Origin of the sequence: Nitrosophilus kaiyonis, from assembly GCF_027943725.1 — a bacterium.
Lineage (GTDB): Bacteria > Campylobacterota > Campylobacteria > Campylobacterales > Nitratiruptoraceae > Nitrosophilus_A > Nitrosophilus_A kaiyonis.
The window spans coordinates 655,172-770,514 of sequence record NZ_AP025696.1 but is presented as its reverse complement, the minus strand read 5'-3'; the positions used below and the strand labels follow the sequence as shown (position 1 = coordinate 770,514).

Annotated in this window: 115 protein-coding genes, 1 tRNA gene, 2 pseudogenes and 1 CRISPR repeat array (2 of these 119 running past the window's edge); of the genes and pseudogenes, 54 read left to right on the top strand and 64 right to left on the bottom strand. The window is 29.3% G+C overall.

Annotation, left to right across the window (positions count from 1 at the left end; all coding sequences use genetic code 11):
- Positions 1 to 1,735: a CRISPR direct-repeat array (repeat unit 29 nt; unit sequence CTTTATATCCCATAATTGGATACTAATAT); it reaches 193 nt to the left of the window's first position.
- 103 nt (positions 1,736 to 1,838) lie between these two features.
- From cas2 to QML81_RS03870, 13 genes and pseudogenes are all read right to left on the bottom strand, one after another.
- The gene (gene cas2 / locus QML81_RS03930; protein ID WP_281951887.1) at positions 1,839 to 2,120 is read right to left on the bottom strand and encodes a CRISPR-associated endonuclease Cas2; all 282 of its coding nucleotides are present in this window, start codon (positions 2,118 to 2,120) and stop codon (positions 1,839 to 1,841) included.
- A 2-nt stretch (positions 2,121 to 2,122) separates the two neighbouring features.
- A pseudogene (cas1b, locus tag QML81_RS03925) lies at positions 2,123 to 3,111 on the bottom strand (type I-B CRISPR-associated endonuclease Cas1b).
- On the bottom strand, positions 3,104 to 3,598 hold the full coding sequence (gene cas4, locus QML81_RS03920; RefSeq protein WP_281951886.1) for a CRISPR-associated protein Cas4: 495 nt from the start codon (positions 3,596 to 3,598) through the stop codon (positions 3,104 to 3,106). Before cas4 ends, cas1b begins: the two are co-directional and overlap by 8 nt.
- Positions 3,595 to 5,856 carry a CRISPR-associated helicase Cas3' gene (cas3, locus tag QML81_RS03915; RefSeq protein ID WP_281951885.1) on the bottom strand — a complete coding sequence of 754 codons (2,262 nt, stop codon included), beginning with the start codon at positions 5,854 to 5,856 and terminating at the stop codon, positions 3,595 to 3,597. The genes cas4 and cas3 overlap by 4 nt, the downstream gene beginning before the upstream one ends.
- Positions 5,857 to 5,858: 2 nt before the next feature.
- Positions 5,859 to 6,566 (bottom strand): type I-B CRISPR-associated protein Cas5b, encoded by a 708-nt coding sequence (cas5b, locus tag QML81_RS03910; RefSeq protein ID WP_281951884.1) that lies wholly within the window; start codon positions 6,564 to 6,566, stop codon positions 5,859 to 5,861.
- A gap of 2 nt (positions 6,567 to 6,568) precedes the next feature.
- The gene (cas7i, locus tag QML81_RS03905; protein WP_281951883.1) at positions 6,569 to 7,495 is read right to left on the bottom strand and encodes a type I-B CRISPR-associated protein Cas7/Cst2/DevR; all 927 of its coding nucleotides are present in this window, start codon (positions 7,493 to 7,495) and stop codon (positions 6,569 to 6,571) included.
- A complete protein-coding gene (gene cas8a1, locus QML81_RS03900) occupies positions 7,495 to 9,195 on the bottom strand; it encodes a type I-B CRISPR-associated protein Cas8b1/Cst1 (protein WP_281951882.1) in 1,701 nt (566 codons plus the stop codon). Before cas8a1 ends, cas7i begins: the two co-directional genes overlap by 1 nt.
- Positions 9,192 to 9,908, bottom strand: a complete 717-nt coding sequence (gene cas6 / locus QML81_RS03895) for a CRISPR-associated endoribonuclease Cas6 (protein ID WP_281951881.1) — start codon at positions 9,906 to 9,908, stop codon at positions 9,192 to 9,194. Before cas6 ends, cas8a1 begins: the two co-directional genes overlap by 4 nt.
- Before the next feature lie 626 nt (positions 9,909 to 10,534).
- The gene (gene trxA / locus QML81_RS03890) at positions 10,535 to 10,906 is read right to left on the bottom strand and encodes a thioredoxin (RefSeq protein WP_281951880.1); all 372 of its coding nucleotides are present in this window, start codon (positions 10,904 to 10,906) and stop codon (positions 10,535 to 10,537) included.
- 78 nt (positions 10,907 to 10,984) lie between these two features.
- Positions 10,985 to 11,764 (bottom strand): thiazole synthase, encoded by a 780-nt coding sequence (locus QML81_RS03885; protein ID WP_281951879.1) that lies wholly within the window; start codon positions 11,762 to 11,764, stop codon positions 10,985 to 10,987.
- A 40-nt stretch (positions 11,765 to 11,804) separates the two neighbouring features.
- Positions 11,805 to 12,386 (bottom strand): phosphoribosylglycinamide formyltransferase, encoded by a 582-nt coding sequence (gene purN, locus QML81_RS03880; RefSeq protein ID WP_281951878.1) that lies wholly within the window; start codon positions 12,384 to 12,386, stop codon positions 11,805 to 11,807.
- Entirely contained in the window at positions 12,377 to 13,771 is a 1,395-nt protein-coding gene (locus QML81_RS03875; RefSeq protein WP_281951877.1) for an NAD(P)H-hydrate dehydratase, read from the bottom strand. The genes purN and QML81_RS03875 overlap by 10 nt, the downstream gene beginning before the upstream one ends.
- Positions 13,772 to 13,790: 19 nt before the next feature.
- The gene (locus tag QML81_RS03870; RefSeq protein WP_281951876.1) at positions 13,791 to 14,690 is read right to left on the bottom strand and encodes a LysR substrate-binding domain-containing protein; all 900 of its coding nucleotides are present in this window, start codon (positions 14,688 to 14,690) and stop codon (positions 13,791 to 13,793) included.
- A 152-nt stretch (positions 14,691 to 14,842) separates the two neighbouring features.
- Here QML81_RS03870 and QML81_RS03865 point away from each other — a divergent pair, with 152 nt between their 5' ends.
- Positions 14,843 to 15,898 carry a YeiH family protein gene (locus QML81_RS03865; RefSeq protein WP_281951875.1) on the top strand — a complete coding sequence of 352 codons (1,056 nt, stop codon included), beginning with the start codon at positions 14,843 to 14,845 and terminating at the stop codon, positions 15,896 to 15,898.
- A 16-nt stretch (positions 15,899 to 15,914) separates the two neighbouring features.
- On the opposite strand, the gene QML81_RS03860 is transcribed toward QML81_RS03865, so the two are convergent.
- From QML81_RS03860 to tig, 4 genes are read right to left on the bottom strand one after another with little or no spacing between them, the layout of a single operon-like run.
- Positions 15,915 to 17,417, bottom strand: coding sequence for a YifB family Mg chelatase-like AAA ATPase (locus tag QML81_RS03860; RefSeq protein ID WP_281951874.1), 1,503 nt, complete (start codon positions 17,415 to 17,417; stop codon positions 15,915 to 15,917).
- Between the two features lie 9 nt (positions 17,418 to 17,426).
- Positions 17,427 to 17,963 carry a peptide deformylase gene (gene def, locus QML81_RS03855; RefSeq protein ID WP_281951873.1) on the bottom strand — a complete coding sequence of 179 codons (537 nt, stop codon included), beginning with the start codon at positions 17,961 to 17,963 and terminating at the stop codon, positions 17,427 to 17,429.
- Position 17,964: 1 nt separating this feature from the next.
- Complete coding sequence (gene clpP / locus QML81_RS03850; protein WP_281951872.1) at positions 17,965 to 18,555, bottom strand: ATP-dependent Clp endopeptidase proteolytic subunit ClpP; 591 nt, start codon at positions 18,553 to 18,555, stop codon at positions 17,965 to 17,967.
- The gene (tig, locus tag QML81_RS03845) at positions 18,552 to 19,853 is read right to left on the bottom strand and encodes a trigger factor (RefSeq protein WP_281951871.1); all 1,302 of its coding nucleotides are present in this window, start codon (positions 19,851 to 19,853) and stop codon (positions 18,552 to 18,554) included. The genes clpP and tig overlap by 4 nt, the downstream gene beginning before the upstream one ends.
- Before the next feature lie 90 nt (positions 19,854 to 19,943).
- Between tig and folE the strand changes: the two genes are divergently transcribed.
- The 4 genes from folE to QML81_RS03825 all read left to right on the top strand — a co-directional run bounded on the left by folE (position 19,944) and on the right by QML81_RS03825 (position 24,004).
- Positions 19,944 to 20,522 (top strand): GTP cyclohydrolase I FolE, encoded by a 579-nt coding sequence (gene folE / locus QML81_RS03840; protein WP_281951870.1) that lies wholly within the window; start codon positions 19,944 to 19,946, stop codon positions 20,520 to 20,522.
- A gap of 248 nt (positions 20,523 to 20,770) precedes the next feature.
- Positions 20,771 to 21,952, top strand: coding sequence for a NifS family cysteine desulfurase (locus tag QML81_RS03835; protein ID WP_281951869.1), 1,182 nt, complete (start codon positions 20,771 to 20,773; stop codon positions 21,950 to 21,952).
- A gap of 156 nt (positions 21,953 to 22,108) precedes the next feature.
- Positions 22,109 to 23,092, top strand: a complete 984-nt coding sequence (locus tag QML81_RS03830; RefSeq protein WP_281951868.1) for an iron-sulfur cluster assembly scaffold protein — start codon at positions 22,109 to 22,111, stop codon at positions 23,090 to 23,092.
- Between the two features lie 168 nt (positions 23,093 to 23,260).
- Entirely contained in the window at positions 23,261 to 24,004 is a 744-nt protein-coding gene (locus QML81_RS03825) for an arginyltransferase (protein ID WP_281951867.1), read from the top strand.
- On the opposite strand, the gene QML81_RS03820 is transcribed toward QML81_RS03825, so the two are convergent.
- The 15 genes from QML81_RS03820 to QML81_RS03750 all read right to left on the bottom strand — a co-directional run bounded on the left by QML81_RS03820 (position 24,001) and on the right by QML81_RS03750 (position 37,990).
- The gene (locus QML81_RS03820) at positions 24,001 to 24,249 is read right to left on the bottom strand and encodes a hypothetical protein (protein ID WP_281951866.1); all 249 of its coding nucleotides are present in this window, start codon (positions 24,247 to 24,249) and stop codon (positions 24,001 to 24,003) included. The genes QML81_RS03825 and QML81_RS03820 overlap by 4 nt on opposite strands.
- 42 nt (positions 24,250 to 24,291) lie before the next feature.
- Positions 24,292 to 25,797, bottom strand: coding sequence for an FAD-dependent oxidoreductase (locus QML81_RS03815; RefSeq protein WP_281951865.1), 1,506 nt, complete (start codon positions 25,795 to 25,797; stop codon positions 24,292 to 24,294).
- A 135-nt stretch (positions 25,798 to 25,932) separates the two neighbouring features.
- Complete coding sequence (recJ, locus tag QML81_RS03810) at positions 25,933 to 27,495, bottom strand: single-stranded-DNA-specific exonuclease RecJ (protein ID WP_281951864.1); 1,563 nt, start codon at positions 27,493 to 27,495, stop codon at positions 25,933 to 25,935.
- Positions 27,495 to 29,126, bottom strand: coding sequence for a CTP synthase (gene pyrG / locus QML81_RS03805; protein WP_281951863.1), 1,632 nt, complete (start codon positions 29,124 to 29,126; stop codon positions 27,495 to 27,497). Before pyrG ends, recJ begins: the two co-directional genes overlap by 1 nt.
- A gap of 84 nt (positions 29,127 to 29,210) precedes the next feature.
- Complete coding sequence (locus QML81_RS03800; RefSeq protein WP_281951862.1) at positions 29,211 to 29,852, bottom strand: M48 family metallopeptidase; 642 nt, start codon at positions 29,850 to 29,852, stop codon at positions 29,211 to 29,213.
- Positions 29,842 to 30,258, bottom strand: a complete 417-nt coding sequence (locus QML81_RS03795; RefSeq protein WP_281951861.1) for a hypothetical protein — start codon at positions 30,256 to 30,258, stop codon at positions 29,842 to 29,844. The genes QML81_RS03800 and QML81_RS03795 overlap by 11 nt, the downstream gene beginning before the upstream one ends.
- Positions 30,248 to 30,664, bottom strand: a complete 417-nt coding sequence (locus QML81_RS03790) for a rhodanese-like domain-containing protein (protein ID WP_281951860.1) — start codon at positions 30,662 to 30,664, stop codon at positions 30,248 to 30,250. Before QML81_RS03790 ends, QML81_RS03795 begins: the two co-directional genes overlap by 11 nt.
- A gap of 74 nt (positions 30,665 to 30,738) precedes the next feature.
- Positions 30,739 to 31,908: an NAD(P)/FAD-dependent oxidoreductase gene (locus tag QML81_RS03785; protein WP_281951859.1), complete on the bottom strand. Its 1,170-nt coding sequence runs from the start codon at positions 31,906 to 31,908 to the stop codon at positions 30,739 to 30,741.
- A gap of 70 nt (positions 31,909 to 31,978) precedes the next feature.
- Positions 31,979 to 32,194 carry a hypothetical protein gene (locus tag QML81_RS03780; RefSeq protein WP_281951858.1) on the bottom strand — a complete coding sequence of 72 codons (216 nt, stop codon included), beginning with the start codon at positions 32,192 to 32,194 and terminating at the stop codon, positions 31,979 to 31,981.
- 8 nt (positions 32,195 to 32,202) lie between these two features.
- Entirely contained in the window at positions 32,203 to 32,562 is a 360-nt protein-coding gene (locus tag QML81_RS03775; protein WP_281951857.1) for a NifB/NifX family molybdenum-iron cluster-binding protein, read from the bottom strand.
- A gap of 39 nt (positions 32,563 to 32,601) precedes the next feature.
- Positions 32,602 to 34,047 (bottom strand): cytochrome c oxidase accessory protein CcoG, encoded by a 1,446-nt coding sequence (gene ccoG / locus QML81_RS03770; protein ID WP_281951856.1) that lies wholly within the window; start codon positions 34,045 to 34,047, stop codon positions 32,602 to 32,604.
- Between the two features lie 3 nt (positions 34,048 to 34,050).
- Positions 34,051 to 34,704 (bottom strand): recombinase family protein, encoded by a 654-nt coding sequence (locus QML81_RS03765; protein ID WP_281951855.1) that lies wholly within the window; start codon positions 34,702 to 34,704, stop codon positions 34,051 to 34,053.
- Between the two features lie 107 nt (positions 34,705 to 34,811).
- Positions 34,812 to 35,861 (bottom strand): hypothetical protein, encoded by a 1,050-nt coding sequence (locus tag QML81_RS03760; protein WP_281951854.1) that lies wholly within the window; start codon positions 35,859 to 35,861, stop codon positions 34,812 to 34,814.
- Between the two features lie 3 nt (positions 35,862 to 35,864).
- A complete protein-coding gene (locus tag QML81_RS03755) occupies positions 35,865 to 36,884 on the bottom strand; it encodes an aldo/keto reductase (protein ID WP_281951853.1) in 1,020 nt (339 codons plus the stop codon).
- An 80-nt stretch (positions 36,885 to 36,964) separates the two neighbouring features.
- The gene (locus QML81_RS03750; protein WP_281951852.1) at positions 36,965 to 37,990 is read right to left on the bottom strand and encodes a cytochrome-c peroxidase; all 1,026 of its coding nucleotides are present in this window, start codon (positions 37,988 to 37,990) and stop codon (positions 36,965 to 36,967) included.
- A 147-nt stretch (positions 37,991 to 38,137) separates the two neighbouring features.
- Here QML81_RS03750 and rpsU point away from each other — a divergent pair, with 147 nt between their 5' ends.
- On the top strand, positions 38,138 to 38,350 hold the full coding sequence (gene rpsU, locus QML81_RS03745) for a 30S ribosomal protein S21 (RefSeq protein ID WP_281951851.1): 213 nt from the start codon (positions 38,138 to 38,140) through the stop codon (positions 38,348 to 38,350).
- Between the two features lie 24 nt (positions 38,351 to 38,374).
- Here the strand turns inward: rpsU and QML81_RS03740 are convergent, their stop codons facing one another.
- From QML81_RS03740 to QML81_RS03730, 3 genes are all read right to left on the bottom strand, one after another.
- Positions 38,375 to 40,345 (bottom strand): fibronectin type III domain-containing protein, encoded by a 1,971-nt coding sequence (locus tag QML81_RS03740; protein ID WP_281951850.1) that lies wholly within the window; start codon positions 40,343 to 40,345, stop codon positions 38,375 to 38,377.
- Between the two features lie 9 nt (positions 40,346 to 40,354).
- The gene (locus tag QML81_RS03735; protein WP_281951849.1) at positions 40,355 to 46,102 is read right to left on the bottom strand and encodes a CARDB domain-containing protein; all 5,748 of its coding nucleotides are present in this window, start codon (positions 46,100 to 46,102) and stop codon (positions 40,355 to 40,357) included.
- Positions 46,103 to 46,385: 283 nt separating this feature from the next.
- Positions 46,386 to 48,728, bottom strand: coding sequence for a cytochrome C (locus QML81_RS03730; protein ID WP_281951848.1), 2,343 nt, complete (start codon positions 48,726 to 48,728; stop codon positions 46,386 to 46,388).
- A gap of 80 nt (positions 48,729 to 48,808) precedes the next feature.
- Between QML81_RS03730 and QML81_RS03725 the strand changes: the two genes are divergently transcribed.
- The 8 genes from QML81_RS03725 (at position 48,809) to QML81_RS03690 (ending at position 58,148) form a co-directional block, all read left to right on the top strand.
- Entirely contained in the window at positions 48,809 to 49,450 is a 642-nt protein-coding gene (locus QML81_RS03725; protein WP_281951847.1) for a class I SAM-dependent methyltransferase, read from the top strand.
- Positions 49,447 to 50,094 (top strand): class I SAM-dependent methyltransferase, encoded by a 648-nt coding sequence (locus QML81_RS03720; RefSeq protein ID WP_281951846.1) that lies wholly within the window; start codon positions 49,447 to 49,449, stop codon positions 50,092 to 50,094. The genes QML81_RS03725 and QML81_RS03720 overlap by 4 nt, the downstream gene beginning before the upstream one ends.
- A gap of 119 nt (positions 50,095 to 50,213) precedes the next feature.
- Positions 50,214 to 50,942, top strand: coding sequence for a TOBE domain-containing protein (locus QML81_RS03715; protein ID WP_281951845.1), 729 nt, complete (start codon positions 50,214 to 50,216; stop codon positions 50,940 to 50,942).
- 127 nt (positions 50,943 to 51,069) lie between these two features.
- Complete coding sequence (gene purT, locus QML81_RS03710; protein WP_281951844.1) at positions 51,070 to 52,332, top strand: formate-dependent phosphoribosylglycinamide formyltransferase; 1,263 nt, start codon at positions 51,070 to 51,072, stop codon at positions 52,330 to 52,332.
- Complete coding sequence (locus QML81_RS03705; protein WP_281951843.1) at positions 52,333 to 52,758, top strand: secondary thiamine-phosphate synthase enzyme YjbQ; 426 nt, start codon at positions 52,333 to 52,335, stop codon at positions 52,756 to 52,758.
- Entirely contained in the window at positions 52,759 to 55,593 is a 2,835-nt protein-coding gene (locus QML81_RS03700) for a bifunctional diguanylate cyclase/phosphodiesterase (RefSeq protein ID WP_281951842.1), read from the top strand.
- Positions 55,574 to 56,515, top strand: a complete 942-nt coding sequence (locus tag QML81_RS03695; RefSeq protein WP_281951841.1) for a D-2-hydroxyacid dehydrogenase — start codon at positions 55,574 to 55,576, stop codon at positions 56,513 to 56,515. Before QML81_RS03700 ends, QML81_RS03695 begins: the two co-directional genes overlap by 20 nt.
- Positions 56,516 to 56,546: 31 nt before the next feature.
- Positions 56,547 to 58,148 (top strand): FAD-dependent oxidoreductase, encoded by a 1,602-nt coding sequence (locus QML81_RS03690; RefSeq protein WP_281951840.1) that lies wholly within the window; start codon positions 56,547 to 56,549, stop codon positions 58,146 to 58,148.
- Here the strand turns inward: QML81_RS03690 and QML81_RS03685 are convergent.
- Complete coding sequence (locus tag QML81_RS03685) at positions 58,141 to 59,355, bottom strand: APC family permease (protein WP_281951839.1); 1,215 nt, start codon at positions 59,353 to 59,355, stop codon at positions 58,141 to 58,143. The two genes, QML81_RS03690 and QML81_RS03685, sit on opposite strands and share 8 nt — an antisense overlap.
- A gap of 51 nt (positions 59,356 to 59,406) precedes the next feature.
- Between QML81_RS03685 and QML81_RS03680 the strand changes: the two genes are divergently transcribed.
- The 6 genes from QML81_RS03680 to QML81_RS03655 all read left to right on the top strand — a co-directional run bounded on the left by QML81_RS03680 (position 59,407) and on the right by QML81_RS03655 (position 63,586).
- Complete coding sequence (locus QML81_RS03680; RefSeq protein WP_281951838.1) at positions 59,407 to 60,111, top strand: succinate dehydrogenase/fumarate reductase iron-sulfur subunit; 705 nt, start codon at positions 59,407 to 59,409, stop codon at positions 60,109 to 60,111.
- On the top strand, positions 60,111 to 60,779 hold the full coding sequence (locus QML81_RS03675) for a Crp/Fnr family transcriptional regulator (RefSeq protein ID WP_281951837.1): 669 nt from the start codon (positions 60,111 to 60,113) through the stop codon (positions 60,777 to 60,779). Before QML81_RS03680 ends, QML81_RS03675 begins: the two co-directional genes overlap by 1 nt.
- A gap of 32 nt (positions 60,780 to 60,811) precedes the next feature.
- Positions 60,812 to 61,363, top strand: coding sequence for an HdeD family acid-resistance protein (locus tag QML81_RS03670; RefSeq protein ID WP_281951836.1), 552 nt, complete (start codon positions 60,812 to 60,814; stop codon positions 61,361 to 61,363).
- A 79-nt stretch (positions 61,364 to 61,442) separates the two neighbouring features.
- Positions 61,443 to 61,748, top strand: a complete 306-nt coding sequence (locus QML81_RS03665; RefSeq protein ID WP_281951835.1) for a DUF309 domain-containing protein — start codon at positions 61,443 to 61,445, stop codon at positions 61,746 to 61,748.
- Positions 61,729 to 63,000, top strand: coding sequence for a SagB family peptide dehydrogenase (locus QML81_RS03660; RefSeq protein WP_281951834.1), 1,272 nt, complete (start codon positions 61,729 to 61,731; stop codon positions 62,998 to 63,000). Before QML81_RS03665 ends, QML81_RS03660 begins: the two co-directional genes overlap by 20 nt.
- Before the next feature lie 10 nt (positions 63,001 to 63,010).
- Positions 63,011 to 63,586: a hypothetical protein gene (locus QML81_RS03655; protein WP_281951833.1), complete on the top strand. Its 576-nt coding sequence runs from the start codon at positions 63,011 to 63,013 to the stop codon at positions 63,584 to 63,586.
- Here QML81_RS03655 and QML81_RS03650 read toward each other — a convergent pair whose 3' ends face one another.
- Together QML81_RS03650 and QML81_RS03645 are read right to left on the bottom strand one after the other, a co-directional pair.
- Positions 63,587 to 64,186 (bottom strand): YeeE/YedE thiosulfate transporter family protein, encoded by a 600-nt coding sequence (locus QML81_RS03650; RefSeq protein WP_281951832.1) that lies wholly within the window; start codon positions 64,184 to 64,186, stop codon positions 63,587 to 63,589.
- An 8-nt stretch (positions 64,187 to 64,194) separates the two neighbouring features.
- Complete coding sequence (locus tag QML81_RS03645) at positions 64,195 to 64,689, bottom strand: YeeE/YedE thiosulfate transporter family protein (RefSeq protein WP_281951831.1); 495 nt, start codon at positions 64,687 to 64,689, stop codon at positions 64,195 to 64,197.
- 163 nt (positions 64,690 to 64,852) lie between these two features.
- On the opposite strand from QML81_RS03645, the gene QML81_RS03640 reads away from it, so the two are divergent.
- Together QML81_RS03640 and QML81_RS03635 are read left to right on the top strand one after the other, a co-directional pair.
- The gene (locus QML81_RS03640) at positions 64,853 to 65,233 is read left to right on the top strand and encodes a DUF6394 family protein (RefSeq protein ID WP_281951830.1); all 381 of its coding nucleotides are present in this window, start codon (positions 64,853 to 64,855) and stop codon (positions 65,231 to 65,233) included.
- 3 nt (positions 65,234 to 65,236) lie between these two features.
- Positions 65,237 to 66,922: a potassium channel family protein gene (locus QML81_RS03635; protein WP_281951829.1), complete on the top strand. Its 1,686-nt coding sequence runs from the start codon at positions 65,237 to 65,239 to the stop codon at positions 66,920 to 66,922.
- 18 nt (positions 66,923 to 66,940) lie between these two features.
- On the opposite strand, the gene pckA is transcribed toward QML81_RS03635, so the two are convergent.
- The 5 genes and pseudogenes from pckA to QML81_RS03610 form a co-directional block, all read right to left on the bottom strand.
- Complete coding sequence (gene pckA, locus QML81_RS03630) at positions 66,941 to 68,518, bottom strand: phosphoenolpyruvate carboxykinase (ATP) (protein WP_281951828.1); 1,578 nt, start codon at positions 68,516 to 68,518, stop codon at positions 66,941 to 66,943.
- Between the two features lie 111 nt (positions 68,519 to 68,629).
- Positions 68,630 to 68,950, bottom strand: a pseudogene (locus QML81_RS03625) (ferredoxin-thioredoxin reductase catalytic domain-containing protein); the annotation flags it as partial.
- A gap of 11 nt (positions 68,951 to 68,961) precedes the next feature.
- Complete coding sequence (locus QML81_RS03620) at positions 68,962 to 69,612, bottom strand: protein-L-isoaspartate(D-aspartate) O-methyltransferase (RefSeq protein WP_281951826.1); 651 nt, start codon at positions 69,610 to 69,612, stop codon at positions 68,962 to 68,964.
- Entirely contained in the window at positions 69,609 to 70,331 is a 723-nt protein-coding gene (locus tag QML81_RS03615; RefSeq protein WP_281951825.1) for a carbon-nitrogen hydrolase family protein, read from the bottom strand. Before QML81_RS03615 ends, QML81_RS03620 begins: the two co-directional genes overlap by 4 nt.
- Positions 70,321 to 71,346, bottom strand: coding sequence for a ribonucleotide-diphosphate reductase subunit beta (locus QML81_RS03610; RefSeq protein ID WP_281951824.1), 1,026 nt, complete (start codon positions 71,344 to 71,346; stop codon positions 70,321 to 70,323). Before QML81_RS03610 ends, QML81_RS03615 begins: the two co-directional genes overlap by 11 nt.
- A 96-nt stretch (positions 71,347 to 71,442) precedes the next feature.
- On the opposite strand from QML81_RS03610, the gene QML81_RS03605 reads away from it, so the two are divergent.
- Positions 71,443 to 71,934 (top strand): LOG family protein, encoded by a 492-nt coding sequence (locus tag QML81_RS03605; protein ID WP_281951823.1) that lies wholly within the window; start codon positions 71,443 to 71,445, stop codon positions 71,932 to 71,934.
- 234 nt (positions 71,935 to 72,168) lie between these two features.
- On the opposite strand, the gene QML81_RS03600 is transcribed toward QML81_RS03605, so the two are convergent.
- Genes QML81_RS03600 through purB form a run of 5 tightly spaced genes read right to left on the bottom strand, consistent with a single transcriptional unit; the run spans position 72,169 to position 77,202 of the window.
- Entirely contained in the window at positions 72,169 to 72,561 is a 393-nt protein-coding gene (locus QML81_RS03600) for a DUF6858 family protein (protein ID WP_281951822.1), read from the bottom strand.
- Positions 72,562 to 72,613: 52 nt separating this feature from the next.
- On the bottom strand, positions 72,614 to 72,988 hold the full coding sequence (gene msrB, locus QML81_RS03595; RefSeq protein ID WP_281951821.1) for a peptide-methionine (R)-S-oxide reductase MsrB: 375 nt from the start codon (positions 72,986 to 72,988) through the stop codon (positions 72,614 to 72,616).
- Positions 72,978 to 73,505, bottom strand: coding sequence for a macro domain-containing protein (locus QML81_RS03590; RefSeq protein WP_281951820.1), 528 nt, complete (start codon positions 73,503 to 73,505; stop codon positions 72,978 to 72,980). Before QML81_RS03590 ends, msrB begins: the two co-directional genes overlap by 11 nt.
- Positions 73,496 to 75,865, bottom strand: a complete 2,370-nt coding sequence (locus tag QML81_RS03585) for a ribonucleoside-diphosphate reductase subunit alpha (protein ID WP_281951819.1) — start codon at positions 75,863 to 75,865, stop codon at positions 73,496 to 73,498. The genes QML81_RS03590 and QML81_RS03585 overlap by 10 nt, the downstream gene beginning before the upstream one ends.
- Positions 75,866 to 75,873: 8 nt before the next feature.
- Positions 75,874 to 77,202 (bottom strand): adenylosuccinate lyase, encoded by a 1,329-nt coding sequence (purB, locus tag QML81_RS03580; RefSeq protein WP_281951818.1) that lies wholly within the window; start codon positions 77,200 to 77,202, stop codon positions 75,874 to 75,876.
- 128 nt (positions 77,203 to 77,330) lie between these two features.
- Here purB and QML81_RS03575 point away from each other — a divergent pair, with 128 nt between their 5' ends.
- Positions 77,331 to 78,251 carry an RluA family pseudouridine synthase gene (locus QML81_RS03575; protein WP_281951817.1) on the top strand — a complete coding sequence of 307 codons (921 nt, stop codon included), beginning with the start codon at positions 77,331 to 77,333 and terminating at the stop codon, positions 78,249 to 78,251.
- A gap of 612 nt (positions 78,252 to 78,863) precedes the next feature.
- On the opposite strand, the gene rlmN is transcribed toward QML81_RS03575, so the two are convergent.
- From rlmN to hisF, 3 genes are all read right to left on the bottom strand, one after another.
- The gene (gene rlmN / locus QML81_RS03570) at positions 78,864 to 79,934 is read right to left on the bottom strand and encodes a dual-specificity RNA methyltransferase RlmN (protein WP_425596323.1); all 1,071 of its coding nucleotides are present in this window, start codon (positions 79,932 to 79,934) and stop codon (positions 78,864 to 78,866) included.
- Positions 79,935 to 80,023: 89 nt separating this feature from the next.
- Entirely contained in the window at positions 80,024 to 80,563 is a 540-nt protein-coding gene (locus QML81_RS03565; protein WP_281951815.1) for a phosphorylase family protein, read from the bottom strand.
- The gene (gene hisF, locus QML81_RS03560) at positions 80,560 to 81,324 is read right to left on the bottom strand and encodes an imidazole glycerol phosphate synthase subunit HisF (RefSeq protein ID WP_281951814.1); all 765 of its coding nucleotides are present in this window, start codon (positions 81,322 to 81,324) and stop codon (positions 80,560 to 80,562) included. The genes QML81_RS03565 and hisF overlap by 4 nt, the downstream gene beginning before the upstream one ends.
- 68 nt (positions 81,325 to 81,392) lie before the next feature.
- Between hisF and QML81_RS03555 the strand changes: the two genes are divergently transcribed.
- From QML81_RS03555 to QML81_RS03525, 7 genes are all read left to right on the top strand, one after another.
- Complete coding sequence (locus tag QML81_RS03555) at positions 81,393 to 82,031, top strand: endonuclease III domain-containing protein (RefSeq protein ID WP_281951813.1); 639 nt, start codon at positions 81,393 to 81,395, stop codon at positions 82,029 to 82,031.
- Between the two features lie 84 nt (positions 82,032 to 82,115).
- Positions 82,116 to 82,922, top strand: a complete 807-nt coding sequence (gene rsmA, locus QML81_RS03550) for a 16S rRNA (adenine(1518)-N(6)/adenine(1519)-N(6))-dimethyltransferase RsmA (RefSeq protein ID WP_281951812.1) — start codon at positions 82,116 to 82,118, stop codon at positions 82,920 to 82,922.
- Positions 82,894 to 84,702, top strand: coding sequence for a ribonuclease J (locus QML81_RS03545; RefSeq protein WP_281951811.1), 1,809 nt, complete (start codon positions 82,894 to 82,896; stop codon positions 84,700 to 84,702). Before rsmA ends, QML81_RS03545 begins: the two co-directional genes overlap by 29 nt.
- Positions 84,703 to 84,843: 141 nt before the next feature.
- A complete protein-coding gene (locus tag QML81_RS03540) occupies positions 84,844 to 85,806 on the top strand; it encodes a KpsF/GutQ family sugar-phosphate isomerase (protein WP_281951810.1) in 963 nt (320 codons plus the stop codon).
- Positions 85,803 to 86,609, top strand: a complete 807-nt coding sequence (locus tag QML81_RS03535) for a pseudouridine synthase (RefSeq protein WP_281951809.1) — start codon at positions 85,803 to 85,805, stop codon at positions 86,607 to 86,609. Before QML81_RS03540 ends, QML81_RS03535 begins: the two co-directional genes overlap by 4 nt.
- Positions 86,578 to 86,970 carry a secondary thiamine-phosphate synthase enzyme YjbQ gene (locus tag QML81_RS03530; RefSeq protein ID WP_281951808.1) on the top strand — a complete coding sequence of 131 codons (393 nt, stop codon included), beginning with the start codon at positions 86,578 to 86,580 and terminating at the stop codon, positions 86,968 to 86,970. The genes QML81_RS03535 and QML81_RS03530 overlap by 32 nt, the downstream gene beginning before the upstream one ends.
- The gene (locus tag QML81_RS03525) at positions 86,963 to 88,147 is read left to right on the top strand and encodes a replication-associated recombination protein A (protein WP_281951807.1); all 1,185 of its coding nucleotides are present in this window, start codon (positions 86,963 to 86,965) and stop codon (positions 88,145 to 88,147) included. Before QML81_RS03530 ends, QML81_RS03525 begins: the two co-directional genes overlap by 8 nt.
- Here QML81_RS03525 and QML81_RS03520 read toward each other — a convergent pair.
- The 3 genes from QML81_RS03520 to dtd form a co-directional block, all read right to left on the bottom strand.
- Positions 88,144 to 88,629 carry a hypothetical protein gene (locus tag QML81_RS03520; RefSeq protein ID WP_281951806.1) on the bottom strand — a complete coding sequence of 162 codons (486 nt, stop codon included), beginning with the start codon at positions 88,627 to 88,629 and terminating at the stop codon, positions 88,144 to 88,146. The genes QML81_RS03525 and QML81_RS03520 overlap by 4 nt on opposite strands.
- Entirely contained in the window at positions 88,629 to 89,294 is a 666-nt protein-coding gene (gene pgeF, locus QML81_RS03515; protein WP_281951805.1) for a peptidoglycan editing factor PgeF, read from the bottom strand. Before pgeF ends, QML81_RS03520 begins: the two co-directional genes overlap by 1 nt.
- A gap of 399 nt (positions 89,295 to 89,693) precedes the next feature.
- The gene (gene dtd / locus QML81_RS03510) at positions 89,694 to 90,137 is read right to left on the bottom strand and encodes a D-aminoacyl-tRNA deacylase (protein WP_281951804.1); all 444 of its coding nucleotides are present in this window, start codon (positions 90,135 to 90,137) and stop codon (positions 89,694 to 89,696) included.
- A 71-nt stretch (positions 90,138 to 90,208) separates the two neighbouring features.
- On the opposite strand from dtd, the gene QML81_RS03505 reads away from it, so the two are divergent.
- Positions 90,209 to 90,835 (top strand): phosphoribosyltransferase, encoded by a 627-nt coding sequence (locus tag QML81_RS03505; protein WP_281951803.1) that lies wholly within the window; start codon positions 90,209 to 90,211, stop codon positions 90,833 to 90,835.
- Here the strand turns inward: QML81_RS03505 and QML81_RS03500 are convergent.
- From QML81_RS03500 to QML81_RS03490, 3 genes are all read right to left on the bottom strand, one after another.
- Positions 90,818 to 91,519, bottom strand: a complete 702-nt coding sequence (locus QML81_RS03500; RefSeq protein WP_281951802.1) for a YdcF family protein — start codon at positions 91,517 to 91,519, stop codon at positions 90,818 to 90,820. The genes QML81_RS03505 and QML81_RS03500 overlap by 18 nt on opposite strands.
- Positions 91,516 to 92,511: a phosphoribosylformylglycinamidine cyclo-ligase gene (gene purM, locus QML81_RS03495; protein ID WP_281951801.1), complete on the bottom strand. Its 996-nt coding sequence runs from the start codon at positions 92,509 to 92,511 to the stop codon at positions 91,516 to 91,518. Before purM ends, QML81_RS03500 begins: the two co-directional genes overlap by 4 nt.
- Positions 92,512 to 92,629: 118 nt before the next feature.
- Positions 92,630 to 92,860, bottom strand: coding sequence for a phosphoribosylaminoimidazole synthetase (locus QML81_RS03490; RefSeq protein ID WP_281951800.1), 231 nt, complete (start codon positions 92,858 to 92,860; stop codon positions 92,630 to 92,632).
- 119 nt (positions 92,861 to 92,979) lie between these two features.
- On the opposite strand from QML81_RS03490, the gene speE reads away from it, so the two are divergent.
- The 4 genes from speE to QML81_RS03470 are packed head-to-tail and all read left to right on the top strand — an operon-like array spanning position 92,980 to position 95,934.
- Positions 92,980 to 93,819 carry a polyamine aminopropyltransferase gene (gene speE, locus QML81_RS03485; RefSeq protein WP_281951799.1) on the top strand — a complete coding sequence of 280 codons (840 nt, stop codon included), beginning with the start codon at positions 92,980 to 92,982 and terminating at the stop codon, positions 93,817 to 93,819.
- Positions 93,820 to 93,846: 27 nt separating this feature from the next.
- Complete coding sequence (gene coaE / locus QML81_RS03480) at positions 93,847 to 94,491, top strand: dephospho-CoA kinase (protein ID WP_281951798.1); 645 nt, start codon at positions 93,847 to 93,849, stop codon at positions 94,489 to 94,491.
- Positions 94,472 to 95,221 (top strand): diaminopimelate epimerase, encoded by a 750-nt coding sequence (dapF, locus tag QML81_RS03475; RefSeq protein WP_281951797.1) that lies wholly within the window; start codon positions 94,472 to 94,474, stop codon positions 95,219 to 95,221. The genes coaE and dapF overlap by 20 nt, the downstream gene beginning before the upstream one ends.
- Positions 95,218 to 95,934 (top strand): glucosaminidase domain-containing protein, encoded by a 717-nt coding sequence (locus QML81_RS03470; RefSeq protein WP_281951796.1) that lies wholly within the window; start codon positions 95,218 to 95,220, stop codon positions 95,932 to 95,934. The genes dapF and QML81_RS03470 overlap by 4 nt, the downstream gene beginning before the upstream one ends.
- Positions 95,935 to 95,997: 63 nt before the next feature.
- Here the strand turns inward: QML81_RS03470 and prfA are convergent, their stop codons facing one another.
- Together prfA and rpsT are read right to left on the bottom strand one after the other, a co-directional pair.
- Positions 95,998 to 97,065 carry a peptide chain release factor 1 gene (prfA, locus tag QML81_RS03465; RefSeq protein WP_281951795.1) on the bottom strand — a complete coding sequence of 356 codons (1,068 nt, stop codon included), beginning with the start codon at positions 97,063 to 97,065 and terminating at the stop codon, positions 95,998 to 96,000.
- 18 nt (positions 97,066 to 97,083) lie between these two features.
- The gene (gene rpsT, locus QML81_RS03460) at positions 97,084 to 97,356 is read right to left on the bottom strand and encodes a 30S ribosomal protein S20 (protein WP_281951794.1); all 273 of its coding nucleotides are present in this window, start codon (positions 97,354 to 97,356) and stop codon (positions 97,084 to 97,086) included.
- Between the two features lie 100 nt (positions 97,357 to 97,456).
- Here rpsT and glmM point away from each other — a divergent pair, with 100 nt between their 5' ends.
- The 12 genes from glmM to QML81_RS03400 all read left to right on the top strand — a co-directional run bounded on the left by glmM (position 97,457) and on the right by QML81_RS03400 (position 107,738).
- Positions 97,457 to 98,797: a phosphoglucosamine mutase gene (gene glmM, locus QML81_RS03455; RefSeq protein ID WP_281951793.1), complete on the top strand. Its 1,341-nt coding sequence runs from the start codon at positions 97,457 to 97,459 to the stop codon at positions 98,795 to 98,797.
- Positions 98,794 to 99,234, top strand: a complete 441-nt coding sequence (lspA, locus tag QML81_RS03450) for a signal peptidase II (RefSeq protein WP_281951792.1) — start codon at positions 98,794 to 98,796, stop codon at positions 99,232 to 99,234. The genes glmM and lspA overlap by 4 nt, the downstream gene beginning before the upstream one ends.
- A gap of 141 nt (positions 99,235 to 99,375) precedes the next feature.
- Positions 99,376 to 99,450, top strand: a tRNA-Val gene (locus tag QML81_RS03445).
- Positions 99,451 to 99,573: 123 nt separating this feature from the next.
- The gene (gene thrS, locus QML81_RS03440) at positions 99,574 to 101,406 is read left to right on the top strand and encodes a threonine--tRNA ligase (protein WP_281951791.1); all 1,833 of its coding nucleotides are present in this window, start codon (positions 99,574 to 99,576) and stop codon (positions 101,404 to 101,406) included.
- Entirely contained in the window at positions 101,403 to 101,936 is a 534-nt protein-coding gene (gene infC / locus QML81_RS03435; protein ID WP_281951790.1) for a translation initiation factor IF-3, read from the top strand. Before thrS ends, infC begins: the two co-directional genes overlap by 4 nt.
- Positions 101,937 to 102,124: 188 nt before the next feature.
- Positions 102,125 to 102,319: a 50S ribosomal protein L35 gene (rpmI, locus tag QML81_RS03430; protein ID WP_281951789.1), complete on the top strand. Its 195-nt coding sequence runs from the start codon at positions 102,125 to 102,127 to the stop codon at positions 102,317 to 102,319.
- A gap of 74 nt (positions 102,320 to 102,393) precedes the next feature.
- A complete protein-coding gene (rplT, locus tag QML81_RS03425; RefSeq protein ID WP_281951788.1) occupies positions 102,394 to 102,744 on the top strand; it encodes a 50S ribosomal protein L20 in 351 nt (116 codons plus the stop codon).
- Positions 102,745 to 102,882: 138 nt separating this feature from the next.
- Positions 102,883 to 103,758: a YfdX family protein gene (locus tag QML81_RS03420; protein ID WP_281951787.1), complete on the top strand. Its 876-nt coding sequence runs from the start codon at positions 102,883 to 102,885 to the stop codon at positions 103,756 to 103,758.
- 13 nt (positions 103,759 to 103,771) lie between these two features.
- Complete coding sequence (locus QML81_RS03415) at positions 103,772 to 104,218, top strand: DUF1931 family protein (protein WP_281951786.1); 447 nt, start codon at positions 103,772 to 103,774, stop codon at positions 104,216 to 104,218.
- Positions 104,219 to 104,227: 9 nt separating this feature from the next.
- Positions 104,228 to 104,794, top strand: a complete 567-nt coding sequence (locus QML81_RS03410; RefSeq protein ID WP_281951785.1) for an HdeD family acid-resistance protein — start codon at positions 104,228 to 104,230, stop codon at positions 104,792 to 104,794.
- Positions 104,795 to 104,898: 104 nt separating this feature from the next.
- Positions 104,899 to 106,755, top strand: a complete 1,857-nt coding sequence (locus QML81_RS03405; RefSeq protein ID WP_281951784.1) for a DUF505 domain-containing protein — start codon at positions 104,899 to 104,901, stop codon at positions 106,753 to 106,755.
- A gap of 350 nt (positions 106,756 to 107,105) precedes the next feature.
- On the top strand, positions 107,106 to 107,738 hold the full coding sequence (locus tag QML81_RS03400; RefSeq protein WP_345741158.1) for a peroxiredoxin: 633 nt from the start codon (positions 107,106 to 107,108) through the stop codon (positions 107,736 to 107,738).
- Positions 107,739 to 107,932: 194 nt separating this feature from the next.
- Here QML81_RS03400 and QML81_RS03395 read toward each other — a convergent pair whose 3' ends face one another.
- From QML81_RS03395 to sufB, 5 genes are all read right to left on the bottom strand, one after another.
- Positions 107,933 to 108,253: an iron-sulfur cluster assembly protein gene (locus QML81_RS03395; protein ID WP_281951782.1), complete on the bottom strand. Its 321-nt coding sequence runs from the start codon at positions 108,251 to 108,253 to the stop codon at positions 107,933 to 107,935.
- A 210-nt stretch (positions 108,254 to 108,463) separates the two neighbouring features.
- Entirely contained in the window at positions 108,464 to 108,895 is a 432-nt protein-coding gene (locus tag QML81_RS03390; RefSeq protein ID WP_281951781.1) for a SufE family protein, read from the bottom strand.
- Between the two features lie 92 nt (positions 108,896 to 108,987).
- On the bottom strand, positions 108,988 to 110,163 hold the full coding sequence (locus QML81_RS03385) for a SufD family Fe-S cluster assembly protein (protein WP_281951780.1): 1,176 nt from the start codon (positions 110,161 to 110,163) through the stop codon (positions 108,988 to 108,990).
- Positions 110,160 to 110,912: a Fe-S cluster assembly ATPase SufC gene (gene sufC / locus QML81_RS03380; RefSeq protein WP_345741146.1), complete on the bottom strand. Its 753-nt coding sequence runs from the start codon at positions 110,910 to 110,912 to the stop codon at positions 110,160 to 110,162. The genes QML81_RS03385 and sufC overlap by 4 nt, the downstream gene beginning before the upstream one ends.
- The gene (gene sufB, locus QML81_RS03375; protein WP_281951778.1) at positions 110,909 to 112,348 is read right to left on the bottom strand and encodes a Fe-S cluster assembly protein SufB; all 1,440 of its coding nucleotides are present in this window, start codon (positions 112,346 to 112,348) and stop codon (positions 110,909 to 110,911) included. Before sufB ends, sufC begins: the two co-directional genes overlap by 4 nt.
- A gap of 212 nt (positions 112,349 to 112,560) precedes the next feature.
- Between sufB and QML81_RS03370 the strand changes: the two genes are divergently transcribed.
- The 6 genes in view from QML81_RS03370 to QML81_RS03345 are tightly spaced (at most 20 nt apart) and all read left to right on the top strand, a layout consistent with a single transcriptional unit that may run on beyond the window.
- Positions 112,561 to 112,812, top strand: a complete 252-nt coding sequence (locus tag QML81_RS03370; RefSeq protein WP_281951777.1) for a ribbon-helix-helix domain-containing protein — start codon at positions 112,561 to 112,563, stop codon at positions 112,810 to 112,812.
- Positions 112,809 to 113,243 (top strand): type II toxin-antitoxin system VapC family toxin, encoded by a 435-nt coding sequence (locus tag QML81_RS03365; protein WP_281951776.1) that lies wholly within the window; start codon positions 112,809 to 112,811, stop codon positions 113,241 to 113,243. Before QML81_RS03370 ends, QML81_RS03365 begins: the two co-directional genes overlap by 4 nt.
- Positions 113,244 to 113,263: 20 nt before the next feature.
- Positions 113,264 to 113,485, top strand: coding sequence for a hypothetical protein (locus QML81_RS03360; RefSeq protein ID WP_281951775.1), 222 nt, complete (start codon positions 113,264 to 113,266; stop codon positions 113,483 to 113,485).
- Between the two features lie 3 nt (positions 113,486 to 113,488).
- Positions 113,489 to 114,229, top strand: a complete 741-nt coding sequence (locus tag QML81_RS03355; protein ID WP_281951774.1) for an SIR2 family NAD-dependent protein deacylase — start codon at positions 113,489 to 113,491, stop codon at positions 114,227 to 114,229.
- On the top strand, positions 114,201 to 115,052 hold the full coding sequence (locus tag QML81_RS03350; protein WP_281951773.1) for a VIT1/CCC1 transporter family protein: 852 nt from the start codon (positions 114,201 to 114,203) through the stop codon (positions 115,050 to 115,052). Before QML81_RS03355 ends, QML81_RS03350 begins: the two co-directional genes overlap by 29 nt.
- Positions 115,049 to 115,343, top strand: the 5' portion of a protein-coding gene (locus QML81_RS03345; protein WP_281951772.1) for a DedA family protein. The gene runs 281 nt beyond the window's last position; 295 of the gene's 576 nt are visible here — the first part of the coding sequence; the start codon lies at positions 115,049 to 115,051; its stop codon lies off the right edge, out of view. The genes QML81_RS03350 and QML81_RS03345 overlap by 4 nt, the downstream gene beginning before the upstream one ends.

The window sequence follows — 115,343 nt, the reverse complement described above, 5'->3', positions numbered from 1 at the left end:
ACTTTATATCCCATAATTGGATACTAATATTAATATGTAAAAAGAGTTATATATTGTATCATTATTACTTTATATCCCATAATTGGATACTAATATTGAGACTTAATAAAAGATATTCATTTGTAGCAAAAACACTTTATATCCCATAATTGGATACTAATATATGAAGAAAAAATTAGCTTAGTAAAAAATTTAGAATAAACTTTATATCCCATAATTGGATACTAATATGATATTGGGTTGCAACTAAGCCCGTATGCTTTAATTACTTTATATCCCATAATTGGATACTAATATTGATGCATCCTGATGATAAAAACTATGAAGATGAGACTTTATATCCCATAATTGGATACTAATATCGTTCCAAGTTTTACAAGTTTTCCATCTATCTCATCTTTATATCCCATAATTGGATACTAATATGCTTGTATTTTTATGAAGTTTATAGATTTTATTTTCTTTATATCCCATAATTGGATACTAATATTTTTGTAAGCGGTCCAAGATGCATAGCCTCTTTCAAAACTTTATATCCCATAATTGGATACTAATATGATTTGCTTGTGATGATAGTTCAAATTTAGTATGGCACTTTATATCCCATAATTGGATACTAATATTTTTCATCTAAATTCATCACAGGACTGTCATACTCTAACTTTATATCCCATAATTGGATACTAATATCGTTCCAAGTTTTACAAGTTTTCCATCTATCTCATCTTTATATCCCATAATTGGATACTAATATTCATAATTACCTCAATCGAAAATCCAAGCTATTAACTCTTTATATCCCATAATTGGATACTAATATTTTGTGCATAATCATCTCCAATCCTTCAGCTAAAAACTTTATATCCCATAATTGGATACTAATATTTCATATAGTACAGAAAATACAATTCAGCTTTTAATCTTTATATCCCATAATTGGATACTAATATTTGTATATGATATGAGCAGCTCTCTTAACGCTATTAAATGGCTTTATATCCCATAATTGGATACTAATATCCTTGTACCGAAAGAATAGCACAAGAAGGCGAATTTTCTTTATATCCCATAATTGGATACTAATATAGAACACTTTCAGCGTCTAAAGTGTGCTGCCTATACCTTTATATCCCATAATTGGATACTAATATTATATATTGACAATATAACCGATATGATTGGTTATTCTTTATATCCCATAATTGGATACTAATATCTTCAAGATATACTTTATCAAGATTTTTTATCTCATCACTTTATATCCCATAATTGGATACTAATATAATATTAGATAAATTAATGATTGCTCAAAGAGAATTCTTTATATCCCATAATTGGATACTAATATCCAGATAAAGAGCCACCAGCTATAAAACCAGATGACTTTATATCCCATAATTGGATACTAATATATGTATCTTTTCTATGTAGCTATTTTGAAAATAATACTTTATATCCCATAATTGGATACTAATATATACATTAATGGGCATAGGCTCAGTTTTAGTAATAATCTTTATATCCCATAATTGGATACTAATATGACAGAGGTGAACATACAGTCGAAAGCACAACTCACTTTATATCCCATAATTGGATACTAATATGAGTATTTTAAGGAAAATAAATTAGATCCAGAACACTTTATATCCCATAATTGGATACTAATATTTTTTTATATCTGAAGCAGCTACAATAATAGTAAACTTTATATCCCATAATTGGATACTAATATCCATAAAAAAATTATAACATAATTCCGATTTTAAGGCATTTTTTGTCTTTATTTATAAAAGTTTTTTCTCGAATCAACAATATTTAGCTTTCCGAAAATTCCGCTAAAATATATTTGTTGTAGGATCAAAAGATATTCCTAAATTGTATTTTTTTACATTATTTTTGTTATCAATTCTATAAAAAATTACATAATCGTTATTAAAATCTATAATATTTTTAATACTATTTTGTAATTTTATAAATTTTGCTTCACTTAATTCACCCTCAAAAACACTTTTTTGAGTATGATGAAGATATTGTCTACATAATTTCATTACTTTATTAAGTCTTTTTTGACCTTCTTTTTCTATTGTACAAATATCATAAACCAATATTATATACATTATTACCACCAAATTTTAAAGTGTTTATATTCATTTTCTCCTAACAAATGTTTAATAAGCTTATAAAGTTCTAATCTTATTAATCTTTTATATTTAATTCTTTTTCTAAGCTTTTTATGCAAAATTGTCCTATTCATTCTTTCTTCAAAAGCAGTTATGACTTTTTTTCTTCCTTCTTCTTTTAAATAGGCAAAATTTAATGATTTATCAAAATCTCTTTTGGACAATTTTCTATCATTTAACATTTCAAAAATTAATCTATCTCCAAAAATAGGTTTAAATATTTCTGCAATATCTAATGATAAAGAAAATCTTCTTGTGCTTGGCTCATGAAGATAGCTTATTGTTGGATTTAATTGTGTTTATATATCTCTTTTAAAACAAAAGTATAAATAAGGCTATTAACAAAAGAAAGTAGAGCATTTATCATATTGTCTGGAGGATTTTTTACTCTTTTTTTAAAATCAATATCTTGATTAATAATTTTTTCAAAACAGCTATAATATATATCTTTCGCATTACCTTCAACTCCCATTAAAGCTCTAATTCCATGTTGTTCATCAATACTTTTATATAATGATTTTAAAATTTCTATTTCATTATCAATTTTTTCTTTATATCTTTTAATATTTGCAATAGCCCCATAAACAGCACCTTTTACAAATTCTTTAGCAATATAGAGTCTCTTTTTCCTTGAAGTAAAATATTTTACTTGTTTAACTAATAAATCACCAGACAATAAAAATTCTCTAGGATAATATGTTCCACTATAAAAACCATAATAGTTAAAAATATGCATCATAATTTGATGTTGTGTAAAATAATTTAAGAGTTTTGTATTAAAGTCAACTTCTCCAAAAAGATATAAGGAATCAATATCATTTATAGGTATAGGAACTTTTGATACCTTTTCATTTTCAAAATACTCTAAAAATAGTGTATTATCTTTTCTTTTTATTCTTCCAGATTTAAATATATAATATTCACGCATAACACAACTCATAATAACTACATTTTTTACAAAACATTTTATCTATAACCTTAGGAGGGATTTTCAAGCTCTTAATTTTTTCAATTTTATTTATTAAATCTTCTAATTTTTCAATATCTCCTTTCTCCAAAATGACAGTAACTCTTTGCCTTAATAATGGATAATCGATCATTCCTTTACAATTTATACCTAAAAGTTTTAATCTATAAAGATAATATTTCATCTGCCAAACATGAGCTTTTTCCATTGTTTTACCTTTTTTTACTTCGTGAATCAAAGCATTTTTCTTTTCAAAAAAATCGATTTTTATTCCTTCAAATTCTATCTCTTTTCTTTTATTTTTATAAGTTATTTCATGAATAATTTTTCCTAATTCTACTAATTGATTATTTTGTTCCATTGTTATATCTTTAGAAAAAAACCATAACTTTCTTTTACAAATAAAATAATAAGCTATTTCATTTCCAGTAATATATAATTTTTTCATAATATATTTTCAATTTTTTTATTTTCAATTATTAAGCCCAAATTAGCATCATAAGGAAAATTTATAGTAAAAAATTTTTTTCTAAATTTTTCTGGAGTTATTTGAGTTGGAATAATATTTTTAAGTTTATAAAGAGGTAAACTTACTGTAAACTTATTCAAAGTGTAAAATGCTTGTATTTTTTCAGAATATTTTTTTGATTTATCTAAAGCAACTTCAATTGCTTTTTCTATCTCATCTATATTTTTTTGATAAACTTTTTCTGGAATAACATTTATATTTAAAATTTCTCTGAAAAGCTGTTGAGCTTCTCCTTTGGTATCAGCCTCAAAACCTGCGTCTAAAAGTTTCATGTATTTTTTAAAATCTAGATAAAATTTAGTTTCTTTTATTTTTTCCTCGCTATAAACTTCTTTCATAAGCTTTTGTTTCATACTTTCAGTTAATATTTTTAAATTGTATCTTTTTAAAGCTTCTAATGTAAGTTTTACAATCTCTTTGCTATAAATTTTTCCTTTATCTGATGGTTCTTGTGTAGCAATTATAATATTAGGGTTGTCATTTTTATCAATTATTCTTCCTGATTTTCTATAAATCCTTCCCATTCTTTGAATTAAAGAGTCTAAAGTGGAAATTTCTGTAAACAGAATGTCATAATCTATATCCAAAGAAGCTTCTACTAATTGAGTTGAAATCCAAATAACTGGTTCACAAGGATTTTTTATTTGTTCTTCTTTTTCTTTTTTATCTCTTTGAATAAAAAGCGAGTGTAGAAGTTTAACATTTAGATTTTTATTTTCTTTCAAAAATTTAAACAGTTCCTGTGCTTTCTTTACTGTATTTGTAATAACTAAAACTTTTTTATCTTGATTAAATTGAGAAATCATATAATTTGAAAATTCATTAATGGTTTTATCTTCTAATTTGATCTTATGCTTTTTCTCGTCACTAAAAACAGGATCTAATTCTTCTGCATAATTTTTTAAATATTCATTGATAAAAGGATGAATTGTTGCACTCATAAAACAAAATTTTCCTCCATAATAGGTTATTTCTTGAAGTCCCTTTATTATAACTGCAAGTGTATCTGGTGAATAGCTTTGTGGTTCATCTAATACTATTTTTGAATATATCAAAGTGGCATAAATTTTCTCATACCCAGGATACTTAAAAACAGATGTAAATATCTGGTCTGCTGTGGTTATAGTAATTGGCATAGAGAACTGTCTTGTAGCTTGTGTTTTTATGACGTGTTCTTTTATAGAAAGTAAATCATCTATTTTTTCATTCTCTCTTATTCCATAAAATAAAGCATCACTATGTAAAAGTCCTATACATTGTTTATCTTCTTTGAAAATATTGATAAATCTTTCATACATAGCATTAACAGAAACTCGAACAGGCAGAGTATAGAAAGCTTTATCTTCTCCCATCCAATTAATAGCAAATTCTGTTTTTCCTATGCCTGTTGAAGCAGTAAGTAATACATTCTTATTTCTCAGTTCTTTTGCTTTTTTTTGGAAAGATTTTAGACCTTTAAAATTTTCCTTTTTAGAAAGATAAGATATTAATTTTTCTTCTACATTGGAAATTCTATTTTCCTCTATAGGTAAATGTGCAGAAGCTGAATGGTCTAATCTGTGAAGAAGTCCTTTTAATAGAATAAAAATTTTATCTTTTTTGATATTTTTTACCTTAGGAGAGTTAAAGTAAAAACTTTCTATTTTTTTATATAGAATATCAACTTTATCTGAGGGAATATCTGATATAAAAAACCTATATTTTTTTAACCACTTTAAAGTATCTATTTTATTTTTTATATCTTTTTCAATGACTTTTAGGAAATATTCTTGTGAAAAATCTATTTTTCGATGATGGTGAAACAAAACAGAAAAAAGGATGTAATTAAAATATCCCTTGATAATAGTCCCTTTTATTTCAGGAACATATAAGAATATTCCTGAAAGATAGTTATGTGGAATTTCTTTATCTAAATCTGATGGGATTTTTACTGGTTCATTTAAGTATTTTTTTATCTTTTTTTGAAAATGAGAAGAAACTTTACCTAAATCGTGAAATAAACAAGCGATTTTCAAAGCATTCCAAAAGTTATCAGTAGTTCCAATATCTTTTAATTCCTTACCATACAGTCTTTTTATTCTTTCTAATTCTTTTAAAAGATTTTCTGTATGCCTTTCTAAAGTTTCAGGAACAAGCTTACCATTTTGATAGTAAAGCTTTGCATATACCTTTTCCATATTTAATATCCGATTAAGTCAATAACTCTTTTATCTTCTTCATCAAAAAGGAGCTCTCCATTTTCTATATAATCGTTATCTATATATACAACATTTTTCTTTTCAAAATATCTAAGTCCTGTTTTATCCAAAAGCTTTTTATCATATTTAAAATTCATTCTATAATTTATACCTGCAATTCCTAAATTAACAGCTGTTTCCTTATTTAAATAAATGCCATAATCTATTATATGTTCTTCTTCTGAAAAGTCTTTATTTATAGGTTCTATAAAATCAATATAATCAATCCTTATTAAATCTTCTTTTCTTCCAAGGGAAGGATATTCGTTTTTTAGAAGATTTTCTTTAAATAGTTTTAGATATTCTTCTTCTGCTTTAATATATATATTCAAATGGATATCGTAAATATTTGTTACAAAAGTGGGAGATTTTGAAAAAACTTTATTTTTGAAACTTTTTAAAACTATTTCCCCTTCTTTGTTTCTTTTTCTATCAAATTTTATAAGTGTTTGCAAATCATGAACAACAGACGAAAATTTTCCCTGGATACTCATTGACATAGGTATATATTCTTTAGCTTCAACTACAGTATGAAACCATCCTCTAACTGCAGATAAAGGCGGCAAAGGATAACTGTCCCAAAAATTAAAACTCATAGGTTTTCTATAATTTGCAAAAATTTGATAAGCTTTTATTTTAAGAAGCTTCACTTTTAAACCCCATAATACTCATTTACTTGTTCTTTTAAAGCTTCGAAGAAATCATTAACATTATGAATTTTCTCTTCAGGTAAAAGATTTTTAATTTCCTTCTCATTTTCCCAGTATCCACCTACAATTCCAATATAAGAATTATCTTTAGCCTTTTTTCCGTTAAAGTCTATTTCCAAAACAGATGAAATAATTGGGGTATCTAAGAGAAATTTTCTTGTTTCACGATTGTATTTTATTTTCAATCTTCCTAAGAAAAACGGATTTTTAACATCATAAACTCCACCAATAGAAAAAAGAGGATTTAAATTTTCCATCCTACCTTTAATGTTTCTATTTAATACTTTTAATACATCTAGAACCATATTGACTCTTCTTGCTTTTTCAGAAGGTTCAAGTGAGATGTTATCGTTTAAATCTTCTCCTACTCTGTCTAACTCAATTGTAATTGTATAAGAGTATAAAGATAAATGATGTTCAAATTGGAATGGATTTGGATCTGTTCCTGCTCTTTGGGCAAAGTTTAGATTGGTTCCAAATTCTACATCTAAAAACATGGGCTCAAGAGATATAGCAGGAGTTATTCTTACAATTGCAGAACGGGTTAGAGCTCCTTTGTCTTTTTCTGTTTTCATATATCCAAATAAATCAGCCTCTATATAATCTTTTATAGTAGCTTCAGGTTTAAACTGGACAACATCTTGATCTGCTGTTAAAGGTTCTTCTTTTTTATTATCTATAAAAAATAATTCCTTTAACATCCTATAGATATCATATCTAATAGCCTGTCTAGATTCATAAGATAACAGTTCACCTGAACGAGAAATTTTCTTAAGTTCTGAAATATTTCCAACTCCTTCTCCATAGTTCAAACTCATTGCATCAAAAATTACTGAAACTGTTAATCCTTTTGGTTGTAAATTAGCCATTATTTTTTTACCTCCTCTTTTTCGTTTCCAAGAAATCCATTTAAAAAGCTATAACCAATAGAATAAAAATCTTCCTTATTTTGCAAAGCCTTTATAAAAGAAGAAGGGATTCCTTCCCCATAAGCCATATAAGTTCGAAGTAAAATATCCATAAATTGTGAACTGTTTCCTATTCTAAGTGAATTTAAAAGTTTATAAGAAAGTGACTGTATTTTATTTTCCGCTTTCTTATCTCTTAAAATATTTGCAAGTTCTTTACCTTTATAATAAACCTTCCACATTTCATTTTCTGACATATTCATTGTTTTGCCTCCTACATCTTTAATAAATTTTGAAACAAGTAGATTTAAAGTTTGAACTTTATATGGGTTTATATTAGTTTCATAATTTTTTGAGCCATTTTGATAAGCTATAAACATTTTTAGAAGTTTGTTTAAGTAATTAAAATAAAGTTTATTTTCTAAGATTAAAGAAATGATTTCTGGAAGTATTGAAATTTTTGTATCTTTTATTTTGTAATAATTTTTGGAAAACTCTTTTAAATTTTCTTTAGTTTGTGATTCTTTTAAAAATTTTGCTTTTTCTCTCGATAGATTAAAAGAATAAACCTTTGGCATTGTTTCATTATTTAGATCTAGTTCTAAGACAGCTATATTTTGAAGAGTAAAAAATGCTTTTTCATAAGATGCTTCTAAAATAAGCTGAGTAAAGAAATCTAAAAGAAGGTTCTGAGTCAAATCTGGATTTAAAACTTCTTTTAATAAATTATTTTTACTTACTAAATCAACAATAGAGCTATCAGAATTAACAAAATAAAAAACTTTTTTGCCATCTTTTTGAACAGGGTTTAAACCTGCGAAATAGGAAAAATAAATAATTTCACAAATTTCGCATAAAGGTAGTTTTGGATTAAAATTCCATACAAAATTTATAGAATCTTTATTAAGTCCGTAGAATTTGGATATTCCTGTATCAAATATAGTTTTTTTACGGGCTAATCTTTCACTGCAAGCAATGCATGGATAAATTTTTTCTTTTTCTATTTTCTTTTCTAATATTGGTAATTCAAAGTCTTCATAAAATTTTTTGAATCTATCTTTATTTACAGATTTATTTAAAAAACTTTTTTGTCCGTAAATATTTCTTAGATAAATTTGAACATCACTTTCCCAAAATTCTTCTTTATCTTTTTTCATAATTTCTATAGCATTTTGGAAAAGATTTATTAAAAGATTTACATCTTTTTTGATTTCATTTTTAGAAGGAATTTTGCCCAGTTTGTCTTTTAATAGCTTAAATCCTTGAAGTATTTTTTTAAATCTGTCAAAAATTTCTATGGGAAGTTTCTGTAAAATTTTATCGCTCTCTTCTTTACCATGAAAATATTTTTTATTTATATAATCTAAATCATTTTTTAATGATTCTAAATCATCAATATATTCTTTAAAAAGCTTTATTAAATTTTCATATCTTCCATACTGGTTAAAAGCATAATCAAAAAATCTTCTAGAAAATTCATAAAAAATTTTTCTATCAAATTCAATATAATTATTCCCAAACTTAAGTAATTTTTCATCTTTTGAAACAAACTTTTGTCTATCTCCAACAGTTTCTAATTTCCATAAATTAGAATTTATATTTAAAAACCCAAGAATACCTGCATTATAAAGCCAGTCACCTAAATAGACTTTTAGCATCATCGCAATACCTCAACCATACCATATCCTTGGCTTCTTTTTGCTCCTATACCTATATCATAAATAAGTTTTAATAATTCATTAGGAGCTTTGAGTTGAAAAACAAGATTATTTCCTATTTCTCCTCCATAAGTTGGAACTATTACACGTTTTGCTTCAAAAATCTGTATATCTATATCTTTTATCATAATTTCTTTATCTAAAAAGTTTTTTGACAAATTGTTTAGGTTATATTTTAGATTTTGAATGAAATTTTCATGATCAAAAGTTAGATATCCTTTTCCTTTTTTGTTTTTTATATTTCTAACTAAAATCGGAGAGAGTGATTTAAATATTGCTTTATCTAATCTAATATTCTTTTGATAGATAGGAAAAATATCAATTGTAAATTTTATATTTGTATCAAAAGGATCATATTTTTCTAATTTTTTTATTCCATTATAAATAAGTGTCGTTAAAATGAGATTATTTGTAGAAAAATAAAATTTAATATTATTAGTAAGGAATCTATTTGTTATTTTCTGTTTAGGATTGATATGTATAGAAAATGTAAATGGTTTTGAGAGATTTTTTCTTTTATTAAAATAATAATCGTAAAGTCTCTTTCCCTCTTCTGTATGCTTTAAAGCCTCTTTTATAAAAGCAAGAAAAAATTTTCTGTATTTTGTAGGAATGAGAACTTTATCAGAATACAAAAAATTTATACCAAAACGCATGGCACACCTTTATATTGATCTTATAAAAGAGTACCATTTCCAAAATAAAACTTATATAAAAAACTTTTTTCCAATCATTTATTTTTCATTAAAAATAAAACTTGATAATAAGAGACAATATTAAGATACGTTTACTATTTTACTTCCAAGTAGTTAAATTTCACTGCATCAAGCAGCTTTTGAAGCTACAATCAAAAATATTCATCACCTACTGCCAAAGGAAAGACAATAAAGTAAAGTATGAAAAACTGATGTTAAGCTAAAATAGATTATCGACGAAAATGAAAATGATATATAAATCAAGATTTTATTTCGTAAATAAGATCTTGAAATTATTGATAATTGCAATAAGGAAAAGTGTATGAAAAATTTAGAAGAACTTTTAAAGAATACAAAATAGGTATAAAAATTAGAAAAATATTGATTATATTTAAGAATAGAATAAAGATCATATGTAATTAATGAGAGGTCTTCCTCATCCTCTTTTGCCCGTCCATCAATACGATACTACATGGCTAGAGAACCACCATATCGATATATGACCTCATAAAATATTATATTCAAATTTCGTCTTTCTTATATTATATTTATAAAAGCCAAAGAGGCAAATGCCTCTTAAATCCTATTTATTGTTGAGTTTGGTTTTGTTTTGCTATATCTTCACGTACTTTTTCCATATCAAGCTCTTTAACTTGACGGATAAGATCTTCTAGAGCCTCTTCTGGTAAAAGTCCAGGCTGCATAAAAAGCACTATCCCTTCTCTTATAATAGCAACAGTAGGAATAGAACTAATATTAAAATGAGCTGCAAGTTCACGCTCTTCTTCTGTATTAATTTTCCCAAAAAGAATATCTGGATGGTTTTGAGAGACTTTTTCAAAAATTGGGCCAAACTCTTTACACGGCCCACACCATGGTGCCCAAAAATCAAGAATTATAATATCATGTGATGCTACTTTATCATTAAAGTTTTGGGAAGTTAAATTTTCTAATGCCATAATATTCCTTATTGTTAAGATAAAGAAATATTATGGCAAGATTTTGTTGAAACCTATATTAATAATTAATCATTATCCTTAAAACTGTATCATTCCCTCTGTTGGACTTGATGCTGTTGCATAAGGCTTTTTAGGAATTCTTCCAGCCAAATAGCTTAATCTTCCAGCTATCACAGCATTTTTCATAGCTTCTGCCATCAAAATAGGATTTTTTGCTTGAGCAATTGCAGTATTTGTTAAAACTCCATCAGCTCCAAGCTCCATAGCAATAGCTGCATCGCTTGCACATCCAACTCCAGCATCAACAATAACTGGAACATTTACTGCCTCTTTTACAAAAACAACATTATATCTATTTTGAATTCCAAGACCACTACCAATTGGAGCTGCAAGAGGCATAACTGCAGCGGCTCCTGCATTTTCAAGTCTTCTTGCAACAATTGGGTCATCATTTGTATAAGCCATAACAGTAAATCCCTCTTTTGCTAAAACTTCGCAGGCTTTTACTGTTTCAATTACATCAGGATATAGAGTCTTTTCAGTATCTCCAATTATTTCAAGTTTAATAATATCAATACCTGTTGCTTCTCTTACAAGTCTAAAAAGAGTAATTGCCTCTTCTGCAGTTGTACACCCTGCACTATTTGGCAAAAACTGAACATTGCTATCTTTAAAATAGTCCATTAGATTCTCTTTATTTGGGTCAGTTATATTTACTCTTCTAACAGCTACTGTTATCATCTCAGCACCACTTGCAATAGTTGCATCATATGTTGTTTTAAAATCTGGATATTTACCGCTTCCAACAATCAGTCTGCTTGTAAATTCATATTTTCCTATTTTTAAAATATCGCTCATCTACTCTCCTTAAATCAGATAAAAAATATCTTATTTTATTTTACTTTTTTTTAATTAAAATATCAACAATTACTTTTGGATATATTTCATATTCTAATTCATGAATTCTTTTTTCAAATTCCTCAAAACTAAGTCTATCTTTTTTAAAACAATCCTGTTCTAAAATCTCCCCACTATCAAGCTCTGATGATACTTTATGAACAGTAACTCCTGCTACTTTCATATCGCTTTCAAAACTTCTTTTTAATGCATTTGCTCCTTTAAAAAGCGGTAAAATTGAAGGGTGTATATTTATAGCATTTTTTATATTCTCTGTAAAAATAGGTGTCAATATTCTCATAAATCCTGCAAGTACAACTAAATCGGGACTCTCTTTTTTAATAGCTTTTACAAGTTCTTTATCAAACTCTTCTCTTGAAGTATATTTTTTATGGTCTATTATCTCAACCTCAACACCTTCCCTTTTTGCTCTTTTTATACCATTTGCCAATGGATTATTTGTAATAGCTTTGCTAACAACTATTTTTGTATCGTTAAACTCTTTATTATGAAGTTTTTTGATAATATTTTCAAGATTTGTTCCCTCTCCGCTAAAAAGAATAACAATTTTTTTTATAAACACCCTAAAGCCTTTATCAAATCATCTGGTGTTAAAGAAAAGTTTGTTTTTTTAACTTTGTTTGCTGCGATTGTATGAGCTAATGAGCCATTTATCGCTGCATCTAATGTCTTATATCCTTGAGCAAGCAAAGCTCCAATAAGCCCAGTTAACACATCACCACTTCCACCTTTACTTAATGCTGGTGAGCCAAGAGTATTTATAAAAATTTTTTCTCCTTTTGCAATTATTGGATTTGCTCCTTTTAATACCAAGGTTACATCTGGATATTTTTCTATAAATTTTTCAACAAATAAAAGTCTATTTTTTTGAATCGTTTCAACCTCTACATCATCAATATTTAAAATTTTTAGCAATGATGAAAACTCTTTTGGATGGGGTGTTAATACAATATTTTTCTTTTTTATTAACTCTTTTATTTTAGAGCTATAAAAAAGGTCTGCATCAATAACCAAAGGAATTTCATGCTTTAAAACAAGCTCATTAAAATCTTCATCACTATATTCCATTCCGAGTCCCATTCCAACAGCAATTGCAGAAGTGTTTTTTGGAAGTGTATTTGAATGCATTAATTCATAAGGAATAGAAATTTTCTCATTTGTTACAACAGTTACAAGTCCTGCTCCAAAATTTAAAGCACTAAGAGCTGCCATAATTGCAGCTCCCTCTTTTTCTCCAGCAATTACTGCTAAATGTCCATAATCTCCCTTATGTGAACTTTTTTTCTCTCTAACAGGAAGTTTTAAATCCTTCTCTTCTAAAAGCTTTATATTTGATTCATCTTCATAAAATTTTTTTGATACTCCAAGGTCAACTACTTTTATCTCTCCAACATAATCTTTAGCAAGATCCATAACAAGAGAAGTTTTTATTCCTCCCATAGTAAATGTAATATCAGCAATAAAAGCATATGGATTTGGATATCCATCTATATTTATTCCAGTTGGAATATCAACAGCTATTTTAAATGCATCCATTCTATTTAAACAGCCAAGTAACTCAACTATATCCTCTTTTAGAGGTTTGCTAAGACCTGAGCCAAAAAGTGCATCTACAACAATATCACACACTTTTATATCATCACAAAATTCTCCACCTAAAGCTAAAAATCTATCAACTTGAATTTTACACATATCAGACTTTGCACCATATGGCATGTAAAGTTTTACATCAAAATCACCAAGTAACAATCTTGCAAGAGCCACCCCATCACCACCATTATTCCCAGGGCCAGCTACTATTAAAATAGAACTTCCTTTTTGAAAATTTTCTCTTATATATCTATTTATTCCATCTGCAGCATGCTCCATCAATATATCTTCAGGTAGATTATATATTTCATAACATCTTTTATCCAAATAAGATACGCTTTTATAAAGATTTTTCATAATATCTCCTATATACCAATTATCTTTTTAATATTTCGCTAAATCTATATCTTGCAAAAATAGAAAACTTTTTAAAAAGATCACTTTTATATTTATCTTTATGATGAATTTGATAAAACTCTCTTGTAAAATCAAAGCCTTTTACTTTTATCTCGTAAAGCTCTTTGTTTTCTAACTCTTTATTTACTGCAATTTTTGAAATACAACTTATTGTTCCTTCTGCTTCTTTAAGCACACTTTTTATAGCTTCTGTGTGTCTTAATTCTAAAAATAGATTCAGTCCAGTTATATAATTTTTTATTTTATTAAAAAAAACACTTCTTGTCCCTGAGCCCTCTTCTCTTAAAACCCATTTATAATCCAAAAGATTATCTATAAAATACTCTTTCTTTTTAACAAGACTTTTATCACCTGTTACAATAACAAGCTCATCTACTCCAATGGGTGAAAAAACTGTATTTAAACTTTCAATCTCTCCTTCAATGTAACCTATATCTATATCACCTTCTTCAACCATTTTTGTAATTTCTGAGGTATTTCCAATTTTCATCTTTATTTTTACTTCTGGATATTTTTCCATATATTCACAAACAATATGAGGCATTATATAATCTGCTATGGTAGTGCTTGCACCAATACTTAGCTCTCCTTTATTCTCTTGGGACATAAACTCCTCTTCGATATCTCTCAATTTTTTAACAAGAGGCTCTATTGCATGTTTAAAAGCTCTTCCTTTTTCATTAAGAACAAGTTTTTTTTGAATCCTATCAAAAAGTTTACACCCAAGAGTACTTTCTAACTCTTTCAACGACATTGATACTGCAGACTGACTTAATCCTAAATCCTTTGCAACTTGAGTTAAATGTCCTATTTTTGCAACTTCTAAAAATATTTCCATCTGTCTTAATGTTATTCTCATCTCCTACCTTTTCAAAATTCTTGATGATAATATATCAAATTTATTTATTTTACTTATTTTAATAAAAATATTATAATCCAATTTAAGGAAATTTTTATTTATTATAAAATTTTTTGATTAAATTTATCATAAAAATAGATAAAAGGAGTAATATGGCTTTTTCTAAAGAAAATATCAAATATACATTAAATGGTATTTTATTTGTAGCTCTTTTTACGATTGCTGCTATACAGATTTCTCAAGTTGGATTTATTAAATCTCTTGCAATAAGTCCTTTAATAATAGGTATAGTTATTGGTATGTTTTATGCTAACACATTAAGAACTCATATCCCAAAAGAGTGGGTTCCTGGAATTGTATTTAGCTCAAAACAGCTACTTCGTTTTGCAATTATTCTTTATGGATTTAGGATAACTTTTCAACAAATTGCTGAAGTTGGCTTAGCAGGACTTACAGTTTCAACTATAATGCTTACAACTACTTTTATTCTTGGATGGTGGCTTGGCGTAAAAATTTTTAAACTTGATCGTGATACTGCTGTTCTTTGTGCAAGTGGATCAAGTGTATGTGGTGCTGCAGCTGTCTTAGCAACAGAACCGGTTTTAAAAGCTGAACCTTATAAAAGCGCAGTTGCTGTTGGAACAGTTGTACTTTTTGGAACAATTGCAATGTTTACCTATCCTGCACTATATAAAGCAGGGATTTTTAATATGGATCCTTCTGTTTATGGAATATATGTTGGAGGAACTGTACATGAAGTTGCCCAAGTTGTTGCAGCTGGTGGAGCAATAGGAGGAGCAGCTGCGGATAATGCTGTAATAGTTAAAATGACAAGAGTTATGATGATTGCTCCGTTATTAATTATTTTAGGAATTATTGTTTCTAAAAGTAGTGTAGAAAATGTAGCAGGAGAAAAAACAAAATTTAAAATTTCAATTCCTTGGTTTGCAGTATGGTTTATTGTAATGGCTGGAATAAACTCATTTTTAGTTGGGATTGAATCATTAAAACCAGTTCTTACTGGTATAAATCAAGTAGATACATTTTTACTAACTATGGCAATGACTGCTTTAGGAATGGAAACTAGTGTTGAAAAATTTAAGCAAGCTGGAATTAAACCAGTAATGCTGGCACTTATAATGGCTATTTGGCTTATGGTTGGAGGATATTTTATCACAAAAGCAGTTGTTTCAATTTTTGGAGCATAATCTTTAGAGGCAAAAGCTATCTTTTTCTATAGCTCAATGCCTCTAAAATATGTTTTTTCTCTATCTTTTCGCTCCCATCCAAATCTGCAATAGTTCGTGAAACCTTTTTAATTTTATTTATACTTCTAAATGTAAGAGAAAATCTTTCAATTGCATTTTCTAAAATATTTTCTGCATCTTTTGATAAGATACAATATTTTTCAATCTCTTTTTCATTAAGTTTTCCATTAAACTCATTTTGTTTTCTCTCTTTTTGAAATATAAATGCTTTTAAAATATTTTTATACATCTCAGAAGATGAAATTGTACTTTTGTCCTCTTTTTTAATTTCACTCATTTGTACATAGATATCAATTCTGTCCAAAAATGGCTCAGATAGTCTATTTTTGTATCTTTGTATCTCTACATCACTACATCTACACTCTTTTGTAGTACTTAAAAGATTCCCACATGGACAGGGATTCATTGCGCCAATAAACATAAAATCTGTTTGATACTCTATTTTATTATTTACTCTTGATATTAAAATCTTTCTATCTTCTAAGGGCTCTCTTAATGCTTCGAGAACATTTTTTGAAAAATGCGGAAGTTCATCAAAAAATAAAATCCCCTTGTTTGCTAATGCAACTTCACCAATTTTTGCACTATTTGTACCACCACCAAAAATGCTGGCTTTTGTAGATGAATGGTGCGGTGCTCTAAATGGTCTAAGAGGTATAAATTGTGGCTCTTTAGAATCCATTGCCTCATTTTTTGCAATTTCTAAAATTTCCTCTAAAGATAGAGGAGGAAGTATGTATCTTAATCTTTTGCTTATCATACTTTTACCACAACCAGGACTACCTTCAAAAAGTATATTATGCATTCCTGTTGCAGCTATTAATGCGGCTCTTTTTGCAAATTCTTGTCCTTTAACATCTAAAATATCCATTTCAAAACTATTTAGATAATAATATTTTTTATTATCTTTTACAAGATAATCACTATCAATTTCACTGCTTTCAATCTCTTTTATATTTTCCTCTTTAAAAAAATCGATAGCCTCTTGGAGATTATCTACTGGATATATTTTAATATCTGGTATTTTTGAAACTTTTTTTGCTGAATCTTTTGGAATAACAACTTTTAAGTTATTTACACTTTTTCTCAAAGATAAAATAAGTGGAAAAATTGTATTTGTATCTTTTAATTTTCCATCAAGTCCTAACTCTCCAAATATATAATAGTCTTTAAAATCTACATTCTCTTTTTGCAGCGCAATGCTTAATGCTATTGCTAAGTCAAAATGGCTTCCACTCTTTTTAAGATCACTTGGAGATAGATTGATAGTTATTTTTAAGGGGGGAAATTTAAAATCGATAAAATTTAAAGCTGATTTAACTCTATCTTTTGATTCTTGGATTGAATTTGAAGCAAGACCTACAACACTAAAAGATGGAAGAGCTCTTACAAATGAGCTTTCAACCTCTACTGTAAAAGCTTTTCCATCTGTAAAAGTTGCACAAAATAGTTTTTTCAATCTTTACCTTTATTTGACTTTTCCTTTTTTGCTACCTCTCTCTTTTCTTCTTTTTTTCCACTCTTTTTCAAATTTTTTTCTTTTTAAAAAAGATAGTTTTTCTATGAAAAGATGTCCATTTAAATGATCAATCTCATGTTGAAAGGCTATTGCTAAAAGTCCATCACTCTCTACAACTTTTTTGTTCCCAAATCTATCAAAAAATTCAACTTTTATCCACTCAGCCCTTTCAACATCATCATAATATTCTGGAACACTAAGGCAACCTTCGGTATATGTAGTATTTCCTTTAGTCTCTAAAATTTTAGGATTTATTACTTCAATGAGATCCTCTTTTTTTTGTTCACCCTCTTCATTTGGAAGATTTATAATCAAAGCTCTTAGAGGAACTCCTACTTGGATAGCTGCAAGGCCTATACCATTTTTAGCTATCATAGTTTCATACATATCATCTAAAAGTTTATGGAGTTCCTCATCAAATTTTTCAACTGGTTTTGAAATCTGTTTTAATCTTTTATCTGGATAAACAACAATCTCTCTAATCATTTTATTTCATACTTCTTTCCAAAACTTGATCTATAAGTCCATAATCTTTTGCTTCTTCACTACTCATAAAAAAGTCTCTATCTGTATCTTTTGCTATTTTTCTCAAAGGTTGGCCTGTATTTTTAGCCAATATATCATTTAACATATGTTTTAATCTCAAAATCTCTTTTGCTTGAATCTCAATATCTGTTGCTTGCCCTTGAGCACCACCTAAAGGTTGATGAATCATAATTCTTGCATGTGGAAGAGCGTATCTTTTACCTTTTGCACCACTACTTAATAAAAACGCTCCCATTGATGCAGCTTGTCCTATACATATAGTTGAAACATCTGGCTTTATATAGTTCATAGTATCATATATACTCATTCCACTAGTTATTACTCCACCAGGAGAATTTATATAAAGATAGATATCTTTATCTGGATCTTCTGCTTCTAAAAATAGAAGTTGAGCAACAATAGAAGAGGCTACTGCATCATTTATCTCTCCACTTAACATAATTATTCTATCTTTTAATAGTCTTGAATATATATCATAACTTCTCTCACCTCTTCCTGTGCGCTCAATTACATATGGTATGTAATAACTCATTTAGCCTCCAATTTTTTATTTAATAGATGTGTCAACAATTTATCTTCTATCATAGCCATTTTTATAGCAGGAAGCAAGCCCTGTTTTTTATAAGCTTCTAATACCTCTTGCGGATTTTGTCCCATCTGCATTGCTTCATAATAAATTGTTTGAATCACCTCTTGATCATCAACTTTTATTCCCTCTTTTTTTGCCAAAGCATCAACAATAAATGTAGCTTTCACACTTTTCTTTGCTTCATCTTTTAAAGACTCTCTTAATTCTTTAACTTTATCTGGATTTTCTCTAAGCTCTTTTAACTCATCTTCGCTCATGCCTCTTAGTTTCTCATTAAGTTTTATATCAATCTCTTGCTCTACAATATTTTCTGGTAAATCAAAATCAAACTTTTCTACAAGATTTTCAATAAGTTTTGGTTTTAACTCTTCATTATATAGTTTTGAAAGTTTTTCACTTTTTATCTGCTCTTTAATTTTCTCTTTTAAAAGATCAACTGTTGGATTTTCTTCATTTGGAAGCATCTTTTTTGCAAGCTCATCATCTATTTTTGGTTCTTCTTTTACTTGAATCTCTTTTAATGTAACATCAAATTTTGCTTTTTTACCTGCAAGTTCTTTGTTGTGATAATCCTCTGGAAAAGTTACCTCAATTGTTTTACTCTCTCCTGCTTTCATTCCAACAAGCTGCTCTTCAAAACCAGGTATAAATTGTCCACTTCCTATTTTTAATTGAAAATTTTCAGCACTACCGCCTTCAATCTCTTTATCATCTACATACCCTTTAAAATCAATAATAGCTATATCACCCTCTTGTAAAGGTCTATCTTCTTCTAATTTTTTTGGAGGAGTCATCGCTTCAGCCAACTCTTTTAATCTTTTCTCAACCTCTTCATCGCTAACTTCAGGCTCTTTAAATTCTGGAATTGCCTCTTCATATCCTTCAAGATCAATTTCTGGTCTAAAAGATATTTTTATCTCTGTTTCAATCACTTCATCTTTTTTATCAAATTTTGTTACTGCAGGTTCACCTAAAATATCCTCTTTATTTAATCCAAGCTCTTCTAAAGCTTTAGCATAAACTTCTTGTAAAGCTTCAGCTTCAGCATCTTTTTCTATCTTTTCGCCATATCTTTTTTTAACAATTGCTATAGGAACTTTGCCTTTTCTAAAACCAGGAAGGTTTAAAGTTTTACTTAGCTCTTTAGCTATTTTTTGAGTTTTTGATTCGATATCGCTTTTTGCAATTTTTGCATTAACTTCTGCATTTGCATTATCAACTTTCTTTGCTACTATTTCCATTTTTACCCTTTTTTAAAAATTTTAGTTGCAATTTTAGCAAAATTATGCTTTACTTTTGTAAAAAAGTTTTAATTAAAAAGGATTTTTTTTATGAACAGGCAAAAAGAGTTTGAAAACGCTGTAAAAACAATGCTTAAAATTATTGGAGAAGATCCAAACAGAGAAGGACTGATAAAAACTCCGGAACGTGTTTATAAAGCTTTTTTGCATTTAACAAAAGGATATAGTCAAGATCCAAAAGAGATTTTAAATGAGGCTCTTTTTACTTCGACTAATGATGAAATGGTTATTGTTAGAGATATAGAATTTTACTCTTTATGCGAGCATCATCTTTTACCTATTATTGGAAGAGCTCATGTTGCATATATTCCAGATGGAAAAGTTGTAGGATTATCAAAAATACCTAGAATGGTGGAAGTTTACGCTAGAAGACTTCAAATACAAGAGCAGATGACCGAACAGATTGCTGATGCATTAATGGAGTGTGTAAAACCAAAAGGTGTTGCTGTGGTAGTTCATGCAAGACATATGTGTATGGAGATGAGAGGAGTAGAAAAAATATGCTCAACAACTGTAAGTTCAGCTTTAAGAGGAGTTTTCAAAGAAAACTTGAAAACAAGAGAAGAGTTTTTTAGTATTGTAAACGCCCCGCAAAATATAAGGTTTTAGACATTAGTCATCAGTCATTGGACATTAGGAATTGGGAATTTGGAATTAGTCACTTCAAACTTGAAACTTTTATGATATTAGCAGCTTCACTACTTCACTCCTTCACAGCTTTTTGTCAATAATAATTTTCTCACTCACCATACTCACCTTACTCAACTAACTTAACTATATAATAAATATTTAAGAAATATTGCTGTAACATTTGAGCAAATTAATTAGGACTAATTTTGTCTTATTTTGGAGTGAAAATGAAAAAAGTATATTTAGACAACAACGCAACAACAATGGTTGATCCAAAAGTAAAAGAAGCAATGGATCCATTTTTTTGTGAAATTTATGGAAATCCAAATTCACTTCACGATTTTGGAACAGCTTCTCATCCAGCTTTGCGAAAAGCTATGGATCAGTTATATTCAGGAATAAATGCGAGAGACGAAGATGATATAGTTGTAACAAGCTGTGCTACTGAGTCTAATAACTGGGTTATAAAAAGTGTATATTTTGATTATATTAAAAATGGTAATAAAAATCATATGATAACAACAGAAGTTGAACACCCTTCTGTATTAGCAGCTTTTAAATGGCTTGAAAAACAGGGTGTTAGAGTAACATATCTTCCTGTTAATAGCGAAGGGATTGTAGAAGCTCATACAGTAAAAGATTTTATAAGAGATGATACTGCTCTTGTTTCAATAATGTGGGCAAATAATGAAACCGGTATGATATTTCCAATTGAAGAAATTGCTGAAATTTGTAAAGAAAGAGATGTACTATTTCATACAGATGCTGTTCAAGCAATAGGAAAAATAAAAGTTGATGTTCAAAAAGCAGGAGTTGATTATTTAAGTTTTTCAGCACACAAATTTCATGGTCCAAAAGGTGTTGGAGGATTATATATCAAAAAAGGGAAAGAGCTTACGCCGCTGCTACATGGGGGAGAGCATATGAGGGGTCTTAGAAGCGGAACATTGAATGTTCCAGGAATTGTAGGTATGGGTGAAGCAATGGAACTTGCTAACTATTATCTTGAGTTTGAAGAGAAAAAAGTTAGATATTTAAGAGATAAACTTGAAGATGCACTTTTAAAAATTCCTGATACATTTGTTGTTGGAAATAGAAAAAATAGAGTGCCAAATACTATTTTAATAAGTGTAAAAGGTGTTGAAGGCGAAGCAATGCTTTGGGATTTAAATAGAGCAGGAGTTGCAGCAAGTACTGGAAGTGCATGTGCAAGTGAGGATTTAGAAGCAAATCCTGTTATGGAAGCTATTGGAGCTGAAGCAGATTTGGCTCATACTGCAGTAAGGCTAAGCCTTTCAAGATTTACAACAGAAGAAGATATCAATTATACAATTGATGTTTTTAAAAAAGCTGTTGAGAGACTTAGAAGCATATCAAGTTCATATGCTTATAAACCAGTAGTTAGGTGAGTGGTTAAGTAGTTAAGTGGCTGAGTAGTTGAGTGGTTGAATAATTATTTTAATCTAAATATTTTAACTACTTAATAAGTTTAACAACACAACTAATTAAACTGCTCAACTTTTTTAACCTTTTTAACATATATACAAAGATTTAGGAGAAAAGAAATGGCAAAAAATGATTTAATAAGTGGAAATATCTGGGAAGAGTATAGCCAAAAAGTACAAGACTTAATGAACAATCCAAGAAATAAAGGCGAACTAACTGAAGAGGATGCAAAAAGATTAGGCGGAGAGTTAATTGTAGCTGATTATGGTGCTGAGAGCTGTGGGGATGCGGTTAGATTATACTGGATAGTTGATCCAAAAACAGATAAAATTTTAGATGCAAAATTCAAATCTTTTGGATGTGGAACAGCTATTGCGAGCTCAGATACTATGGTTGAGTTATGTAAAGGAAAAACTGTAGATGAGGCAGTAAAAATTACAAATATTGATGTTGAAAAAGCGATGAGAGATCATCCTGATGTTCCAGCTGTTCCACCTCAAAAAATGCACTGCTCAGTTATGGCATATGATGTTATAAAAAAAGCTGCGAGTCTTTATAAAGGCGTTGATATGGATAGCTTTGAAGATGAGATAATTGTTTGTGAATGTGCAAGAGTTAGCCTTGGTACAATAAAAGAGGTTATTAAATTAAATGATTTAAAAACTGTTGAAGAGATCACAGATTATACAAAAGCTGGTGCATTTTGTAAAAGCTGTATAAAACCAGGTGGTCATGAGGAAAGAGAGTATTATCTTGTTGATATATTAGCTGAAACAAGAAAAGAGATGGAGGAGGAGAAGATGAAAGAAGCTGCAAATGCTCAAAATGAAGGAAAAGATATATCTTTTAATGAAATGACTACTGTACAAAAACTAAAAGCCATAGAAAAAGTGATAGATGAAAATATCCGCCAATTTTTAGTAATGGATGGTGGAAATATGGAAATTATAGATGTTAAAGAAAATGGAGCTTATACTGATGTTTATATAAGATATATGGGAGCGTGTGCAGGATGTGCAAGCTCTACAACAGGTACTCTTTTTGCAATTGAAAATACATTAAAAGAAAAACTTGATGAAAATATTAGAGTATTGCCTATATAATTAGAATAGTTAGAATAGTTAGATGGTGAGAGAGTGAGAGAGTGAGAGAGTAAGAAAGTTAGAAAGTCATTAGTCATTAAGTAATTGGTCATTAATAGTATAAATTTAATGACATTAATTTCCAATGACTAATGACCAATGTCTAATGACTAATTTAAAAGATAGAGTATGAAGAGAGAGTTTAAAGAAAATGAATCTATAGATTATTGCGTTCTTGATTATGAGTGTCCCTATTTGCCAGATAAAAAGACAAGAATGTATTATAGATTTATCCCAAAGGCTACTAAAGATCTTGTTACCAATCTAATTCAAAGAGGATGGAGAAGATTTGGATTTTCCTATTTTCATCCTATTTGTAAAGATTGTAATGAGTGTAAAAGCTTAAGAATAGATGTTAAAAACTTTAAACCTTCACGTAGTCAAAGAAGAGCTATTAAAAAAAACAGAGATACTCAGATTATTATTAGAACACCAACTATCTCTTTTGAACATATTGAACTTTATAATAAATATCATAAGTTTAAAGCAAAAAAGAGTGGTTGGAAATATACAGAAATTGATCTGCAAACATATTATGAAGAGTTTGTAGTAGGAGCTCACAATTTTGGAAAAGAGGTTCTATATTTTTATGATAAAAAATTAATTGGTGTTGATTTAATTGATATTGTAGATGATGGAATAAGTTCCATCTACTTTTTTTATGACCCAGATTTTGAAAAACTATCTTTAGGAATTTACTCTTTACTTATTCAGATTGATATAGCTAAAAAATTAAATCTTGATTGGATATATTTAGGATATTGGGTTAATGGATGTAAATCTTTTGCATATAAAACTCAATTTAAACCATATGAACTTCTTGATGGATTTCCTAAAAGTTGCGAAATTCCAAATTGGGAAAAAAGAGATTAAATTTTTGTTTTACTTCCCTTATCTATCGCTTTTTTTACAACTTTTATAAAAAGCCTAATAATTAAAATAAAAAAATATACTCCAAAACTAAAAACAAAAGGATGAAATGGTCCAAAAGGGCTAGTAGGCAAAGCTTTTATATGTTCTATAGGATGAGATATCCAAGCTTGAAAATGCATTATTAATGATAGAAGAATGAATATTAAAACATATAAAAAAACCTCTCTTATTAAGACTTTTTTCATTAAAGAAAACCTTTTATTGCAAAGCCAAAAGGCTTTGCAATTTTACATTAATCCTCTCATCATTAGGTGCCAATACATAGGTTTTAACATATATAAGTCAAATGCCCACCAAATCCATCTTGGTTTTGCTGGATCTAAGATAGGAAAAGATGGAGCTGGTTTTGTTCCATAGTTAAATTCAGCAAGCATAATTTTTCCATATTGAGTTTTTAATGGACAAACAGTATAACCATCAAATTTAGCTGTTGGCTCTTTTCCTTCCATTACAGATATAAGGTTTTCTTGCAATATTGGTCCATGGTGTCTTGCACTACCACCAGTTTTTCCTTTAGGAATACCAAGAACATCACCTATTCCAAAAACATTTTTATATCTTCTATGTTGCAATGTATACATATCTGCTTCCATCCAACCCTTACCAGTTCCTTTTTGCCATGCAAGAGGAGATGTTTTAAATTCATTTGATGCACTCATTGGAGGAACGATATGTATAAAATCGTAAGGCATTTCTACCATCTCTTCTTTTGTAATCATCTCATACTCTTCAAGATCTGGATCCCATTCACCTTTTACTTGATATGTATGATGAAAAGTAGCTATTTTTTTATTTGCATCAATTTTAACAAGATTATGATTCCATTTGTTTTCAATATTTCCATACATTGGTTGAACAATATTTGTCAAAGTTTCATTATATTCTTTAATTCCAAATAGTTTACTGCCTTTTCCTTTTGTAAAATAAAATTTCGCATTCATATGAACATCTTCGCCGCCAACTGGGCCATTTCCTCTTAAGAAATCGTTACTTAAATAAAGAATTTTTTGAGGAGCACCACCACATTTAATTGGAGTATTTGGCTGAGTACAGATAACATTTATAGGTTTTTCTTTACTTGCCTTTTTAGCAGCATCTCTCATTTGATTAAACCAAGCCCAAGTTATCTCTCCACCTTTAACGCTTCCAGTTTCAGGATCGTTAAGATATACACTTGCAATACCATTTTTACCAAGCATATCTTTCGTTAAGCCTTCAATTTGCTCATATTGATATGAAATTCCAACAGCTACAACTAAAAAGTCATATTTTATTTTTCCATTTTTTGCAGTTATAACTTGATTATTGTCTGGATCAAACTCCATAACTTTATCTTTTATCCATTTTACACCACTTGGCATAAGATCTGCATTTGGTTTTTTTATATCATCTGCTTTATAAAGACCAGCAGCCATAAAAACTTGTCCAGGTTGATAAAGATGAAGATCATTAGGAGCAATAATAGTAATTTTTGCATTTCCAGCTGCACGTCTCAATCTTGCAGCAGCCATTATTCCACCAGCTCCACCACCTACTATAACAATGTGAGCTTTTGCATCTGTTTTTTTACCCTGTTCTTCAGCATGCAGTTTTGAAGAGCCTCCAACCATAACTCCAGCTGTACTTAAACCCATTAACTTTAATGCATCTCTTCTTGAGAGTCCTTCACTTTTAAGAGTCTCTTCAATAACTTCTTGAACCTCTTGAAGCTTTTTGATATCTTTTTTGTCCATTTTTTACTCCTATTATAAATAATATCGATAGATTATATAAAAAAAAATGTAATAAAAATCTTAAACAAATAATAATTAGATTTTAATATTAATATAAATAAATATTATAAAATATTTTGTCACTATTTTGTTATTTCACAGAATTTTTAGTATATTTAATTGAATATAAATATTATCATTAAATATATTTTTAATAGGATAATAGATAATATCAATATAATTTTTATTTATATTTTCTATTTGTCTAAATTTTATTGCTTTAAAAAATCTATCTTCTTGTCTTAGTGTCATAAGTAAATGGTCACCATTTTCTCCTACCATTCTTGATTCTATTACTTCTACATTGTATGCAGCAAATTTAGGCATTGGATTACTCTCGCCATATGGTGCAAAGCTTTCTAAAATTTTTAAAAGTTCCCAGTCAACTTCGCTAAATTCAAGCTCACCCATAACTTCATCACTCTCTATCCAATCCTCTTTTTTTAATTTTTTTATTGAATTTTCAAACTCTCTTTTAAAAATATCTAAATTTTCTGGTTTTATAGTTAGTCCAGCAGCTTTTTTATGACCACCAAATTTTTCTAAATATTCTCTATTTTTATCAAGTAGTGAAAAAAGATCTACATTAGCAAAGCTCCTACCACTTCCTTTATAAAACTCTTCACTTTTAGTTAAAACAAAAGAGGGTTTTTTATATTTTGAAACAAGTCTTGCTGCTACTATCCCTACTACTCCTTCATTCCAATCTTCCCCAACTGCACATATAAAATTTTTATCATCAATTTGACTTATAGCTTCCTGAAAAACTCTTTTTTCTTCCATTTTTCTTTGACTATTTAATGCAAGAAGCCTACCATAATAGACTGAGCTTTCTAAACTATTTTTACTTGTTAAAAATTTTAAAGCAATTGATGCATCATCCATTCTTCCAGCACTATTTAAAATCGGAGCTATTACAAAACCAAAATCTTCAGCATTAAATTCATTTTTTTTCAAGGTTTTTCTTAAAAACTCAATAGAGGGCCTTTGGCTTTTTTGAAAATATTTAATTCCAGCTTGAACTAAAGATCTATTTATATGCTTTAGAGGCATTACATCAGCAATTATTGCTATTGCTAAAATATCTAAAAATCTTTTCATATCAATATTAATATTTAGCTCTTTTTTTAATTGAGCAATAAAAAACCAAGCAACTTGGGCTCCACAAATATCTGGATATTCAAAATTACAAGAGTCTTGTTTTGGATTAATTATTGCGTAAGCATCAGGTAGATTTTTTGAAGGTGTATGATGGTCTGTAATGATAAGATCAATTCCTTTTTCTTTACAATAATTAGCTGCATCAATGGCACTAATTCCATTATCTACAGTGATTATTAAATCACAATCAAGCTTTTCTATAATTGATCTGCTTATTCCATATCCATCTTTAAATCTATTTGGAATTTTTATAGTCACTGGATAATCTATAATCTCAAAGAACTCTTTCATTATAGATGTAGAGACAACACCATCAACATCATAATCACCAACAATAGCTATTTTTTCTCTATTTTCTATCGCTTTTTTCACTCTTAAAGAGGCTTTTTTAGCATCTTTTAAACTGTGTGGAGATGGAAGAGAAGAGAGTTTTACAAATCCCTCTTCAAATCTTTTTAAAAGAATCTCATAAATTTTCTTTTTTGTTAATTTAATCATTAAATAGTTTCTCTATTTTTTAAAGAGTTTTCGATAAATGCTTTTATTAGTGGATTTGGATTTTGTAAATGCGAAGTAAATTCAGGATGAAACTGTACTCCTACAAACCATGGATGCTTTTCAATTTCAACAGCTTCAATAAGCCCTTCTTTACTCTCACCACTTACTACCATACCTGCATCTTCTAAAATTTGTCTATATTTTGGATTGGCTTCATATCTGTGTCTATGTCTTTCATAAATTATCTCTTGATGATTATAAGCTTCCCAAAGTTTAGTATTTGGTTTAACTATACAAGCATACTCTCCAAGTCTCATAGTTCCACCCATTGGTGAAGTGTGAGTTCTTATCTGCTTTTGCCCAGATTGATCAATAAATTCATCTATTAAATATATAAATGGATACTCAGTATTTGGATCAAATTCCATAGAATTTGCCTCTTTTATACCAAGTACATTTCTAGCAAACTCTATGATTGAAAGCTGCATTCCAAGACATATTCCAAGATATGGAATTTTATTTTCTCTTGCATATTTAATTGCCTCTATTTTTCCTTCAACACCTCTTTCTCCAAATCCTCCAGCTACCAAAATACCATCTGCATTTTTTAGTAACTCTTTACTACCCTCAGCTTCAATTAATTCGCTATCAACCCAATTTATATTTACTCTTGTATCAAGATTAGCCCCAGCATGTACCAAAGCCTCTGTTAAAGATTTATATGACTCTTTAAGACCTAAATATTTTCCTACAAAAGCAATATTTACCTCATCTTTAGGAGCAATAATCTTTTTAACCAAAATATCCCACTCATCCATATTTGGATGAAGTTCTCCTAGCCTAAACTGTTTTGAAATAGGATATAAGATATTTTCTCTTAAGAAATTTAGTGGAACTTTATAAATAGTTTCAGCATCTCTTGCCTCAATTACCGCATGTATATCAATACCGCAACTTCTTGCAATCTTTTCTTTAAGCTCTTTTGGAAGAGGCTTTTCACATCTTGCAATTATCATATCTGGAGTTATACCTATTCTTCTTAACTCCTGAACACTATGCTGAGTTGGTTTAGTTTTTAATTCACCTGCTGCTTTTATATAAGGAACAAGTGTTACATGAATATTATATGCTTTATGAGGCCCTAAATCATGAGTCAATTCTCTTATCGCCTCTAAAAAAGGAAGTCCTTCAATATCGCCAACAGTACCACCCAATTCTACGATTAAAACATCGTGGCCTTTTCCAGCTTTTTTTATTCTGTTTTTTATCTCATCTACTATATGAGGAACAACTTGGATAGTTTTTCCAAGATAATCACCTTTTCTCTCTCTTTTTATAACAGATAGATAAACTTGACCTGTTGTAAAATTATTCTTTTTTGAAAGTTTCACATTTAAAAATCTCTCATAATGCCCAATATCAAGGTCTGTTTCTGCGCCATCTGCTGTAACAAAAACTTCCCCATGCTCAAGTGGGCTCATAGTTCCTGGGTCAACATTTATATATGGATCAATTTTGAGTATTGAAACACTAAGCCCTGAATGTTTTAAAAGAGTTCCTATACTAGCACTTGATATTCCTTTCCCAAGAGAACTTAATACACCACCTGTTACAAAAATATATTTTGTCATGAAAATATCCTTGATACTTTTTAAGATAGATTTTATCTAATAGAAGCTTTAGAATGAATAATTTTAAATATAAATAAAGATATATCAAAAAATAGTTTTTAGATAGTTTTCAAAAAGCCATTTTTCACAATATTTATAATTTGGACACCTTTTAGACACCAATGTCCAAAAATCCTTTGAATGGTTAAAATGTGTCAAATGGGAAAGCTCATGAATAATGACATAATCAATTACCTCTTTTGGACACATTATAAGACGATAAGAAAAGTTAAGATTATTTTTACTGCTACAGCTTCCCCATCTTTTTTGAGCAGAATTTATTTTTATATTATTAAAAGAGAGATTAAAATTTTTAGCAAAATATATAACTCTTTTTTCAATATATTCTTTTGCCTCTTTTTTATAAAAATCTATTAGGTTTTCTTTATCAAAATTTTCATTATCAATATAAAATGCATTATCAAAAACTACTTTTTTAACACCTTTTTTTATTAATAGAGGGTACTCTTTTCCAAAAAATAAAAATTTCTCTCCCTCTTTAAATATTTTTCTATTTTTTTCATAATTTTCTAAATTGATTTTTATCCAAAAAAGATGCTTTTTAACAAAATTGTCGATAGTTTCTCTATTTATAAAAGATGGAGCTTTAATAATAACAGCTCCATCTTTTATAAATAGTTTTAAACTTTTTCTTCTCTCTTTTATAATTTTGTATTTAATATCCAAAATTTAAATCCCTTTTCATTTTATCTATCAAACTATCTGCAACACTTTTATCAAATTTTCCTTTAAAATCTCTTTGAGAGCGATAAAAAAGTTTTTTATCTTTATATATCTCAAATCTTACATATCCATCAAAATCACTAGCTAGAGACTTTGCTGCAGGAGATTTGCAGTAGGTTACATAATTTGAGGAGATTTTTAAACTATATGGGCACTCTTTTTTTGATAATTTCTTTATAAAAGGATTTTTTCTAACAATATATTCAATAAGAATATTGTCTGAAGATATTTTTAAGCAGTTAATTTTCTCTTTTGCTAAATTTTTATCGTATATTTTTGTGTATATCTTTTTTTCACATCCTAAAATAGATAGAGCTGCAAAAAGCAGCCCTAAAATTTTATATCTCACCTTTATGAGCTTTGTGTGAAGCTATCCAATCTTCTATATTTCCAGTAAATACAAAAACATTTTCATAGCCTAAAACTTCTAAATATGCTTTTACTCTGCTTGCAAATAGACCTTTTAAACAAGCAGTTACAATAACGGTTGTTTTATCTTCTGGCAATATATCAAGATACTCTGTAAATTCATTATATGGAGTATAATATGCATCTGGAATATCAGCTTCTTCCGCATTTTCTCCAGTTACTTTTGCAGGTGGTCTAACATCAAGCAAAATTGCTCCTGCTTCTTTAACAAGCTCCATTGCTTTTTGTAGATCAACATTTCCAAGTTCATCTTTTTGTTTATTTAACTCTATTTGCTCTTTGATTCTTTGAGCTACTGTTTGTTCAAATTCTGTTAATTTTCCCATTATGGCCTCCTAATATTTTTATTTCATTTATAATTATATATCAATAAACTTAAATTTTCTGCTACTTTTGTTGCTTATAAACCTGGAAGCCTTGGTATTTTATTTAGTTTTGAATTTTTACAATACCATCCCCATCCCTTTTTAAGCCAATGACCAACTAATGGCATAGGAAGCATGATTCCTCGTTTATCATCTCTATAAACAAATGCTGCTCCATCACCGCTATCCATAACACAGATAATATTTAGATGTTCTATATAACTTTCCAATTTACCAACTTTAACACCACTTGATACTGCAATATTATTTGCTGTATTTCTTGCCATAACTTCAGCAATATGGCCCTGTTTTGCTCTCCATTGTGGACCTTCGATATATGCACTATCACCTACTGCATAAACACCAGGAATATCTTTTACTTCACAATACTCATCAACCAAAACAAATCCAGCTTCACTTAAAGGAAGATCACTCTCTTTAAATACAGGATGTCCCGCATTTGCAGGAATAAACATAGTAAAATCACTCTCTAAAATAGAATCATCTTCAAAAACTATTCTATCTTTTTCAAATCTTTTTATCTTTTTTCCAAAATGTTTTTTTATATTTAATTTATTGAAAAATATATCCATCATTTTAAGTGCTTGTGGACCAAGTCTTTTTCCAGGCTCTGCCATTGTTGCAAAAAAGGTTAACTCAAATCTATCTCGAAGTCCTTTTTTCTTTAAATAGTTATGAACATTAAACATCATTTCAAAAGCAGGCCCACCTCTAACTGCTGAGCTATCTTTTGGATTTCCACCAAATCCCATTGCAATTTTTCCGCCTCTTTTTTCAGTAACAAGCTCATCTATTTTATCTCTCATTTTTATTGCATCTTCAGGATCACCACATATTGAGAGATAATTTTCGCTTCCCTCAACTTTGACTTTTCCAGCTCCAATAGCAATAACTAAATAATCACCACTATATTCACCATTTTTACAGATTGCTTTTTTATTTTTTGCCTCTATTTTTACTACTTCATCTTTTATCCAATTAAATCCATGAACTTTTGATAAATCTTCCATTGGAATACATACATCTGCAAATTCAGCATCATATACAGGAACCCAAATAGAAGTTGGATATATATACATATATGGTCTTGGCGAAACAAGATCAACTTCAAAACCCTCTTTTCTTAAAAAGATAGCAGCTTCAACTCCCGCAAATCCTCCACCTAAAACCAATACTTTTTTCATAACAATTCCTTTAATTTTTATTAGGAAATATTATCATAATTATAAAATATTATAAATTCATTTTTTAAATTTAATAGTGCTTTATAATAATTTTGTCATTTTTATTTAAATCTGGTTCACCCTTATCCCAAAAATACCATCTAGCAAGAGCAAAAAGTGCACCCACGATAATGCCGCTTATGATTACCCATTTAATAATTTTTCTTTTCTCTTCGGAATGAGTACCTTTATAATCATCCATTTCTCTTAATGTTGGTTCACCAAACTCATCAAACCCTTCTCTCATTTTTCCCCTTAATGCCTATGCTGATGTCTTGCAAATTTTTCAATATTTTCTTCATTTATCTCTTCTAAATTTCCTTTTTTAAAATTTTCTATTGCATCTTTTAATAAAATCCTTCCATCTCCGCCGAAATAGCATTTAACTCCCTCATTATGAAGTAGTACAAAAGGCTTTAAGCCGATATGTTGAGTGATAATTACATCAACTTCCTTTTCCAAAAGCCAATTTACTACTTGCACTCCACCATCATATGGATTCTCTTCTATTTTAATTTCATTATCTTTTATAAAAGCAAAATATTTAGCATGGCCAAAAAGCGGAGATATTGGAGGGTTTTCTTTATTAAATTTAACTGGTATTGCTATAAGCATTACTCCCCCTTTTATGGCAAAAGGCAAAAGCCTTTTAGCCTATTTTTTAATCTTTTTTTGATAAATATCCCATCTTGGATAAACAAATATAGTTTTTCTTGTAACAACAATCTTTTTAGGATCATCAACTGCATATGCTTTAATTGTTATAGGAATTGGCGTATCTTTATGTGTATCTTTTACTAACACCTTATCTGTATATAAAATTACAACTTTTTTAACTTTTTTACCTGGAATTACATCAAATGGCTTTTTAGGTCTTGCAATTTTTATATCTTTATTATCAACAATTTCAAAATAGTATTTATGTTTTTCATTTTCTGTATTTTGAAATAAGAATATATAAGAGTTTTTAACAACACCATTTGGCTCAATTTTATATAGCTGACTTGTTCTATTTATATTAAGTAGCATATGCTCTTTTTTGCTTCCCATATAAAAAAGCGCTACAAATGCAATTGTTAGCATTACAATATATGCAATTATTCTAAATCTAAATACCCTTGTTTTTTCACCACTCTCCAACGCATGATAACTTGTCCATCTAACTAAAGACTCTTTTCCCAAAGCTCCCATAACTTTTGTACAAGCATCAGCACATTCAAGACAGTTAATACACTCAAGCTGCATACCTTTTCGTATATCTATATGGGTTGGACAAACCTTAACACAGGATTCACAAAGGGTACATTCAGCATTTTCATTTTGCTCTTTTAACTCTTTTTTATTATGTACTATTAAATGGCCATGCTCATCATAGATCTTACCGCCTCTTTTATAATCATATACTGTTTGAAAAGTATCTTCATCATATAAAACTGACTGAACTCTTGCATATGGACAGATATATATACAAAAATTCTCTTTAATAAAAACAATATCGGCTATTAAAAATAGAGCTATACCAATCCAAAATCCCATTAATATTGTGTGTTCGCCAGGATTTTGAATATATGCAAAAAAGTCTTCAGGTGGAACAAAATACCAGATAAAATCAGCTGCAGCAACAAATGCTAAAACAGACCAAAGTAAAATTGCAATTACTTTTTTAGCCTTATTTTCAGGCTTGCTCATATCTGGTTCAATCTGTTTATTTGATATTCTTTTTCTTAAGTGTAAAAGTTTTGTTTCAAATAGATCTCTATAAATTACTCTAAAAATTGTTTGCGGACAACTCCATCCACACCAAACACGTCCACCAAGAGTAGTAATAAAAAATATCCCAAAAAACAAAATCCAAAGCAAGAATGGCATTAAATATAGCTCTTGCATATCAAATCTAACAAAGAAAAGATGAAGCTGTTTATGGTCAAAATTTAATAAGAAAAAGTGATTTCCATTTATCTTTATCCATGGAAGAACCAAAGCCACAATAGTAACTATTGCAAAAAAAACATAACGTTTATACCTATATGGTATCCAGTTTTTAAGATACTCTTTTGCCCTATTTTTTTTAGGCGCAGCAGTTGCAGTCGCAGTTGCCATTATTTATCCTTTTTTTGAATTTTTTTCTATTTTACATTCTGAAGTTGGGATAATAAATATTTCTCCCACACTATCAATATTCCCCTCTGTAGCAGCAAGCTCTTTTAGATTTCTTGAAATTATATAATCTCTAAGTGAAGTTCTACTAACATTTAAAAGCTTTGATATCTCATTTACACTTTTACCCTCCTTTAGCAGTTGCAAAATTTTATTTCTATAAACATCATATTTTGATTTTGAAATACTTCCTTTTGGTCTTCCTAAACCTTTCTTTTTATACTCTTTAAAACTTTCTCTTAATTCATTTAAAAGAGAAACTACAACTTTTGCAGGTGTATTTTCATTTATTTTTATAGAATATTTACTAATATAGATATCAATTCCTCTTTTAAAAAGGCAATTTAATATTTTTACAATTTCACCTACTCGATTACTAAAAATAGAAAAGTCATAAATAAAAAGTTTATCACCACTATTTAATGAATGCAAAAAAGCTCTAAAATCATCTCTCTCTTCAAGAGGTTTATTATATGAAGAGATTTCAACCTCTTTTTCTTCAATACTATATCCCTTTTTTGCGGCAAAATCTTCTATACTTTTTTCTTGAGAAGCAATTGAATATCTAATATTTTGAGCTCTTAAATATGCATACACCATATAACTTCTTTATAATAATTTATAATAATTTTAATTATGTCACATAATTATTACAGAAGTATACAAAAAAGTGGCGATAAAAGTCAATATATTTTTGAATTTTATCGTCAAATGTTTTGTTGAAGTACTTTATATGAAGCAGTAAATTCTATTTTTGATTTTTTAGGAACTTTTACATTATATATTATTGTATTTGCATCTAGTTTTTTATATTTAATATCGGCTCTTATTTTTGCATTAGAATTTGGAAAAAAATCTTTTATTTGTAGATTAATATCTTTGTCTTTTGGATTTTTTATGATAAATTTAATCTTAGTATAAACAAATTTTTTTGTTTTATTATATTCCTTTTGTACTCTTTTTAAACTTATATCAAAATCTTTTCCTATTTTTAAATTCAAATAACTATTTTTTGGACTATTTTTTATAAAATTTTCTCCCAAAAAAGTATCTTTATAAAATCTTATTACGCCTGCAGGTAAAGATAAAGGTGTATTAAATGATATAATTTGATCAAATTTAAAAACTTTTTGACCAAATCTTGATAAAGAATCAAAAACTTCTAAGCTATATATCTTTTTATAATCTACTTTTTTATTTAAAAACTTATTTATTCTTATTGAGTTTGGCTCTAAATCTATTTTAAATGGAAAATCATATCTATAATATCCCTCTATTCTATTTGGCATATTTTCATATGTTAAAGCTTTTGCTCTTTTATAGATATAAATTGGAAGCTTAAAGTTTATATTGAATTCGCCTGCAATAAAGCTAATATCTGCATTATTATAAAAAATTTTACTATTATTAGATATTTGGCAATATCCAATCAATTGTAATTTTTTATCCAATTTTCCTACATAGCTTATTTTATAGCTAATTCCTTTTGTTAAATAAGATATTTTTGTTTTCAAAAAATCGCTTTTTTCAGTTTTAATATACAATCTTCCATTTTTGAAATAGAATGAATTAACATTTTTATCAAAATAGATTGAGTCTAAAATTATATTTCTTGGAATATTCTCAATATATCCGACACCATCTTCTAATGCAATATTTTTATCTTGTTTTATAAATGCAACATTTTTTGGATAAATAAATATTTTTGTATCTGCAAAAAGTAACACTGATATAAAAAATAAAATAAATTTTTTCATAATTTACCCCATTGGATAGAGATATTTTTCTTGGAGTTTTGCTATATCTTTTAAAATTTCACGATTTAGTTTAACATCCATTGCAGCCAAACTATCATCTAACTGCTCAGCTTTTCTTGCTCCAATTATCGTAGAAGCAACAAAATCAAAATGTTTTGAATAAGCTACCGCTAAGGTTACAGGATGGATATCATACTTTTTTGCAATCTCTAAAAACTCAGCCGTTGCGGATAAGGTTTTTTCATTATAAAATCTTTTTGCATGAACTCTAACTCTTCTGTTTGGATGTTTTATATAATCACTAAATCTTGCGTCTTCTGGAATATATTTTTGATTATATTTTCCGCTTAAAATTCCTCCAGCAATTGGAGAGTATGGAAGAAGCGATACATTTTCTCTTTTGCAAACCTTTTCAAGCTCATCAAAAAATCTAGGATTAAGCACACTAAAATTGTTTTGAATCGATTCAAATCTTGCTAAATTTTCATACTTTGATATCATTAAAGCTTTGGTAAGTCCATAAGCAGTGTCATTTGATGTACCTATATATCTAACTTTTCCCTCTTTTATTAATTCATCAAATGCTCTTAAGCTCTCCTCAATTGGAACAACCTCATCTGGCCAATGCATCTGATATAGATCAATATAATCAGTTTTTAATCTTTTTAAACTTCCCTCTATCGCTCTTTTTATATGAAATCTATCAATTGCTGTAAGTCCATGTCTAATTGGTGGTACATACCATCCACTTGCAGCCCCAGCAACTTTTGTCGCAAGTATAATACTATCTCTTGGTTTTGTCTTTAACCACTCTCCTACTATCTCTTCTGTAACTCCTGCATATCTGCTATCTGGAGGTACAGGATATAGCTCAGCTGTATCATAAAAATTTATACCAAAGTCATATGCTTTATTGAGTATTTTAAAAGCTTCATCTTTTGATGTTGTTGAGCCAAATGTCATTGTCCCAAGAGCCATAGAAGTAACACGAAGCCCGGATTTACCAATATATCGATATTCCATAAAAAGCCTTAAATTTTTTGCTTTTTATATTTTCTCTTATAAAAGATTAAAAGAAGGTAAAAGGGGCAAAGCCCCTAAATTTAGTCTAAATTTGGTTTTGGAGTATTTGAAGATTCAACTGGTAATACTGGAAGTTCAATTTCAGGTTTTTTACCAGTAAGTGCTTTGAAAAATGTTGCAATAGAATCTATCTCTTTCTTGCTTAATTTTCTTCCAAGCTGAGTTTCAGCCATTATTTCAATTGCCTCTTTAATATCGTATGTCGCGCCATTATGAAAATATGGTGCAGTTTCAAGAATATTTCTTAAAGTTGGAACCTTAACCATACCATTTTTATCCCCTTTAAAATCACCTAAATTAGCGTATTTATATTTTCCTGCAACAGGGAATGGCTGCATACTTCCACCAAGACCAACACCATTATGGCAACTTGCACATCCAACATCTATAAAAGTTTTTAATCCTTCTTTTTCAGCTTTGCTAAGAGCCTTTTCATCTCCATTTAAAAAGTCATCATATCTACTTGGAGTAACTAAAGTTCTCTCAAATGCACCAATTGCTTTTCCGATAGTCTTAATTGTTATCTCTTCATTTGGAAAAATTTTCTCAAAAGCTTCTTTATATTCTGGTATGCTTTTTACTACTTTTACAACAACTTCTTTTGGCATATCCATCTCAGGTGCTGCTTGAATAGGACCTGTAGCTTGGTCTTCTAAATCTGGGCTTCTTCCATCCCAAAACTGTTTTTGATTAAATACAGCATTATAAACAGTTGGAGAGTTTAAATGATGAGGATTGTGTCTCCATTTATGTCCAGTTGCCACTGGCACATTGTCATCTCCACCAATGGATAAATTGTGACAAGTATTACAACTAATAAGTCCGCTTTTAGATAATCTTGGATCAAAATATAGCTTTCTACCAAGCTCTACCTTCTCTTTTGTCAATGGATTTTTTGGATTATCAATAAGTTTAATAAGCTTATTTACCTCTTTTGGAATAGGTTTCAATCCAGCTTCATTTGCCTTTTTTATTAAAGCATCACTTGCACTAAGACTAACAGCTAAACCTATTGTTAAAATTGCTGCACTCTTAAATATTTTCATACTTCCTCCTTATATATTTTATTTAGTGAAATTATAGCTATATAAATATTAAATTTTTATTAATAATTTTTTTCCATTAATGATTTGTTTTGTTTATTTTTATGTTATAATTTCAGTCATTTTAATTAAGAAAGGGGGTGATGTCAGGTGCCTGGCATCCTCGTTAAACCAAATCAGTCGTTTGAGGAAGCTTATAGACTTTTCAAAAAGCAGGTTGATAGAAACCTAATCGTCACTGAAGCAAGGGCTAGAAGATTTTACGAAAAGCCAACTGAAAGACGAAAAAAGGAAAAAATCGCTGCAAGAAAAAAGATGCTCAAGCGACTATATATGCTCAGACGATACGAAGCTCGTCTGTAATAGATATCGGGATAATCCCGATATCTACTCTATTTTTATCTTCGCAATCTTTGATGGCTCACTTAAACTATTATTTTCTGATTTAAAATAGATCTTATAATATATTTTATTACCAATCACTTTAGTATCTACTATATCTCCAGCTTCATCAGTTGTAGCTACATATTCCCATTTTTTCTTATCTAAACTTTTAAAAATAATAGCAAATGCTCTTCTTGGCACTTTTTTTATAGAAATAATTACATGTTTAACAGGTTTATCTTTATATGATAATTTTGGTTTATCTGGTTTTGGTAATGGTGGATTTTCAGCTACAATGCTAAATTTTCTACTTAAATCACTTCTATTTCCAGCTTTATCCACTGCAATCATAGAGTACCAATATCTTTGTCCATATTTTATAAATTTATCTTCAATGGATCTGCTTTTTTTATCAATTGCATCACCTATAACTAACCCTGGATCATTTGGATCAATTGATCTAATAAGATAAAACTTTTCTATATCTTCATATGGAGGAGAAGGTTTAAAAGATATTTTAATTATTCCATTTTGCGATTTTATATCTGTAATAATTGGAGGATTTGGCGGAACTTGGTCTGGTATATATACTTTTATAATATTACTTTTCTTACTCTCTTGTGAATCATATCCAGCAGATTTAACCATATATTGAAATTCACCATATACATTTACATCATAAGGATCCTCAAAATATCTATCTTTAATTAAATAACTATTAAGTTGCATCCATTTTTTTGCATCTTTTGATTTTCTATAAACTTTATATCCTGCAATATCTCCTTTTTTTGGCTTTTCCCAACTTAACATAATAAGAGTTTTTCCAACTTTTGCTTTTAAATTTCTTGGAGGAGATGGAGGAGATTTTGAGATAGGTGTTGCTGCTCTTATAACTGAAGGATTACCTATCTCTCCATTTTTATTTACACTTCTTATTCTATAAAAATATGATACTCCTCCTATGACATTTTTATCTTCAAAAATATTTTTCTCTTTCGTTATCCCTTTTGGTGTAAGAATCAAAAAAGGACCTTTTTGCATATTTGATCTTTCAATAAGATATCCAAAACAGTTTTCACTCTCTTTTTTATTCCACTTCAATATGACTTTTCCCTTTTTACCTTCTGCTGAAAAATTCAAAGGCGGCATTAAAGCAGTAAAATCTTTTACATAAACAGAAATTTCTACTGGCTTACTCATATTTTCAAAAAATCCAACACTATATATCTCATATTTAACTTTTGTCTCTATAGGAGGGTTTTTATCTAAAACTGCTGGAAGCTTTTTTAAAAAAATATCATTTGATAATATTTTTGTATTTTTTGTTATCCATTCACTTGACCCATCATTATCTATTCTTTTTATTTTATAACCTATTATTGGATTTTGTTTATTCAATTTTGGTTTACTAAAATAGATTTCTACTCCATTTGGGGTACTTTTAGCAGCTGCATTTTCTACACTTTTTGGTGGTAAAGATTTTTTAAAAGGAGATACTTTAATTGACTTAGCAGATGAGATAGCTTTTCCATTTTTATCAAGAGCATAAATTATATAATATACACTTTTTTTAGTATTTAATATATCTTCATATCTCAGTCCCAAAAGATAACCAAAATATTTATTTGATGCGGCTTTAACACCCATTACAACTTTTGCAATTTGCAACTCATCTTTTTTTAAATTTCTTTTTTCAAGCTCTTTTGCAAATTTTTTAATTTTTTCATACTCATTTTTACTAATATTATTAATATATTTTTTAAGCGTTAAAGGCTTTAATTGATTTTTTAAAATTTTTTTATTTCCATCAGTAACTCTAACAAGCTTCCATCCACCAGATGGCCAAATATCTGAAGGTAGCCAAAATATATCTATTTTACCTGATCCATTGCTATAAACCCATATATATGGACTTTTCCCAGCCAATAAAGTTGTACATAAAGCAAAAATAAAAATTATAAATATTTTTTTCATAAAAAACTCCTAGAATTTAAATGTTCCACAAATATCACCTATTGGCCATCCAAAATCAAAACATGCTCTTGCCTTTGCATGAATTGGAAGTGCACTTGCCTCTACTCTAGCAGATAATGATGGACCAATACATATCTCACAACAACAAATCTGAGCTGAAAGTGTACCTTCTCCATATCCAGATACATGTGGAGGAAATCTAATCTCATATCCCGATTCTAATTCTCCATATATTCTTCCATATTTTCCTTTTAATCCCCAAAAATTTCTAGCCCCTACAGCATATCTACCAGGTTCTAATTCAAGATAGCTGTCCGCTTCAGATATTAGTACTTTCATCCTAACTCTTGGACCCTCTTTTCTTCCAAAATAAAAGTACCAATCTCCTCGACTTATATGAAGTACAGCTGCATTTTGTGGTATTTCAGCTACAATTGCACCTTTTAAAAGGGATAGTTTTCCCCAAATAGAACCATCTATGCTTCCATTTGCATATTGCAAATATCCTTGAAAAGTTCCATCTCCTTTTCTCTTATAATCTAACAGCCATGCTCTAGCATCTAATCTTGCCTGCCAATTTATTTTTATTACAAGATCGCCCTTTGCATAATATAAATTTTTTTGTTCATGCCCCACATCAACACCTGCAAAAAACATATATGTTCCATCCATCTTTGGTGTTATATCAAAAATACTTCCATCTTTTTTAAATGAATCTAATGGAAAATTGTGTGCAAGGCCTCCTCTTATTTCATAAAGCATAAGCCCTGGACTCATTAGCTCTATGCCATCTTCAAAAGGCATACTTGCTTTTATCATCCAGTAATCTCGATGATTTATATATCCCAGTCTAAAAGCAGCTCTTATAGTCTGACCTTCAAATAGTTCAAACTCAACATCTCCACTATATTGGTCATATTTAGCTGGATTATTTTGTGATGTTTCACCACTATCTTTTTCATAATTAAAAGCTATCCTTGATTCCATATTTGGATTTGCTTCTGGGAAAACTGCTGGAACTACAAATGGATCAACATTTGGACCTACCGCGAAAATATTTTCATTTTCATTATTTATAGAGTATCTAACTGTAACAGGAACTGTAGATAAAACTTCAGATACATTAAAATTGGTATTTAAAACAAAATCTATAAGAGATTTGCCGCTTTTATTTGATGTTATCTCCATAGAAATCAGATCAACTTCAGTACCACCAAATTCAGCTTTGCCGCTTATTGATACAGTTTTAGTGTTTGATTCTCCAGTTATATATGCTCTTGCGTCAAATCCATAAACAAGTCCATTTACCGGAGCTTCATTAACTATTTTTTTAGTTTTTGTTGAAAGTGAAAAATATGTATTGCTCCACACACCCCAGCCAATATCTTTATAGCTTCCAAATACAAGATCGCTAGCTTTTAGATGTATAACTCCATAATCTTTTTCAATATCTGAAGAACTTAAACCTTTAAAATCAATAGATGGCTCATTACTGTTTGCTCCATCTACTAATTTAGCATCACCTTTTAAATGAGTATCAAGCCATGGTACATATACATCCATATTTTTATATGTGGCATAAAAATTACCATTTTTTGCTTCAGCTTCTATTGATTGAAATGAGATACTTCCTTTTTTAATATTTGTACTAAAATGTCCAAATTGGACTTTACCACATAATCCATTTCCAGATATTCCCCAATTATTAACATTTTTTGTATATCCACTTTGTACAAGGTCAAAAGTATTTGGGAAAATTGTCGCATCAGTTAAATGAACACCTGTCCACTCTTTTTCAATAAATTGGCTACACTCATTTGATACACCTCTTCCCCAATTTTTATCAAAATCAAGATATATTTTTGAAGTTTTAAGTCTAAATCCACTCCAGCCTATACTAAATTCTCTATTTTGTGATAATTCATAATGCCAGTTCCCATTCTCATCCACTCGTGAAGTTAATTTTTTCCATTCAAGAGAATCACTACTTCCTATATTTCTCAAAAGCCCATTTTGCAGCTTTATATCTGTAGTTAAAAGCATATCACTATTTTTGGCTTCACAATATAGATTTTTCAATCCAAATTCAACACCGTCTGCAACAAAATTACTATCTAAAGAGGTATCTATTTTGCCACTTTGAACAGTAATACCATCAGATCCACCAACATGCCAATTATTTATAAGAACCGGAACAGCCACCTCTTGAGGAATAGAACTATTGATTTTTAATATAAGGTTTCCTGATCCATTATAAATATTTCCTTGAGACACTGTTACACTATTACTTATATTTCTTATCCAAAAAATATCATTAGATTTGGTTACTAGCTTTAATTTACAAGGTTTATTCCCTGAATTTGGAACAACACTAAATCTAAAAGGCTCAGATTTTACATAATAAGGCTTTCTTTTTGGTATTTTAATTTTTGCAAGAGCTTTTCCTATATTGCTCTTATCTAAAACCTTATTAATACTCGCTACAACTGGCATATTTTTCGAAGCAATTTTATTTGGTGAAAGTACTCCAAATTTTGCACCACTTTGCTTAATTTGTGCTATATATGGATTTGATATTTTGCTTTTTTTTGCAAGATAGATTTTTGGAGTAATTTTATTTGATGCATATTTTACACCCAAATTTATATTTTCAATAATTGCTTTTATAGTATTTATCATCTCTTCTTGTGATAAAGCAAGAGCTGTTATTGGATCAACAATAGCATCAACTACCAATTCATACTGGCTATTTTTGGTAAACTCTTCAAGATATAAAACTTTTGATAATAAAGGATAATAGCTATAAGAATCTTGTGTTGGAATCTTATAATTATCTTTTGTTAGATTTTCTCTAAATCTTGATGGCCCTATATCTTCTCTTTTACTCTCTAAAATAAGTTCATTTCCATCTGGACCAATAAGTTTCCATTTAAAAAGAACACTTCCTTTTCCATAATATCTTAATTTAGCATTTGCTTGCAATATATCACATTCACTTAATTCTATACCTTTTGCAAATTCTTGAATATTTTTGATTTTTTCAGTTGAAGTTTTAAATAAAAACTCTTTTTTGTTATTTTTATTATCAACTTTTTTCTGTATAGATTTTTTCTCTATTTTAATGTTTTTTGTTCCATATTTTTCAATATTTACTTGTGTATTTTTTAAATTTTCCTGAATATTAAGACCATATTTTTTCTCATTTTCTACCTTTCCACCGTTATAATCATAAATAAAAATATCATCTAAATGTAAAGGCCCTGAAGCAACTAGGTCTTTTCGTGGTTCAATTGCAATTTGATTACAATATATAATATAGGCATGCTTTGCTATATTTAATAAATCTGCATTTGGTTTTGGTAAATCTCCGCTTAATCCCAAAACTTGATAATAAGGATTATCAAAACTACTATTCATAGAAACTGCATTTAATGAGGCTGTTTTTGAGCCTTCATAAAAGTCGTATGCAAAAACCATACTTGATACGTTGATATTTTGTATTTCTGATTCTGGTAACATAAAAATTTTTATCTTTTTCTTGCCAGTACTTGCATATTGATGTATCATATTATTTATCCTAAATCTTGTACCAAAACTTTCCAATGGCACCATATCTAATGATTCAACTGTACCATCCCCCCAGCTAATAAAAATATTTCTTGGGACAGGACTTGCATCAATCATTCCACCATTGGTAAATATTTGATTTGGTCTTGAAAAACCCCATGGAGAATCTGATATATCAAAAACGCCAGAAAGTTCAAATCTATCTCCAACATAATTAACTGTGGAAACTTTTCCGGGCTCTTCTTGCCCAAGATCTAAATTTTGAATATTTATGTTTCCTTTACTAGTTGATCTACAACTAAATCCAGTTGTAAAATCATTAACTTTTAATGGCCATTTTTCAGACTCTTCCACTAAAACAGTTTCATAACTGACAATTTTTCTTTCATGATCACCAATTTTTACAATTCCATCTTTTGGAAATCTTTTTTTACCAATTACTGCCCAATATAAACTTATCTCATCATTATGCTCTTCTATATAGCTTTTTCTCTTTTTTTGAGGAGTTAATTTAAAATAGTTTATCTCTTTTTTAGAAATTTTTGTCTTTTTACTATTATTTTTTATATTTTTCAAAGCAGAAGTATTGATTTTTGAACTTTTTTTCAAAATATTAGAAATTTTTAACAATCCTTTTTGTTTCAATAAAGATAAAACCTCATATACAAAATCAGGATCGGCTCTATAATATAGATTTTTTCCGAGATCTCTTTTTACTAAAACTTTCCCACTTTTATCTAATATTTGAAGCTCAAACCAATCAGCTAATCCTGGATTTTGCTCTCTAAATGAAAATACTGTTTTATCATTGAGTTTAGGTATCCCCAAATCCTGATACACATCCCCACTTCCACTTTTACCAAATCTTGGCCTTTCTAATATAATTTTTCCTTTAATAAAGGGAACTTTATATGAAATTTTCGGCAATTTTATTTTTGGTACAACTATTTTTTTATGCTTTTTCTTCTCTTTTAACCAACCATAAAGTCCGGTATATAAATATTTTGAATTTTTTGCAATCTCTTTATAATAGAGTCTTGTTTTTGAAGGTTTTATTTTCTCAGATATATTTATTGTTAATTTATACATATTACTATTTATATATTTTTTTGAAATGATTTTTATAAATTTTTTATCAAATTTAAAATCTAAATTTTTACTAAATCCTTTTCCTCTGACTATAATTTCATATTTTTTGCCTGAATACCAATATGATGGAAAAATTTTGTCAAATATAATCTTTTTCTTAAATTTAGGAACTTTTAAAGTAGGTTTTGTCACCATAGATAGTTTTGGTTTACACTCTTTTACTTCTAAAATAAAATATTTTTTATTATTGTCTTCTTTAGATTCTTTGATTCTATTTCTATCATCAACAAAAAACTCTAGTTTATATTTACCCTTTCTCCATTTTTTATTCTTATTATAAGGCCATTTTAAAATATAACTATGTCCAGATTTAATAGAAGGTATTTTTGCCATTCCTTTTAAAAAGTCTGGACAAATCCCAGAAAAGTTTGCACTTAAACTTGTTACGGCTCCACTTGAAGCTAAATTAATACAAGAAACTTTTAATGTAGTAGCAGGAGCATCTTTTTTACCTATATTTTTTATAGTTACTAAAATTTTTCCACTTTTTCTTATTAAATCACCAGAGCATATCTTTTTTGAAAGTTTTATATTACTTATTGTTAAATCACTCTTATCTTCACCTAATACTTTTACAATAAAATCTTTTTTATTGTTATTTATATTTTTCTCGATTGATGAAACCTGGGCTGCAGTAAAATTTGTTTGTAGTATATGAACAGTTGCTCTAAATCTATATTCTCCCTCTTTCCATCTATATTTATTGCTATATTTAAGTGGCCAGTATATTTTCTTTGTTTGATTTGGCCTTAATGAGGATATATTAACTGTTCCATTTAAAATTTTTGGACAACCATTTCTTGATTTACAAACCAATTTTAAAATACTTTTTGGTGCAGTTTTTTTGCCTATATTTTTTATAATGATTAAAATTTCTCTATTTTTACCAATAATGTCACCAGATTTTATATTTTTTTTGATTTTTACATCAACAATTGATAAATCTGGTTTATTATCTGGGGAAGATACAACATGAGTCAACACAGTACCATTTGCGACAGATAAAATGAGAGTAAAAAGCATCAAAAATATTTTTCTCATAATTTATCCTTGTTAAAAATAAAATATTCTTTAATTAAGTATATTACTTTAAAAATTAAACTCACCTTATTTTTTGATGCTTTTCTTAAAAAATAACTATTTATATAAAACTATTCTGAGCAAATAGAAAATAAAAATATTTAAATATCCAATCAGATAAACCCTTTTATTTAATTAAACAAAAATTCTTACTGAATATATGAAAAAATAGTAAAATTTATTATCTATCAAACACATTATTAAATTTTGAAAAAAGTTAGATAAACTTGTATAAAAAGGATTTTTATCTCCTTCTTATACGAACAAACCAATATAATAAACCTAAAAATATAAGAGCTACTCCTCCAATTTGTACCCATGCACTTAGCAACAGATTTTTATTCAAAATATTTTTATGCATATCGTTATCTATTTTAATATTTGACATGTTTGCCACATGTACCATTAAACTCACTGCTAAGTCATGATCTGGCATAGTTTTATGACAACTCATACATACCTCTCTTCTATCAAGTTTAGAAAGCTCCTCTTTATTTAATGCTCTTGAGAGATTCCAGTGATGTCCTACAGTAACAAGCTGAGTGGCATTTTCATCAATGATTTTGCTCCAATCAAAGCTAAGTCCTTCAACTTTTGGTTTTTGAATCGTTACTTTTTTTGGAATTACTTTACCATCTGCAGTCATAAGATCAACAATAAGTGTATCACCAGGAGTTGAAAAAAGCTTTCCGCCTCCTATACCAAATCCCATAGATTTTGGATTTGTATGGCAGCTTTCACAACTTCTTGCCTCTTTTTGCACAGTATGAGAGTGTACAGGCGCCATATCAATAGCAAGTACCTCTTTGTCGTTATCATGACCTATGAAAATATGATTTTGTATAATCGTTTTGCCATCTTTTCCTATAACAGTCACCGTTGTTTGACAACCTGGAATTGCTGGTGCAATTCGCCCTTCCCCATTTTGTACTAAAATCGGATCTTCCCATCTAAGATAGCTTCTTGTTTCTGTCGCCTCTCCATCTATTAAATGCTCTTTTAGAGTTTTTCTTTTAGCTGCATCTGCTCCATGAACATCATGGTCATGTGCAACTGCTAACCAATCTATATGTTTTTTGCCTTTGCTATAATCAACTTTAACATGACATCCATAACATTGAGGCGCCCAAGTATCATGACAACTATAACACTCCATCTTTTCAAGATGTTTTTCTATCTGCCCCATTGCAACTTGAGCTGCTTGAGATAGCTTACGCTCTTTTGATAACTTTTTAAGTGGCTCTAATTTTAAATCTTTCCCACTAGCAAGATGAACAATCACCTCATCACCACTTTTTACAACATTTGGTAGCGGATTTCCTCTTGCACTTAGTAAATATCCATCTTTTGGTTTATAATATGTTCCTTTTTTGAGATATTCAGCTAATGTTTTTGTAATACCTCTTGGCTTATTAGAAAGTTTTTGTCCAAACTCATCTGAATATCCTAAAGGAAGCTCCCAAGGATATCGCTTTATAGTTCCATGGCAATCTTGACACTCTATCTCTACAGGAGCTAAAGTGGAGCCTGCAATTGCCCCATCACCATGTACATCAATACTTGTATGGCAGTCCTGACATAGCATCCCCTTTTTATAGTGTACGTCTTCACTCATATGTAGATAGTGTTTTGTATGTAGTTTTGGCTGAGGATTTCCATGTTCATCAAATGTTGGATTATATGCTGTTTCCATAAGCCCTTGATAGCTTACACCTATTCTTTTTCCTCTATTGTGGCAAGTTGTACATGTTTCCACTGGAATACCGCTATATGTGAGAGTGCTAATATGAACTTTTGCATCTCTTGAGGCTTGGATTTGATGAGTTAACATATGTCCAGGCTCATTTTTTGGTATGGTTGGATCATTTCCTTCATAAAAGCCGTTATTTGAGTATGGAATGTGACAGCTACTGCACCCCATCCCTCTATAGTCTCCTCTTCTACTTCTTCCTTTACTTGCTGTATGACATCTTAAACACTCTTGGCGCAGATATGTAATAGCTGCCAATTTTGGATCTTTTTCAACCTCATCAGCAGTTGGTGCTGGAGGTAGCTCGATAGTTTTTTTCACAAAAACTTGGGGCTCTTTCTGTGATAGCTGTTTCATATAATTTTGATAAGTTTTTGTTCCAAATCTTTTATGAAGATTTGTTAGATTATAGTTTGCATATTTATGCTCTCTTATATTCCATCCAAATCCCCAAAGCGCTCCTTGAATCTTTCCTTGCTCTGTATTCATAAGATTGTTCATCTGTGCAGCAACCTGCTCTTTATGACACATTCCACATGTATTTTTATTTATCCATGCGCTTCCAGGATCTGGATAGAACTCTTTTGGACCACTATTTTTTAAAAAGTAATCTATCGTTTCTTTATGGGCATCCTCTTTTGTAGTTGCTTTAGGATTTCCTCCGTGACAGACAATACAACTATTATCAGCAAAACCAGCTTCTTTAGCCTTTTTTGCTATCGCTTTTGCCATACCACTATTAGGATTACGAATATCTTCTATTCCTTTGTGGCATTTAATACAGTTGTTTGCCCAAATAAACGGTATTATAAAAAGAAAGGTAAAAAGCTTTTTCATAAAAAATCCTTATACTATTTTTTCTATTATTGCGCCTTGAAGCTTAAAATCGTATAATAGTTATATAAAGAGGAGAGGTTATGTCAAAAGAGGCAATTTTTGATCAAAATTTCGAATATTATGATAAATGGTTTGATGAACATTATAAAATTTATGAAATAGAGCTAAATGCAATAAAAAAGCTTTTACCACCTTTTAAAGATGGTCTTGAAGTTGGAGTAGGTACAGGAAGATTTGCTGCTCCTCTTGGTATAAAATATGGAATTGAGCCATCAAAAAATATGGCAAAAATTGCGAAAAAAAGAGGTATTAAAGTAATTAATGCAGTTGCAGAGAATCTTCCATTTGAAGATAAAAGTTTTGATCTTATATTGATTGTCACTACCATCTGTTTTGTAAAAGATCCTTTAAAAATGTTAAAAGAATCCTATAGAGTTTTAAAAGATAATGGAAAAATTATTATTGCATTTGTAGATAAAAATTCAGAACTTGGCAAATTTTATGAGAAAAATAGAGATAAAAGCAAATTTTATAAAGAAGCTACTTTTTTTAGCAAAAAAGAGGTTTTTTCACTGCTAAAAAGAAGCGGATTTGTTTTGGAAGCCTGCAATGAATCTCTTTTTGGTCCAGATTTGGAGCACCTTGAATTAAAAACTACTCAAGGGTGTAAAAAAGGAGGAGCTTTTTTAGTTTTAAGAGCTAGAAAAAAGGAATTTAAATGAAATTATCTCAAGATATGAGCAAAGTTGAAGTCAAAGGATTTGAAGCAAAATTTTATGACAGATTAATGGACATAATAACTTTGGGATATTATCCATTTTTCATACGAAAAGTTATAAAAGATCTTGGACTAAAAGTTGGTGATAAAGTTATTGATTTTGGAGCAGGAACTGGAAGAAATGCACTAATAATTAGAAAATATGTTGGAAATAAAGGAAAAATTGTTGGAGTTGAAATTGGAAAAGAGATGAAAGAGCAGTTTATAAAAAAGACAAAAAATTTTGAAAATATTAAACTTATCGATCAAAGAATAGATGAACCAATTAATTTAAATGAAAAATTTGATGTTGTATTTATCTCTTTTGTTTTGCATGGATTTATACAAGAAAAAAGAGAAATAATCATAAAAAATGCATATAATTTACTAAAAGAAGATGGAGTATTTGCAATACTCGATTATAATAATTTCGATGTTGATAGAGCAAATTTTTTGGTGAAATTTGCAATAAGAAAAGTAGAGTGCCCATTGGCTGAAGATTTTATAAAAAGAGATATAAAAACTGTACTAAAAAATTTTGGATTTAAAAATTTTGATGAATATTTTTATTTTAGAAAATATGTAAGACTTTTAAAAGCAAAAAAATAGTTTGATTTTCGTTATATATTTTGATATACTTCGATACGACTAACTTCCATATATGCCTCCTTATGTGCCTTCGGGCACAATATCTGCTATAATTTTTTATCTTACTTTTAGGATTTATAATGAAACAGAAAATTGAGGGAAGATTTTGGATAAAAAAGGATAATAAAAATTTTCTTGGTCACGGAAGAGTTGAACTTTTAAAAAAAATCGATAAATATGGCTCTATATCAAAAGCAGCTCGTGAAATGAAAATGAGTTACAAAGCCGCTTGGGATGCAGTAGATATTATGAACAATTTAAGCGAAGAGCCTATATTAGAAAAAGTTGCTGGTGGAAAAGGTGGTGGAGGTAGCAGACTTACAGAATATGGTAAAAAACTTATCAAAGAGTGGGAAATGCTCGAAGAGAGCTATAAAAATTTTTTAAACAGTCTTGAAAGTTTTGATAAAAAAGTTTTTGGATATAAGATAAGTGCAAGAAATAGACTTCTTTGTGAAATTGAAAATATAAAATGTGAAGATGAATTATGTGAGCTAACACTAAAATTAAAAGGTGGAATTTATATAAAATCTAAAATTACAGAATCTGCAGTAGAAGAGCTTAATCTAAAAAAAGAAGATAAAGTTATAGCTATCATAAAATCTACTTCAATTAATGTATATTCATTTAAAAATGAGGGTTTTTTAAAATCATATGTAAAAAGTATCAAAATAGGAAAAAATTATAAAAATGTAACTTTTGAAACTGAAAATGGTTATATATTAAATTGTATAACGGATATAAATATAGACAAAAACAGAGAATATTATCTTTATGTAAGACCAGAAGATGTTTTAATTGGAATATAAATCATATAACAAAAGCCAATATTTTCCTCTTTCATATATCTTCTTTTTAATAATATAAATATCCCTAATAACTATTAAATTCAAATTAATGTATAATATTTAAAACTTTGTTTCACAAGGAAATAATATGCAATTTACTACCCCATTAAAACATAACTCAATAAAATTTTTACTTTTAGGAAGCGGAGAATTAGGTAAAGAGGTTGCAATTGAGGCACAAAGACTTGGTATTGAGGTTGTTGCAGTTGATAGATATCCAAATGCTCCTGCTCATCTTGTGGCAAATAGAAGTTATATAATAGATATGAAAAATAAAGATGAGGTTTTAGAAGTAATTTTACGTGAAAAACCAACATATATTTTGCCTGAAATTGAAGCAATTAACATTGATGCCCTTTTTGAAGCTGAAAAACTTGGATTTAATGTAATTCCAAATGCTGAAGCTGTAAATAAAACAATGAATAGAAAAAATATAAGAGTTTTTGCAGCAGAAGAGCTTAATTTAAAAACAAGCAGATATGCTTTTGTTAAAACATTAGATGATTTAAAAGAGGCTGCAAAAGAGATAGGTTTTCCTTGTGTTATTAAACCTGTAATGAGCTCTTCTGGACATGGACAAAGTATTGCAAAAAATGAAGAGGATTTGGAAAAATCTTTTGAATTTGCAAAAAAAGATGCTAGAGGTAGCGCGGAAGAGTTAATAGTAGAAGAGTTTATCAATTTTGATTATGAAATAACTCTATTAACTGCAAAGAATGATAATGAGATAGTATTTTGCGAGCCTATAGGACATATTCAAAAAGATGGAGATTATATTTATAGCTGGCAACCTATGAATATGAGTAAAATTGCAATAGAGAGAGCAAAAGATATAGCTACAAAAATTGTAACAGGTCTTGGAGGCAGAGGAATATTTGGAGTAGAACTATTTGTAAAAGGTAATGAAGTATATTTTAGTGAAGTAAGTCCAAGACCTCACGATACTGGAATGGTTACAATGATAACTCAAAGCCAAAGTGAGTTTGCCCTACATGTTAGAGCAGTATTAAATCTTCCATTATCATTTACTCAATACATTGGTGGAGCAAGTGCTGCATATAAAGCTAAGAATGATAGTTTTAACCCTGTACTAAATATAGATGATGAATGCTTCAGTAAAGACTCTTTTGTTAGAATCTTTGGAAAGCCAGAATCTCATAAAGGCAGAAGAATGGCTGTGGTATTAACATTGGGAGAGCCGACAAAAGCCCTAGATAGAGCAAAAGAGCTTATAGAAAAAATTAGTGATAGTGACTATACTAAAAATGTAGTAAAAGAGGTTTCAAAGGAAGAAAAAGAGGAATCTTGCGGATTTTTCAAAAAAATTGCAAATATATTTTTAGGAAAATAGATGAAAATTTATCAAAAAGAGATAGTTTTAAAAAAAGCATATCCAAGAGGATTTCATTTAATAACACAAGAGATAATATCAAATCTTGAAGAGATAAAAAATATAAACGCTGGAATTTGCCATATTTTTTTAATGCATACAAGTGCAAGTCTTTGTATAAATGAAAATGCAGATCCAAATGTTAGAAGAGATTTTTTAAATTTTACAAACAGATTAGTTCCAGAAAATGAAAGCTACTATACACATATTTTAGAGGGAAGTGATGATATGCCAGCACATATAAAAAGTTCCTTATATGGTAATTTTCTAACACTTCCTATAAAAAATGGATCTTTGCATCTTGGAATTTGGCAAGGAATATATCTTTGTGAACATAGAGATTTTTCTTCAAATAGGCATATATTTATCACAATTATTGGAAATTAAATGAAAAATCTCTCTGGCCTCTCTATAAAAATAAAACTATTTATACCATTAATATTTATTTTTCTCTCTTTTCTTCTAATTGGCTATTTTCTTATAAAAAATATCAATACACAAAGCGAAATATTTATAAAAGAGAATTCACAAAAAGCCAATCTATATGTTTTAAAGGGGCTTGATGCTTGGCTAAAAAGTGAAAAAGAGCTTGTGATTTCTCTTTCAAAAAATCCTGATATTATAAATATTTGTAAAGATCCGGAAAATGACAAACTTTATAAAAAGCTTGAAAAATATTTTTGTTCATTACATCATACGTTTAACTATTATGAAAATATAGTTTTAATTATAAAACTACCTAAAAATAAAAAGATTGTAAAAATTTTAGATGGTAAAAAATATATCATAAAAGATGGAACTGCTCTTATTGATAGTGTAACAAGAAAGACAGTTGGAAAAGGTGGATATCATCTAAAATTTATTAAAAAAGCCCTAATAGATGGCAAATTCAATATTTCTGACCCTTATCCAAGTATTTTAAGAGGTTATCCAATATTTGTAGTTATAAATCCTATAAAAGAGAATAAGAAAATATTAGGGGCAGTTTTAGTTGCCCCTAAACTTTGGGAATTTAGTAAAAAGTTTCTTATAAGCAGAATCGGTAAAAAAGGTTATACACTTATTATTGATAAAAATGGAAAAATTTTAGCTCATAAAAATTTTGATTTTATCTTCAAAAAAAATATAAAAGATATTTTACCAGTTAATAATAGCTTTATAAATTCTTCAAATAAAATAGAAAAGTTAAATATCAATAATAAAGAGATTTATGTAAATATAGTTACCCATAAAGATACAGGCTGGAAAGTTGTAAGTGTTATTTATAAAGATGATTTTATAGCTCCTTTTTTAGAAAAGAAAAAAAATGTTTTATTTGCAACCATAATTCTTACTATTTTTATGCTAATTCTTCTTAACTCTTTACTTAATAAAATCACAATAGAACCTTTGGAGAGATTAACATCTTTAGTAAAAAAATATAAACCTGGCAAAGAGGTAAAAAAAGATGAATATCTTGCTAAAAGCTCTTTAGAGATAGAAGAGATTTATAGATCATTTATAAATCTAGCGGATACTTTAAATAGAAATTATTCAATTTTGAAAAAGAGTAAAAATCTTTTAAATGATGTTATAAACGCTTCAATAGATCCTATCTTCTATAAAAATAATAAGTTTGTTTATATTGGATGTAATGAAGCTTTTGCAAAAATGGTAGGTTTAAATAAAAAAGATATTTTAGGAAAAACCGATTTTGATATTTTTGATAAAGAGATAGCAAAGTTTTTTAGAAAAATTGATGAAGAGATTTTTAAAACCAAAAAAACTTTAAAAATAGATAGATGGTTTAAAATAAAAGATAAAAATCATTTTTTTCAAATTATCTTATCTCCGCTAAAAGATAAAAAAGATAAAATATATGGAATCGTTGGATTTGCAAGAGAATTGACAAAATTAAAAATCGCTGAAGAAAAAATCGCCCACCAAGCACTTCATGACTCTTTAACAGATCTTCCAAATAGAAATCTTCTTTATGATAGATTAGAACATGCTATAAATGAAGCAAAAAGAGAAAATAGTGAAGTTGCAATTTTATTTTTAGATCTTGATAATTTTAAACTCATAAATGATACTTTAGGACATGATATTGGAGATAAGCTTCTTATTGAAGTTGCAAAAAGATTACAAAATCTAATTAGAAAATCAGATACTATTGCTAGAATTGGGGGCGATGAGTTTATTATAATTTTAGAAAAAATAGAATCACCATATGTTGCAGTAAAAAAAGCAAAAGAGATTTTGCAATCATTATCAAAAGATATTCATATTGACTCTTATCATCTACATGTTACTGGAAGTATAGGGATAAGCATATATCCTGAAGATGGAAAAACTACTTATGAACTTATAAAAAATGCAGATATTGCAATGTATCATGCAAAAGATTTGGGAAGAAACAATGTTCAACTGTTTTCTAAAAGTCTTAGTGAAAAAATAGGGCATGAGCATGTTTTAGAAAACTCTTTGCATAAAGCAATTACCAATAAAGAGTTTGAACTTCATTATCAACCTCAAATAGAGATAGATAGTGGTAAAATAGTAGGAGCAGAAGCTCTAATAAGATGGAACCATCCAAAATTGGGTCTTTTATATCCTGATAAATTTATTCCTCTTGCAGAAAATACTGGACTTATTATACCTCTTGGTAGATGGATAATACAAGAGGCCTCTTCACAAGCAAAAATATGGAATGAAATGGGATTTAATATTAAAATATCAGTCAATATTTCAATTAGACAATTTCAGCATGATAATATTGTAGATGTTTTGAAAAAAAATATAGATACTCAAAAACTTGATCCAAAATTATTAGAACTTGAAATTACAGAAAATATTGCAATGTTCAATATCAAAAAACATATCAATACAATGAATGAATTAAAAGAACTTGGTTTTACAATATCTATGGATGATTTTGGTATTGGATACTCCTCTTTAAGCTTTTTGAAAAAATTCCCTATAGATAAGGTAAAAATTGATAAATCTTTTGTAATTGGATCAACCTATAATAAAGAGGATGAATCAATAGTTAAAGCAATTGTAGCTATGTGCAAAGGATTAAATCTTAAAACTGTTGCTGAAGGCGTTGAGACAAAAGAACATCTAAACCTTTTAAAATCTATTGGATGTGATTTTTATCAAGGATACTATTTTAGCAAGCCTATATCATCACTTGAAATGACAAAAATGTTAAAGGAGTATTATGAAAATAGTGGTTCTTGATGCAAAAACTCTTGGATGTGACGTAAATCTTGATATTTTAAAAGAGTTTGGAGAATTAATAGTTTTTGATACAACAAAATATGAAGAGACAATAGATAGGATAAAAGATGCAGATATTGTTGTAACAAATAAAGTTATACTAGATAAACAAATATTAGAAAGTGCAAAAAATCTAAAACTTATATGCATTGCTGCAACCGGAATGAATAATGTTGATTTAAATTATGCAAAAACAAAAAATATAGAGGTAAAAAATGTTGTTGGTTATTCAACTGAAAGTGTTGTTCAACATACATTTGCTCTTGCCTTTTACTTAATTGAGCATCTAAAAAAATATGATGAATTTGTAAAAAGCAAAAGTTGGAGTAGTTCAGATATTTTTACATGTCTAAATTGGCCTTTTTTTGAAATTCATAATAAAAGATGGGGAATTATAGGACTTGGAACAATTGGCAAAAGAGTAGCCCAGGTTGCAAAAAGTTTTGGATGCGAAGTTGTATATTATTCAACTTCTGGTAAAAATTTAGACAATGAATTTAAACATATACCTTTAGATACACTTTTGTGTACAAGTGATATTATTTCAATTCATGCACCATTAAATGAAAAAACTCAAAATCTATTAAATAAAACAAATATTATAAAATTAAAAAATAGAGCAGTCTTATTAAATCTTGGAAGAGGTGGAATAATAAATGAAGAAGACCTTGCTAAAATAGTTGATGAAAAAGAGATTTATGTTGGTTTAGATGTTACACAAAAAGAGCCAATAGATAAAAATTCGCCTCTTTTAAATCTTAAAAATCAAGATAGAGTCTTTATAACGCCTCATATTGCTTGGACAAGTATTGAGGCAAGAGAGAGATTATTGATGGGGATAGTTAAAAATATTGAAGAGTTTTTAGAAGGGAAAGAGCAATGAAAAAAATTTTATCATATGAAAGTGTAAAATAATGGTTTATGATTTGCTAATTATAGGCTCTGGTGGAGCAGGTCTTAGTGCAGCATTAAAAGCAAAAGAGCTTGGTTTAAAATGTATAGTTATAAATAAAAATTATCCGACTACTGCACAAACCTCTATGGCCCAAGGTGGAATAAATGCAGTTTTAGACTCTAAAAATGATAGCATTTATAAACATATAGAAGATACACTAAAATCTTCGCAAGGATTGGCTGATAAAAAAGTTGTTGAGTATGTTTGCAATGAAGCTCCTAAAATTATAGAGTGGTTAGATAGTATTGGGGTTCCTTTTAGTAGAAAAGATAAAAAAATTGCACAAAGAAAACTTGGTGGAGCAAGCGGTAAAAGAGCATGTTATGTACAAGATTACACAGGGCTTAAAATTTTACATACACTTTACGATAATGCAATTAAAGAAAATATAGAATTTAAAAATGACTATTTTTTATTAAATTTAATAGTTGAAAATGGCAGTGTTTATGGAGCTACTTTTTTAGATAAAAAAAATACAAAAGTTGAGCAGATTTTATCAAAATCAGTTATTTTGGCTACTGGTGGATATGCAAAAATTTATGATAAATTTTCTACAAACTCATCTTCAGCAACAGGAGATGGTATAGCAGCAGCAATTAGGGCTGGATGCAAACTTTCTGATTTAGAGTTTATTCAATTTCATCCAACCTCTTTAAAAAATAGCTCTATTTTAATAAGTGAAGCAGCAAGGGGAGCTGGAGGCAAACTAATAAATCAAAAAGGTGAAAGATTTATTGATGAGATGCTCACAAGAGATGAAATTGCAAGAGCAATTTATAAAGAGATTGAAAAGGGAAATGAGGTTTTTTTAGATATTAGACATCTTGGAGAAGAGTTTATTGAAGAGAATCTTCCACAAGAAAGAAAATTAGCAATTATATATGAAGGAGTTGATTCAGTAAAAGATCTTATTCCAATTAAACCAGCAGCTCACTATACTATGGGTGGTATTGATGTAGATTTTGATTTAAAAACAAATATTGATGGCCTTTTTGCAGTTGGAGAGTGTGCAAATGCAAAACTTCATGGCGCAAATAGACTTGGTGGAAACTCTCTTTTAGAAGTTATCACTCTTGGAATAAAAGCAGCTAAAAATGCATATAAATATAAAGATAGAGATATAGAAGATAAAATCTATGAAAAAACAGTAATAGATTCTCATTTTATAAAATCTGTATTTTCATTTGAAAATAAAATAGATTTTTATGAAAAAAGAGAGTTTTTAAGCAAAATATTTTATGCAAATGTGGGTGTTTTTAGAAATGAGATGGGGTTAAAGGGAGTTTTAAGTGCTGTTAGGCAGATGCAAAGAGAACTTTTGTTTATGGGTATTTCTGATAAATCAACTGTCTATAATACAAATTTAATTGATTTTATTGAGTTTGGAAATATGTTGGAATTAAGTGAAGCAATATTAGTTGGAGCAATAAGCAGAAATGAGAGCAGAGGCGCTCACTTTAGAGAGGATTTTCCAAACAGAGATGATGAAAATTTTCTTGCCCATACAGTTATCTGGAAAGAAGATGGAGTAATTTGTGCAGATTTCAAAAAGGTTAAATAACCTCTTTTAACTGCACAAAAATTAAAATTAAATTGATTAAAACACCAATTATAGGAACAAATATAGGTATATTTATAATATTTTTTGGCTGAATCTTTTTCATTTTTAATCTAATTAATGAGAGATTTACCATTATAAAGACTATTAAAATAGCAAAACTTGTAAGTTGAGCAAGAGTTAAAATATTTATAAAATATGCAAATAAAAATATCAAAAAAGAGGTTATAAAAGTTGAAAATATTGGTGTTCTTGTGTATTTATTTACACTTGAAAAAATTTTAGGAAGCCATCCCTGTTTTGCCATACCATACAATATTCTTGAAACCATTATAATCTGCACAAGAGCACCATTAACAATAGCAAAAATTGCAATAAAATTTAAAATATTGCTTTTTTCATTATAACTTTTTTTAAATACATCTGCTAAAGGCGAAGGACTTTGTGCTAATTGATTAGGTTCAATAACACAAATAGAAACAAATGCAACTAAAAAATATAATAATGTAGATATAAAAATAGTAATTATAATAGCCTTTGGCATAGTTTTTACTGGATTTTTAACCTCTTCAGCCACATTTACCATATCTTCAAAACCTATAAATGCATAAAAAGCAACAAAACTTCCCAAAATTATAAGATTGTAGCTATGCAGATCAAAACCTGGTATAAATCTTTTATATTCTATAGAAGAAAAATCGATATATTTTAATCCAAAGAATATAACCAGTAAAAGTCCCAAAATTTCAATAAGAGTAAATATAGATGCAAATTTTACAGATTCAGAAATTCCCCAGCTTGCTATTAAAAATAAAATTATAATTAAAACAGCGATACTCTCATTTTCACTTAAATTTATAAAATCTTTTATATATCCATAAAAACCGCTAATTACAGCTGAAGCTGAGACTATTCCACTAAAAATGAGCAAAAAACCAACAATTATTGGAAATATTTTTAATCCAAGCCCCTCTTTTACATAAACAGCTTCACCTGCACTTAAAGGATATCTTGAAGATAGTTCCGCATAAGAAAGAGCTGTAAAAACAACTGCTAAACAGGCTACAAAAAAGGAGATTGGAGTATAATATCCGCTTATTTTAGCAATCTCTCCTATCAATACATAAATCCCAGCTCCAATAATGTTGCCAAGTCCATAAAATACTAAATAAGGAAGTGTTATAGCTCTTTTTAATTTTCTCTCTTTCATAAATTTTCTCTTTTTTGGTAATATTATATAAAAATCTTTTAGGGAGTCTTTTTGAAAATCAAAATAAAAAGATATCATCCACATTTTGAGCCAAAAACAAAAGTTTTTACCTATGAAGTAAAAGAGGAAAAAACCTTACTTGAAATTTTAGAAGATATAAAAACAGATATTGATAAATCATTAACATTTTCAAAAGGTTGTAGAAGCGGTGTTTGTGGAAGCTGTGCTGTAAAAGTTAACACTAAAGAGGTATTAGCCTGTGAATATAAGCCAAAAGAGAATGATTTTATTGAGCCATTAAGTGTAGTAAATGTTATAAGAGACCTTGTTGTAGATAAAGAAAAAGCTCTTGATACATTAAAAAAAGCAAAAAGTTATCTTGAAAAACCAATAAAAAAAGAGATGAGCGAAGATGAAGAGAAATTAATAGAAAAAGAGAGTGATTGTATTTTATGTATATCTTGCTATAGCTCTTGTCCAGTTTATGAGACAAATAAAGATTTTCTTGGGCCATTTGCTCTGATGAGAAACTATAGGTATTTAGTAGATATTAGAGAAGAAAACAAAAAAGAAAAAATTGACGCTGTTATACAAAATGGGATATGGGATTGTACACTTTGTGGAAATTGCACTGAAGTTTGTCCGCAAGATATTGATCCAAAAACAGACATAATGATGCTACAAAGCTGGGCAGCAAAATTTGGATATACAAATCCAAATTTAAGCAGTTTTGGAAGCTTTGGATTGGATTTTTAATGAAAATAGAAAATTTACCAATTCTTTCAAATCTTCATTCAGACTTTTTTACAACAATAAAGCAAAAAGGAAAAATAAAAGAGTTTATTAAAGGTTCATACCCTTTGACATCAGAAGATACACTGAAATATTTTTATATAATTTTAGAAGGCAGACTAAAAATTTCTCAAATAAATCCTCAAAATGCTAAAGAGCAGACAATAGATATTTTAACAACTGGAGATATGTTTGATATCATCCCTCTTTTAGATAATAAACCACATGATGTTTTAACTTTTGCTTTAGATAATTGTAAAGTTTTTGAGATAGAGATAGATACTATAAGAGACCTTATCTATACAAATCCAGAATTTAATAAACTTTTTTTACCATATATTGCAAAAAATTTAAGACATTTAGAAAATCTTGCAGTAGAACTTAGCCTATTTGATACCTCAACAAGACTAATTAGACTATTTTTAAAAAATTTAGATTTTAAAAATTCAAATAAACTAAAACTAATAAACGATCTTCCTCATGAAGAGATTGCAAGCCTTATTGGAACAGTAAGGCATGTTGTAAATAGACATATACAGCAACTGAAAAAAGAGGGGATTTTACAGGTTGAGAGGAAAAAACTTATATTAAAAAATATTGATGCTCTTTTAAATAAATTGCAACTAAAATAAATTCGGTTATAATATAAAAAAAAGGATATGATATGCTAAATTATCCAGAACAAAAAGATTTATTAAAAAAATTTAGCAAACACTCTAAAATCGCAGGTGTTATTTTTATACTTCTTGGCCTTGCTGGAATTATATTTCCTGGATTAATGTCTTTAGCAACTGCAATATTTTTCGCTTGGCTTTTAATTTTTAGTGCTTTTGTTACTGGATATCATACATATAATATAAATCCAAAAGATTGGCTTGGTTGGCTTAAAGCATTTATTTTTTTAATTACTGGTATTTTAATTGCTATAAATCCTCTTCCTGGCGTTGCTGCTCTTGGTATAATTTTTGCAATATATTTTCTTTTTGACTCTTTTGCAGGTTTTGCACTTGCATTTCAAATAAAACCACAAAAAGGGTGGTGGCTTCCTTTGATAAATGGGATTTTATCATTAATTATTGCAGTTATCTTCATAATTGGCTGGCCATTTAGCTCTTTGATTTTAGTTGGCCTTCTTGTAGGAATTAGCCTATTTTTTGATGGCATTGTACTACTATCGATGGGTTCATTTGTAGATAAATTAAATAAAGAAAAATAACTTTCTTTTTTAATTTCCTTTTTTAATCCGTAAAAAACTTTTTTTACAATATATTTATCCAAAAATAAAAAGGAATAAATTGATAGATAATTGTAAAAAATTTATTGAACTTATTAAAAAAGAGAAATTTTATGATGCTCATGAGATTCTTGAAGAGATTTGGTTTCCAAAAAGAAAAGAAAAAAGCAGTGAAATACTTATAATTAAAGGTTTTATAAATGCTTCAGTTGCTTTAGAATTAAAAAGATTAAAAAAAGACTCAAATGCAAAAAAAGTGTGGAATAACTATCTAAAATATAAACCTTTAATCAAAAAATGTGATATAAAAATATTCAAAGAGATAGAAAATTTGCTGGATAGCTGTTATGAAAAATACCTATCATGAGTTAACAAAACATTCATTTGTTAGTGTCAGAGAGCATCCAAACTATCTTGATTGGTCAAAACAGCCAACTCCTTTTAAAATATATCAAAACTATTTAAACAAAACTCCTCTAGATTTAAACAAAGAGTTTGATAGATTCATATATCTTCTTGGCGGAATAAATGCAAAAAAAGTTTATCCAGGTGTAGAATATTATTTAAGAGTTATTCCAAGTGCTGGAGCACTATATCCTGTAGAGATATATTTTCAATCAAGAGGAGTTAAAGAGCTTGAAGATGGAATATATCATTATGATATAGCTTCAAACTCTATAGTTTTACTTTATAAAATAGAGAAAAATGAAGGAGTTGAATTTTTTTTCAAAGATAAAAGAGAAGTAAAAGGGTTTATTTTTTTATACTCATCTATATATTATAGATCAAGCTGGAAATATAAAAATAGAGCCTTTAGATATACTCTGTTAGATACAGGTCATGCTCTTGGAGCATTAGAAGTTAGCAGTTATCTTTATAATCATGCATATTTTATAAGATTTGATTTTGATAAAAAAAGATTAAATGATATTTTTGGTTTTAAAGATCAAGAATTTTTTCTTGGCAGTGCAAATGTTGGAGTTTTTAATAAAAAAAGAGTTGAAAAATTTAATATGAGATTAGATTTTGTAGATGGTAGCAGGTTTTTTGAAAAAAACTCTCTTATTAATGATGCATATTTAAAAACATTAAATTTAAAGAATTGTAAAAAAAATTATAGATATCCAAAACTCTCTTTTTTAAAAGAGAAGCTTTATGAGGCTGTTTTACATAGAAGATCTATTAGAGATTTTAATAAAGAGTCTATAAAAAAAGAGGAGTTTGAATTTATTTTAAACTATATGAGTGATTTTGTTCCAAACGATTGTGATGAAGAGATAAAAATATACTATATCGTAAATAGAGTAAAAAATATGCAAAAAGGTCTCTATTTAAAAGATAAAATAATAAAAAATGGAGATTTTTCAGAAAAAGCAAAATATCTATGTTTAGAGCAAGACCTTGCTAAAGATAGTTCTGTTACTTTTTTTCTCACAAGTAGTGGAAAAAATTATCAACCTTTATATCAAAAAGCGGGCTTAATAGGACATAGATGCTATATTGCAAGCTCCTATATTCAGATAGGTTGCAGCGGAATTGGAGCTTTTTATGATGATGATGTTAAAGATTTTCTAAATATTGATGATATGATATTATATGCTTTAGCAATCGGTAAATAGGAGAATTAAAATGAGATATATCTTATTAATATTTTTAACAATCTTTTTAGCTGGTTGCAATCAATCAAAAGAAAAACCAAGAGTTTTAAATCAAACAAACAAAAAAAATTATGCAAATGAGATTTTATCAACTTACTCAAAATCTACACAAAAAGATGCAAAAATTCAAAAAGAGATAGCACTTATAAATATGAAAAAGGACATTGAAAAAGAGAAAATTAAAGCCCAAAAAGAGATGAATATTGCAAAAATTCAAAAAGAAAAAGAGATAGAAAAAAGTAGATTGCAACTTGAAGCAAAAAAAGAGGAAAATAGCATAACAAAACTTTCTATAGCAATATTTTCAATACTAGGTTTTGTCTTTTTAATATTTTTATATTTTTTAGTAAAAAAACATAATGAGACAAAAATAGCAATAGAAAAAGAGAAATTAAAAACTCAAAAAGAGATAAAAGAAAAAGAGATAAAAGCTCAAATGGCTTCAAAAATAGTTGAAGCTATTGCAAGTGGAAAATTAACTAAAGAGCAAGAGGAAAAACTTCTTACTCTTGCAAACGGTAAAAATATTTTAGAGTATAAGAGGTGATTAAACCTCACCAACCTCTTCTTCAATCTCTTTATTTGGAAGAATATAAGCAATTATCATTAAAGCTATTCCATAAACAAAAATGAACCAATCAGCATTTTTTCCTAAAAGCGAAGTTAAAGTAATTTTTCCAAAATCTGGACCTAGAATAGGCTTTAAATAAGGATATAGATAAGTAAACAAAGCTCCAGCCAAAACACCTCCAATTAGTCCAGTTAATACATCAAGATTTCCTTCACTTACTGCAACAGGACCTGTTCCAGGACAAAGACCCAAAATTGCCATTCCTATTGCAAATATTGTCCCACCGATAATTAGTCCACCTAAAATTATTGGTTTTATATGATAGTGTGCCCAACCCATTTTTATCATAAAATAAAGACCTATGCTTGCTAAACCTATTCCAAAAAACAGCATTTTAGGTACCTTAAATCCATGAAGCATTGCAAATCCAGCAATTTTGTCAAATGTATCTACTCTACTCCATTGAATCACTGCACCAAAAACAACTCCAATAAATAAAATCATTAAAATTGAGCCATGATTTTGACTTTCTACAAGGTCAATAGTTTTTTCTATAAAACTAACTATATCAAACATATTTACTCCTATAAATTTTTATAAAAAAGTCTTCCAGTTAATATTAATACAACAATTACAACTCCACCAAAAATCAATCCACTAATAGCTGTTTGACTTGCGCCACTTAAAAAATGCCCACTAGTACAACCTCCAGCAAATCTTGCTCCAAAAACAACTAAAAACCCTCCTATAAAACTCCAAAAAAGCCTTGAAGGTACACTTGAATTTTTATGTTTTTTCCATAAAGGAGGTAAAACTCTAAATCTAAATGTTTTTGTAATAAAAACAGATGTTAAAAATCCTCCAATTAATACACCTATTAAAAAAACAACCTCCCATGAACCGCTTTTTGCTATTTTTTTTCCATATTCACTCTCTCCTAAACCAAACATCTCACTACCAAAATATGCTATGGCAGTAGATGCCCCAACAGGTCTATCAGCCCCAAAAATTGAAAATGTAAAAAGTACAATAATAGCTATTAATATACCACCTTGCCACCAATTTATTCTTTTAGGCATTTTTTCCTCCATAATTTTTTAGTAATTTTACAAAAAGTTATATTATTTATAAAAATAATTAATTTATATAGCTTTTATCAAAATTTTTGAATAAAAATAGTTTAATTAAAAAAAAAGCTTTTTAATCATAAACTAATAGCAAATTCAATCAACAAGGAATAATATGAATCTTCAAAAAGTTTTGTCAGGTTTTTTCTTTATATTGGCAATGACAATAAATTTTGGATTTTTTTATGGAGATCCAACTATTATAGAACAGCATAGTGCATATGAGCTATTTGCAGCGATTATTATAAATTTAATTGCAACGATTTTAAAGTTTGGAGACAAAACACAACTTGGCTCAGTTTTACTTGCAACAAGTCTTGTTGCAGACATTCAATTGATAGCAAGTGCAAGCGTCTGGGCTATTGCTGAGTACGCTTTTGGAGGATTAAATGTTGAAGCTACAACAGCGATAGTATCACTATCTGGCGGTGCTCTTTTAGCAAACATAGTATCTGTTTTACTATTTATTGGTGATACATTAAAATCGAAAAGATAAAAAATGGAATCAAATTCAGCTTGGATAATTATCCGCAGAATGCGGATACCATTTTTAGTTATTATTGTTACTTTTTCCATCTCAATAATTGGTCTTATGTTAATAGAGGGTAGGGATGCAAATGGCAACCCTTACCATATGAATTTTTTTGATGCTTTCTATTTTGTTAGCTATATGGCCTCAACAATAGGTTTTGGTGAAGCTCCATATGAATTTACATATCCACAAAGAATGTGGGTAAGTGCATGTATCTATCTAACAGTAATTGGATGGTTTTATGGAATAGGTACAATAATTGCTCTAATTCAAGATAAAAAACTTGCAAGAGAGATATCATTAACAAGATTTAAAAATAAAGTTGAAAGTCTAACAGAAGAGTTTATTATCATTTTAGGATATAACAATGTAACAAAAAATATAATTCATAGACTAAATAAAGAGGGAATAAGAGTTGTAGTTATTGATAAAGATGAAAATAAAATAAATGAGCTTGAGCTTGAAAATTTTCATCCAGAAGTTCCAGCTATTGCAGCTGAAGCCACAGATCCAAATATTTTAAAAATATCAGGAATTCACAAAAAAAATTGTAAAGCTGTTGTTGCTCTTTTTGAAGATGATGCAAAAAATGCAAAAGTTGCTCTTATGAGTAAACTTTTAAATAAAAGAGTAGATGTAATAGTAAAATCAACCACAAAAGAGCATACAGAGCATTTACAAAATATAGGTATTAGACATATAGAAAATCCATTTAAAATAATCTCAAAAAGAATCTATCTAGCTCTTACAAAGCCAAATATTTGGATACTTGAACAGTGGATATTTGGGCATATTTTAAAAATAAGAAAAAGAGAAGTCTTACCAAAAGGAAAATATATTATATGTGGTTATGGAAGAATGGGACATGCTTTAGACCTTTGGCTAAAAAAGGCTGGTATTGAAACATCCCATATTGATATTGTTGCAAATAGATATCAAGAAGAAAAGCATAGCTCTATTTACGGAGATGCTGAAGATATTGATATCTTATTAAAAGCAGGCATAAAAGAGGCCAGTGCAATAATTGCTGCAACAAAAGATGATTTAATAAATTTAACTATTTTATCAACAGCTAAAAAGCTAAATCCAAATATTTATACAATTGCTAGAGAAAATACTCTTGATGATATTAGTATATTTAAAGCTGCAAGAATAGATAGAGTATACATTTTAGAAGAGATTTTAGCAGATATAACATTTAATTTTATAGCAAAACCTCTTGCAAACAGATTTATAAAACTAATAAGACAGCAAGATGATGATTGGGGAGAAAAAGTAGTTAAAACTATAAAAAATAGAATTGGAGAAAACCCGCTTTTGCATGAGATGAGGCTTGATCAAGAAAATGCTTACGCTTTATATAATGAATTAAATAACGGCAAAGATATAAGGCTTTTTCATTTAATAAGATCAAGAGAAGATTACACTAAAAAGATTAATTTAATATTTTTACTTTTAAAAAGAAAAAATAAAATCTATCTATTCCCATCAGAAGATTTAAAAATTGAACAAGATGATGAGATATTGATTGCCTGCGATAGCGAAAGTAAAAAAGATTTTGAATATATAATAAACAACTATTATGAACTATATTATGTATTAACAGGAAAAGAGAAAAGTTTTGGAGTATTTAAGATTTTGAGTGGTGAGTAATTAACTCACCAACTCCTTTTATAATTGTGGACCAGCTTTTGAATAATCAAAATTTCCAAATCCCTCATATCTTTTGAAATTATCTATAAAAAGTTTTGCAAGATGCTCTAACTGCTTATCATAAGCCTCTTTATCATCCCAAGTATTTCTTGGGTTTAAAATTGCAGAATCAACGTCTTTTACAGATTTTGGGATAGAGAGATTAAATATTGGAAGAGTTTCAAACTCACTATCATTAATAGAGCCATCTAAAATTGCATTTATACAAGCTCTTGTTGCAGGAAGGCTCATTCTTTGGCCTACTCCATATGGACCTCCGGTCCATCCAGTATTGACTAAATATACGTTAACATTATGTTTATCAATCTTTTCACCAAGAAGCTTTGCATAAACAGTTGGATGAAGTGGCAAGAAAGCCTCTCCAAAGCATGCACTAAATGTTGCTACAGGCTCAGTGATACCTCTTTCAGTTCCGGCAACTTTGGCAGTATAGCCACTTAGAAAATAGTACATTGCTTGCTCTTTTGTAAGCTTAGAAACAGGCGGAAGGACTCCAAAAGCATCAGCACTTAAAAATATTATATTTTTTGGATGAGGACCTTTTAAATCCTCTTTATGTTTGCAAATATGATAAATTGGATAGCTTACTCTTGTATTTTCTGTTTTGCTTGCATCTTCAAAGTCTACATTTCCACTCTCATCTACAACAACATTTTCTAAAAGAGCATCTCTTTTTATTGCTGCATAAATATCTGGCTCTTTTTGTGCATCAAGGCCAATAACTTTTGCATAGCAGCCGCCTTCAAAATTAAAGACTCCCTCATCATCCCATCCATGCTCATCATCACCAATAAGTCTTCTGTTTGGATCTGCACTAAGTGTAGTTTTTCCTGTTCCACTAAGCCCAAAAAATAGTGCAACATCATCTTTATCACCAATATTTGCAGAACAGTGCATAGATAGTTTATTTTCAAGAGGAAGCCAATAATTCATCATTGAAAATACACCTTTTTTTATCTCTCCTCCATACCAAGTTCCACCAATAATAGCAATATTTTCTTCTATATTAAATACAATAAAAACATCAGAATTTAAACCATGCTCTTTCCATCTATCATTTTTCAAATCTGCTGCTACATATAGAGTAAAATCTGGATGAAAATCTTTTAGCTCCTCATCGGTTGGCCTAATAAACATATTTTTTACAAAATGTGCCTGCCAAGCAATTTCTGTAACAACTCTTATGGCTTTTTTACTTTTATCGCTGGCTCCAGCAAATGCATCCATAATATAGATATCTTTGTTTGAGAGATACTCTTTTGTCTTTTCAAAAAGTTCATCAAATATCTCTTTTGAGATTGGTTGATTTATCTCTCCCCAAGCTATATATTTTTCACTAGGAGGCTGCTTTACAAAATATTTATCTTTTGGACTACGTCCAGTAAAAATACCAGTATCTACAGCAACAGCACCTAACTTCGTCTCAACACCCTCTTTTTGTTCTAATTCATGACGAAATAGTTCATCAAAACTAAGATTGTAGTATATATTTTTGACACCTGTTAAGCCAAGTTTGTCAAAATCGTTTATCTTCATTTTTAAACCTTTTCAAAAGTTAAAAATTTGCAATCAAATTGTAGCACTCTTATTTTATAATTGCAACAATTCCTATTTTTAGGCATATTTCTTGCATCATTGTTTATGTGTTTTTGCATATTCTGGTGTACAAAATATCCCGCAATGACATTTTCCCTCTTGCGGAATCTCTTTTTCAATTGCCGGTTTACATGGGCAAATCCTATCATCTACACTTTTAAATTTTCCATCTACCTCTTCAACCATAAAACATGGACAAAATCTTTTTCCATACATCAACTTATTTCTAGCCAAACCCATTGTTACACCCTCATTAACCTCCTCATTTGGATTATATACCCATCCAAACTGCTTACAAACTTTATCAGTAAATTTTTTAGTTTTTTCAAGCTCATTTAAAAACTCTTCACTACTCATATCTACATATTTCATAAAATCTCCTTTTAAACTGTACCTTTTTTAGTTGGAACAAAAAGGCACTCCTCTAGCTCCTCTTTTTTAATGAAATTACCATTCTTAATAAATCTAGTAATTATTTGTCTATTATCTTTTTGTATAGGTGCAACAAGAATACCTTTATTTGATGAAAGTTGTTCAAAAATAGTTTCAGGGATATTTGTTATCGAAGCAGAAAATAAGATCCTATCATAAGGGCTAAATTCTCTCCACCCTAAAAGGCCATCAGAATATCTTACATTTATATTTATTAAATCCAACTCTTTAAATCTTTTTTTAGCTTCACTTACCAGTTTTTCTACTCTTTCTACACTAAAAACTCTTCTAAAGAGTTGACTTAAAATTGCAGCTTGATATCCGCTTCCACAACCAATTTCCAAAACACTATCTGCACCTTCTGGTATTAAATATTGTGTCATTTTGGCAACTGTCAGAGGAGAGCTTATCCATTGATTTGCAGAAATTGGCAGTGCATCTAGCTTATATGCTAAATGTTTAAAACCAATTGGGACAAATATCTCCCTTGGAGTTTTTGATATAGCCTTTTTTATATCTTTTTCTAAAGGGAAAATTTTATCTATATCTTCTGCTAATTTTTCACATTTTTGGGATTCAATTTTTTTTATAAAAAAACTCATAAACCTATATCCATATATCTTCTCATTTTTCTAATTTCATTTAAATCGCAATTTTTACAAAGTTTTACTAATCTATCATCTCTAAAAACTTCACCAAAAGGTGAAATTATTGCACTACTTTTTGCCATATCATCATTTGCACTATCGCTTGCAATTACAAAACATTGATTCATAACTGCTAAAGCCTCAGTAAATTGCTCAAAATGTTTTTTTCTAAGTTTTCCCCACATAGCTGGGACTAAAATTATATCAGCACCTTTTAATCTTTGCCAAATTTCTAAAAATCTTAACTCAAAACATATTAATAAACCAAACTTTATTCCATCTATTTCAAAAATTTTAATATCATCTAAACTACCAGCTTCAAAATATTCAGTCTCTCCACCAAACTTAAAAAGTTTAACTTTTGGCTGTTCATAAACAATCTCTTTTTTATATATAACTTTAGCAATATTATAAAAACCATCCTCTTTTTTCTCAATTGTTGTAAATGTAACTATTTTATTATCGGTAAGTGGCAAAATCTCTTTTATAGCTTGTTTACTAAAATTAGCCGCTTCATCAAATCTATCATAAGCAAATCCTGTTAAACATACCTCAGGAGCAACTATAATTGAATTTTTTGGAGTTGATTTTATTAGATTTTTTAAAACCAGCAGATTTTTTTCAAAATTTTCGCTGGTTTTAAATTGTAAAGAACATAAATTTTTAGAAGTCATCAAAATCTAAACTTCCTTTAGAATAGTTTGTAACATTTCCTTCAAAAAAGTTAGTTTTTTGATCATTAAATTTACTAAAATCATCCACCCATTTTATAGGATGCTCTACATTATACATAGGTTCTAACCCAACTCTTTGCAATCTATCATCTGCAAGATATTTTATATATTGCTCAATTAATTCATCAGTTAAACCTAAAATCTGTCCTTGAGTTATATATTTTCCCCAACTGCTCTCAAGCTCAACTGCACCTTCAAACATTTTATAAACATCATCTATCAGCTCTTTTGTAAATAGTTCAGGTCTCTCTTTTTTTGTTGTATTTATCATATTTTGAAAAATTAAAAGATGTGTTACCTCATCTCTTTGAATAAATCTTATCATCTGAGCAGAGCCTAGCATTTTTCCGCTTCTAGCCAGTGTATACATATATGTAAATCCACTATAAAAATATATACCTTCTAAAATCTGATTTGCAAACATTGCTTTTACAATATTTTCATCACTTGGATTTTTTGCCAAATCTTCATAAACTTTAGCAATATAGTCATTTTTTTGTTTAAGTTTTAAATCCTCTCTCCAAAGCTCATATATCTCATCTGTATTTTGACTAATACTATCAACCATAACAGCATAGCTTTGTGAATGTAAAGCCTCTTCAAAAGCTTGCCTAACAAGAATTAAATTTATCTCAGGAGCTGTAATATATGGATTTACATTATCTATTAGATTGTTTGTTTGAAGACTATCCATAAAAATTAGCTGAGCTAAAACTTTATCATATGCAAGTTTTTCTGCATCTGTTAAAAGTTTATAGTCCCTCGCATCACCTGTCATATCAACTTCTTTAGGGAACCATGTATTTGCAAGCATCATCTCCCATAAATTGTATGCCCATTGATATTTTATTTTATTCAATTCAAAAATTCCTGTTGGATCTCCTCCAAAAATTTTCCTCTCATTTACACTTTCATGAGACTCTGGATTATAAATCTTTTTTCTATGATATATCATATTGATCCTCCTAAGTTGTCTACAAACTCTTTTTATAAAAAGTTTATAGACATCTTTTTATAATTAAAATCGTATTTTATCATAAAGGAAAATCGTATGAAATTTGCCACAACTTTCGGAGCTTCTGTAATAGATAAAAATTCAAAAGAGTATAAAGATGGAATTGAGCTTGGATTTTTCCTTGCAAAAAATGGATATATTGTTAAGTGTGGTGGATATGGTGGATTGATGGAAGCTGTAAGTATTGGAGTAAAAAAAGCAAAAGGAGAGTGTATTGGCGTAACTATTCAAAAATTTGATGAGATAAGATTAAAAAATCCATATTTAACAAAAAAAATCACAACTGATAATCTTTTTGATAGATTAAAAATTTTAATCCAAGATAGTAAACTTTTTATTGCACAAAAAGGTAGCATAGGAACATTAAATGAGATTTTTATGGTTGCAGCACTGAAATATGGAAAATTTATGCCAGATATAAGAATTGTATTGATTGGAAAAGAGTATAAAAATTTTAACTGTTTTGATGAAAATTTTTTAAAAATTGTTGAATTTTATGATAGCGTTGATGAGTTTATTAATAGTTGAGTAGTTTAATGGTTGAGTAAGGTGAGTGAGAAGTCATTAGTCATTAGTCATTAGACTTTAGACAATGGTATATTGGTGATTGATTATTGGTAAAAGAGGTGAAGCAGTGAAGGTTGAGGGTGGAAGGATTTAGCAATAACGTTAAAAACTCAGCACTCAACACTAATTCCCAATTCCCAATTTCTAATGAACTAATAACCAAATGACCAATGACTTAATGACTAATGTCTAATTTTATCTATTTTTTATATTTTTAACCCACTCTTCCATTGCAGCATTTCCTTCAGCATTTGGGGCTTCCATAAAAGATATTATAAATTTATCTTCCTTTTCACAAACACCTATACTTCTTGGCCTAACTGCCAAAACTTCACATTTAGGAAGCTGTTTTCCAAAACAAAATATTATATTTTTAGCATCAATTATATCTTCAGCAATACTTCCCTCTTCTAAATTTTTCGTATGCATATAATGCTCAAAAACTCCTATAAACTCTGCAATTTTATGTTCATAAACTCGCTCTTTTAAATAGTGAATTATTTCATCAGCATTTTTAAATGTAGTTTCATCTTTCATTACTTCTAAAACAAAAACTGGATATTTTTCCATAAGTTGAATCTGTTTCATTTATCCTCCTTTATTTTTGTGAAATTATATTCTCTTATAACTTTTATAATAATTAACTATTTTTAGGGATAAATTCTAAACAGATTCCATTAATGCAGTATCGAAGAAAAGTTGGAGCTGGCCCATCATTAAAAACATGTCCTAAATGTGCAGAGCAATTTTTACATAAAACTTCAATTCTCTCCATTCCATAACTTGTATCTCTTTTTTCTTTTATTACACCTTTTTTTATAGGCTCATAAAAACTTGGCCATCCAGTTCCACTATCAAATTTAGCATTGGAACTAAATAGAGGAGTTTTACAGCATTTACAAACATAAATGCCTTCTCTTTTCTCTTTTAATAGCTCACTACTAAATGGTGGCTCAGTTGCTTTTTCAAACATCACATGATATTCAAAAGGAGTTAACTTATTTTTACAATTCATATTCTATTCCCAATAGTTTTGCATTTTTAATATAAACATCAAAATCTTTTTTTGAATGTAAAACAAAAATTACTTCCATCTCATAATAGGCACAATTTTTTAAGAACCAATTTACACTATTTAGAGCAACAACTGAAGCTTTCTCTATTGGATATCCATAAACTCCTGTACTAATTGAAGGAAAAGCTATCGATTTTAGATGATAACTTCTTGCAATACACATTGAATTTTCATAACTTCTTTTTAAAATCTCCTCTTCACCTTTATCTCCTCCATGCCAAATTGGACCTGGAGTATGTATAACCCAAAGAGATGGCAAATTGTATCCATGGGTAATTTTTGCATCTCCTGGATTTGCTCCACCCAATGTTTTGCACTCTTCCAAAAGTTTTGGTCCTGCAGCTTTGTGTATTGCGCCATCTACTCCACCCCCACCTAAAAGGGAGGGATTAGCTGCATTTACAATTGCATCAACTTTAAGTTTTGTAATATCTCCTTGAATAATTTTTATTGACATCCAAGACACTCCATACTTCTATCAGCAACATCTGTTGCAACTTCTGGAGATTGACTTCTTAAATAGTAAGTCGATTTTAATCCAAGTTTCCAAGCCAAAGTATATATTTCATGAAGATATTTACCACTTGCTTTATCAAGGCGTATAAAAATGTTGACGCTTTGTCCTTGATCGATCCACTTTTGTCTAACTGCAGCCGCTTTTATTAATACTCTTTGGTCAAGGTCATATGCTGGAGTATAATATTGCCAAGTCTCAGGTGATAGATTTGGCACAACAACAGGAATAAGACCACTTAAATTCTCTTCAAACCATTTTCTTTTATACACAGGCTCAATAGTCTGAGTTGTCCCAGTTAAAATTGATATAGAACTTGTTGGAGCAATTGCCATTAAATATCCATTTCTCATACCATCTTTTTTTACTTTTTCTCTTAATGCATTCCAATCATATGTATATCCAAAAAGTCCTCCCCTATTTGGAGTTAACTTTTTTGCTTCTTTATTTGCAACATCTATTGGAAGTATTCCTTTTGACCAGTTTGATCCTTCAAATTCAGGATATCTTCCCTTTTCAAGAGCCAAATTTGATGATGCTTTTATTGCATTATAGCTAATAGCTTCCATTATCTCATCGATTTTATTTAAATGCTCATCACTTCCCCACTCTATTTTATGCTCTGCAAGCATTTGGGCTTCACCCATAACTCCTAAACCAATAGCTCTTGTTTTTAAATTTGTGTTTTTGACTTTCTCAAGAGGATAAAAATTTAGATCAATTACATTATCAAGCATTCTTATAGCAATTGGAACAACTCTTTCGATATCCTCTTTTTTATTTACTTTGCTTAGATTAATACTTGCCAGGTTACAAACTGCTGTTGCTCCATCAACTTTCTCTTTTTCAACAATAAAAACTTTTTTCCCATTTATACTATCAAGTGCAGTAATTTTTTTAGCTTTTTTAACAATTCCACCATCCACTTCAACATCTTCAAATTCATCAAAAAGTTTTACACTTCCATCTTCAAATTTAACTTTTACTTTGTAATAGTTTGGTTCAGTGTTTTGAAAAATCTCTGTACAAAGGTTACTGCTTCTAATAATTCCAAAATGCCCATTTGGATTACATCTGTTTGCATTATCTTTAAAACATAAAAATGGACTTCCAGTCTCAAAATAGCTAAGAAGAATCTTCTTCCAAAGCTCTTTTGCTCTTACTCTCTCTTTTATAATATCATCTCTTTTTTCATACTCACAATACTTTTTCTCAAACTCTTCTCCCCAAACTTCACTTAAATCTTTTGTCTCATAAGGGTCAAATAGTGTCCAAATACCATCCTCTTGAACTCTTTTCATAAAAAGATCATTTATCCATAATGCAGGAAAAAGATCATGAGCCCTTCTTCTTTCCTCCCCAGAGTTTTTCTTTAAATCCAAAAAGTCTTTTATATCAATATGCCACGGCTCTATATATACTGCAATTGCACCTTTTCTTGTACCTAATTGATCAACTGCAATTGCTATATCGTTTGTTATTTTCAAAAATGGAATTATTCCCCCAGCGGCATTTTTATGTCCATCAATATAACTTCCCATTCCTCTAACTCTTGTCCAATCCCATCCTATGCCACCGCCATATTTACTCAAAAGTGCCATCTCTTTATAACTATCAAAAATACCCTCAATATTATCAGGAGTTGAACCGATATAGCATGAACTAAGTTGATGTCTGGGTGTCCTAGCATTTGATAGAGTTGGGGTTGCAACCATTACTTCAAATCTGCTTATAACATCATAAAATCTTTTTGCCCAAGTCTGTGAGTCTAGCTCATTTTGAGCCAAAAACATAGCAACTGCCATAAAAAGGTGCTGAGGAAGCTCTATTGGATTATTATTTTTATCTTTTAAAAGATATCTGTCATATAATGTTTTAATACCAAGATATGTAAACTGAAGATCCCTCTCTGGCTTTATATAACTATTTAGATCATCAAGATCATATTTATCTTTAAGTCCAGGAACTATACGACCCTCTTTTTCTCCTCTTTCAAAATAGTCTCTTAAATGGTTATATCCAGTAAAGCCACTTACTTTATGATAAAGATCGTATAAAAATAGTCTTGCAGCAACAAAAGTCCAATTTGGTCTATCCACATCTATTTTATCAACTGCAGTTCTAATAAGAGTTTGCTGAATCTCCTCTGTTGTAATTCTATCTCTAAATTGTATTTTTGCATCAACTTCAAGTTCGCTTTGGCTAACACCCTCAAGTCCTGCAACTGCAGCAAATGTATATTTTTGTATTTTTGAAATATCAAGCGGCTCAATTCTTCCATTTCTTTTAATAACTGTTAACATTTTTCCCCCTATTTAAAAACCCTATCAAATATTTTGTCAACATTTTTTGTATAGTAGTTATAATCAAAACATTCTCTAATTTCTTCTTCACTCATCTTTTCTCTTAACTCTTTATCCTCTAAAAGATATTGTAAAAATAGACTTTCACCTTTTTCATTTAATGGAGGATGACCCTCTTGAATCTCTTCCCAAACTTTCATAGCATTTCTTTGAACAATTTTATATGCATCTTCTCTGCTTACACCTTTTTTAGGAAGTTCCAATAAAACTCTTTGGCTAAATACAAGCCCTCCTGTTAGATTTAGATTTTTCATCATATTTTTTGGATAAACAAGCAAATTTGCTATTACATTATTTAGCCTATGCAGTGCAAAATCAAGAGTTATAAAACCATCTGGTAAAATAAATCTCTCAACACTTGAGTGGCTTATATCTCTTTCATGCCAAAGTGCTACATTTTCAAGAGCAGGCATAACCATGCTTCTAATCTCTCTTGCAAGGCCAGTTAAATTTTCACTTAATACTGGATTTCTTTTATGAGGCATGGCTGAGCTTCCTTTTTGGCCTTTGCTAAAATACTCTTCTGCCTCATAAACTTCTGTTCTTTGAAAATGTCTAATATTTACAGCAATTTTTTCAATTGTAGAAGCAATTAAAGCAAAAGTTGTAAAAAGTCTTGCATATCTATCTCTTTGTACAACTTGATTTGAAACTGGAGCAGGCTTTAATCCTAGCTCTTCACAAACATACTCTTCAAGCTCCATCGGAGCATGTGCAAAATTTCCCATTGCCCCGCTTAATTTTCCAACACTTATAACATCCATTGTCTCTTCTAGATTTTTTAAATGTCTTTTAAACTCTTCGTACCAGATTGCAAGTACTAAACCAAAAGTAATAGGCTCTCCATGAATCCCATGACTTCTTCCCACCATCAAAGTCATTTTATGTTCAAATGCTCTTTTTTTGATTGATTCCATCACCATTTTTACATCTTCTATGATAAGCTTTAGGCTATCTCTCATTTGAAGAGCAACAGCTGTATCAATTGTATCTGAGCTTGTCATTGCATAATGAACCCATCTTGATTCATCTCCTAAACTCTCAGCAACACTTGTTAGAAAAGCTATCACATCATGTTTTGTCTCTTTTTCAATCTCTTCAATTCTTTTTATATCAAATTTTGCATTTTTTAAAATCTTTTCCATATCCTCTTTTGGAATAAGCCCTAGTCTATTCCATGCTTTTACTGCAGCTAACTCAACATCTAGCCAAGCTTGATATTTTGCCTGCATAGTCCATTTATCAGCCATCTCTTTACGTGAATATCTTTCAACCATCTCTACCCTTTTGATTTTTTATAGATTGCTTGTTATGTAAGATTTTGATATATTATCACATTCATTCTTAAAACCTTCTCTATTAAAAAAATAAATTTTATATAACTTTTTCTTATAAAGGAGTATGTTTGGGCTTTATAAAAAAAGAGCTCTTTTCAAAAGAAAAAAAGAAACTTTTTTTATTACTAATGAAAGAACTTTCAATATCACAGTCTCAAGCACAAAAATTGATAGATACAAATAGAGTTTTTCAAAATAACAAACCCATAAAGGACAAAAGCGCATCTATAAAAGGAAAATTTGAAGTTATAATATTTAAACCAAATCCAAAAAATTTAAGACCAATTTTTCAAACTGATAATTTTGCCATATTTGATAAGCCCAGTGGTGTAATTGTTCATCCAAGAAATAGATTAACAAAATATTCTATGTTAGATGAAGTGAGAGCACTGTTTGGTGAAGAAGCAAATATTACTCACAGAATTGATAAAGAGACTAGTGGACTTTTGTTGGTAAGTAAAACCAAAGAGAGTGAAAAAGAGTTAAAGAGTCTGTTTGAGTATAAAAAAATAGAAAAAAAATATCTAGCATTAGTAAAAGGAAAAATAGATAAAGAGATAATAATTGATGAGCCAATTAAAAAAAATAGAGACTTTTCAAATATAAGATTAAAAGTTATAATTGATAAATCTGGAAAAAATGCAAAAACTTTTATAAAGCCAATAAAATATTTTCCTAAAAATGATGTAACTTTAATCGAGGCCACTCCACTAACAGGAAGACAACATCAAATAAGAGCGCATCTGTTTCACGTGAAACACCCAATAGTTGGAGACCCTATTTATGGGGTAAATACTGAAATTGCTATAAAATATTTAGATAAAGAATTAGAAAGAGGAGAAAGAATCTTACATACTGGTGCAGATAGACTTATGCTTCATGCAAACTATTTAGATTTTGATTATAAAGATATAAATTACAAAATATATTCTAAATATGATTTTTTAAAAGAGGTAGAAAGAGTATTGACATTAGACATTAGTCATTAGACATTGGACATTGGAAATTGGCCGTTTCACCCCCCTTATTCCCTTCAAACTTCAACCTTCAACCTATCCCGCTTCACCCCTTATCCCCTCATTCACTCAAATCTAACCGCAAACTTGTTTCGCTTTACTCAACTTCGTTTGCTTCAAGGTAAATCCGCCTCTCAAATGTTCGTCACGAAAAACCTTGTTTTTCGGACTCACATATACTCAAGGCTTTCGCTTGGGCATAGACAACAAGCAGTTGTTGTCTTAAAACTTCGCTTTACCCTCGCTCACTTACCACCTTATCCCCTTACTTCCTATCCCACTATGCCCCTCTTCCACTTTCTTACTTTCTTACTCACCATAATCATCGTACTCAACTAATTTAACACACTATACTTTATTTACTTCTTTTCTTAAAAGTCACTACAATAAATCCAATAACTCCTGCTAATACTGTAGCAGTTATAATTATTAACATTGAATAATCTAATGGTGTCATTCTTTTTCATCCTCGCCCTCTAAAGTAATCTTTACAAATGCTACAACCATAAAAATGATAGAAATTATTAAAACAAGTGCCATTATTAACTCATAATTTTTAAAAGGAATTTCCATATCTCAACCTTTTTAAGATTGTAAATTTTTCTCTTTTAATTGTCCACATGCAGCACTAATATCCAAACCTTTAGACTCTCTTATTGTACATAAAACTCCATGATCTAATAGATATTTTTGAAAATTTTTAACTTTTTCAATTTCAGGTCTTTTATATGGAGATCCTGGATATGGATTAAAAAGTATTAAATTTACTTTTGACTTTATACCATTCAAAAGTTTAACAAGTTTTTTTGCAGATTTTATATCATCATTTAAATCTTTTATGATTAAATATTCAAACATTACTCTTTTTCTTTGGTCAATAGGAAACTCTTTAACAGCTTTAATTACTGTCTCAATATTATATGCCTTATTTATTGGCATAAGCTCTTCTCTAAGCTTATCATCTACAGCATGTAAAGATATTGCAAGAAGTACACCAAGATTCATATCTCCTAATTTTTTTATTTTTGGTGCAAGACCACTAGTTGAAATAGTTTGACGTCTTGGTCCAATACTTAGTCCATTTTCATCTGAAAATATTCTAATAGCTTTAGACACATTGTCTAAATTATCAAGTGGCTCACCCATTCCCATATATACAATATTTACTCTTCTATTTGCTTCAATATTTTTGTCTACTTTAATAGCTAAAACTTGTCCAACAATTTCACCAGGAGTCAAATCTCTTGAAAAACCACCTTTTGCAGTTAGACAAAATGAACAGCCAACTTTACAACCTACTTGTGATGAAACACATATAGTATATCTTGCATGTTGAAGAAGTTTTCCATTTTCATCATACTCTTCTTTTTTCATAGGCAAAAGCACTGCCTCTACTGTATGTAGATCTTTTAATGAAAAAAGATATTTTATACTTCCATCTTTACTTGTCTCTTTATTTACTATTTTTGGAATATCGATTGAAAAACTATTTTTTAAATCCTCTCTTAAATTTTTTGGAAGATTACTCATCTTCTCAAAATCAAAAATATATTTTTGATAAATCCAATTAAATATCTGTTTTACTCTAAATTTCGGTGTAATCTCTTTTTCTAACTCTTCTTTTGTAAAATCAAGAATATTTTTTTTCAAGGAAATCCTTTTTGTTGTAATTGGTAATTAGTTATTGGTTATTGGTATATTAGAAACATTATTTTTCCAATAACTAATAACCAATATACCAATTACTAATCTTTAATGCCAAACTTTTCTCTCACATACTCTTCTAAAATTCTCATAGCTTTTTTTTGATTGTTTATAAAATTTTTATGGGCATCTTTATCACAATAATTTGTAACAGCAAATATTCCACCTGCTGGTATTTCATACTCTTTTGCAACTGATAAAACAGAAAAAAATTCCATATTTTCAACACCAATTCCATTTTTTAGAAAAAAATCGTTATATTTACTGTTTGTTGTTATATAATTTGATGAATTAACTAATGTTTCATGTGAAACATTTAATCCTTCACTTACTATTACATTATCTATTGGTGTATATGAATTTTTATCTATAAATGATAATTCAATCTGACTAGCTCCCCTACTTTCTATAATATCAAATATATTATATTTTCCATAACTTCCAGCAGTTCCAATAAAGAGTAAAAATTCAGGTTTATCAAATAAAGCAAGTCTTGTTAAATTTATACTACTTTCAATTAATCCAACGCCTATCGGATGGGCAATTGAAAAATATTCATTTTTTCCTGCACATATAATCATAATCTTACCGGAATTCCATTTTTTTGAAGATAGTGCTTTAACTCCATTATATCAATTTCTCTATAGTGGAATATACTTGCAGCAAGAGCGGCATCTGCTTCTCCTATTGTAAAAACATCTTTTATATGTTCCATCGTTCCTGCACCACCACTTGCAATTACCGGAATATCAACAGCCTCACTTATTTTTCTTGTAAGTTCTAAATCATATCCGCTTTTAGTACCATCCTTATCCATAGAGGTTAAAAGTATTTCACCTGCTCCTCTATCATAAACCTCTTTTGCCCATAAAATAGCATCTTTACCTGTGTCTATTCTCCCTCCAGCAATAAATACATTCCAACTATCACCTACTCTTTTTGCATCAATTGCAACTACAATACATTGACTGCCAAATCTTTTTGCACCTTCATTTATAAATTCTGGTCTTTTTACAGCAGCTGAATTGATACTAACTTTATCACAACCCACATTTAAAAGTTTATATATATCTTCTAAATCTCTTATACCTCCTCCCACAGTCAATGGTATAAAAACCTCTTTTGCAACCTCTTCAACTATATGAACTATAGTTTCTCTGTTTTCATGAGTGGCAGTAATATCCAAAAATGTTATCTCGTCTGCCCCCTCTTCATTATATCTTTTTGCAACTTCCACTGGATCACCAGCATCTTTTAACCCTACAAAATTAACACCTTTTACAACTCTTCCATCTTTTACATCTAAACATGGTATTATTCTTTTTGCAAAAAAATCTTTCATAAAATCCTCTTAAATTTTTTTATAATTATACTATCTTTTAAGTGAAATTTAATAAATAGGAAAAAATAATGGATAAAAAAGAGCTTAAAAAAGTTATTAAGATATTAAAAAATGAGTATAAGAATTGGGATGCACCTGCAAAAAGATTATCTAAAGGATATGAATATAAAAGAACACCATATACTATTTTAATTTCTACTCTACTAAGTTTTAGAACAAAAGATGAAGTAACAGTTAAAGCAGCAAATAGACTATTTAAAGTAGCAGATAATCCAAAAGATATGATAAAGTTATCAAAAGAAAAAATAGCAAAACTTATATATCCAGTTGGATTTTATAATCAAAAAGCAAAATCTATTTTAGATGTTACAAAAATATTGATTGAAAAATATAATTCAAAAGTGCCAGATAGTTTAAAAGAGTTAACATCTATTAAAGGCGTTGGTCCAAAAACTGCAAAAATTGTATTGGAAAATGCATATAATAAGCCATATATTGCTGTTGATACACATGTTCATAGACTATTAAACCTTTGGAAAATTGTAGAGACTAAAACACCTCAAGAAACAGATAAACTAATAGAAGATATTTTTGAAGACAGTGAAAAAATTGGTCTTAATAAAGTTTTAGTATCTTTTGGACAAACAATATGCAAACCACAAAAGCCAAAATGTGAAATTTGTCCAATTAGAAATTATTGTAAATAAAATTTGACATTTTTCTAAAAAATGATAATATTGCGACAAAAATAATATATATCTAAGAATATATTTAGTAATATGGAAGGTCAATTGAAAATTCAAGCAAAAAAGAGATTTGGACAAAATTTTTTAAAAGATGAAACTATCTTAGAAAAAATCATCCAATCGATGCCCAAAAATGACAATGTTATAGTAGAGATTGGGCCTGGATTAGGTGATTTGACAAAAAGGCTTATCACAAAGAAGGATGTGATAGCTTTTGAGATAGATAAAGATCTTTGTAACATCCTAAAAAAAGATTTTGAAAAAGCGATAAAAGAAAAAAAGCTTATTCTAAAATGTGGGGATGTACAAGATCATTGGAAGAATAGTTTAGTAGATAGACCATATGATTTGATAGCTAACCTGCCTTATTATGTAGCTACCAATATAGTATTAAATGCTTTAAGAGATAAAAATTGCAAAAATATATTGGTAATGCTTCAAAAGGAGGTTGCTCAAAAATTTAGTGCAGAAAGCAAAGAAAAGGATTTTTCATCACTTTCTGTTTTGGCTCAAACAGCAGGAGTTGTAAAAAAGCTTTTTGATATTAAGCCTGAAGCATTTGAGCCTGCACCAAAAGTCATGTCATCTATACTTTTAATTAATAAAAAAAAGAGTTTAGATGACAAAAATTTTGAAAATTTTTTAAAAATTGCTTTTAGTGCACCAAGAAAAACTTTATTGAAAAATCTAAGCAGTAAATATTCTAAAGATAATTTAAAAAAAGTTTTTGAACAACTAAACATTCTTCCAAATATTAGACCTCATCAAGCTACCACATCCATCTATCATCAGTTATATGAAATTTTAGAAAAAAGGAAGGTAGATGGAAGAAAAGAGACCACAAAACTCTAAATCTTATCAAAAATCAAAAAAACCACTTGGTTGGTATAGAGATATAAAAAAAGCTATTGAAGCAAATGAAAAAATTCAAAAACAAAGACTAAATCCAGATGCAAGAATAAATCTTCAATCAAAAGCAAAAGTCAAAATAACTCCTCTTGGCGGTCTTGGAGAGATTGGTGGAAATATAACAGTTATAGAGACACAAAATAGTGCAATAGTAATAGATGTGGGCATGAGCTTTCCAACTGAAGATATGCATGGAGTAGATATTTTAGTTCCAGACTTTACATATTTGAGGCAGATAAAAGACAAAATTGATGGAATTTTAATCACACATGCTCACGAAGACCACATTGGTGCAGTTCCTTATCTTTTTAAAGAGATGCAATTTCCTATATATGGAACTCCTTTGCCTCTTGGAATGATAGGAAATAAATTTGATGAACACAATCTAAGAAGTTACAAAAGCTATTTTAGATTTGTAGAGAAAAGAAAACCTATAAAAATTGGCGATTTTGAAGTTGAGTGGATACATATGACCCACTCTATTATAGATGCTTCTTCATTAGCAATTACATGTGATGCTGGTACAATTTTTCACACTGGTGATTTTAAAATTGATCATACTCCAATTGATGGATATCCAGCTGATCTTAATAGAATAGCCTATTATGGAGAAAAAGGTGTTTTGGCTCTTTTAAGTGACTCTACAAACTCTCACAATCCTGGAATTACTAAATCAGAGGCAAGTGTTGGACCAACATTTGATCTTCTTTTTTCAAAAGCAAAAGGTAGAGTCATAATGAGCACATTTTCATCAAATATTCATAGAGTTTACCAAGCAATTGATCATGGCCTTAAATATAATAGAAAAGTATGTGTTATTGGCCGTTCGATGGAGAGAAACCTTGAAACGGCAATGCAGCTTGGATATATAAAACTTCCTCAATCAATTTTTATTGAGGCTCATGAATTAAATAGATATAGTGATAATGAGATTTTAATCGTAACAACAGGAAGCCAAGGCGAAACAATGAGCGCTTTATATAGAATGGCTTCAAATGAACATAGACATGTAAAAATAAAACCATCAGATACAATCATCATTTCAGCAAAAGCAATCCCTGGAAATGAAAGAAGTGTGTCAAGTGTTATAAATTTACTACAAAAATGTGGAGCAACTGTAGCATATCAAGATTTTAGCGAAATCCATGTATCAGGACATGCCGCTCAAGAGGAGCAAAAATTGATGTTAAGGCTTACAAAACCAAAATTTTTCCTACCTGTTCATGGTGAATACAATCATTTAATGAAGCATAAAGAGACAGCTATAAAATGTGGAATTCCTGAAAAAAATATCTATCTTATGAGCGATGGGGACCAGATAGAGTTAACTCCAAAATATATCAAAAAAGTAAAAACTGTAAGGACAGGAAAAGCATATATCGATAATCAATTAAATGAAGAGATAGAAAGCGATGTAGTAATCGATAGACAAAAAATGGCAACTGAAGGTATAGTAATGGTTGTAGCACAAATTTCTGCTGCTGATAAAAAACTGATAGATAAACCTAAAGTATCAAGCTTTGGTTTAGTTGCAGATAAATATGATAAACAGTTTGCACAAGAGATTGAAGATGTTATTACTCACTTTTTAGACAATATGAAATCAGAATTGGTCAATGCACCAAAAAGATTGGAAAATGAATTAAGGCAAGCTATTAGAAAACATATATTTAGAAAATATAAAAAATATCCAACAATTGTACCTACTGTATTTGTAATGTAGTAATGGTGAGTTAGAGCTAAGATTTAAGAACTAAGAGTTAAGTGAGTAGGCAATGAAGTGATAGTTTGTAGGTATAAACTTAATACTTAACTCTTAGCGCTTAGCACTAAATCCTAATGTCAAATGACAAAAAGGAAAATTATGGATTTTGTAAAAATTGCAAAAGATGTTTTAGATATTGAAGCAAAAGCTTTAATAGATTCAAAAAATAGAATTTCTGAAAATATAAACAAAGCTGTTGAAACAATTTATAATATTAAAGGCAAACTTATCATAACAGGCGTTGGAAAAAGCGGCCTTGTAGGCGCAAAAATAGCTGCTACATTTGCATCTACTGGAACTCCAAGTTTTTTTATACATCCAACTGAAGCTCTTCATGGAGATCTTGGTATGATAGGAAAATCAGACGCAGTATTAGCTATAAGTTATTCTGGTGAGAGCGAAGAGCTTATAAAAATACTTCCTCATATTAAAAGATTTGATATACCACTTATTGCAATGAGTGGTTATAAAGATTCAACACTTGGAAAATATTCAGATGTATTTATATCTATCAAAGTAGAAAAAGAGGCATGTCCATTGCAAGCTGCTCCTACAGCTTCCACAACCCTAACTATGGCTCTTGGGGATGCACTAGCTGTATGTTTAATGAAAAAAAGAGATTTTAAAAAAGAGGATTTTGCATCATTTCATCCAGGAGGCTCTCTTGGTAAAAGACTATTTATTAAAGTTAAAGATCTAATGAGAAATAAAAATTTACCAATTATTGATGAAGAAACTTCATTAAAAGATGCTATTGTAGTAATGAGCGAAGGAAAACTTGGAAATGTACTAATTACAGATAAATCTGGGAAATTAAAAGCAGTTCTTAGTGATGGCGATTTAAGAAGAGCCTTAATGAAAAAGGATTTTTCTTTGGATAAAAAAGCGATAGAGTTTGCAAATAAAAATCCTAAAAAATGTACAAATAAAAATCTACTTGCTAGCGATGCACTAAAAATGATAGAAGATTATAAAATTCAGATGTTGGTTATAGTTGATGAAAATGATAAAATATTAGGAACATTACATATTCACGATTTAGTTGAAGCAGGAATTAAATGAGATTAAATAAATATATTTCACACAATACAACGTATTCAAGAAGAGAGGCTGATAAGCTTATACAAGAGGGATTTGTAAAAGTTAATAATAAAGTTGTAAAAGAGCCTTATTATGATGTTAAAAAGGAAGACAAAGTTTTTATTAAAGGAAAGCCTGTAAAAGAGAAAAAGCTTTTTACCGTTATTGTATATAATAAACCAAAAGGAGAGCTTGTTACAAAAAAAGATGAAAGAGGGAGAAAAACTATTTATGACTCACTGCCTGCAAAATTTAAACATTTTATTCCAGTAGGAAGACTCGATTTTGCAACAGAAGGACTACTTTTATTAACAGATTCTCCAAAAGTTGCGCAAGCTTTAATGGAAAGTAATTTAGAAAGAATTTATAAGGTAAAAATAAAAGGCTCTATAACAAAGGCTATGGAAGAAGCGATGAAAGAAGGCCTTGAGCTTGAAGATGCAACAAAAGGGGCTCATGAAAAAACTGAAATAAAATCTATGAAATTTGCACCATTTTATGCATATCAGATAATTAAAAATGACCCAAAATATTCAAAACTAAAAATTGCTCTAATTGAGGGAAAAAATAGAGAAATTAGAAGATTTTTTGCCCATTTTAATAGAGAAGTACTAGATTTAAAGAGATTAGAATTTGGTGGAATTGCTTTAAATGCATTGCCAGTTGGAAAAACTAGATATCTTACAAAAAAAGAGTATGAAGATTTGAAAGAGTTTTTAAAAGAGTTTGAAAAGTCTAAAAGAAAGGAAAAATATGCAAAAACTAACAATTCAAACAAATCATAAATCTGAGATGATAGATATAACTGATATTGTAAAAGAAGCAGTTATAAAATCTGGTATAACAAATGGTATTTGTAATGTTTTTACACCACATACAACAACTGGAATTATTCTTTTTGAAAATGTTGACCCTAATCTTCAAAGAGACTATTTAGGACATCTTCATAAATTAGTTCCATCTGATGGAAATTATGCTCATGGGAAAAATGCTCATGCCCATATAAAATCTGGCATAGTTGGAAGCTCCGTTACGATTCCGGTTGAAGATGCCAAACCTCTGTTTGGAGATTGGCAAGGAGTTTTTTATTGTGAGTTTGATGGACCAAGAGAAAGAAAAATATATATCAAAGTAATTAATGGATAATTTTGCTAATAGATTAAGACCTAAAAAACTTGAAGAGTTTGTAGGACAAAATCACCTTATATCAAAAAATGCTCCTTTTTATAAACTTATTATTTCAAAGAAACTCCCCCATACTTTTTTCTGGGGACCACCAGGAACTGGAAAAACAACTTTAGCAAGAATAATAGCCTCATATCTTGGAAGAGATTTTTATTTTTTGGATGCCACAAGTTTAAAAGTTGACGATATTAGAAAAATTGTATCAAAATATAAAAACTCTTTGACAAAACCACTCATATTTATAGATGAAGTTCATAGACTCTCAAAAACACAGCAAGAAGTGCTTTTGCCTATCATGGAAAAAAATGAAGCTTTGATTTTAGGAGCAAGCACAGAAAATCCATATTTTTCATTAACAGCTGCTATCAGAAGCAGAAGCTTTTTATTTGAATTTAAACCATTAAGCGATAAAGACTTAGAAAAAATATTAAAAAAGGCTCAAGAGATATACAAATTTGAAATTGATAATGATGCGAAAGAGTATCTTATTAGAAGTTCTAACCATGATGCAAGAAGTATGTTAAATCTTCTTGAAGCTGCTTTTAATATAACAAAAAAGATTGATTTACAAACTCTTTTAGCTCTTAAGCCAAAGTCTACTCTTTTGGGAATAAGCTCAAAAGAGGAGCATTATAACTTAATAAGCGCATTTATCAAAAGTATAAGAGGTAGTGATATAGATGCTTCTATATACTATCTTGCAAGATTAGTAAGTGAAGCTGAGCCTCCTGAATTTATAGCAAGAAGGCTTGTTATATTAGCAAGTGAAGATATAGGAAATGCAAATCCAAATGCACTAAATATTGCAGTAAATACTCTTGAAGCTGTCAAAAATATAGGTTATCCTGAAGCCAAAATAATTCTTTCTCAATGTGTTATATATCTTGCATCTTCTCCTAAATCAAATAGTGCATATTTAGCAATAAAAAAAGCAATTAAATCAGTTGAAAATGGTGAAATTCTTCCAATTCCTACCTATTTAAAATCACCTTCTCCTAAAGGGTATTTCTATCCACACGATTTTGGAGGATATGTAAAACAGAAATATTTAACAAAAGATTTAAAATTTTATGAATCAAAAAATATTGGATTTGAAAAAACTTTAAATGAATGGCTTGAAAAAATTAAAAAATCTTAAACTTTAGTCCATCCATGAAGTTTTTTAGCTATAAAAACAGCTTTATTATCATTTATTGGAGTAAAATTTATAGCAACAAAATTACACTTTTCTAAAAGATCTCTTATCTCATCTTTTTTTTCTATATTTACTGGAAGAACAATATTTGCCGCATTTTTCATAATTCTATAAATTTTTCTCAAAAACATCTCAAGATTTTTTATTCTTTCAATATCAAGATTTACAAATATAGTATCATAAACTTTTGATCTTAAATTATATCTCTCTTTCTCTTCAGTAATATTTCTTATGTTTATATTTGAGGATTTTAAATTCTTTATTTTCTCATAAATATCTTCATTAAAAGTAACTATTTCAAGTTCAAAATCTTCTTCCATTGCAAATTTTGCCAATTTTTTAGCATAATCACTATTATCTACAAATTGAAAAACTCTAACTCCGGGCAATTTTGGAACTATTTCAAAAAAATCCTCTATTTTCATCACTTCCTCCAAATTACTCCAACAAATCTGCCAGTAATTTTTTCTCTTCTATAAGAGAAATATTTTTTATTGCAACATGTACAATCATTAAATAATTTAATATTCTCAACTCCTACACTTTTTAACTGGTCTATATTCATTGAAACTATATCTAAAAATTTTTTGTTTTTTATATATTTTTCACTAAAACTTTTTTTAGCAATATCTAAAATCTCTTCTCCAACTTCATAACAGCATGACCTAATTGATGGCCCAATTATTGCTTTTATATTTTTTGCACCCATTTTTTTCATCTTCAACACACACTTTTTTGAAATTTCTAAAAATGTTCCATTTCTTCCAGCATGCACTGCAGCAATTAAAGAGTCTGAATATAAAAGCAAAGGAATACAATCTGCTACCATAACAGCAAGAGCAACATCTTTTTTATCACATATAATTCCATCACAATTATATATTTTGTCTAAATCATTTACAACTTCAACTTTGTCACTATGCAACTGATTCATAAATACAATTTTTGAAACTTTTATTTTATTTTTTAAAATCTCTCTATTTTTTTCAACATTTTCTCTTTTATCACCAACATGAAAAGCAAGATTAAAACTTTTATAATTTTCCTCACTTACTCCGCCAAATCTATCAGTAAAAATATAGTTTATCAAAAGTTATCCTTTATATTTAGACATTAGACATTAGTCATTAGACATTAGTCATTAGTCATTAAGTCATTGGTCATTAGGAATTGGGAATTGGCCGCTTCCCCACTTCTCCGCTTCACCCCTCACCATCTTACCCCTTACCACCTTAGCACCTTACCACCTCACTTACCTCACTTACCCTACTCACCTAAATTTAACCGCAAACTTGTTTCGCTTTGCTCAACTTCGTTTGCTTCAAGGTAAACCAGCTGTTCATATGCTCAGACACGAAATTCCTTGAATTTCGGCTTCGCATATGAACAGCTTTCTCTCAGGCATAAAAGGCATGCAGTTGCTTTCTTAAGCCTTCGGTCTGTCCTCGCTCACTTCAACCTTCTCCCTTCATCCTTCAACCTAAAACCACTACAGCTTTTTTGAATCAACAATAAAAGTTACAGGTCCATCATTTATAATCTCTACTTCCATCATTGCTCCAAAAATACCCTTTTTTACAGTAACCTCTTTTGAAAGTTCATCACAAAATTTTTCATATAACTCTTCTGCTCTATTTGGTTCCATTGCATTTTCAAAACTTGGTCTTCTTCCTTTTTTAACATTTCCAGCAAGAGTAAATTGAGATATTACTAAAATTTCACCATTTATATCTTTTATACTAAGATTCATTTTCCCTTCATTATCACTAAAAATCCTTAAATTTACAATTTTTTTCACAAGTTTTTCTATATCTATTTGGCTATCATCTTTAAAAACTCCCAGCAAAATATTGATACCCTGCCCTATTTTATTAACTACTCTTTCATCAACTTTCACACTGCTTTTTTTAACTTTTTGAAGTAAAGCAATCATTTTACCCCTTGACAAATTTTTTAATTTGGAATATATTATATCTAAGTTTAGTTTAAGTTTAAGGAGTTGGTATGATTTTTAGAGATAGATTTGAAGCAGCTGAGCTTTTAAGTGAAAAATTAAAAGATAAGATAGATGAAGATAGTGTAGTGATAGCTTTACCACGAGGAGGCGTTCCTATAGCCTCAGTTATAGCTAAAAAATTTAATATTCCTATGGATATATATTTTGTAAAAAAAATACCAAGTCCTTATAATCCAGAAGCAGCAATTGGTGCAGTTAGTGAAGATGGCATAAAATTTGTAGATGAAAGAGCAAAAATTATGTTAAATGTTGCTGATCAATATATTGATGAAATGGTAGAAAAGAAAAAAAATGAGATGAAAGAAAAAAGAGATATCTATAAAAAAGAGAAAATTGATATAAAAGGAAAAACTGCAATTATTGTAGATGATGGAATAGCTACAGGTGCAAGTATGTTAGTTGCAGCAAAATCTCTAAAAGAGATGGGCGCAAAAAAAGTAATAATTGCAGCTCCAGTTGCTCCTCCAGAAGTTGTAGCTAAATTAAAAGAGGTTGCAGATGATGTAATATTTGTTCAAACACCACCAGATTTTATGGCTGTTGGCCAATTTTATCAAGATTTTCATCAATTAGATGATGAAGAAGTAATAGAGCTATTAAAAGATGCCTCTTAAATAGAGGCTTAACAGTCCAAAATATTCATGTAAAGCTATATAGCTGTTATATAAATTTTCCATTTTAGGAAAAAATGAGAATTTATCAAACTCTTTTTTTGTTAAAAAATCAGTTTTTACAGGGATTATTTTAAATCCAAAATAGCTAAATATTTTATATACCCTTGGCATATGATATGCTGATGTAACTAAGAAAATCTCTCTATTTTTTAAAATTTTAGAGCAAAATTTTCCATTTTGAAAACTGTTTTTACTTTTTCTTTCGTATATAATTTTTTCATCAAATCCAAAATTTTTTCTTATAAAATCTATACTCTTTTTTGCATATTTATACTCAAAACCTGAATAGATTAAAGGCAATTTATTGCTTTTTGCAATTGCCAGCCCTTTCAATAACCGCTTTGTTGCACCAAAAGAAGTTGGGATATCTCCTCTTGTATATCCTCCTCCAAGAACAACAACATATTTTGGTTTAATTTTTGTTTCTTTATAAGAACTATTTTCTAAAGGTTTTAATAAAAATGATGAGCCATAATCAGTAGAAATTATCCATAAAATAGTAGCAAAAATTGATAATATCTTTTTAAATCTTTTACAATAAATAGCTGCGGCATAAAAAGCCGCAATAATTATCCCAGGAGGTAGAAAAATATAAGTAAAAAGTTTAGAAATATAATAGATCATTCTATAATATCAACGCCTTTTTCACCTTCTACTAACTCTCCTAAAATATATCCGCCACTTAATCTCATAACATCTTTGACATTTTCTTCATCAACTATCAATATCATTCCAACACCCATATTGAAAGTTCTAAACATCTCCTCTTCATCAACATATTTTGAAATAAAATCAAAAATCTCTAAAGGCTCAATATGATTTTTTCTCACAACCGCTCTTACATTTTCAGGCAATACCCTTGGCAGGTTTTCTACAATTCCACCACCTGTAATATGAGCTAAAGCTTTTATTTTATCTTTTACTTTTTTATAAGTTTTTACATATATTTTTGTCGGCTCTAATAATACTTCTACCAATGGTTTTCCATTAAAATCGCTATGTAAATGCCACTTTAATTCATCAAAAAAGAGTCTTCTAACAAGTGAATAACCATTTGAATGTATTCCACTTGATTTTAAAGCTATTAATACATCTCCTGGTTTTATATCTCTCTCTTTTTGAAGCTCTTCTTTTTCAGCGATTCCAACAGCAAAACCAGCCAAATCAAAATCTTCATTGCTATACATTCCTGGCATTTCTGCCGTTTCTCCCCCAATCAATGCACATTCAGCCTCAAGACACCCTTTTGCTATTCCTTTAATAACATCCTTAGCAGCATCAACATCCAATTTTCCAGTAGCATAATAATCTAAGAAAAATATTGGATCTGCGAATGAGCAGATAAGGTCATTTACACACATTGCCACAAGATCAATTCCAACGCTGTCATATATTTTTGATTCAATTGCCAATTTTAGCTTTGTTCCAACACCATCAGTAGCACCAAAAAGGACAGGATTTTTATAATTAGTTGGGATTTCAAAACCTCCAGCAAATCCACCTAAAGATGTTAAAACATTTTTATTGAAAGTCTCTTTTACAAAAGGTTTTATCTCTTCAACAAGCTTAGCTCCAGCATCAATATCAACACCACTCTCTTTATAATTGATTTTCATCTGTTTCCTTTTTACAAATTTGGATATTGAACAAGGGTAATTGGTTATTAGTGTAATGGTATATTAGATATTTAATTTTTTACTAATAAGCAATAACTAATAACCAATATACCAATTACTACTCTTTACTCTTCTTCTCCCAATCACATTTTCCAAAAATTTTATTAAAAAACCAAAGACTTGGACAAAAATTTGTAAAAGCAAATATTAAAAGCATAATAATTATAAAAGTTTGTAAAACTACTGCAATTTGAAACATAGTCTGGTCAGTTCTGCCCATTGCAAAAAGATACATTATAAATCCAAGCATTATAGCCATTAAAATTCTTTGAGCTTTATCCCCACACATTTTATCTCCTTATAATCTCTATATTTTAAAATAAATTATATCATTTAAGGACTTAACTTTTTGTTTATTTAAAAATCTTTTGATAAAATCAGACAAAATTTATCTAAAATGGAGATAACATGTGGTTTGAAGAGATACATAACGATTTTTTTAAACAAGGAATCAAAGTTAAAGAAAAAATTGCCCAAACAAAAAGCAAATATCAAAATATCGAGGTATATGATAGTGAAGAGTTTGGAAAAGTTTTAGTTATTGATGGTCATGGGATGCTTTGTGAAAAAGATGAGTTTATCTATCATGAGATGATGGTTCATGTTGCAATCTGCACCCATAAAGATCCAAAAAATGTACTTATTATAGGTGGAGGCGATGGTGGAGTTGCAAAAGAGGTTTTAAGACATAAAGATATAAAAGTTGATATGGTTGAAATTGATGAAGAGGTTGTTAATATTAGCAAAAAATATTTTCCAAATATTGGAGATTGGGACAATCCAAGATTAAATCTTATAATAGCTGATGGTATAGAGTTTGTAAGAGATGCAAAAGATAAAAGCTATGATATTGTTTTAGTTGATTCAACAGATCCAGAAGGTCCAGCTAAGGGACTTTTTAATAAAACTTTTTATGCCCATGTAAATAGAATATTAAAAGATGATGGATTGGTTGTAGCCCAAGGTGAGAGCTGGTGGATAGATATGCCTTTGCATAAAGAGATAATGAAAGTTATTGGCGAGTTTTTTAAGATTGTTATGCCTTATAGATTTGAGATGTATATGTATCCAGGATGCAATTGGAACTTTATAATGGGAAGTAAATTTTATCATCCAACAGCAGATATGATTTTACAAAGAGCAGATTTAATAGATGGACTTAAATATTACAACTCAGATATTCACAAAGCAAGTTTTGTTTTACCAAATTATGTAAAAAAAGAGTTGGGTGAGCTTTATAAATGGTAAAATTTTAAAAATATTTTAGGATAAGATATGATTAGCTCATCAGAAAAAAGCTCTACCAATTCAACTAATATAAAACCATTTGAACATGCTATTGCTTTAACTGGTGGCATAGCCACCGGCAAAAGCACAGTTTGTAACATACTTAAACTATATGGTTTTTCCATTATTGATGCAGATAAAATAGCTCATGAAGTTTTAGAAGAACAAAAAGATAAAATAGAAGAGATTTTTGGAAAAAAATATATAAAGAATGGAAAAGTTGATAGAAAAGCTCTTGGCAAATTGATTTTTTCAGATAAAGAGGCTAAAAAAGAGCTTGAAAAACTCCTTCATCCACTGATTAGAAAAAAAATTGAAGAAGAATCTATAAAATTAGAAAAACACAAAGTGCCATATATTGTAGACATTCCTCTTTTTTTTGAAACAAAAAATTATCCTATAAAGAAAGTTGTTTTAGTATATGCTCCAAAGGATATTCAGCTTCAAAGACTTATAAATAGAGAAGGATTAAGCAAAGAAGAAGCTATAAAAAGAATAGATTCACAAATGGATATAGAGGAGAAAAAAGAGAAAACTACTTATTTGATAGATAATTCAAAAGATTTAAAACATCTTCAAAAAGAGGTAGATAAATTTGTTGAAAAGGTAAAAAATGAATTTAGCCAAATATAGCGCAAGTGGAAACGATTTTATAATATTTCACACATTTAAAGAGATTGATAGAAGTGATTTAGCCAAAAAACTATGTGATAGATACAGTGGAATTGGAGCTGATGGCTTAATAGTTTTACTTCCGTTTGAAGGAGTAGATTTCAAATGGCAGTTTTATAATGCAGATGGAAGTGAAGCTGCAATGTGTGGAAATGGAAGTAGAGCAGCTGCACATTATGCAAAAAATTATGGATTGGCAGACAGTAAAATGAGTTTTTTAACTGGAGCTGGGGTCATAAATGCAACTGTTGAAGAAGATATTGTAGAGAGTGAATTAACCGAGGCTTTCATAAAAGATAAAAATATAAAAGAGTTTGGGAAAGATTGGTGGCTTATAGATACAGGGGTGCCTCACTTAGTTACATTTGTAGATAATTTAGATGAATTTGATAAGCTTAAAGCAAAAGAGCTAAGACAAATTTATAATGCAAATGTAAACTTTGCCAAGGTGGAAAATGGTATAATATATATAAGAACATATGAACGTGGTGTTGAAGATGAAACTTTAGCCTGTGGAACTGGAATGGCTGCTGCTTTTTATAGAGCTTTTAAAGAAGGCTTAGTTGATAATAAAGCAAAAGTATATCCAAAAAGTAAAGAAGAACTCATTTTAAGTTATAAAAACAGCTCTTTATATCTAAAAGGAAGAGTTAAAAAAATATTTGAAACATTTATAGAGGAGGTTTATTGAAAAAAGTTGTATTAGGTATAGGAGGAATAATATTAGCTACTTCAATATATGCTGCAAAATTACAATCTATTCCTGCATGGTATTATAAAATTAAAAATATATCAAAGCAAAAAGAGGCATTTTTTAAAATACTTAAACCTCTTGTAAAAGAAGAGAATGCAAAAATAGAAAAAGAGAGAAAATTTGTAATAGAATTTTTTAATGACTATTATAAAAATCCTTTTATTAAAAAAGACAGATTAAACAATCTCATTAAACTTGCAAAAAAATATAGAATCAAAAATATATACAACAAAAAAGAGTACTTGATTAAAATAGATACAATTCCAGATTCTCTTGTACTTGCTCAAGCAGCTCTTGAGAGTGGCTGGGGGAAAAGTAGATTTGCAAGAGAAGCAAACAATCTTTTTGGAGAGTGGACATTTGGTAAAAATGGACTTATTCCTCAAAATAGAGAAGAAGGAAAAAATCATAAAATAAGAGTTTTTAAAACTATCTCTGACTCTATTGCTTCATACATGTTAAATCTAAATAGACACAGAGCCTACAAAGAATTTAGAATGGCAAGATATCTATCAAGAAAAAAAGGTGTCAAATTTAGTGGTTTAAAAGCTGCTATGATGATGCAAAGATATTCACAAATTGGAAAAAGATATAATAAACTAGTATCTTCTATAATCAAAAAAAATAGATTACATTTACATGATAGTTAAGTAGTTAAGTGGATGAGTTGTTGAGTTGTATAATTAATATGCCTCTAACAACTTAGCACTTATTTATAATCCTGCTTCTTCCATTTTTTGAGCTTGATAATGAGCAATAAGAGGCTCTATAATTTGATCAAAATCTCCATTTTGCATAATTTCATCAAGTTTATATAAAGTAAGCCCTATTCTATGATCAGTTATTCTATTTTGAGGATAATTGTATGTTCTAATTCTTTCACTTCTATCCCCACTTCCTACCTGCTCTTTTCTATCTTTTGCCAAAGCTTCCTGTTGCTCTCTCATCTTTTTTTCATAAATTCTAGCTTTAAGAATCTTAAGAGCTTTCTCTTTATTTTTATGCTGGCTTTTTTCATCCTGCATCGCAACAACAATACCTGTAGGAATATGGGTAATTCTAACTGCACTATCAGTGGTATTAACAGACTGTCCTCCACATCCACTAGAGCGATAAACATCAATTTTTAAATCATTAGGATTTATTTCTACATCTACATCATCAACTTCAGGCATAATAGCTACAGTTACAGCAGAAGTATGTATTCTTCCTTGTGATTCAGTTGCTGGAACTCTTTGTACTCTATGAGTACCTGCTTCATATTTTAATCGGCTATAAACCCCCTGCCCTTTTATTTTTGCAATAATCTCTTTATAACCACCACTATCGCTCTCATTTGAACTTACTATCTCTACTTTCCACCCTTTTGAATCAGCGTATCTAACATAAGCTTTGAAAAGATCAGCTGCAAACAGAGCAGCCTCTTCTCCACCTGTACCTGCTCTAATTTCAAGATAGATATCTTTTTCATCATTAGGATCTTTAGGAATTAAAAGAACTTTTATCTCATTTTCAAGCTTCTCTTTCAAAGGCTCTAACTCTTTTATCTCCTCTTTTGCAAGCTCCCCTAACTCCTCATCTTCAAGCAGTTCTTTGTTCTCTTCAATAGCTTCAATTACTTTAAAATACTCTTTTGCTTTTTCCACTATTGGTTCAATATCAGACTGTTCTTTAGAAAGTTCAGTCATTTTTTTAATATCGTGAGTGATTTCAGGAGAGCTTAAAAGATTATTTATCTCTTCATATCTTTCAATAAATGGTTTTAACTTCTCTTTTAGCATGGGCAGGTCTACAGAAGCTTATGCAGCTTCTGTCATAGAGTTTACAAGTTTATGAAGGCGTGATACTTTTCTTGCAGCTGTATTTTTTTTCAATACACCTTTACTAACATATTTATGAAATTCTTTATTTGCAACTTTTAGTGCTTCCAATGCTTTTTCTTTATCACCAGCAGCTACAGCTTCTCTCACAGCTTTTGAGATATTTTTAATTCTTGTTCTGTAAAATCTGTTTCTTGCAGTTCTTTTAGCTGTTTGGCGAATTCTTTTTAAAGCGGATTTATGATGTGCCATATTTTTTAATCCTTTTTAATTTATTTTAGGCTAGAATAATACCCCAAGTTTATTTAAAAAAAGTTTAAATTAATCATTTTTTAAGAATAAGGAATTTAATATGAAGCTTTTTGGAACTGATGGCGTAAGAGGGGAGGCTGGCAAATTTTTAACAGCTGAACTTGTAATGAACCTTGCTATGAGTGCTGGAATATATTTTAGAAAAAATTCTGTTACAAATAAAATACTCGTTGGAAAAGATACAAGAAGAAGCGGATATATGATAGAAAATGCCATAGTTAGTGGATTAACAGCTGTTGGATATAATGTTATACAAATTGGACCAATGCCAACTCCTGCAATAGCTTTTTTAACAGAAGATATGAGATGTGATGCAGGAATTATGATAAGCGCTAGTCATAACCCTTATTATGATAATGGAATAAAATTTTTCAACCATTTTGGAGATAAGCTTCAAGAGAATGATGAGAAAAAAATTGAAGAGATATTTTTTAATAAAGAGTTAATTCAAGAAAATCAAAAAACAAAAAAAGAGATAGGATCATCAAAAAGAATAGATGATGTAATAGGAAGATATATAGTACATATAAAAAACTCTTTTCCTAAAGATCTAACTCTTAGTGGCTTAAGAATCGTTGTTGATACTGCAAATGGAGCTGCATATAAAGTTGCCCCAACAATTTTTAATGAATTAGGCGCTGAAACAATAGTTATAAACAATCAACCAAATGGATTTAATATCAATCATAAATGTGGAGCAATACATCCTGAAGATTTAGCAAATGTAGTAAAAAAATATAGAGCCGATATTGGTTTTGCTCTTGATGGAGATGCTGACAGACTAGTAGTAGTTGATGAAAAAGGAGAAATTGTTGATGGAGATAAACTTCTTGGAGCACTTGCGCTATATTTAAAAAATGAAAAAAAGCTTAAAAATAGTGCAATAGTAGCAACAGTTATGAGCAATAAAGCACTTGAAGATTTTTTAAATAAACATGGAATAAAACTTTATAGAAGTAAAGTAGGGGACAAATATGTCCTTGAAGAGATAAAAAAATATAATCTTAATTTTGGTGGAGAAAATAGCGGACATATTATATTAACAGATTTTGGAAAAACTGGAGATGGTTTAGTTAGTGCATTGCAAACTTTGGCATTAATGTTAAAAACGAATAAAAAAGCAAGTGAAGTATTAAACCCTTTTGAGCTATATCCCCAACTACTAAAAAACATAAATGTTAAAGAAAAAATTCCTTTAGAAAATATTGAAGGCTATCAAAAAAAAATAAAAGATATTGAAAAAAAGGGAATAAGAACTTTGATAAGATATTCTGGGACCGAAAATAAATTAAGAGTATTGCTTGAAGGAAAGGATCAAAAAGTTATCGAAAAAGAGATGGATGAACTTTTAGATTTTTTGAGGAAAAAATTAGATAGATGATAAAAAACTATTTTGTATTTTTTCTTGCCGCATTAGGGATATTTTTAATAGATAAAAGTATAAAAGAGCTTTTTATAAATGGCCTTTTTTATGATACAAAATGTATTACTTTTGGCTTTACATTAAACAAAGGAGTCGCTTTTTCTCTTTTGTCTTTTTTAAATGGATATCTTAAATGGATTTTGTTTGCTTTAATATTATCAGCTTTTATATATGTAAATATAAATAGATTGATATTTAAAATACCTTTTGTATTAGGTATTTTATTTGGGGCTGCCATTGGAAATCTTTATGATAGATTTATTTATGGTGGAGTAGTTGATTATGTATATTGGCACTGCGGATTTGATTTTGCAGTATTTAACTTTGCTGATGTTATGATTGATTTATCAATTGCATGGCTATTCTATTTACATTTTATACAAAAAAAAATATAATTTTAGTCAAGAAAAATTAAATTAGTTAAAATGGTTGAGTGGTTAAGTGGTTAAAAAAGAACGAGTTAAAGATGAATTAACAACTCAACTACTTAACTATTTTAACCAATTTAAACATTCTATCCAATTTAACGAAAAAATGGTCGCGTAGCTCAGGGGTAGAGCACTACGTTGACATCGTAGTGGTCAGAGGTTCAAATCCTCTCGCGACCACCATATGGAAAAAAATCGATAACTGCTTATCGATTTTTTTGCTAACACACTTTAAAGCTTTTTTTGTTTATGCAAAACATTGCGATTGCATAGAAAAAAGCGGTTAAAAATAATTAAAGGAGCTTTTTGGAACCGATTGCTATAAAAAAAGATAATGAAATAATAGATTTGCAAACTGCAAAAGAAAAAAATATAGATATTGAATCTGCTAAAAAAATATATCCAGAAAACACTCCAGAAGCTTTAGAGGTTATTAGACATTCAACTGCTCATTTAATGGCTCAAGCAATTAAAGAGTTATATCCTGATGCAAAATTTTTTGTTGGACCTGTTGTAAAAGATGGATTTTATTATGATTTTAGGGTAAAAGAAAAAATTGGTGAAGAGGACCTAAAAAAAATTGAAAAAAAGATGCAAGAGATTGCAAAAAGAAAACTTGATATTCAAAGATATGAAATTCCTAAAAGTAAAGCTATAGAAAAATTTAAAGATGATGATTTAAAACAGGAAGTTTTAAAAAATATCCCAAGTGACACTGTATCTATTTACAAACAGGGAGATTTTGAAGATTTATGTAGAGGGCCTCATGTACCAAACACAAAATTTTTAAAGCATTTTAAATTATTAAGAGTAGCTGGCGCATATCTTGGCGGTGATGAAACAAAAGAGATGCTAACTAGAATATACGGAACAGCATTTGCAGATAAAAAGTCTCTCAAAGATTATTTAACAATGCTTGAAGAGGCTAAAAAAAGAGATCATAGAAAACTTGGAACAGAATTAGAGCTTTTTATGTTTAGCGATGAGGTAGGTGCAGGTCTACCTATATGGCTTCCAAAAGGAGCAAGGCTTAGAAGTAAACTTGAGAGCTTACTTTTTAAAGCGCATAGAAAAAGAGGATATGAACCAGTAAGGGGTCCAGAAATTTTAAAAAGCGAACTTTGGAAAAAGAGTGGCCATTATCAAAATTATAAAGAAAATATGTATTTCACTGAAATTTGCGACGAGAAAGAGGATTGTGTTGAGTATGGTATAAAACCTATGAACTGTGTTGGCCATATAATGATTTATAAATCAAAAAAGAGAAGTTATCGTGAACTTCCTATAAAATATTTTGAATATGGCGTTGTTCATAGACACGAAAAAAGTGGCGTATTACACGGGCTTTTTCGTGTAAGAGAGTTTACTCAAGATGATGCACATATTTTTTGTATGCCAAGCCAGATAAAAGATAATGTTATAGAGGTACTTGGTTTTGTTGATGAGATAATGAAAACATTTGACTTTAAATATGAGATGGAAATCTCAACAAAGCCAAAAAAAGCTATAGGTAGTGATGAGATTTGGGAAAAAGCTACAAATGCCTTAAAAGAAGCCCTTGATGAGAATGGCCATAAATATGAGATAGATGAGGGTGGGGGAGCATTTTATGGACCAAAGATAGATATTAAAATTACTGATGCTATCGGTAGAAAATGGCAGTGTGGAACAATTCAAGTAGATTTTAATTTGCCTGAAAGATTTGAGCTTGGATATATAAATGACAAAAATGAAGAAGAGCGCCCAGTGATGATACATAGAGCAATTTTAGGCTCTTTTGAAAGATTTATAGGTATAATGATAGAACATTTTGCTGGGGAGTTTCCATTTTTTATTGCTCCAACTCAAATTATTATCATTCCAATTGCTCAAAATCATATAGATTATGCAAAAGAATTAAATGAAAAACTTGTTGAGATGGGTATAGATACAGAAATTTTTGATAAAAATGAGAGTTTAAATAAAAGAATAAGAACAGCTGAAAAACAAAAAGTTCCTATGATAGTTGTTATTGGGGATAAAGAAGTTGAAGAAAAATTAGTTGCTATAAGGGATAGAAGAGAAAGAATTCAGTATAATATTAGTGAAAATGAATTTTTTGAAAAAATAAAGGAGAAATTAAGTGAGGTACGCTTTTGAGTAAGAAAAAGGATCAAGTGCTCTTAAATGAAGATATAAGAGCTGAAAAGGTTAGGTGTATAGGTGAAGATGGTACTCAGTATGGAATTATTTCAAGAGATGAAGCTCTTGATTTAGCTGAAGAGAAAGGTTTGGATTTAGTTCTTATTGCACCGAATGCCAACCCTCCTGTGTGTAAAATAATGGATTTTGGTAAATTTAAATATCAGCAGGAGAAAAAGAAAAAAGAGGCAAAGAAAAAACAGGCAAAAATTGAGGTAAAAGAGATAAAATTATCTGTAAAAATAGCCCAAAATGATATTGATTATAAAGTAAAACATGCAAGGGAATTTTTAGAAAAAGGAAAACATGTAAGATTTAGAGTTTTCCTAAGAGGCCGTGAAATGGCAAATCCAGAAGCTGGTGTTGAAGTATTGGAAAAAATTATCCCTCTTATTGAAGATATAGGCACTGTTGAAAAGAAGCCACATATTGAGGGAAGATATGTAAATATGATGGTTGTACCAAAAAAAGAGGAAAAGAAAAAATAGTCATTAGTCATTAGTTATTGGTAATTGGTAATTGGTAATTAGTCATTGGGAATTAGTTGCTTTGCTCTTCATAGATTTTTCCAATAACTAATAACCAATATACCAATATCCAATTACTACACTTTTTTAATCTCTCTTTTAAATTCTTTCGATATAATTGCTGTCTTAAATTCTGTAAAGGAGAAAAGATGCCAAAGATGAAAACACATCGCGGTGCTGCCAAGAGATTTAAAAAAACTAAAAACAAAATCAAAAGAGGTAGCGCTTTTAGAAGTCACATTTTGACTAAAAAATCGCCAAAAACAAAAAGAAGCTTAAGATCACCTCACTATGTAAGTAAGGTTGATGAAGAAAACATTAGAGAGTTAATCGCAACATATTAAGCCGGTTACTCCACCCATTAGGGTTAAGTCCACATATGTGGCACCTAAAAATTTAAAAGGTAAAGGGAGAAAAAATGAGAGTAAAAACTGGAATAGTTAGAAGAAGAAGACATAAAAAGATATTAAAACTTGCAAAAGGTTTCTATAGCGGTAGAAGAAAACATTTTAGAAAAGCTAAAGAGCAGTTAGAGAGATCTTTAGTATACGCATATAGAGATAGAAAGCAAAAAAAGAGAGATTTTAGAAAACTTTGGATAACAAGAATAAATGCGGCTTGTAGACTAAATGATATTAGTTATTCAAGATTTATTCATGGACTCAAAAAAGCTGGCATCGAACTTGATAGAAAAATCTTGGCAGATTTAGCGATGAATGAGCCTGAAAGCTTCTCTAAAATCGTAGAAAAAGCAAAAGCAGCTCTTTAAGAGCCTTTTGCTTATCCTCTCAAAATTAAACTCCTTCAAAAATATTTAATATCTATTCAATCTGCAACTAAAGTAGCTGTCAAAAATATTTAATAATATTAAAATTCTATCAGCCACAAAAATTTAGGGAGGTTGATAGTGAAAAAATTTCTAATTAGTATTGCTACTGCTACACTTTTAGTAAATGGAGCTTTTGCTTCTGTTGCTAGTAAAGCTGAATCCAATAAAGCTATCTCTCAAGCAAAAACTAAAGTGAAAAAAGAGCAAAAAGAGCTCAAAATCGTTCAAGAGGCTGTTGATGCAGTAACATTAACCAATAAGGTACTCGCAGAGCTTGAAAAAGGAAATAAAGATCAAGCTATAAAATATCTTGAAGATGCTATTGGAAAACTAGAAGTAGTTCTTTCTACGCCAAACGCTCCTGCACTTATTCCAATAAATAGTTCTATTGAGGTAGTTGATTTTCCAGGAACATTGCAAGATATTAAAACTGCAATTATTAGTGTAAAAGCATTACTTAAAGAAAACAGAATTCAAGAAGCAAGAAGAATTCTTGATACTCTTAGAAGCGAAATTGTTTTTAAAGTAATTAATTTACCTTTAGCTTCCTATCCAGCAGCACTAAAACTTGCAGCAAAATTTTTGCATGAAAATAGAGTTGATGAAGCTAAAATTGTTCTAAATCAGGCATTAACAACTTTTGTAGAAGTTGATGTTATAACACCAATTCCACTATTGCAAGCGATTCACCTTGTTGAAGTGGCAAAAGATGCGGCAAAAAAAGATAAGAAAAAAGCATTAGATATGCTTGCAGAAGCAAAAAAAGATATAAAAAGGGCTGAAGCTCTTGGATATACCAGTGATTCAGACACCACATACAAAATGCTTAATGAGTTGATTGAAAAGGTTGAAAAAGAGATTAAAGGTAAAAATGAAGCTCAAAAACTGTTTGAAGAGCTATTAGAAAAACTAAAAGAGTTCAAAGAAAAAGCTGTTAAAAAGATTAATAAATAAAAAGGAGTAGAAAATGGCAGTAGTTGGATTTCATCATTTAGAAGAGCTTTTTAGAAAAGGAGCTGGTCTTGATATTAAAAAAGGACATGCAAAAGATGTAACAGATATTGTTGAACAAAAGTTGTATGATCTTTTGCTTATGGGACAAAAAGCGGCAAAATATAATGGACGAGATGTTATCTGGAAATATGATCTTCCTATAACTAAAGGATTGGAAGAGAGCATTAATGAGTTTAAAAAGCTTGAACAAGAGATAGAACTTAAAGATATCTTAGAACGTCTTGCAACTTATCCTCCACTTCTAGAATTGGAAGCAGAACTTGAAAAGAGCCTTCCTGAAATGGTTGGTGGTTTAACACTTGTTTTAGCACGAATTATGAAAAAGCTTGATGAAGAAAATAGAGCTGTAACACATGAGCTTATTGAAAAAGCAAAAAGTGTTATGGATTTGACATTATAGGAGTTTAAGATGGTTGGTTATCAAAATATGCTCAATAATAAAGAGCTTTTGAAAAAATTTGAAAAGAACACCAAAATTGCTGGAGTGATTTTTCTTCTGTTAGGTCTTGTCGGGATTTTCTATCCCGCTTTAATGAGTTTGACAACTGCTTACTTTGTTGCATTTTTGTTCATATTCAGTGGAATTACAATCGGATATCATACTTGGCAGACAGATAAAAAAGATTGGCTTGGATGGCTTAAAGCCTTTATCTATTTTGTGACTGGAGCAATGGTTATCTTTTTCCCACTTCCTGGAGTTGCAGCACTTGGAATCATTTTGGCAATCTATTTTTTTATGGATGGATTTGCATCATTTGCTCTTGCTGGACAGATGAAAGGAGAGAATAAATTTTGGTGGCTCATTTTACTCAATGGGATTCTATCTATTATTATAGGAGTTATCTTTTTAGTAGGGTGGCCGTTTAGCTCTCTATTTTTGGTAGGACTTTTTGTAGGAATTAGCCTTTTCTTTGATGGTATTGTGCTTCTTACAATGAGCTCGCAAATCAAAAAATTAGAAGATAACAATTCTTAATCTTCATATTATTGAAGGGGTTCTTTTCCCCTTTTTGCTACATTTGTTGCTGAAAATTTACACAATTCCCTATAAACTTATATAAAAAATCAAAGGAGAAAAGTATGGTTATTAAAAAAGAGGCAGCGAAAATATTATTAGCACTTCATAGAAGTGATGATAAAACTATTAATGTTGATAAACTCAATCAAGAAGCTGTAGAAGAGCTTAATTTATCCGGACTTGTTCGATTTCCAATACCTGCAAAAATAGAACTTACCTATAGCGGTTCAATAGTAGCACAAATTTTGGCTGATATTGAAAGAGATATAGATAATATTGAAGATTGGAAAGATAATTTTAAATGGGTTAGTTCTGAAGTGATTGCGATGATTGATGCTGCGATCAAAGGGAAAAAGAGAACCACAAAAGTAAGTGATCAAGAACTTTCAAAAAGAGGATTTGCAAAGAATGGCGAACTAACACAAGCAGCACTTGATCTTTTTAATGCTTATAATAATAGTAACCCAGAGCTCATTATAGATGCAAAATTGGCTGAATTTATAAGAAAATCTCCAATGGGTCCAACTGATACTAATTATCTTCCAATTGAAAGAAATTATAAAGATCTATTAGAAGCAATGCGTCTTATTGCCTATTCTATTCCATATGGAGACTTTTTTACATTCACTGAACTTGGACAAGCTGTTAAAGATACACTCACATATGGAGGCTGGGCAAGTGAAGGAAGCGTTTTGGATATCTCTATTTTAGAGTCTATTGCAAAAGTTGCAGATGGAGAAGAGGTTGAAGTAGATACACTTCTACAATTAGAGGCTTTGGGATACGTAAGCAATGTAGATACTCTAACAAAAGCTGGAAAAAAAGCCTTAGAAGTCTATCGCATTTTTAAAGATAAAACAGAAAAGCCATTTTACTCTTTTGCTATTGAAAAAGAGGAAGTTGAAACTCTTAAAACAATTGATCAAATTTGGAAAGAGAAATATACATCTAATCCTGAAGAGGTAGCAAATTTTGATGAGATAAAAAAAGAGCTTGTAGATAGAAAAGTAAGAGAATATAAAAATATTTTGGAAAAATATGGCAGACGTCTTGATGAGATGCCAAAGAAAAAACAAGAGATTGCAAAAAAGTTTGGTGAAGCTAAAGATATGACAAAATGGTTTGAAGAAAACTTTGATTTAAGAGAATATCTATATAATCTAGAAGCATTTGGACTTATTAAAGAGGGTATAGATAGTAAAGGTAGAGCAGTATATTATGTAACAGAAAATGGACAAAAAGTAATAGAAGATCAAGCAGATGAGCGAAGTATTCACTCTTGGAGTGTAAAAACTTTAACAATATCCAATAAAATCTTTAGCTCCCCAAATAAAGAGTGGATAGAAGAGGCAAGAAAAGAACGTATTTTAGGAACTTTTGAGCCAAGTAAATCAGGACTTCTTTATGAAGAGCTTGCAAGTAGTAAAAAACTACCTTTTATAACACGTTATGAAATGGATATATTTAAAATGATTCCTGATGCAGGTATAACTTGTGAAGACATTTTAAATGAAAACTTACATGAAGATGAGTATTTTCATAGAAAAGAGGCTCTTGATAAATTAGAGGCAAAAGGGTTTATTGAAATACTACCAGATGGTCATATTATAGAAACTGAGTATGGAAAATTGATGGATGAAGCATTAAGCGGAGTACCTGAAGGATTTGGTGCACCTATTAATCCAATTATCTATAGAGTTATAAAAGCAATTGCTGAAACTGGAAATATGTATGTAAAAGAGCAAAAGGTACGCATGCTCCCTGAAAATATTAAAGAAGCTATTAAAAAAAGTGGGTTAACTAAAGAGAGCTTTGAAAAAGCATATATTGCTGCTAAAGAAGCAAAATTTCTTGGTAAAAATAGTGTCAATGAAGCTGGATTAAAAATTCTTAAAGCAATTGAAATATTTAATGGTTGATTTCTTTTATTATAATCTTAAGTTTATATAAGTTTTGTAAAGATATACTTAAATAGGTGGTTTTAGATCTTTTTGCTACTAAAGTAGCAGACAAATTGATTTAAAAAGTATAAAATATTATAAATAAAATTGCTAAAGGAGGCAAAATGGGCTGGAAAGAGGATATTAAAAAAAGAGTTGAAGAGATAGTTGAAAGTCAAAAAGATGTTGCAAAAAAGATTGCCTCTCTTGTTGAAGATCAGTATGAAGAGATTAAAAAAAGAGCAAATATTCAAAAAAAAGAGTTTGAAGATGTTGTAAAAGAGTTTTTAGAAGTTGCAACAAAACAATTTAAAAAAGAGGAGGGTAAAATGGGAATGCCACTACTTGGAGATAAATTTCCTACAATAGAAGTTCAAACAACACATGGGAAAATGACAATACCAGAGGATTTAAAAGGTAAATGGACTGTGCTTTTTAGTCATCCAGCAGATTTTACACCTGTATGTACAACAGAGTTTGTTAGCTTTCAAAAACACAAAAAAGAGTTTGATGAGATAAATACTCAGCTTATAGGATTATCAATTGACCAAGTATTTTCACATATTAAATGGATTGAGTGGATAAAAGAAAAATTAGATATAGAGATTGAGTTTCCAATCATTGCTGCAACTGATACACTTGCTGCACAAATCGGAATGGTTCACCCAGGAAAAGGAACAAATACAGTTAGAGCTGTATTTATAATTGACCCTGAAGGTATTATTAGAACAATTCTTTACTATCCACAAGAGATAGGAAGAAATATCTCTGAGATTGTAAGAGCAGTAAAAGCACTTCAAAAAAGTGATGCTGAAGGTGTTGCAACTCCAGCTAACTGGCCAGAAAACGAACTAATTAAAGATAGAGTAATAATTCCGCCTGCAACAGATTGTGAGACTGCTGAAAAAAGAACTAAAGAGTATGAATGTTATGATTGGTGGTTCTGCCATAAAGAGTCTTAATACCTTCGGCCTTTTGGCCGAGATTAAACCCAAATTTTGCAATAAAATTTGTTGCAGTAATACTTATGCTTGAGAATTAGAAACTTTTAAAAATTTTGAAGGCCTATCTACAATGTGATAAGTCAAAAAATTTTTTAAAGTTTATAAACTCAATGATAAGTGTTAATATAATGAATTATATTGCAAAATTTGGGTTAAAGCATTCCAAGTTGAAGTTTAGCTTCATCACTCATTTTTGATTTATCCCAAGGTGGATTAAATACCAAATTTACTTCTAAATCTTCAATACCTTCAACTTTGTTTTTAATATTTTTTACAAGCTCTACAATTGATTCTGCAGCAGGACAAAAAGCACTTGTTAGAGTCATATCTATTTTACATTTTGCTCCATGATCACCCTCTTTGCAATCAATATCATATATAAGACCTAAATCATATATATTAACTGGTATTTCAGGGTCATATATCTTTTTTAACTCTTCAATAATCTGCTCTTTAATCTTTTTTAAATCCAATGCTACTCCTTATAATATAGTGATTAGTAATGAGTGATGAGTAATCAGTAAATTGTGACTGGAATTTGGAATTTACTTTTCCTTCTACCTTCTCCCTTCATCCTTTTTCCTCAAAACTAACCGAAAATCTTCGCTTGCTTCACACACTTCAACCTTCAACCTTAATCTACCTACTATTACCAATTTTTACTAATGACTAATGTCCAATGACTAATGACTTTTCTCTTTACACTTTTTAGCAAAAGCATATATTCTATTTAAAAAAGCTTCCATACTCTGAAGTCTCGTTGGACTTAAAATTTTATCAAATCCAAGCTCAAATAGCTTTTTTGGATCAAAATTTAATATCTCATCAGGTGTTCTATCATTAAAAATCTTTAATAAAAGCGGGATCATCCCTTTTGCTAATGATGAACTTCCTTCAACTCTAAAATGCACTTTTCCATCTTTGCACTCTTCAATCATCCAAGCAGGAGAAGAGCATCCTTTTATTAACGTTTGTTCATTTTTCTCTTCTGGTTTTAAAGTCATTTCATTTTGTTTACCAAGCTCTAAAATATACTCAACTATTGCATCAGGATCACCAAGCAGCTCAAAATCCTCTTTTATCTCATTTAATACTTCATCCATACTCTTTTGCATTATTTATCCTTTAATAATCAATATTAAGAGTTAAGTGCTAAGCATTAAGTAATAAAGAAAAATTCTTAAATCTTAATTCTTAATACTTAGCACTATTTTGTGTCTCTATTATAAATCTCTTCAAATCTTTTATAAATTTCATTCTGTTTTTTTTCATCTTTAATACTATTAATAACCTCTTTCATAAATCCAAGAACTATCATTTTTCTTGCCTCATTTTCTCTTATCCCTCTTGCTCTAATATAAAAAAGCTCTTCAGGATCTATTTGGCCCGTAGTTGAACCATGGCTTGCTTCAAGTTCATCTATATAAATTTCAAGCTGAGGCTTTGATACCATATATGCTTTATCGTTTAATAAAATCGATTTATTGTTTTGATGTGCAATTGCACCTTTTGCTTTTGTTTCTACTTTAATCAAAGCATCAAAAATAGCAGTAGATCTATCTTTTAATACATGTCTTGCCTCTTGGTTAGTTTTTGCATTTTCTTTTATATGAGAAATTTTTATATTGTTTGCTCTAATTGCATTATTATCTGTATAGACAAGATGTTTTGCATCACAGATTGAGTCTTTATGGATATCAATTTTTAAATTGTGACAGATTTTACCTTCGCCTATATCAAAACTTTTTATATCAAATTTTGCCTCATCTTCTACGTTGATAAAATGTGAAGCAACCATATTATAACTTTTTTCAAACTCATCTTGAACTCTGATAAATTCTAAATAACTTTTATCTTCTATATTTATATCCCATCCATAAAATATAAGACCACTGTTTAGTCTGTCTTCAAAATCTTCATAAAGTGTAACTTTTGCACCATTTTTTATATTTAAATTTATTCTATATGGCAAAAGTTTTTCATTTTGTAAAAATATATGTTTTAGATTTAAAACCATATCTTTATCAACATCAATCTTTATAATTTTTTGACTTAATAGATGATTTATATAATAAATCTGATCAAAATGGTTTTTGCATATATCAATCTCATCTACAATATTAACTTTTAAATCTTTTGGAGCACTAACTATAGCTCCATCTTCTATAATTAAATCTCCCTCTTTTATTGTAGATGTTATAGGAGAATAAATCTCAAATTCATTTGATAATAGATAAAAAAGATTAAAATATCTATAATGTTCACTCTTTTTAAAATTGACTCCTAAAGAGCTAAGAGCAACAGCTGATGTGGTTTTTGTTTTTTCTTTATTTGATAAATCTAAAATAGAGCCTATATCCATTTTTGATAGAGCTACTTTCATTTTGCTTCCTCTATAATCTTATATCCCTCTTTTTCAAGCTCTTTTACAAGTGAGAAGTCTCCAGTTTTTACAACTTTTCCATCCATCATTACATGAACAAAATCTGGCTCAACATAATCAAGGATTCTTGAATAGTGAGTAATAATTAAAAATGTCTTATCTGGCCCTTTTATTTTATTTATCCCTTCACTAACAGCTTTAAGCGCATCTATATCAAGTCCAGAATCGATCTCATCCAAAATTATTAAATCAGGATCAAGCATTAGCATCTGTAAAATTTCATTTCTTTTTTTCTCGCCACCACTAAATCCCTCATTTAAACTTCTATTTAACATCTCTGGTTTCATTCCAAGAAGTTTTGCATACTCTCTTGCCATCTTTAAAAACTCAGCTGGATTTAAAGGCTCTTTTCCTTCATATTCTCTTTTTGCATTAACAGCTGTTCTTAAAAAGTATGCATTTGTTACACCTGGAACCTCAACAGGGTTTTGAAAGCTCATAAATATCCCTCTTAGAGCTCTCTCTTCTGGTGTTAAATCCAATATACTCTCACCTTTATAAATAATATCTCCATTAGTTACCTCAACATCATAATGGCCTACTATCGTTTTTGAAAGAGTTGATTTACCGGCCCCGTTTGGCCCCATAATGGTATGAACTTTTCCTTTTTGAAGCTCTAAGTTTACCCCTTTTAAAATCTCTTTTTCACCTATTTTTGCATGTAAATTTTTTATCTCCATCATTATCATCCTACACTTCCTTCTAAAGTTAAATTTAATAGATCTTTTGCTTCAGCTGCAAACTCCATAGGAAGATTTGCCAAAACCTCTTTACAAAATCCATGAACTATCATACTTACAGCATCCTCTTCACTGATACCTCTTTGTCTTAAATAGAACAGTTGTTCATCACTTATTTTTGATGTTGTTGCCTCATGCTCTATAGTAGCAGATGCATTTTTTGACTCAAGATATGGAAAAGTATGAGCACCACATCTATCTCCTATCAATAAAGAATCACACTCACTATAATTTCTTGCATTTTGAGCACTTGATTGAATCTTTACAAGACCTCTATAGCTATTTTGCCCCTTCATTGCTGAAATACCTTTAGAGATAATTGTTGAAGAGGTATTTTTTCCAATATGTATCATCTTTGTTCCAGTATCTGCTTGTTGAGCTTTAGTTGTAATTGCTACTGAATAAAACTCTCCAACAGAGTTATCTCCTTTTAAAACACAGCTTGGATATTTCCATGTAATAGCTGAGCCAGTCTCTACTTGAGTCCAAGAGATTTTAGAGTTTTTACCAGCACACAAGCCTCTTTTTGTAACAAAGTTATATATTCCTCCACGACCCTCTTCATCTCCTGGATACCAGTTTTGAATAGTTGAATATTTAATCTCAGCATTATCTAAAGCGATTAATTCAACAACAGCTGCATGAAGCTGATTTTCATCTCTCATTGGAGCTGAACATCCTTCATTATAGCTTACATAACTTCCCTCATCTGCAATGATTAATGTTCTTTCAAACTGACCTGTATTTTGCGCATTTATCCTAAAATATGTAGAAAGCTCCAATGGACATCTAACTCCCTTTGGAATATATACGAAAGTCCCATCTGTAAAAACAGCAGAATTTAGCGCAGCAAAAAAGTTATCACTCATTGGAACAACACTAAACATATATTTTTGTACAAGTTCTGGATAATCTCTTATAGCCTCACTTATTGAGCAAAAGATTATTCCCATTTCATGAAGTTTTTCTTTAAAAGTTGTAGCAACACTTACACTATCAAAAACTGCATCAACTGCAACCCCAGCTAAAGCTTTTTGCTCTTCTAAAGGTATTCCAAGTTTTTCATAAGCTCTTAAAATTTCAGGGTCTACCTCATCTAAACTTTTTGGCTTTTTCTTTGGAGCTGCATAATAGCTAATCGATTGATAATCGATTGGCTCATATTTTAAATGTGCCCAGTGAGGCTCTTCCATCTTTTGCCATATATGATAAGCTTGAAGCCTCATATTGGTCATCCAATCTGGCTCACCCTTTTTCTTTGATAAAAAAACAATAATATCCTCATTCAATCCTGGAGGCGCAGTTTCTTCTTCGATATCTACGGTAAATCCTATATCATACTCTTTAGAAACAACCTCTTGTATCTTTTTCTCTTCACTACTCACAATATCTCCTTAAACCTCGAAATATGATTTCGAAGTTAGTTACAAATAAATTTTGTTTTAATATATCTCAAATAGGATAAAATTTATCTTAATTAAAATTTTAATAGTTTTATCGCCAAGATTTTATATGAAAGAAATATAGCTTTTAAAGCACTAATTGACATAATTCATATTAAAAGTTATAATTTTTTATATTCACTTTAGGAGAATTCATGGCAACTTTAGTTGATAAAACAAAAAGGGTTAGAGTAACTTTTACATTGCCAAAATATATTGTAGATATGATAGAGGATTTTTCTAAAAAAACTAATCAAAAAAAGAGTCAAATTGTATATAATGCAGTAGAGAGTTTTCTAAAAAAAGAGGCTATTTCAAAAAATGAAAAATTAAAAGCATTAGAAGATATTTCAGATATAATTGAAAAAGATATTTTTAAAGATAAAAAAATCCAAGAATTAATATGAGAATTTTTATTGATGCAAATATTATTTTAGATATCTTTTCTAAAGATAGAAAAAATCATATATATTCTAAAGAGATAATAAAATATTTATTAGAAAAAGAGTATGAACTTTATATCAGTTCAGATATGATAACCAATATTTTTTATATCCTAAAAAATAGATATAAATTAGAGTTTGAAAATGTTTTAAATATCATAGAAAATCTTTTAAAAATTTATAAAATTGTATATATTGATAAAGCAGATTTAGATATAGTAATAATTCTCTGTAAAAATAAGAAATTTTTAGATTTTGAAGATGCTTTACAATATGTTTGTGCAAAAAAAGAAGATTGTAAATTTATAATCACAAATAACAAAAAAGATTTTAAAAATAGTGATATAAAAACTCTATCTTCTTTGGAATTATTCAAAAAAATTGATAATTTTTAAAATCAACATTAGGAGTAGATATGCCACATCATAAACATCATGAAAAACTTCAAGCCCTTAAAGAAGCAATAGAGGCTAATCCAAAATTGAGCCAAGAAGAAAAATCAAATGCAATAGCCCACATAGAAGAGTGGTATGAAGAGGATAAGGCTCAAGGAATTTTATGGGATGAAATTAAAAACAAACTTTTAGAGATAAGCGAGAAACTCGGACCAATCTTAGATGAGCTTGGCTTTATGTAATATATGAAAATTTATATATTAAGTGGAGCAGGGCTTAGTAAGGATAGTGGAATCTCTACATTTAGAGAGAGTGGTGGACTTTGGAATAAATATGATATTTCAAAGGTTTGCTCACTTGAAGGTTGGCAAAAAGATAGAGATTTTGTTACAAAATTTTATGATAACAGAAGAATAGAGCTTAAAAATTTTAAGCCAAATCCTGCTCACTACTTTTTTGCTAAACTGGAAAAAAGATATAAAGATCATCTATTTCATCTAACTCAAAATGTTGATGATCTCCTTGAGCGAGCTGGTTGCAAAAATGTTATTCATCTTCATGGAACTTTAACCGATTTAAGATGTGAAGATTGTAAAAATATCTTTTATATAGGATATAGAGCTCAAAAAGAAAATGAAATCTGTCCAAAATGCAAATCAAAAAATATAAGACATAATGTTGTTATGTTTGGAGAGGTTGTTTTAAATTATAGATATCTATATACTCTTGCAAAAGAGGCAGATATTTTTATAGCTATTGGCACAAGTGGAAGGGTTATTGATATAGTAGATTTATCTAATGAATTTAAAACTACTATTTTAATAAATCCAAATAGAGAAAAGTATGTTACAATTTTTGGCGAGCATGAAAAGTATATTGATGAGTTTTTTGATATTTTTATACAAAAAAGAGCAGTTGATTCTCTAAAAGATTTGGAAAAATTATTAGGAAATTATGATGGAAGCTTTAAAACAGCAACAAAATGAGATAAATGACTTCTTTTTATATATGGAGCTTTCAAAACTTCAAAAGAATAAAAATAATAAAAAGATTTTACAAGAGATTGCCTTGCAAGAAAAGTCTCATTATGAATTTTGGAAAAAAATAACAAAAAAAGATTTAAAACCTCAAAAATGGCTAATTTTAATGTATATTTTTTTAGCAAAACTTTTTGGTATCTCTTTTACTTTGAAACTTCTTGAAAAAAATGAGGAAAAAGCTGAAGATTTTTACAAAAAGTTGATATTAAAATATCCACAGGCAAAAAAAATATATGAAGATGAAAAAACACATGAAATAAAACTTTTAAATATGTTAAATGACCAAAAACTTTTATATGCTGGAGCAGTTGTTCTTGGAATGAATGATGCATTAGTTGAGCTTACTGGAACATTAACAGGTATTGCTTTAGCATTTGATAACGCAAAATATGTAGGAATAACTGGAATGATAATGGGTATAGCAGCATCACTTTCAATGGCTGGAAGTGCCTATTTGGAAGCTAGAGAAAATGCAGACAGCACAATTGAGCCAAAAAAATATGCAATATACACAGGATTTGCATATATATTAACTACAGCTATTTTAGTTTCACCTTTTTTCTTAATAAAAAGTGCTAAAGTTGCTCTTGTTTTTATGTTTATTGGAGCAGTTGTCTCTATTCTTTTTTATAATTTTTATATATCTGTTGCAAAAGATGAGAATTTCAAAAAAAGAGTAGGGGAGATGTTTTTAATCACATTTGGTGTTGCTTTAATATCTTTTATTATAGGATATTTTGTAAATAAATATTTAGGAATAGAGATTTGATAGAGCAAATTATTCAATTTCTAATTCATTTAGCAGATTCACTTGGATATTTTGGAATTTATTTATATATGCTTCTTGTAGGAACATTTATCCCCGTTCCAAGTGAGATAATTCTGATTCCTTCTGGCTATTTAGCAAGCATTGGCCAAAAAAACTTTTTTTTATTATTGATAAGTGGAGCTTTTGGAAGTCTTAGCGGAGCACTTATAAACTACTATCTTGCTAAATGGATTATTCGTAGATATAAAGATAAAAAAATTATCCAAAAAACGATTCTATTTTTCAAACATC

Coding starts and splice junctions, on each gene's coding strand:
- trxA (WP_281951880.1), bottom strand. CDS start 10,906: ATGGCATTAGAAAATTTAACTTCCCAAAACTTTAATGATAAAGTAGCA.
- QML81_RS03590 (WP_281951820.1), bottom strand. CDS start 73,505: ATGTCAATAAAAATTATTCAAGGAGATATTACAAAACTTAAAGTTGAT.
- QML81_RS03520 (WP_281951806.1), bottom strand. CDS start 88,629: ATGAAAATAGAGGATTTTTTTGAAATAGTTCCAAAATTGCCCGGAGTT.
- recJ (WP_281951864.1), bottom strand. CDS start 27,495: ATGATTAAATTAACAAAAAAGAAAATTTATGAGATTCTTTTAAAAAGA.
- cas3 (WP_281951885.1), bottom strand. CDS start 5,856: ATGGAAAAGGTATATGCAAAGCTTTACTATCAAAATGGTAAGCTTGTT.
- rplT (WP_281951788.1), top strand. CDS start 102,394: ATGAGAGTAAAAACTGGAATAGTTAGAAGAAGAAGACATAAAAAGATA.
- QML81_RS03605 (WP_281951823.1), top strand. CDS start 71,443: ATGAAATTTGCCACAACTTTCGGAGCTTCTGTAATAGATAAAAATTCA.
- pyrG (WP_281951863.1), bottom strand. CDS start 29,126: ATGACAAAATATATTTTTGTAACAGGTGGTGTATTAAGTTCTCTTGGG.
- QML81_RS03790 (WP_281951860.1), bottom strand. CDS start 30,664: ATGGGAAAATTAACAGAATTTGAACAAACAGTAGCTCAAAGAATCAAA.
- QML81_RS03490 (WP_281951800.1), bottom strand. CDS start 92,860: ATGTGTGGGGATAAAGCTCAAAGAATTTTAATGGCTATAATGCTTGGA.
- QML81_RS03690 (WP_281951840.1), top strand. CDS start 56,547: ATGGTTTATGATTTGCTAATTATAGGCTCTGGTGGAGCAGGTCTTAGT.
- ccoG (WP_281951856.1), bottom strand. CDS start 34,047: ATGGCAACTGCGACTGCAACTGCTGCGCCTAAAAAAAATAGGGCAAAA.
- QML81_RS03400 (WP_345741158.1), top strand. CDS start 107,106: ATGGGAATGCCACTACTTGGAGATAAATTTCCTACAATAGAAGTTCAA.
- QML81_RS03695 (WP_281951841.1), top strand. CDS start 55,574: ATGAAAATAGTGGTTCTTGATGCAAAAACTCTTGGATGTGACGTAAAT.
- QML81_RS03355 (WP_281951774.1), top strand. CDS start 113,489: ATGAAAATTTATATATTAAGTGGAGCAGGGCTTAGTAAGGATAGTGGA.
- QML81_RS03350 (WP_281951773.1), top strand. CDS start 114,201: ATGGAAGCTTTAAAACAGCAACAAAATGAGATAAATGACTTCTTTTTA.
- prfA (WP_281951795.1), bottom strand. CDS start 97,065: ATGCTAAAAGAGAAGTTAAAACCATTTATTGAAAGATATGAAGAGATA.
- purM (WP_281951801.1), bottom strand. CDS start 92,511: ATGAAAATCAATTATAAAGAGAGTGGTGTTGATATTGATGCTGGAGCT.
- QML81_RS03620 (WP_281951826.1), bottom strand. CDS start 69,612: ATGAGTTTTTTTATAAAAAAAATTGAATCCCAAAAATGTGAAAAATTA.
- sufC (WP_345741146.1), bottom strand. CDS start 110,912: ATGATAATGATGGAGATAAAAAATTTACATGCAAAAATAGGTGAAAAA.
- QML81_RS03540 (WP_281951810.1), top strand. CDS start 84,844: ATGGATTTTGTAAAAATTGCAAAAGATGTTTTAGATATTGAAGCAAAA.
- QML81_RS03650 (WP_281951832.1), bottom strand. CDS start 64,186: ATGTTTGATATAGTTAGTTTTATAGAAAAAACTATTGACCTTGTAGAA.
- QML81_RS03735 (WP_281951849.1), bottom strand. CDS start 46,102: ATGAGAAAAATATTTTTGATGCTTTTTACTCTCATTTTATCTGTCGCA.
- QML81_RS03390 (WP_281951781.1), bottom strand. CDS start 108,895: ATGCAAAAGAGTATGGATGAAGTATTAAATGAGATAAAAGAGGATTTT.
- cas2 (WP_281951887.1), bottom strand. CDS start 2,120: ATGTATATAATATTGGTTTATGATATTTGTACAATAGAAAAAGAAGGT.
- QML81_RS03585 (WP_281951819.1), bottom strand. CDS start 75,865: ATGTTAACAGTTATTAAAAGAAATGGAAGAATTGAGCCGCTTGATATT.
- hisF (WP_281951814.1), bottom strand. CDS start 81,324: ATGAAAGATTTTTTTGCAAAAAGAATAATACCATGTTTAGATGTAAAA.
- QML81_RS03660 (WP_281951834.1), top strand. CDS start 61,729: ATGAAAAATACCTATCATGAGTTAACAAAACATTCATTTGTTAGTGTC.
- QML81_RS03385 (WP_281951780.1), bottom strand. CDS start 110,163: ATGAAAGTAGCTCTATCAAAAATGGATATAGGCTCTATTTTAGATTTA.
- cas4 (WP_281951886.1), bottom strand. CDS start 3,598: ATGAAAAAATTATATATTACTGGAAATGAAATAGCTTATTATTTTATT.
- QML81_RS03835 (WP_281951869.1), top strand. CDS start 20,771: ATGAAAAAAGTATATTTAGACAACAACGCAACAACAATGGTTGATCCA.
- QML81_RS03885 (WP_281951879.1), bottom strand. CDS start 11,764: ATGAGCGATATTTTAAAAATAGGAAAATATGAATTTACAAGCAGACTG.
- QML81_RS03670 (WP_281951836.1), top strand. CDS start 60,812: ATGCTAAATTATCCAGAACAAAAAGATTTATTAAAAAAATTTAGCAAA.
- QML81_RS03820 (WP_281951866.1), bottom strand. CDS start 24,249: ATGAAAAAAGTCTTAATAAGAGAGGTTTTTTTATATGTTTTAATATTC.
- QML81_RS03830 (WP_281951868.1), top strand. CDS start 22,109: ATGGCAAAAAATGATTTAATAAGTGGAAATATCTGGGAAGAGTATAGC.
- QML81_RS03610 (WP_281951824.1), bottom strand. CDS start 71,346: ATGATATATCATAGAAAAAAGATTTATAATCCAGAGTCTCATGAAAGT.
- QML81_RS03705 (WP_281951843.1), top strand. CDS start 52,333: ATGAAAATTTATCAAAAAGAGATAGTTTTAAAAAAAGCATATCCAAGA.
- QML81_RS03640 (WP_281951830.1), top strand. CDS start 64,853: ATGAATCTTCAAAAAGTTTTGTCAGGTTTTTTCTTTATATTGGCAATG.
- QML81_RS03545 (WP_281951811.1), top strand. CDS start 82,894: ATGGAAGAAAAGAGACCACAAAACTCTAAATCTTATCAAAAATCAAAA.
- QML81_RS03500 (WP_281951802.1), bottom strand. CDS start 91,519: ATGATCTATTATATTTCTAAACTTTTTACTTATATTTTTCTACCTCCT.
- purB (WP_281951818.1), bottom strand. CDS start 77,202: ATGGTTGAAAGATATTCACGTAAAGAGATGGCTGATAAATGGACTATG.
- dtd (WP_281951804.1), bottom strand. CDS start 90,137: ATGATTGCTTTACTTCAAAAAGTTAAAAAAAGCAGTGTGAAAGTTGAT.
- QML81_RS03360 (WP_281951775.1), top strand. CDS start 113,264: ATGCCACATCATAAACATCATGAAAAACTTCAAGCCCTTAAAGAAGCA.
- QML81_RS03410 (WP_281951785.1), top strand. CDS start 104,228: ATGGTTGGTTATCAAAATATGCTCAATAATAAAGAGCTTTTGAAAAAA.
- QML81_RS03750 (WP_281951852.1), bottom strand. CDS start 37,990: ATGAAAATATTTAAGAGTGCAGCAATTTTAACAATAGGTTTAGCTGTT.
- def (WP_281951873.1), bottom strand. CDS start 17,963: ATGATTAGAGAGATTGTTGTTTATCCAGATAAAAGATTAAAACAGATT.
- QML81_RS03765 (WP_281951855.1), bottom strand. CDS start 34,704: ATGGTGTATGCATATTTAAGAGCTCAAAATATTAGATATTCAATTGCT.
- QML81_RS03685 (WP_281951839.1), bottom strand. CDS start 59,355: ATGAAAGAGAGAAAATTAAAAAGAGCTATAACACTTCCTTATTTAGTA.
- QML81_RS03775 (WP_281951857.1), bottom strand. CDS start 32,562: ATGCTTATAGCAATACCAGTTAAATTTAATAAAGAAAACCCTCCAATA.
- QML81_RS03870 (WP_281951876.1), bottom strand. CDS start 14,690: ATGAGAATAACATTAAGACAGATGGAAATATTTTTAGAAGTTGCAAAA.
- rpsT (WP_281951794.1), bottom strand. CDS start 97,356: ATGGCACATCATAAATCCGCTTTAAAAAGAATTCGCCAAACAGCTAAA.
- QML81_RS03530 (WP_281951808.1), top strand. CDS start 86,578: ATGCAAAAACTAACAATTCAAACAAATCATAAATCTGAGATGATAGAT.
- QML81_RS03635 (WP_281951829.1), top strand. CDS start 65,237: ATGGAATCAAATTCAGCTTGGATAATTATCCGCAGAATGCGGATACCA.
- QML81_RS03755 (WP_281951853.1), bottom strand. CDS start 36,884: ATGGAATATCGATATATTGGTAAATCCGGGCTTCGTGTTACTTCTATG.
- QML81_RS03720 (WP_281951846.1), top strand. CDS start 49,447: ATGAAATTATCTCAAGATATGAGCAAAGTTGAAGTCAAAGGATTTGAA.
- purT (WP_281951844.1), top strand. CDS start 51,070: ATGCAATTTACTACCCCATTAAAACATAACTCAATAAAATTTTTACTT.
- msrB (WP_281951821.1), bottom strand. CDS start 72,988: ATGAATTGTAAAAATAAGTTAACTCCTTTTGAATATCATGTGATGTTT.
- QML81_RS03655 (WP_281951833.1), top strand. CDS start 63,011: ATGAGATATATCTTATTAATATTTTTAACAATCTTTTTAGCTGGTTGC.
- QML81_RS03815 (WP_281951865.1), bottom strand. CDS start 25,797: ATGGACAAAAAAGATATCAAAAAGCTTCAAGAGGTTCAAGAAGTTATT.
- QML81_RS03505 (WP_281951803.1), top strand. CDS start 90,209: ATGATTTTTAGAGATAGATTTGAAGCAGCTGAGCTTTTAAGTGAAAAA.
- QML81_RS03525 (WP_281951807.1), top strand. CDS start 86,963: ATGGATAATTTTGCTAATAGATTAAGACCTAAAAAACTTGAAGAGTTT.
- QML81_RS03675 (WP_281951837.1), top strand. CDS start 60,111: ATGAAAATAGAAAATTTACCAATTCTTTCAAATCTTCATTCAGACTTT.
- QML81_RS03760 (WP_281951854.1), bottom strand. CDS start 35,861: ATGAAAAAATTTATTTTATTTTTTATATCAGTGTTACTTTTTGCAGAT.
- glmM (WP_281951793.1), top strand. CDS start 97,457: ATGAAGCTTTTTGGAACTGATGGCGTAAGAGGGGAGGCTGGCAAATTT.
- QML81_RS03405 (WP_281951784.1), top strand. CDS start 104,899: ATGGTTATTAAAAAAGAGGCAGCGAAAATATTATTAGCACTTCATAGA.
- cas7i (WP_281951883.1), bottom strand. CDS start 7,495: ATGGCTAATTTACAACCAAAAGGATTAACAGTTTCAGTAATTTTTGAT.
- speE (WP_281951799.1), top strand. CDS start 92,980: ATGTGGTTTGAAGAGATACATAACGATTTTTTTAAACAAGGAATCAAA.
- QML81_RS03780 (WP_281951858.1), bottom strand. CDS start 32,194: ATGAGAGAAGGGTTTGATGAGTTTGGTGAACCAACATTAAGAGAAATG.
- QML81_RS03825 (WP_281951867.1), top strand. CDS start 23,261: ATGAAGAGAGAGTTTAAAGAAAATGAATCTATAGATTATTGCGTTCTT.
- QML81_RS03555 (WP_281951813.1), top strand. CDS start 81,393: ATGGATAAAAAAGAGCTTAAAAAAGTTATTAAGATATTAAAAAATGAG.
- QML81_RS03785 (WP_281951859.1), bottom strand. CDS start 31,908: ATGAAAAAAGTATTGGTTTTAGGTGGAGGATTTGCGGGAGTTGAAGCT.
- pckA (WP_281951828.1), bottom strand. CDS start 68,518: ATGAAGATAAACGATTTTGACAAACTTGGCTTAACAGGTGTCAAAAAT.
- QML81_RS03740 (WP_281951850.1), bottom strand. CDS start 40,345: ATGAAAAAAATATTTATAATTTTTATTTTTGCTTTATGTACAACTTTA.
- rpmI (WP_281951789.1), top strand. CDS start 102,125: ATGCCAAAGATGAAAACACATCGCGGTGCTGCCAAGAGATTTAAAAAA.
- QML81_RS03370 (WP_281951777.1), top strand. CDS start 112,561: ATGGCAACTTTAGTTGATAAAACAAAAAGGGTTAGAGTAACTTTTACA.
- QML81_RS03415 (WP_281951786.1), top strand. CDS start 103,772: ATGGCAGTAGTTGGATTTCATCATTTAGAAGAGCTTTTTAGAAAAGGA.
- cas8a1 (WP_281951882.1), bottom strand. CDS start 9,195: ATGATGCTAAAAGTCTATTTAGGTGACTGGCTTTATAATGCAGGTATT.
- dapF (WP_281951797.1), top strand. CDS start 94,472: ATGAATTTAGCCAAATATAGCGCAAGTGGAAACGATTTTATAATATTT.
- QML81_RS03875 (WP_281951877.1), bottom strand. CDS start 13,771: ATGAAAAATCTTTATAAAAGCGTATCTTATTTGGATAAAAGATGTTAT.
- QML81_RS03535 (WP_281951809.1), top strand. CDS start 85,803: ATGAGATTAAATAAATATATTTCACACAATACAACGTATTCAAGAAGA.
- QML81_RS03715 (WP_281951845.1), top strand. CDS start 50,214: ATGAAACAGAAAATTGAGGGAAGATTTTGGATAAAAAAGGATAATAAA.
- QML81_RS03725 (WP_281951847.1), top strand. CDS start 48,809: ATGTCAAAAGAGGCAATTTTTGATCAAAATTTCGAATATTATGATAAA.
- coaE (WP_281951798.1), top strand. CDS start 93,847: ATGATTAGCTCATCAGAAAAAAGCTCTACCAATTCAACTAATATAAAA.
- clpP (WP_281951872.1), bottom strand. CDS start 18,555: ATGAGTTATTACATACCATATGTAATTGAGCGCACAGGAAGAGGTGAG.
- tig (WP_281951871.1), bottom strand. CDS start 19,853: ATGGAAATAGTAGCAAAGAAAGTTGATAATGCAAATGCAGAAGTTAAT.
- QML81_RS03700 (WP_281951842.1), top strand. CDS start 52,759: ATGAAAAATCTCTCTGGCCTCTCTATAAAAATAAAACTATTTATACCA.
- QML81_RS03365 (WP_281951776.1), top strand. CDS start 112,809: ATGAGAATTTTTATTGATGCAAATATTATTTTAGATATCTTTTCTAAA.
- cas6 (WP_281951881.1), bottom strand. CDS start 9,908: ATGCGTTTTGGTATAAATTTTTTGTATTCTGATAAAGTTCTCATTCCT.
- QML81_RS03565 (WP_281951815.1), bottom strand. CDS start 80,563: ATGATTATATGTGCAGGAAAAAATGAATATTTTTCAATTGCCCATCCG.
- lspA (WP_281951792.1), top strand. CDS start 98,794: ATGATAAAAAACTATTTTGTATTTTTTCTTGCCGCATTAGGGATATTT.
- QML81_RS03730 (WP_281951848.1), bottom strand. CDS start 48,728: ATGAAAAAGCTTTTTACCTTTCTTTTTATAATACCGTTTATTTGGGCA.
- QML81_RS03645 (WP_281951831.1), bottom strand. CDS start 64,689: ATGCCTAAAAGAATAAATTGGTGGCAAGGTGGTATATTAATAGCTATT.
- QML81_RS03600 (WP_281951822.1), bottom strand. CDS start 72,561: ATGAAACAGATTCAACTTATGGAAAAATATCCAGTTTTTGTTTTAGAA.
- QML81_RS03615 (WP_281951825.1), bottom strand. CDS start 70,331: ATGACTTCTAAAAATTTATGTTCTTTACAATTTAAAACCAGCGAAAAT.
- folE (WP_281951870.1), top strand. CDS start 19,944: ATGAACAGGCAAAAAGAGTTTGAAAACGCTGTAAAAACAATGCTTAAA.
- QML81_RS03865 (WP_281951875.1), top strand. CDS start 14,843: ATGGCTTTTTCTAAAGAAAATATCAAATATACATTAAATGGTATTTTA.